This window comes from Streptomyces daliensis (assembly GCF_054782395.1).
Genome location: NZ_BAAGSO010000002.1, coordinates 1 through 89,816, shown reverse-complemented (window position 1 = coordinate 89,816; position 89,816 = coordinate 1). Strand labels below are relative to the sequence as shown.

Sequence of the window (89,816 nt, the reverse complement as noted above, 5' to 3'; positions counted from 1 at the left end):
CCGCAGCTTCCGCAGCGCGAACGCGAACCGCGAAACCGGCCCCGCGCCCGGATCCACCGGACTCTCCCGACGCGGCATCCCAGCCCCCTGCCCGACGGTGACGTTTGACGCGCGGAAACCTACGCACCCGGTCCGACCCTGGCAAGACCCCTCAAAAGCGACCCCACGCACCCAAGCCGCCCACGCCCGGTCCGGCCGTCGCGTTGTTGCTCGGGCTGGACGGACCTGCGCAACAACAGGCGGACGCCGAAGACTTTTCCCCGGAGCGGTCGCCCGGACCGCAACGGGGGGGTCCGGGCGGCTGCCCCGGTTCGCCGTCCGGGCAACGGGGGAGGCCGGACAGCCACGAGCCGGGGCGCGGGCGGCCCCGCCACCGGCTGTCGCTCCGCGGGGGCGGCCCGGGACGCACTGACCGGGACGCGCCGGTGACGCCATGGGGACGGCGTCACCGGGCCCCGCCGCACGGGCGAGGGCCGGCCGCACGGGCGAGGGCCATGAGTGGCGCCCGGCAGCGGACGCCGGGCCCGGCGAGGAGCGCGGCTCCCGCCGTCAGCGGTACGCGTTCCCGACGGGCTCCCCCTTGCACGGCCACGGCCAGGGTGGCGCGGTCGGCGGGAAAGTGGTGCCCGCGATTCCGCCAGCGTGACCGATACCCCACCGCACCGCCTTCGGCCATTGTGCGGCGGCCTTCTTCCGTGGCCGCCCGGCGCCGCGAAACCCTGGCCACTCGGACCTCGCCCCTCGACGAAAGGGTGTCCCCCGTGTCTCCTGCCTCCCCGTAACCCGACGCCGGCCCCGTCGGCCCCGTCGGCCCCGTCGGCCCCCGCTGATGCGGGCCCTGGTCACCGGTGCCGCCGGTTTCATCGGGCCCCACCCGTGCGACCGTCTGCTCGCCGAGGGGCACGAGGTCCTCGGGGTGGACGCCCTCACCGACACGTACGACCCCGCGCTCAAGGAGCGCAACGCCGAGCGGCTGCGCGCGCGGCCCGCTTTCACCTTCCGGGGCGAGGAACTGCTCGGGCTCCCCCTCGCGAAGCTGCTCGACGACGCCGACGTCGTCTTCCATCTGGCCGGTCAGCCCGGCGTCCGCACGTCCTGGGGCGAGGAGTTCGCCACCTACGTGCGGCGCAACGTCCTCACCACCCACGCGCTGCTGGAGGCCGCCAGGGCCGTCGGCGTCGGCCCGCCGCGCAAGCTGGTGTACGCCTCCAGTTCGTCGGTGTACGGGCAGGCCGCTTCCTACCCGACCGCGGAGACGCGGCGTCCGCGCCGGTGTCCCCGTACGGGGTGACCAAGCTCGCCGGTGAGCAACTGTGCGAGGTGTACCGCGAGACCTTCGGCGTCCCCACGGTGGCGCTGCGGCTGTTCAGTGTCTACGGGCCCTGTCAGCGCCCGGACATGGCGTTCGCCCGGCTGGTGCGTGCCGCGGCCCGCGACGAGCCCTTCACCGTGTACGGGGACGGCTGCCAGACCCGCGACTTCACCTTCGTCTCCGATGTCGTGGACGCCCTGTACCGCGCCTCCCTGTCGGCGTTCGCGGGGGTGGCGAACGTCGGCGGGGGCAGCCGGGTGTCGCTCAACGAAGCCATCGACGTGCTGCGGTCGCTGGCGGGCCCGGTGAAGGTGGAGCGGGTGGGGACGGCGCCGCGGGACGTGCGGGACACCGGGGCTGACATCTCGCTGGCCGCGCGTGCCTTCGGCTACGTGCCGCGCGTGGCGCTGCGGGACGGTCTGGCCACGATGCTCGACGAGCACTGGCCGGGCTGGCGGGAGAAGGGGACAGGGGCGGGGCAGGGGGCGGGGCAGGGGGCGGGCTCGTGAGCGGCCCGGTCGCGGGCAGGATCTCGTTCTGCGTGACGTGCAAGAACCGCCTCTGGCAACTGCGCCGGACCCTGCCGGAGAACCTGGAGCGCGCCGAGGCCGACGGCAACGCCGAGGTCGTCCTCGTCAACTACGACTCGCGCGACGGCATGGACGAGTGGGTCCGCACGTTCCGGCCGCACATCGAGCGCGGCCTGCTGCGCTATCTGCACCTGCGGGACGCGCCGCACTTCCACATGTCGAAGGCGAAGAACCTCGCGCACTTCGGGGCCACGGGTGAGTTCCTGGTCAATGTGGACGCGGACAACTTCATCGGTGACACCGTCCCGGCGTGGCGCGCGCAGTGGGCGCGGGCCTACGACACGCTCATCCACGGCTTCGTCGCCGAGACCGACAAGGGGCAGGTCGGTGAGCGGGACGGCCTCCCGGCCGAGGGCAACGGGACCAGCGGACGCATCGGCCTGCCCCGTCGGCACTTCATGGCCCTGGGAGGCTACGACGAGGAGATGCTGCCCATGTCCCAGCAGGACGTCGATCTGATCGACCGGGCGCGGGCATCGGGGCTCGCCGTCGTGCGGCTGCCGCAGCCGGGCCGCGCCTCGATCCCCAACAGCATCGAGGACAAGCTGCGCGACACCGGGCTGCCGTTCGGCTGGGAGGAGATGCGGCGGCACAACCTCGAACGCCGCCGCGAGAACCTGCGGCTGGGCCGCCTCACCGCGAACCCGGGGCGCGTCCCCGTGCGGGTCCTGGTCGACTTCACGCGGGAGACCGAGATCTGACCGGTGTCCGAGGGGGGCGGCAGTCGTCAGAGCGCCGACCAGTCCCCGCTCTCCGCGACGGAGCGCAGCGGCACCTCGTCGGGCTCGGGCAGATGGAAGCCCTCCAGCCGGTCGCCCGCGCCCAGCAGTTGGCGCTGTACCGGGGTGAGCCCGGCGAGGCGTTCCGGAGAGAGGTCGTACGGCTCGATGGGGCGGATCCAGCGGTAGGCGTACGCGTAGAACAGGGTCATCCGGATGTGGCCCGAGCGGTTGGCGCCGACGGTGTGCCAGAGCCGGGAGTCGATCAGGATCGCGGATCCGGCCGGGGCCAGGACGGGCACCGAGCCGGGCGGGCGCGGCCCGGTCGGCCGGTCCGTCGACGGCCCCGTGTGGGAGCCGGGGATCACCAGCGGCCCGCCGCCCTCGGCACCGGCGATATCGGTGAGCGGATAGGAGACCTTCACCGAGAGCAGCGGCAGCGGATGAGGCAGCGTGTAGGTGATGCCTTGCAGGTCACGGTGCCAGTTGAAGGGGTACTCGAACTCTTCGGGCAGCGATTCGTTGCGGTCGAGGTGGGAGTGGTAGACGAAGATGTTCGGGCCCAGTGCCCCGCACACGGCGGGCAGGGTGGTGGCCAGCGCCAGGGGTTCGAGGAAGGCCGGTTCCAGTTCCTGGATCGCGAACAGCATCCGGCGGCGCGGCGTGTAGTAGTCGCGGGCGCGGTCCCGGAACCGCTCGTGCGCGCGGTGCGCCGCTTCGGAGAGGCGTTCCAACAGCGGCGGGGAAAGCGCGCCGGGAATCACCTCGTATCCGTGTTCCGCGAGGGTGGGCGTCCGTACCGTCGACGTACTGGTCATTTCCCGTCTCCCGTCCGCATCCTCCGTGGATGATTCCCTGTCGCACAAGATTGCTTGGCAAGATTTCTTGGGAAGTGACGCATCGCCGGGGCAGAGAAGGCCGGCCGATTCTCCGTTCACTGTAGACGCGGACCCCATCGGGCGGAGGATCGCCTCTTGCGAATGGCCTGATGTGAGCGCAGCACACACGATTTCCGGTACGGCTTTTCGCGGCCCGCGCCAGGGCGGTTGACGCCCTTCGGGCAGGGGCAGGCATCAGGAACCCGCACCGAGAACACGCGCAATCCCGGAGAATCGTTCGGCGACACCGGAGGAATCGGTGACGAATTCACGCTGGCAGCACCAGGAGGAGATACCGGGGGTGCGCCTTGAGGTCGATCCCGCGCTCGCGGCGCGCGACCGCGCGTGCCCCGTCGGACGGATCAGCCTCTCCGGCGGCCGTCCGGCCTGGCTGGTCACCGGCTGGGCCGAGACCCGGCGGCTGTTCACCCACCCGGCCTTCAGCCGCACCCTGGCCACCGGACTGCCCGCGAAGGGGGTCGAACCGACCTTCATGCTGGACATGGATCCGCCGCGCCAGTCCCGTATCCGCAGCAGGGCGGCGGGCGCGTTCACCCACCGCCGCGTCGAGCGACTGCGTCCGCGCTCCGAGCGGATCGCCGAGGGGCTGCTCGACGCCATGGCCGCCGAGGGCGAACCGGCAGACCTCGTCGGGCAGTACGCGCACCCGCTGCCGCTGACGGTGATGTGCGATCTGCTGGGCGTGCCCGCCTCGGACCGCGAGGTGCTCCGCCCCTGGTCGGAGGTGCTGCTGTCGCTGACGGCCCATACGCAGGAGGAGATCGACGCCGCGTGCGCGGGGCTGGACGCCTATATGGCCGAGCTGCTGCGGCGGCGCCGGGCCCGACCGGCCGACGACCTGCTCTCGGCCCTGGTCCACGACCCGCGCCAGAGCGGCGACGACCCGCTCACCGAGGACGAACTGGTGCATCTGAGCGTGAGCCTGCTGGTCTCCGGCTTCCCCGCGACGGCCAGTCAGATCACCAACTTCAGCTACACCCTGCTCAGCAGCCCCCGGCTGTGGCGGCGGCTGCGCGACGATCCCGCGCTGCTGCCCCGCGCCGTGGAGGAACTGCTGCGCTTCGTCCCGCTGGGGTCCGACGCGGGGCTGCCCCGCGTCGCCACCGAGGACGTGGAGATCGGCGGACAGCTCATCCGGGCGGGCGAGACGGTCATGGTGTCGCGCCCTTCGGCCAACCGCGACGAGGCGGTCTTCGCCCGACCCGACGAGATCGACCTCGCCCGCGCCGACAACCCTCACCTGGCCTTCGGGCACGGCATCCACCACTGTCTGGGCGTGCACCTGGCCCGGATGGAACTACAGGTCGCCCTCGGCCGCCTCCTTGCGCGCTTCCCCGGCCTGCGCATCGCCGTGCCCACGGACGAACTGGTCTGGCGGACGGGGCTGGTGGTGCGCGGGTTGCGGGAGCTGCCGGTGGCGTGGACGGACGGCTGAGCGGACGGCCGTGGTCACGGCCACGGGGCCGACGAGCCTGTCCGGTCGGCCGGCCGCTCACACGTGCCCGAAATAGTCGCGGTGCGCCACCACTCCGTAGGCGTAGTCCAGGAGCGTGCCCCAGCTGAACACGGGGAGGTCCAGGTGCCGCTGGACGGCGCGGGCGAACGGCTGGACGGCACCGCACTCCAGGACCAGCGCACCCATCGAGGGGTGCTGGTCCCTGAACTCGGTGGCCAGGGTGACCACTTCGCGCTCCACGACGGCGTATTCGGCGTGCCGCTTCGCGGGGTCGGGCTCGTTGTAGAGCCGCACCAGGGTCGGGCAGTGCCCGGATTCGACGATGCCGGTCACCGGATATCCGGCGTGGTCGTCCGGCGCGATGCCCACCGCCTCCAGGTGACCGCCGGTGAGGTGGTCGCGGAAGGCCACCATGAGCCCCACCGTCCGGTGCGCGCCGACGACGGCCCTGGCCAGCGGTGCTTGCAGCAGACTGGACATGAAGACCGGCACGTCGAGCGCGTCGGCGACCGTCCGCTGGAAGTACGCGAAATAGCCGCACTCGGCGGCGACCGCCCGGCACCCCAGGTCCTGGAGCCGCCGCGCCGACGCGATGACCGGCTCCACACAGGCCGACTTGTCCCGCTCGAAGATCAGCTCGTCGAATCCGATTCCCCTGGCGATGTCGTACTGAATGGGGAACGGGTACGCGCTCGGGTTGCGCATGTCGCCGGGGAACCCGGGATACACGTCATCGACGAGCATGATGCCGAGACCCATTCCGTAGGCGAGATGCTGTTTTCTGGACCATATTTCGGTCAGCCCCGTGTCACGGCCTGAGTACCACATCGCGCTCCTTTCAGGTATGCGCCGGAGATACGCGATCGGCAGAAAAGCGGCCTGTGCGCGTTCCGGTTCCCGCCTACGCTGTCCCCATGGATTACGCCATCGCCTTACCTTTCGGCGGCCCGGGTGTGGTCGACCCGGAATGGGTCGGAGAATTCGCCCGGCACGCCGAGTCGTGCGGATTCGAGTCCCTGGTCGCCGCCGAACACTCCGTCATGGTGAGCGGCACATCGAGCACCTACCCGTACAGTCCCGACGGGCGGCTCCCGGTCGTCCCCGACTGCCCGGTCCCCGACCCGCTGGAGCTGCTGAGCTTCCTCGCGGCACGCACCGCCACCATCGGGCTGGCGACCGGCGTGCTGATCCTCCCCCACCACCATCCCGTCGTCCTGGCCAAGCGTGCCGCCACCCTCGACGCGCTGTCGGGCGGGCGGCTGCGGCTGTGCGTGGGTGTCGGGTGGCTGCGCGAGGAGACCGAGGCGTGCGGGGTGGACTTCGCCACGCGCGGCCGGAGGGCGGACGAGCAGGTGCGGGTGCTGCGCACGCTGTGGTCGCACGACGGGCCCGAAGGGGCCACGCACGAGGGGGAGTTCTTCCGCTTCGAGAGGGTGCTGTGCCGCCCACGGCCACGGCGGGCCACGGGCATCCCCCTCCACTTCGGCGGGCACAGCACCGCCGCCGCGCGCCGGGCCGGGCGGTACGGCGACGGGTTCCAGCCGCTCGGCGTCGAGGGTGCCGAGCTGACGCGTCTGGCCGGGGTGATGCGGGACGAGGCGGAACGGTACGGGCGTGACCCGGACGCGCTGGAACTGTCGCTGTACCGGGGGCTCGGGGAGCTGACGGCGGAGGAGGCCGCCGGTCTGGCGGATCTCGGCGTCCACCGGATCGTGCTCCAGACGGGGGCTGGCGCCGAGGCGGACCTGGAGCGGCACAAGGACGCGATGTCCGCGTGCGCGGCACGTCTCTTCGCGGACCGCGCCCTCCCCCGTCGCGACGTTCCGGGCCGCGACGTTCCGGGCCGCGACGTTCCGGGCCGCGCCACGGCACGCTGATCCCCGCGCACCGGACCGCGCCGGGTGGCGCCACGCCGTCATGTCGCCCGGCGCCGACGCGCGGTGAGCCACACCCCGGCGCTCGGGCGGAGGTTCGTCGCGACGGTCAGCGCGGGGGTGCGGCGCGGGTGCGGGGCGAACACGTAGCGCTGGAGGGCGTGGGCCAGGACGAGCAGCCCGAGCGTCATGGAGAACTCCCGCGCCACACAGCTCCGGCGCCCGCCGCCGAACGGCATCCACGCCTGCCGGTGCCGCGCCCGAACGCCACCCGCACCACCGCCCGAGCCGGCGCCCGTCGCGAACCTCCGGGGGTCGAACCGTTCGGGCGCCTCCCAGATCTCCGGATGGGTGTGGATGCGGTGGATCAGCACGACCACGACGGTGCCGCCCGGGACGAGGACGCCGTCGATGACGTCGTCGCGTGCGGCGCGGCGCTGCACCCAGTACGTCGGCGGGCACAGGCGCAGCGCCTCTTTCAGCACCGTCCGCAGATACGGCAGCGCGGCCAGGTCCTCGAAGCGGGGGCACCGGCCGCCGAGGGCACGGTCGAGTTCGGCGCGCGCTGTGTGCTGGACGTCGGGGTGGCGTGCCAGCAGGTGCAGCGCCCAGCTCACCGAGATCGCCAGGGGTTCAGCGCCGAGCAGCAGCGACACCGCCTCGTCCCGCAGCCCCTCGGCGTCCAGCTCCCGCTCGGCCGCCGACATCAGGTCGACCAGCTCCGGACGGCGGCCCGGACCCTCACCGCCCAGGTCCCGGCCCCGGTCCCGGTCACCGTCACGGCGGGAGACGACGTCCAGGACGGTGCGCTCGATGACCCCGATCGCCCTGCGCTGGCGGCCCCGTCCGGGGAACGGGAGCCAGGCGGGCACGGCGGAGGCCAGCATGCCGACCCACATGTAGTTCATGATCTGGTCGAAGGCCCGGTCCACGCGCCGGATCTCGTCGTCCGAGATCGGCGCCCCGTACAGCAGCTCGGCCAGCGCGCTGGTGACGGCCGCGGTGACGCGGGGCACCACGTCGAGCCCCGTTCCGCCCGCGCCCGCCGACGCGGGCAGCCAGTCGTCGGCGCGGTGGCCGACGAGCCGCGCCATGTAGTCCGTCATCGACTTCAGCGCCGCCTGCCGGAACGCGGGGCCGACGAGGTCGCGGCGGCTCTGCCAGTGCGCGTCCTCCACGTCGATGGTGGACAGCCCCTGCCCGGTCAGCGGCAGCAGCGTGGCCCGGAAGCCGGTGGCGCCGCCCTTGTCGCGGTAGTTGTCCGCGTGGTCGACGAGGATGTGGTGCGCGTGCCGGGGGTGCCCGGCAGCGACCAGCCGGGTGACGCCGAGGTCCAGCTCGTAGAGGTCGCCGTGCGCGCGCCCCGCCTCGGCCCAGAACGACTCCTTGCGGCGCATCAGGTCCGGCAGACAGCCCAGCACCGGCCAGGTGCGCACCGTGGGCAGGTCCCGCAGGGCCGTCGCTGAGCCCGTCATGCCGCCCGCGTCCCGGTCAGGATGCCGTGCGGGGTCCAGGTGGGCAGCGGGATGCGGCGCAGCTCCGTGAACCCGGCTGCCCGCATCGACGCCTCGTGGCGCGACCAGGGGTAGATCATGCCTCCCTCGGCCGGGAGCGAGGCGAAGTAGACGCTGTCCAGCGCTGCGATGAGCGGTCCGTCCCCGGTGTCGTCGGACATCGAGTTGAACACCGCCACCCGGCCGCCAGGAGCCAGCGCGGTGTGGGCCTTGCGCAGCAGCGCGGTGTTCTCCTCGGGGGTCCAGATGACGAGCTGGTGGGCGAAGAGCACGCAGTCGAAGCCGGTGGGGAAGGGGTCCTCCAGGATGTCGGCCGCGCGCACGGTCACCCGGCCCTGGAGACCGGCCGCGCGGATGGCCTCCTCTGCCAGCGGCACGGACTCGGGGATCTCCAGCACGGTGACGCGCAGGTGCGGGTTGGCCTGCGCGAGGGCTGTCGCGTTGACGGCGTCGCCGCCGCCGCAGTCCAGCAGCGTGCGGGCCCCCGACAGGTCGAGGTGGCGTACGAGGTGCGCGTTGGCCAGTTGCGACCAGGACCGCATGTAGCGGTAGAAGACCTCTTCCATGTGCGGGTTCTGGGAGAGCCTGCGGTAGAGGCCCGTGCCGTCCCCTGGCACCCGGCGCAGTCCGACGTTCGTGTTGTGACGCAGCGAGTCGGTGAAGTCCCGCTGGCTCTCGTACACGACGTACTGCTCGAAGGCGACGGTGTTGACGACGTGCGTCCACTCGTCGCGTTCCATCAGGTCGGTGATCTCCGCCGACAGGCGGCAGGTGGGCCCATCCCTGTGGACCAGGCCCAGCGCGGCGCAGCCGAGCAGCAGGATGTCGCCCGCGCGCTCCTCCAGGTCCAGTGCCGTGCGGATGTCCTTGCTGGTGAGTGGTCCTTTTTCGGCCAGCAGCTCGAAAAGGCCGAGTTCGCATGCCGCGTTGAGGTACTGGAATGCGGCGTGCCCGAACAGGATCATGGAGAATCTGTCCGCGTTTTGCGTGAAGACCGAGCCCTGGGCTGCGGGTCCGGTCTCGCCGGAATGGGTTCCGTAGTCCTGATCGGCTACCACTGCGCCTCCTAGGCGGAGCGTTCGGATCGGGGTGAATACCATTCGGGTGACCTTGTGCGAGGGTGCCCGCCGGATTATTCACTGTCAACTGCGCCCGGTGCTCGCACGGTTCCGGCCCGACCGGCGTAATATGCTCGGCCCCTTTCGGCCAATATCCGAAGGCGGCATGGATTTCGCCCCGCCTCCGCCTGTTCACTCGTTCTGTTCACTCGTGTATCAACGCACCCTCCTCCGAGAAGGGCCGATGCGAGATGTCCGTACACAGCTACGACGAATGGTCACCCCTGCGAGAGGTCATCGTGGGTTCCGGTCTCCGGTACGACGCCCATGAAGTCGAGCTGTCCTTCAAGCTCTTCTTCCACGACGTGGCGGGGCCCTTCTACTACCCCAGCTACGGGGCACCGGTTTCGGGCCGTCTGGAGCTGAAGAAGCAGTACGTGGAGGAGCTGAACGAGGACGTCGAGGAGCTGGCGGCGGCGCTGTCGGCGCTGTCGGTCACCGTACACCGGCCGAAAACGCTCACCCGCTCCGTCGATTTCCGGACCCCCTACTGGGCGGCGAGCTGCGTTCCGGCGCTCAACATACGGGACCAGGCCATGATATTGGGCGACGAGATCATCGAAACGCCTCCGCAGATCCGCGCCCGGTACTTCGAGAACGATCTGCTGAAGCCCGTGTTCTACCGGTACTTCGAGCGGGGCGCGAAATGGACCACCATGCCGCGCCCCGTGATGACGGACAAGTCCTTCGACATCTCCTACGTGTCAGGACAGAACGCTCCGGCCCTCCAGGAAATATCCGATCCGGACTCCTCGGAGTTCGACGTCGGATTCGAAATGCTGCTGGACGCGGCCCAGTGCATGCGATTCGGCCAGGATGTGATCGTGAATGTCGCGACGGAGAACCACGCACTCGCGGTGCGCTGGCTGGAACGCCATCTCGAAGGCAAGTTCCGATTCCACATCATGTACCGGTTCTCGGACAACCACATCGACAGCCTCGTGCTTCCGTTGCGCCCCGGCACCCTCTTGGTGCGCAATCCGGAAGTGACCGAAAAACTGCCCGCGCCGCTCCGCTCGTGGGACCACATCTATCCGCCGGAGCCCGCCGACAGCATCTTCCCGCAGTACGAGGACGACGACATGGTCCTCACCACCCGGTACATCGACATGAACGTCCTGTCCGTGGACGAGAACACGGTGATCGCCAACTCGCTCTTCCCCGACCTCATCAAGGTCCTGGAGAAGAACGGCTTCACCGTCGTCCCGGTGCGGCACCGCCACCGGCGCCTGTTCGGGGGCGGGTTCCACTGCTTCACCCTCGACACCGTCCGGGCGGGAGGGCCAGAGGACTACTTCGGGTGAGGCGCCCCGGCCGGCCCGCCCGCCCCGCCCAACCCGTCAGCCCCGTTCGGCTCGTCAGGCGACGCCGCCGCACGCGCTGACGTTCTGCCCCGTCACCCACGCCGCCGAGGGACCGGCCAGCCACAGCACCGTCCCGGCGACGTCCTCCGGGGTGCCCACTCTGCCCAGCGAGGCCATGCCCGAGGCCCACGCCCGGTCCTCCTCGCGGAAGAGCGCCGTCTCGGTGAAGCCGGGCGACACGGCGTTCACCGTGATCCCGCGCGGCCCCAGCTCCCGCGACAGCGAGCGGACGAACTGCTCAACGGCGCCCTTGCTGGCCAGGTACAGCGGGGTGTGGGGCAGGTAGAGCCGGGTGCCCACAGTGGAGACGGCGACGATCCGGCCGCCGTCCGGGAGCCGCAGTGCGGCCTCGCGCAGGGTGAGGAACATCCCCTTGGCGTTCGTCGCGAAGATGTGGTCGAAGTCCTCCTCCGTGCTCTCCGTCAGCGGCTTCCACACCACGACCCCGGCGTTGGCCACGACGATGTCCACCGTGCCGAAGGCCGCCTCCGCCTCGTCGAACAGCCGCCGGACGTCCGCCTCGCGGGACACGTCAGCGCGCACCGCCACCGCCCGGCCGCCCGCCGCCCGGACCTCGCCGACGGTCTCGTCCGCCGCTTCCGCGTCCCGTACCCAGTTCACGGCCACCCGCGCCCCGGCACCGGCCAGCGCGTGCGTCACCGCCCTGCCGATGCCGCGCGAGCCGCCCGTCACCACCGCGCTCCTGCCGCTGAGCGGGCGGGGGCTGCCGGAGGGGGCGGCGACGCCGGACGGAGCAGGGCCGACGGAGAGGACGGGGCCCGCGTCGGGGCCTTGGGGCGTGTCACCAGACAACGGGCAGCTCCCGGATTCCGTAGACGAACTTCTCCGTGGCGAAGGGGAGGCGCGACACCGGCCCGTCCAGGCGCAGCCCCGGCAGGCGCCGGAACAGCGCCGGGTACGCCACCTGGAGTTCGAGCCGGGCCAGGTGCTGACCAAGGCACTGGTGCGGCCCCTCGCCGAAGGCGAGGTGGCGCCGGACGCCGGGACGCCGCGTGTCCAGACGGTCAGGGCACGCGAACACCTCAGGGTCCCGGCCCGCGAGGTCGTTGGCGCAGATCACCGCGTCACCGGCCCTGATGACGTGTCCGTGCAGGGCGATGTCCGCGAGAGCCACCCGGCGTCGGCCCATGTGCGTGACGGACAGATACCGCAGCAGTTCCTCGACGGCCGCCTCGACCCGCTCCCGGCCGCCCTCCCTGACCACGGCCAGCTCCCCGGGGTGCTGGAGCAGCACGCACGTGCCCAGCGCGATCATGCTCGCCGTCGTCTCCTGACCCGCCGCCAGCAGCAGCCGCGCCTCGCGCGCGCACTCCTCGCGCGTGGTCCTGCCGGAGGCCAGGTGGTCCGTGGCCAGCCGGCTGAGCAGATCGTCCTCGGGAGCGCGCAGCTTGCGCTCGATCAGCTCCCCGAGGTAGCCGGTCAGCGCGCGGGAGGCGGCGAGCGCGGCCTCGGGCGCGCTGCGGGTGTCCACCACCACGGCGTTGGCGTCCTGGAAGAACGCCCGGTCCGCGTACGGCACCCCCAGCAGCTCGCAGATCACCTTCACGGGCACGGCCTGAGCGAACGCCGCGACGAGGTCCACGGGCGGGCCAGCCCGCACCATCGCGTCCAGCAGCCCGTCGACGATCTCCTCGACGCGTGGCCGCAGCGCGGCGATCCGCTGCGGGGTGAACTCGCCCGTGAACCTGCGCCGTCGCACCGCGTGTGCGGGGCCGTCCATGGTGATGAACGTACGGTTGTGATCGCGCGTGGCGTCCTCGGCGGCGCTGACGGCCGGGTAGGCGGGCCGGGTGTCGTCCGCGCTGAGGTGCTTGCTCCGCAGCAGCGCCACCTGGTCAGCGTGCCGGACCACCAGCCAGGCCGTGGCGCCGTTCCACAGCGTCACCCTGGACAGCGGCGCGTCGGCGTGCAGCCCGGACCGCTCGGGCGGCGGATCGAAGGGGCGCCGCGCGGCACGGCGGGTCGTCCAGGCGCGCGGCGGCGGGGGTGGCGTCGTCATCCTGCGCCCTTTCACACGGCGGACGGCGGACGGTGGGCGGTGGGCGATGAGCGGTGGGCGTTCGGTGCGCGGACGGTCCGGGCGGACCGTAGCCCAGGGCGCGTCGGGCCGGAAGTGCGTCCCTGCTCCGGGGAGCCACTTCCGGTCACCGTGGGGCCAGCGGTGCGCGCGCCTTCCCCCGACGTCGGCCGTCTAGGCTGATCCGGCCCGTACGGACATGAGCGATGCGAGACGACGCGGGGAGGACCGATGGACGTCCGCCAACTGGAGTACTTCCTGGCGATCGTCGATTCCGACGGCTTCAACCGGGCCGCCGCGGCCCTGTACGTGTCGCAGCCGTCGCTGTCCCAGGCCGTCCGCGCGCTGGAGCGTGACCTGGGGTCCGCGCTGTTCCACCGGATCGGGCGGCGTGCGGTGCTCACGGAGGCGGGCAAGGCGCTGATCGAGCCCGCCCGCGCCGCCGTCCGCAGCCTGGAGACCGCCCGGGCGAGCGTGGCGTCCGTGCACGAGCTGCGCGCGGGGCGGCTGGATGTGGCGTCGATGCCGTCGCAGGCGGTCGAACCCCTCACGTCGCTGATCCGCGCGTTCAGCGACCGCTATCCAGGGGTGGTCGTGGCCGTGAAGGCGGTCTTCACGGCGCGCGACACGGTCGACGCGGTGCGCACCGGGGCCGTCGAGCTGGGGCTGCTGGCGACTTCCGGGCCGCTGCCGGAGAAGGAGGTCAGCACGACCGCTCTGGAGCGGCAGCGGTTCGTCCTCCTCGTCCCGCCGGGCGACCCACTGGCGCTGCGGGACGACGTGTCGTGCGAGGACCTGGCAGGGCTGCGGCTGATCGTGGGGCAGCCGGGCACCGGCATCCGCGCCTACGTCGACTCGCTGCGCGAACGGGGCATCGCGTTCGAGGTGGCGGCGGAGATCGAGCACCGGGTGGCCCTGCTGCCGCTGGTGCTGGCCGGGGTAGGGCTCGCGGTGGTCACCGAGTCCTGGCGGGACCTGGCCGGGCAGGCGGGCGCGCACGTGCTGGACATCGAGCCAGCGACGGCGCTGAACGTCGGCCTCGTCAGCCGCCGCGGCCCCCTCTCCCCCGCCGCGACGGCCTTCCTGTCCACGGCCCGCGCCCGGACCCCGCACACGTAGCGATACATGTGGCGGCACACGTAGCGACACGCATAGCGATCCGCACCGCTGATAGGCGCCGCTTATAAGGCAGATGCGAACTGCGTCTTGGACGCCGCGCCGAGGGCGTTGCTGGAATCGGCGCCATGACGAACCACCGCACCACGACGGACCACCGCATCGCCCTGATCCCCGGCGACGGCATCGGCGCCGAGGTCCTGCCGCCCGCGCGCCAGGTCCTCGACGTCCTCGGCCGCCGCCACGGCTTCACCCTCGGCTACACCTCCTACGACGACTGGTCGTGCGAGCGGTATCTGCGCGAAGGCGCGATGATGCCCGACGACGGCATCGACCAGCTCCGCGACAAGGACGCCATCCTGCTCGGCGCGGTGGGCTACCCCGGAGTGCCCGACCACGTCTCGCTGTGGGGGCTGCTCATCCCGATCCGCCGCAGCTTCCGCCAGTACGTCAACCTCCGGCCGATCCGGGTCTTCGAGGGCATCGGCAGCCCCGTGCGCGGCGCGGTACCGGGCGAGGTCGACTTCGTCGTCGTCCGCGAGAACGTCGAAGGCGAGTACGGCGAGGCCGGCGGGCGGCTCAACCGGGGCTTCGAGGACGAGATGGCCGTACAGGAGGCCGTGTTCACGCGCGCAGGCGTGACCCGTGTCCTGGACTACGCGTTCCGGCTCGCCGCGCAGCGAGGGGGCAGGCTGACCTCCGCGACGAAGTCGAACGGCATCGTGCACACCATGCCGTTCTGGGACCAGCTCGTCGCCGAACGGGCCCCGCACTTCCCTGATGTGGCCTGGGACCAGGAGCACATCGACGCGCTCGCCGCCAAGTTCGTCCTCGAACCCGCCCGCTTCGACGTCGTCGTCGGATCGAACCTCTTCGGCGACATCCTCAGCGACCTCGCCGCCGCAGTCGCCGGTTCCATCGGCATCGCCCCGGCAGCCAACCTCAACCCGGAGCGCGCGTTCCCTTCCATGTTCGAGCCGGTCCACGGCTCGGCTCCCGACATCGCCGGGCAGGGCGTCGCCAACCCGCTCGGCGCGATCTGGTCGGCGGCCATGATGCTCGACCACCTCGGCCACCCGCGTGCGGCCAAGGACATCACCGACGCGATCGCCGCGACCCTGGCCAAGACCGACACCCGCACCCGCGACCTCGGCGGTACGGCCACCACGGCGGAGTTCACCGACAAGCTCCTCGAACTGCTGTAGCGCGACCGCTCCCTGACGTCCCGTCACCGGACTCCCCCGGTTGCGCCCCGTTCTCGACGAGGAGAAACGACATGGCAGCACCCGCAACCCCCGTACCACCGCAGAAACCGGCGCGAGCGCAGACGCATACGCAGACGCAGACGCAGGCGCGGACGCACACCGAAGTGACGAGGAAACCCTGGTACCGGCAGCTCTACTTCTGGGTGCTGACCGCCATCGTCACCGGCGTTCTCACCGGCTGGCTGTGGCCCTCCGTCGGCACCGCCCTCGAACCGGTCGGCACCACCTTCGTCGCCGCGATCAAGATGCTGATCACGCCGATCGTCTTCCTGACCATCGTGGCGGGCATCGGCGGCGTCGACAGTCTCGGCCGGGTCGGCAGGGTCGGCCTGAAGTCCCTGCTCTACTTCCAGGCGGGCACCCTCGCCGCCCTGCTCGTCGGCCTCATCGCCGTCAACGTCTTCCAGCCCGGCGCCGGTGTCCACGCCCACCCCGGAGACCTCCGCCTGGAGGGGGACGCCGGCCAGTACGTCAAGGACGGCCGGCACCAGGACTGGTGGCACTTCCTGACCGACCTGGTGCCCTCCAGCGCCGTCGGCGCCTTCGCCGAGGGCAACATCCTCCAGGTCATCTTCTTCTCGGTGCTGTTCGGCGTCGCGCTCAAGGCCGTCGGCCCCGTCGGCGAACCTCTCGTCGACGGCGTCCAGCGTCTCAGCACCGTCGTGTTCAAGATCCTGCACTATGTGATGCTGGCCGCTCCCGTGGGCGCCTTCGGTGCCATGGCCTACACCATCGGCGAGTACGGGATCTCCACCCTGACCAGCCTCGGGCAGCTCATCGGGCTCTTCTACGGCACGTCCGCGTTCTTCGTGATCGTCGTCCTCGGCGCGGTCATGGCAGCGCTCAGGCTCAACATCTTCCGGCTGCTGCGCCACCTCCGCGAGGAGTTCGTCCTGGTCCTGGGCACCTCGTCGTCCGAGAGCGCCCTGCCCCGGCTGATGATGAAGCTCGAAGGGCTCGGCGTCCGCCGCGACATCGTCGGACTCACCGTCCCGACCGGCTACTCCTTCAACCTCGACGGCAGCTCCCTCTACCTCTCCCTCGCCGCCGTCTACATCGCCCAGGCCACCGACACTCCCCTGAGCATCGGGCAGCAGCTCGGCCTGCTCGCCGTCATGATCCTCACCTCCAAGGGGTCGGGCGGCATCACCGGCGCGGGCTTCATCGCGCTCGCCGCGACCCTCTCCACCGTCGGCACCGTCCCCGCCGCCGGGATCATGCTCATCTTCGGCATCGACAAGTTCATGTCCGAGTGCCGCGCCCTGACCAACCTCGCGGGCAACGCCGTCGCCACCCTCGTCGTCGCCCGCTGGGAGGGGGCGCTCGACACCGCACACGTCAACACCGTCCTGCACACGGGCAAACCCCCACCACAGCCCGAACCCGAGCCGGAGCCGGACCAGGGGCCCGAGCAGGACCAGGCCGTCGGCCTCCCGGCGGGGCTGCCGACGAAGACGTGACCTCCCGGGGAGGGACGTTCGGGGGAAAGGTGGCGATGTGCCGCGCCAAGCGCAGCACCCAGCCCCTCGACCACACCGCCGAACAGCTCCAGGCCCTCATCGCCGTCGCCGTGGGTGACTGACGGGGTAGACCGAGAGCCCGAAAGCCCGCACCCGCCCCACTGATCCCGATGGCCCGCAACCGCTGACAGAAACTCAGATGTCCTCGGCGCACAGCGCGGTTAGGGTCGGCCGGTGCCCGAGCTGATACGGCTACATGCTGGCCATGCCCCGGCGGTCCTGGCTTTCGAGCTGGCGAACCGCGCCTACTTCGCCGCTTCGGTCTCCGACCGCGGCGACGCCTTCTTCGACCGGTTCACCGACAGGTACCACGCCTTGCTGGCCGAGCAGGAGGCGGGCAGCTGCGCCTTTCACGTGCTCGCCGCCGAGGACGGCTCGGTCATGGGCCGGTTCAACCTGTACGACTTCGAGGACGGTGCCGCCGAACTCGGCTACCGCGTCGCCCAGCACGCCGCCGGGCGCGGTCTGGCGACCGCGACCGTACGGGAGCTGTGCCGCCTGGCGGCGACGCGGTACGGGCTGAGCACACTACGGGCGGCCACCGCCCACGAGAACGCCGCATCCCAGAAAGTGCTGGTCAAGGCCGGGTTCGTCCCCGTCGGCCCGGCCGGGCCGACCAGCCTCGGGGGCAAGCAGGGCACCTGGTACCAGCGCGATCTGAGCCCCGGAAGCCCCTAGCTCTCCACGGCACGAAGGCCGGACACACCTGCCCGTTCTCCCCCATATGTGAGTCTTACGCCTGTTTCGCGGATAACTTGACGTAGGACATCCGTGGAACAGCCGGGAGACAGCACAGTGTCCGACTCACCGCAGCACCGCATCTTCGCCATCCTGGACGCCGACGGCGACGGCGCCATCACCCGTGCGGAATACCTCGCGCGCGTCGACCGCGTGGCCTCCGCCCTGGGCCGCGACGCCCACCACCCCGTCGTGGCCGCCTCGCGCGCCGCCCATGAGGCGGTCTTCCAGGACATGGACGGCGACCATGACGGGCGCGTGACCTTCGAGGAGTACCGCGCATGGGTGGGCCCTGACGCGTTCGAACGCGCCTGCCGGCCCGCCTTGGGCTCCATGTTCGACATCGCCGACACCGATGCCGACGGGCTCCTGAACCGCGACGAGTTCACCCGCCTGCGCACGGCGGCAGGCAACGCCGAAACGGACGCCGCCGCGGCATTCGACGCCCTCGACGCCGATCGCGACGGACTGATCGACCGCGACACCTACCTGACGGGCATCCGGGACTTCGTCACCATGGGCGACTCCCCCATGGCCGCGGCGTACGGCACGGCACACGGCACCGGGCGGCCGGTGCTCGACGCCCGGCCCTGAGCCGTCGCCCAGGCGCCCGCCCCTCGGGACGGGCAGGCATGGAACGGCCCCGCAGGCCGGAGAGAAGAACGGTCCGCGAGGCCGTCGGCGCGGGGTGCCCGGCCGGGCGGGCACCCCGTCTCAGCAGATGTTCTGACTGCTGTTGACCAGGGTGTTGTTGCGGAACGTCGTGTTGGTCCCGCAGGGGTTCTCGTTGATGGCGGAGTTCGTCACCGTGAGGTTCTGGACGGTGATGTCCGAGTTGTTGGGGAACTCCGAGCGCGCGGCGAGCCGGATGTCGCCGCCACCCGTCACGCTGCCGCCCTGCGCCGCGAGGTTCACGTTGTAGCAGTTCTCGATCAGCACCGAGTTGTTGCCGGTGTGGGAGATGTTCACCCGGTCGATGACCGCGCCCCCGCTCTCGGAGACGCAGAAGACACCGCGCCCGCCGCCGCGCGCGACGACCTCGCCGACCCTGATGTTGACGGGATAACCGCTGCCCACCCGGCCGTTCCTGTTGGCCATCCGGAACGCCGCGTATCCGGTGCCGGTGCCCGCGCCGTCGGCGTCGACCTTGGTGACGGTGGCGTTGATGGTCTGGTTCAGCAGCAGGCCGGACTCGCCGACGTTGCGCGCTGTCACCGTGCCGACGGTGAGGCCGTCGACGCCGTACGTCTCCACCGCGTGGCTGCTCGCCCCGGAGACGTACACGTTGTCGATGCGGACGTTCTTCGTCCACTGGCTGGTGTCGCCGCGGTTGTCGATCCGGACACCCAGCCCGCGGGAGAGACGCATGTCGATCTGACCGAGGACGACGTTCTGCACGTTCCGCATGAAGATCCCGTACAGCGGTACCCCGGTGACGTTCAGATGCTGGACCTCGATGTCCCGGGTGCCGCGGGAGTAGACGGGCGCCTGATCGCCGGAGCCGCTGCCGGTCACATTGATGGTGCCGCAGACGTCGAGCACCGTATAGCTCGGCAGGGACACCCTGGAACCCGCGCTGATGGAGCCCGAACCGCGCACGACGACCCGCTCCTTCGAGGTGCGGCCCGCCGTCAGGCTGCCGATGGCCGCCTGCATGGCGGCGCGCATGTCGGTGCCGGTGTAGACGACGCCGCTGCCGCGTCGCGCTGTCCATGTGCTGCCGTTCAGGACGGCCTCCGCCTGGTACGAGCCGTCGCCGCACGCCGCCAGCTCCTGTTGCGGAGCGTCGGCGGCAGGCGTCGGCTGCCCGGCGGCTGCGCCCGTGGGGGCGGCCAGTGCGCCCGCGGCGAGCAGGGCGCTGACAGCGGCGGCGGCGAAGCCGCTCCGGCGGCGGAGGGGTGTGGCAGGTCTGCGTCTCATCGTGTCTTCCCCTTTGCGGGTCATGGTTCGGGGCGCCGTCGCCGTCCGCAGCGCGTGCCGCCCGAAGAGTCGAAACGGATTCGACTGAATCGATTCACATCCAGGGTGTGCGTGACCTGAGAGAACGTGGAGCGCGACGGTGCCGGGCGGTGCGGGGGAACGGTGGGCGGGCGCTGTCCCGTGCGGGCCGTGAGTGTGGCAACGACCGGCGGGGGCGTCAACAAGCGGAACGTGAAGACCCGTTCCACAGCGGAACACGACGCCTCCGGGCACGGCCAGGGCGCGTCGGCATGGATGGAGGTCGTATGTCGCCCGATCGGCGAAGGCCGTGTGTTGCCCGGCAACCGGCAACACACGCCGGATCACGCGTCGGCTGACGGGGATTCCGCGAGGCTGTGCGGGGTGTTGAAGTCGGGCGCTCGCACGGGGTGTTGCCGCACCGCGGGATACGTGAGCGCAACGCGACCTGCTCCCGCCATGCTGACCGCGTCAAGACGCGGCGCTCTCGAAGAGCCTCGAAGAGCGAGGCCCGGGTGTCTGTCCCAGGAGGCTGAGTGTTGTGGACCATCATCTGCTGACGGCGAGATCCGCCCTTGTGCTGTTACTCGGCCTGCTCACCGGTGTGGCGGCCGGAGTGCTCACCCTGCTGTCCGGCGGTGGCACAGCGCGGAGCGTCCTGTGCGGTGCGGCGGCGGCCGGGCTCGCCGTGGGCTTCTTCAACCGGCTCGTCGCCCCCGACCTCGACGCACCCGAGGCGGTGCCGGAACACGGACGGCCGGAGACCTCGGACACCTCGGGCGACTCGGAAAACAGCCGTGGGTGACCTCCAGCCCCTCTCCCCGCGCCTCTCGCACACGGCCAGCGAACTCGCCGTCGCCCTACGGGAGTTGTTCGAGAGTCTTGACGTCTCGGTGCGGCGCTACGCCGCCCGCAGGGCCCGCGACGCGGGCTCCCTCTCCCGCTACCTCAACGGCACCCGCGTGCCGCCCTGGGAGGTGGTCACCGATCTCCTCACCGACGTCGCGGCCCACCGGGGCTACGCCCCGCTGCCGGAGACCATCGACCTCCTGCGCACCCTGCACCAGGCCGCCGTCAGAGCGAGCCCTTCCCCGCGGCACGGCGTCGCGATGCTGGAGCGGCAGCTCGCCGAGGCCGACCGCGATTCGCGGGCCTCGGCCGTCCGCAAGGACGTGCTGGGCGAGGCGCTGCTGGACCGTCGCCACCGGATCGCCGATCTCGAGGTGCGGCTCCATCAGCTCGAAGCGGACTGGGGCGCGGAACGGGCCCGCGTCGAGGCCATGACCGAGGCCGCGCCCGACATCGCCGACCTCGTCAGGGAACGCGACAGCCTCCAGAAGGAAGTCGTCCGCCTGACCGCCGAACTGCGGGACGCGGACCTGCGCCGCGACCGCGCCGAGGAGCGGTGCGCGCTGCTGGAGCGGCAGTTGCAGAGCCTGGAGGACGCACGGCGGGAGGAGGCACTTCCCTCCGTGGCGGGCCAGGTCGTCTCGCCCGCGCGGATGCCCCGCATCCTGATCGTCGACGACCAGCCCGACAACCGGCTGGCGATGACAGCCGTACTGGAGACCCTCGACCAGGAGGTCGTGGCCGTCTCCTCCGGCCGTGAAGCGCTCAAGGCCCTCCTCGACCACGACGACTTCGCCGTCATCCTCATGGACGTCCAGATGCCCGAGATGGACGGCTACGAGACCGCAGCCCAGATCAAGCGCCGCCACCGCAACCGCGACGTCCCCATCATCTTCCTCACCGCCATGGGCACCGACCCCGAACACTCCGCCCGGGGCTACGCCGCCGGCGCGGTCGACTACATCGGCAAGCCCTTCGACCCGTGGGTGCTCCGCGCGAAGGTCGCCGTCTTCACCCGCATCCACCTCGAACGCCGCCTCCACAGCCGATGACCCCGCCTCCGGCTCCGGGGCGCCGGTGCCGGGAGGCGGACCAGGGGTGCCCACGGTCAAGGGAAGCCTCACAAGTGGGCCTGACCGCCGCTCCGGCCTTGCCTATCGGCGCCGGACCTGCTCGACGAGGCCGGTCTCGTAGGCGATCACGACGAGTTGGGCGCGGTCGTGCGCTTGCAGCTTGCTGAACAGGCGGCTGACGTGGGTCTTGACGGTGGCGACGCTGATGTCGAGCCGTGCGCCGATGTCGGCGTTCGAGTGTCCTGCGGCCACGTGGACGAGGACCTCCCTCTCGCGCTCCGTGAGCGGGTCGAGCAGGGCGGGCGAGACGCCGGAGTCGAGGGCGGGGCGGTTGACGAAGTCGCGTATGAGACGACGGGTCACGCTCGGCGCGAGGAGGGCGTCGCCCTCGGCGACGGTGCGTATTCCCGCGAGCAGCTGCTCGGGCGGGGTGTCCTTGAGGACGAACCCGCTGGCGCCCGCCTTGAGGGCGGCGAATACGTACTCGTCAAGGTCGAAGGTGGTGAGGATGACGATCCGGATGGCCTCGGTGGCCGAGTCGCCGAGTAACTGCCGGGTGGCCTCGATGCCGTCCATGTCAGGCATCCGTACGTCCATCAGGATGATGTCGGGCAAGTGCCGACGGCCAGCTGCCACGGTTTCGCGCCCTGTGCTGGTCTCGGCGACGACCTCCATTTCCGCCGCGGCGTTCACGAGCACGCTGAAGCCTGCCCGTACGAGGATGTGGTCGTCGGCTATGACCACCCGGATCGTCATCGCCGGCCTCCGAATGCGGACGTCGGTAAGGGCACCGCAGGTAGTCACCGTACAAGGCCGTACGCGGCCGTGCCCGCGATACGCCCGGTAGTGCCCGTAACCCGTGCGGCCGTGCCCGCAACCCGTACGGCAGCCGCACGGCGGCGGGTCGCCGTCGGGCCACGGTCGGACCGGCGCGTACATCCAGGACTGTACGCCGACGGCCAGTACCTCCCTGGCCGGACGCCCGTACCAGACCGCAGCCTGACGACGCCGGGCCCTCCGCGAAGGCAGGCTTTGAACTGCGGGGAGGCCCGCGGGACAAGAATTCAGCGGACCGTGCAGTGCGGCGAGGCGCTGAGCCCGACCTACGTCATGAAGGCGGAGTTGTGCTCCTTTTCGACAACCATCAGATCGGGCTCCCGGGCGGAAGCCGATGAGCGTGATCGCGCGGTGGTGCTTCCGGCACCGGTTCATCGTCATCGGCGGGTGGCTGCTGCTTCTCGCGGTCCTGGCGGGCGGCGTGCGCGCCGCGGGCGGCTCCTCCTTCTCGGAGGAGTACACCCTGTCCGGCACCGAATCGACCAAGGCCGTAGAGCTGCTGGCGACACAGTTCAAGCGCACCTCCGGCGACACGAACACCATCGTGCTGCACGCGAACAGCGGCAAGGTGACCGACCCGGCCGTCAAGGCCGACGTGAAGAAGATGCTGGCCCGGGTGGCCGAGGTGCCCGAGGTAGGCGCGGTGGCCGACCCGTTCTCCCCCAAGGTCGCGGCGCAGATCAGCCCCGACGCTGAGACCGCCTACGCGACGGTCACCTTCACCGATCAGAAGCAGAACCTGGACACCGAGAACATCCAGCAGGTCGTGGACCTGGGCTCGGAACTGCGCAGCGACGCGCTACAGGTGGAGTTCGGAGGGGCGGCGATCGGGGAGCTGGAGAAGCCCTCGACGTCGAGCAGCGAACTGATCGGCATCCTGGCCGCGGCGATCGTCATGCTGTTCGCGTTCGGGTCCCTGGTGGCGATGGCCATCCCGCTCATCGCCGCTGTCCTCGCGCTGGGCAGCGCGATCTTCTCGATCGACCTCCTCACCCAGGTGATGAGCGTCCCCAGCACCGCCCCGATCATCGCCGCGTTCATCGGTCTCGGCGTCGGCATCGACTATGCGCTGTTCATCGTGGCCCGTCACCGCAACGGCATCCGGGCCGGGCTCAGCCCGGAGGAAGCGACCGTGGCGGCCATGGACACCTCCGGTCGGGCGGTCATCTTCGCGGGCGGCACGGTCGCGGTCGCGATGCTCGGCCTGCTCATCCTCGGGTTCAGCATCCTGTCCGGGATCGGACTGTCGGCAGCGATCATGGTGGCGTTCGCCATCGCGGTCGCCGTGACCCTGCTGCCAGCCCTGTTCGCGGTGTTCGGGATGCGGGTGCTCAGCCGCCGTCAACGCGCCCGGCTCAAGCGTGAAGGGCCAAGTGAGGCCCAGGTCTCCAGCAGGTGGGCCCGATGGGCCGAGTTCGTGCAGAAGCGGCCGGTGCCGCTGACGATCATGGCGACCGTGGCCATGATGGTGCTGGTGATCCCGTTCTTCTCGCTGCGGCTGGGGTCCTCCGACGCTGGCAACAACGCGGGCGACACCACCACACGTCAGGCATACGACCTGCTCGCGGACGGTTTCGGCCCCGGGCACAACGGCCCGCTGCAACTCGTGGCGAAGGTCCCCTCCCCGCAGGCCGCGACCGACTTCACCCGTCTGGGACAGGAGATCGAGAGCGTTCCGGGGGTGGCGTCCGTGCAGACCCCTCCGGCCACGCCCGCCGCGACGGTGCAGACCATGCAGGTCATCCCCACGGCATCCCCGCAGTCGAAACAGACGTCGGACCTCATCGACACGCTGCGCGACCGCGTGATCCCCGCTCACGAGGAGGACGGGCTCACCGTCTACGTCGGCGGGCAGACCGCCGTACACAAGGACTTCGCGTCCGAACTGAGCGGCAAGATGCCGCTCTTCGTGACCATCGTCGTCGTCCTGGGATGTCTGCTGCTGATGCTCGCCTTCCGCAGCGTGCTCATCCCGCTCACCGCGGCGGTGATGAACCTGCTCTCGGCCGGTGCCGGATTCGGCATCGTGGTCGCGGTCTTCCAGTGGGGCTGGGGTTCGTCAGCGCTGGGCGCGGGCCCGGCCGGGCCGGTGGAGTCGTTCCTGCCGCCGATGATGCTGGCCGTCCTGTTCGGGCTGTCGATGGACTACGAGGTGTTCCTGGTCAGCCGCATCCACGAGGAATGGCTCCGTACCGGCGACAACAACCTCGCCGTCCGGCGCGGCCAGGCCGCCACCGGGCAGATCATCACGGCTGTCGCGATCATCATGATCTGCGTGTTCACGGCCTTCGTGTTCATCGGCATGCGCATCATCGCCGAGTTCGGGCTAGGCGTGGCCGTGGCCATCCTGCTCGATGCCCTGGTGGTACGCACGATCCTCGTACCGGCGGCCATGCAGCTGTTCGGGAAATGGAACTGGTACCTGCCCAAGGCGGTCGGCCGGTTCCTGCCCCACGTCTCCGTCGAGGGCCCCGCCGATGCGCCGGCCGGCGGCGAACGGGCCCGCGCCCAGGAACCGGCCGGAGACCGCGCCCAGGAACCGGCCGATGACCACGTTTCGCCGCCTCCGGCCGATGACCGCGCCCAGGCCCCGGCGGATGACCGCGCCTCGCCCCCGGCCGATGGCCAGAGTCCGGTCCTCACCGACAAGCGCGGCGACTGACGCCGATGCCCTCCCCGTCGCGCCTCCGGCTGCGCGCCTGCGCCGCCGGGCTGTGCCTCGCGGGCGCGGCGGGCCTGGTGATGGCCAGCGAGACGACGGTGTGGGCCGAGGACACGCTCCTGTCCACCTCGGGTTTCGTGGCGGCCATGGAGCCGCTGCCCGCCGATCCGGCGGTCGAGAAGCAGATCGGGGAGCAGGTGGAGCGCCGCCTGTCCGACGCGGTCGGCCGGGTACCCGGGATCGGGCCCCGTCTCGTCGACGACGCACAGGTCCGGCGAATGGTGGCCGAAGCCGTCCCGGCCCTCGTGGACAGTGCCGCCTTCGAACGGGCTTGGAAGGCGGCACTGCGGACAAGCCACACCGAACTGGTCAACACCCTGCGGGACGACGGCTCGCTCATGACCCTGACGCCCGGCGGGCTGGACGTCACCGTCCATGTCGCCGTCGAGCAGCTGGGCGGGAAGGCGGGGCTGCCCGACCCGCTGGTATCGGTCCTGGCCTCCGAACTGGACCTGTCCTTCACGCTGGTCCAGAACCACACGATGCACCGTGCCGCACAGGCCGTGCGGTTGACCGATGTACTGTCCGGTGTGCTGGTCCCCGCCACGGTCGGTCTCGGGCTCGCGGGCCTGCTCCTCGCCCGCCGCCGCTTCCGTGCCCTGACTGCCGCACTCGCGGCGGTCGCCGCCGCAACCGGCACGGCCCGGCTGATCATCGCCTGGGCCCAGACGTCCGCGGCGTCGCGCCCGGTCGTCGCGGATGTCGCCGTACGCAGGCTCACGGAACCGCTGGCGGACGGTCTCGTCACGGTCATGGGTGTCAGCGCGGTCGCGGTCGCCGGTCTCGTCGCGGTCGGCGTCATCGTGTCCCGAAGCGGTGGGGGGTCTATCGGGCGGCTTGCCTTTCGGTGAGTGCGTCGACGTGGCTCGTGGTGTGCGCTGCCGTACGGAACTCGGGGGAGTCGATCAAGTCGTCGAGAAAGCCGGCCGTTGTGTGCATGCCGTCGCCGCGTACCGACGTCTCGCTCAGCGCCCGTCGCATCCGGGCGATCGCGGTGTCCCGGTCGGGGGCCCAGGAGATGATCTTCGCGATCATCGAGTCGTACTCCGGCGCGATGAGGCAGCCGGGGCAGGCGTGTGTGTCGACCCTGACGAAGGGGCCCGCGGGAAGGCTCAGGCCGGTGATGGTGCCGGGTGCCGGGGCGAAGCCGTGGTGCGGGTCCTCCGCGTTGATCCGGCACTCGATCGCCGCACCGTTCAGCACGACGTCCCGCTGGCGCAGGCGCAGTGGTTCGCCCGCCGCGATACGGATCTGCTCGGTGAGGAGGTCGATGCCGGTGACCATCTCCGTCACCGGGTGCTCCACCTGGATACGGCAGTTGACCTCCATGAAGTAGAACTCGTCGGTGTCGTCGGCGCACTCGACGAGGAACTCGAAGGTCCCTGCCCCCTGGTAGCCCGCGGCCCGCGCGCCCGTGACCGCCGCCGTGTGTATCCGGGCGACGAGGTCTTCCGGCAGCGCCGGGGCCGGCGACTCCTCGATGAGCTTCTGGTGGCGGCGCTGCATGGTGCAGTCCCGTTCCCCGAGGTGAACGACGTTCCCGTGCTGGTCGGCGAGGATCTGGACCTCAACGTGGCGGGCGCGGGGCAGGTAGCGCTCCGCATAGACCCGGGCGTCGCCGAACAGGGTGGCGGCGGTGGCCTGAGTGGTGCGGAAGACCTCCGCCAGCATGTCGGCGTCCCACGCCACCCCCATGCCCCGTCCGCCTCCCCCGGCCGCCGCCTTGATCAGCAGCGGATAGCCGATGCGCTCTCCCAGTTCGACGGCGGCGGCCAGGCCGAGCGGTTCGGTGGCGCCCGGCAGAAGCGGAAGCCCGTTGTGAGACATGAGTGTCCGGGCGCTCACCTTGCTGCCCAGCTCGGCCATCACTTCCGGCTGGGGGCCGATGAGGGTGATCCCGGCCGACCGGCAGGCGTCGGCGAAGTCGGCGTCCTCGGAGAGGAAGCCGTAGCCGGGGTGGACGGCCTGTGCACCGGCGTTCAGGGCGGCTTGCAGGATCACCGCGGCGTTCAGGTAGCTGCGCTTGGCCGGTGGCGGCCCGATACAGACCGTCTCGTCGGCCAGCCGCGCCGGGAGGCTGTCCGCGTCGCGGGAGGAGTGCGCCAGCACACTGCGGATGCCCAGGTCCTTGCAGGCCCGGATGGACCGCAGCGCGATCTCGCCCCGGTTGGCGATGAGGATCTTGTCGAACATGCTCATGCCACCGGACCGAGCGTGAACAAGGGCTGGCCGTACTCGACGGACTGTCCGTCGTCGGCCAGCGCTTCGGTGACTACCGCGTCGCGGTCGGCCTCGACCGGGATCATGAGCTTCATCACCTCGATGATCGCCAACTGCTGGCTGGCCTTCACCTGGTCCCCCACCTGCACGAACGGCTCGGCCCCCGGCTCAGGGCAGCGGTAGAAGGTTCCGACGCTGGGCGAGGTGACGCCGGTACCGGCGGACGGCCGAGCGCCGTTCCCGGCAGCCGAGCCGTCCGGACCCAGCACGCGTACGGGAGCCGACGCCGATTCCGCTCCGGTGCCGGACGAGCCGCCCGGCACCGGTGTGGACGGTGCGGGCGTGGCCCAGTCCAGCTCCATCTCGACGCCCCGAACCCGCACCCGTAGCCGTGCCGGTGCCCCGGGCAGCTCGGCGAGCAGCACGACGACGGTGTCCCGCACCCGCTCCAGCAGGACGGCGTCCTCGCCTCCGACGACGGCTTCGTCTTCGGCGGCGGGCCGGAGGGAGGTCACGACGCCTTCCGTTCCGGTACGAGGTCCGCGGCTACGAGGTCCGCGGCCGAAGCCGACGCCGACGCCGCCGACGCCACGTACTCGGCGCCGTAACGGGCGAACCGGGCGTGGCGGTCGGTGCGCAGCTTGTCGCCGTGCAGCCCTTCGAGGTCGTCCAGGCTTGACCTGATCGCGAGCCCGAGCGTGCGCGCGGCCGCCGCGGGATCGGCGTCCACACCGTCGGCCGGTTCCAGCAGCACGCCGTCCACCACGCCGAGTTCCAGCAGATCCCGTGAACGCAGCTTGAGCGCGGCGGCCGCGCGGCCCGTCTCGGCCGGGTCCTGCCACAGGATCGCGGAGCACCCTTCGGGGCTGATCACCGAGTAGACCGCGTCCTGCCACATCAGGACGCGGTTGGCCACGGCCAGGGCGAGCGCGCCACCGCTGCCGCCCTCCCCGGTGACCACGGCGACCACCGGTACCGGCAGCTCCGCCATGAGCTTGAGATTCTCCGCGATCGCGATGGCCTGTCCCTGCTCCTCGGCCTGTCTGCCGGGGAACGCGCCGGGTGTGTCGATGAGCGTGATCACCGGGATGCCCAGCTTGGCGGCCAGCCTCATCAGGCGGGCCGACTTGCGGTAACCCGCCGGACTCGGCATGCCGAAGTTCCGGCGGGCCAGCTCGGCCGGATCGTGCCCCTTCTGGTGGCCGATCAGCATGACCGAGCGGCCGTGGAGACGTCCCAGGCCGCCGACGACGGCAGGACATTCCCCGGACACCCGGTCGCCCGCCAGCTCACGGAACTCCTCCAGCAGCAGGGCGGCGTAGTCCAGCGTGGTGGGCCTGCTGATCCGCCGCGCCCGCCGGACCACGCCGTGTGGGTCGTCGTCGCGCAGCCGCGCCGGATCGCGCATGACGACCTCGTCGGCCTTGTCGGGGTCACCCGCGGGGGTACGCGGCCGCAACGGCTCCGGGTGCCGTGGCAGCGCGGCGCGCAACAGCTTCCCCAGCTCGGCGCGGTGCCGGTCGCGCGGGGCGATGAAGTCGATGAACCCGCGTTCGAGCAGGAACTCCGCCGTCTGGAAGTCGGGCGGCAGGATCTCCTTGATGGTCTGCTCGATGACCCTCCGTCCGGCGAACCCCAAGCGGGCCTGCGGCTCGGCGATCGTGACGTCGCACAGGGTGGCGAACGAGGCGGCCACCCCACCGAACGTCGGATCGGTGATCAGCGAGATCGTCAACAGCCCGGCCTCGTCCAGCCGGGCGAGCATCGCGCTCGTCTTGGCCATCTGCATCAACGACAGCGCGCCCTCCTGCATACGAGCACCCCCCGAGGCGGTGACCAGCAGCAACGGTGCACGACGGGCAAGTGCGATGTCCCCGGTCCTGGCGATGACCTCACCGACGACCGAGCCGAGGCTGCCGCCGAGGAACCGGAAGTCCATGCAGGCGACCACCACCGGACTGCCGTCGATCTCGCCGACGGCGCCCAGCACCGCCTCGGGCAGCCCTGTCCTCGCTCTGGCTTCGGACAGGCGGCGGGGGTACGGCTTGCTGTCGGAGAAGCCCAGCGGATCAGCCTGTGTCACCGAAAAGGTCAGGGGTTCGAGCGAACCCGGGTCCAGCAGCAGGCGTAGGCGTTCCCACGCCGTGAGCGCGCCGTGGTGGCCGCACTCCGGGCAGCATCGGAGGTTTCGCAGCCAGCGCTTCCCGTAGACCGTCGTCCCGCAGCCGTCGCACATCACCCAGTCGGGGGCCGTTTCCGTCGGCCTGGTGGTGGAGTACGCGACAGTGCCGAATGACGTGGCCGGCATCTCGTCGACGCCCCCTGTCGCGGGCCGGGCGGGGTTACCGGCCGGACTCGTTTCGAAGAGGGCGCTCATTTCGAGGGCGCCGCTTCCAGCAGATGCAGGTACGAGTTCACGGGGTGCATGTCCACCACGCGCATGTCCGCCTTCCGGACCACCGCCGTGATGGTCTCGGTCGTGTGCTTCCTGCCGTTGGAGTTCAGCAGGAAGAGGAGATCCGTCCCAGTGGTGAACTTGATCTCAGGACTGCCGTCGATCATGTTGGTGATGATGAAGAACCTGCTGTCCTGCCGACCCGCCTCAGCGGCGTTTCGCAGGGCGGCTACCGACTTCTCGTCAGCCCATTCGAGAATGTTCTTGAACAAGTAGACATCGGCTTCGACGGGTATCTCGTCCAGGCAGTTCCCGCCGACGATACGGGCCCGGGAAGCCAGCTCTCCTCCGGCACGCAGCCGGCTGTCGGCCTCGGCGACGACGGGCGGCAGGTCGAACAGCACTCCGTTCAGGTCCGGGTTCTTCTCCAACAGAGTGGCCAGGGTGTACCCGTGACCACCGGCGATGTCGACCAGCGTGCCGACTCCGCGCAGATCGAGCGCGGCGGCCACCGCGTTGGTGGCCAGTCTGCTCAACTCGGTCTGCGCCTTGTTGAAAACATCCGCGGATTCCGGCCACATGCTGTGCAGGTACGAGAAGAAGTCTGTGCCGTACTTTTCCTCGAACCCGCCGCGTCCGTTGCGCACGGCCTCTTCGAGATGCGGCCACAGTTCCCAGGTCCATGGCTCGGTGACCCACAGGACGTAGAACTTGAGGCTGTTGGGATCGTTCTCCTTGAGCAACCGGGACGTCGCGGTGTGCGCGTATCCCCCCGCGGTCTCGGCGAAGACGCCGTGCTGAGCCAGCGCACGCAGCAGTCTGCCCAGCATCTCGGTGTCGACGCCGATTGCCGCGGCCAGTTCCCCGGGCGTCCTCGGCTGGTCGCCGAGTTCTTCGGCGACTCCGATGCGTACGGCGGCTCGAAGTGCCGCTGCCCCCGCTGCGCTGAGTGCGAGTTCCCGCACACCGATGATCGCGCCGTGATCGGTGATGTCCTTTTCCTGGATCGTCATCCCCTGCTCCGTTCGCAAACTTCGATTTCTGGCCTGCGCAAGGTCCAAGGTAGAGGAACACCTCTCAAGAATCGGTTGAGAAATCTTTGAACGAGTGGCCGGCCCGCGAGCACCTCGATGGCTCAAGGCAGCCTCGACACCGATTCAAGGGAGATGGCGGACGATGGTCCCCACGACCTCAGCACGACCTCCCACGATCGCCTTGGAGAACGGATGGCAAAGGAACTCACCCGGGCGGCTCTTGTCACGGGTGCTACGAGCGGAATCGGACTGGCCACGGCGAACCGCCTGGCCCGCACAGGACACAGGGTGTTCATCTGCAGCCGTGACAGCGCCGCGGTCAAGGACACGGTGGAAGGGATGCGACACAATGGCTATGAGGCCGATGGCGCAGCGTGTGACGTAGGCGATGTCGCGCAGATCGAGCGGCTGGTTGAGGCCGCGACAGATTGCTTCGGCCCGATCTCGGTCCTGGTCAACAATGCCGGAAGAAGCGGTGGAGGCGAGACGGCCCAAATACCGGACGAACTCTGGCTCGATGTGGTCAACGTCAACCTGAACAGTGTCTTCCTGATGACAAAGCGCGTCTTGACGGACGGCGGCATGCTCGGCCTAGAGCGCGGACGCATCGTCAACATCGCCTCGACCGGCGGCAAACAGGGGGTCGTCCTGGGTGCCCCCTATTCCGCGTCGAAGCACGGTGTCGTCGGCTTCACCAAAGCCCTCGGCCTTGAGCTTGCAAAGACAGGGATCACCGTCAACGCCGTCTGTCCTGGCTATGTGGAGACCGCTATGGCGCAACGGGTGCGTGAGATCTACGCGGGCATCTGGGACACGTCGGAGGACGAGGTGCTCGCCAAGTTCAATACGAAGATTCCCATGGGCCGTTACGTCGACCCGGAAGAAGTCGCCGCGATGGTCGGTTACCTGGTAAGCGATGAAGCATCCGTGGTGACGGCCCAAGCGATGAACGTGTGCGGAGGGCTTGGCAATTACTAGGCGCCGTCCGCCCTGGTCCGGGGGGTGACCAGGGCGGCGCGGAGTTGCGGCCGGTGGTAACGAAGCGTTTCATCTGCCGCGGCCGGATAACCCGGCGATCAGGTCGTCCTGGGCGAGGGCTTCGTCGAGGGCGGGATCTCCATCCAGCACGGCGTGATGGAGCCGTTGCAGTCGGGGTGACGGTTCGAGGCCCAGTTCGTCCCTCATCCACTTATGAAAGCTCCGGTATCTCTCCAGCGCCTTGCCCCGGTGTCCGGCTCGGTACAGCGCCAGCATGTACAGGGCGTGCAGATTCTCATTGTCGTCATATCGAGCGGTGAGGGAGGCTAGTTCGCTGAGTGACTGGCGATGGCGCCCGCGCCGCAGCTCGGTCTCCAGGCGGCATTCCACGACCGTCAGGCGGGACTGTTCAAGCCTGGCGACCTCGGGCTCCAGCAGCCGCCCGACCTCGACGTCGGCGAGTGCGTTGCCCCGCCACAGGGCCAGAGCCTGGTCGAAGATCCGGACCGCGCTCTCTTCATCCCCCTCCTCGAAGGCGCCCATCCCGGCCTGCTCAAGCGATCTGAATCTGTACAGGTCGAAGTTCGCGTCGCGCAATATGAGCGTGTATCCACCGTTGCGCGTGAGAAGCACATCCCTGGCGACCTTGCCGACGGGAATCTGGAGAGCCTCTGACAGAAGCCTGCGCACCTGCACCACGTAGGTCTGTAATGTGGTCTGTACGCTCCTGGGCGGCCGCGTGTCCCAGATCTCGGTAATGAGCGAGTCCGTCGACACGACCCGGCCCTCGTTCAACAACAGGAGTGAGAGGAGTTGCTTTGGTTTGCGCGCCGAAGGCGTGGCATCGCGGTTGTGCTCCGATATCGATAACGGCCCCAGTATTTGAACGTCCATCCGTGGCTCCTGATCTCGCGCGGGATTCGAACCCTTCTGGCAGGAGGAGGCATGCGGGCACGGTGCCGTCAATCCAGGACCGGTGGCCCGGGTTCCGTCGTAGCCGCCGGTGTGGCTACGATGACCACTAATACCGGACTTCTCGCGATGCAGGTCTTGGTGAACCGCTGTCCTCAATTAAATTTGCATGAAGACCGTATTGCTCCTGGTGCTACTCGTATACATTCACCGACAAGATCAGCGAGACAGCGCCGGGACGTGGTCGCCTTTGCCCCCGCCCCCGCGCTCAGCGCAGGTCAACCTTCCCTGGCCGGCGCGTGTCCGGCCAGTCCAGCGACATCGCGTAGTTCGACAATGAACAATTTTCCCCCATCCTGGGCATCACCCGCACCCCGTACCCCTGCGTAACTTGTGCTCGCTGTCGCCGACGGGAGGGATATTGACGTTGCAGCGGAACATGTTCCCCGGGTCGTGAACGGCTTTGAGCGCCGCCAGCCTGTCGAAGGCGGCCGGTTCGTAGCATTCCCGAGTCTGCTCGTAGGCTTTCTGGTCGCCTTGCACGAAGTTGGGCGAGCGGCCGAGTGTCCAGGCCGCCGCGGCTCGCGTTACGCCATGGGCCACTTCATGAGCCGTATCGCGGTCAGGCCCCTGAGGAAGGGTCACCACGCGCAGCACATGTGAGGCGCCCCGATGGCCCACCGCGTTCTCCACCTCGGGCTGCCCGGCCAACGCCGCACCCAAATGGTTGAACTGCACCACGGCGAAGACACCGGAACCGGGTCCGACCAGGTCGAGAACGGCGTCCGGAATCGACGCGTCGAACTCGCTCAGCATCGCGTTGGCGCAGTAGAAATTTCGTGGCTGCTTCGGTTCGTTATGGATCGTCCCGGTGGCGGTGAAGGGCATCTCGCCCAGGGTGTCCACCAGGCGCGGCCCCAGCGCCCGCAGCGGCGCGACCAGCCGCTCGCCGTCCTGGAGCGTACCGAGATAGGCGATGCGGACGTGGGCGAGGTGCCTGCCGCGCAGCGGCGCGGGCACACCGGGCGCATCCGGCATGGGGATCAGCCCGATACTGGAGGACATCGCGTCCGGCACTGTCGCGGTCCACTCCCGGTAGGCCCTGAGCACCGCCGGTACGTGGCGGGTGTCGAAGTACAGACCGCCGCCGTACAACCGGTCGACCGGGAACAGGCCGAACTCCAGCCCGGTCACCACGCCGAAGTTCCCGCCACCGCCCCGCAACGCCCAGAACAGGTCCTCGCCGGGGGTTACGGACCGGATCTCGCCATCGGCGGTGACCAGGTCCACCCGGCGCACATGGTCGGCCGCGTAGCCGAACCCGCGGCTCAGCAGCCCGAGCCCGCCGCTGAGCGTGTAGCCGACGACGCCGACATCGGGCGAGGAGCCGCTCAGTGGCGCCAGCCCGTGCTCGCCCGCGGCATCGATCACCTGCTCCCAACGAGTCCCCGCCGCCGCCCAGGCGGTACGCGACGCAGGGTCGACCCGGACCTCGGCCATCCGCGAAGTGTCGATCAGCACTCCGCCTTCGGTGGGGACGTTCAGACCGTGTCCTGTGGCCTGAACCGCGACCGCGAGCCCATGCTGAGCGGCGCGCCGGACCGTGAGCTGCACATCAGCCACCCCGCCGACCCGTGCGACCACCGACGGCCGGTGCAGATAGGCGCGCTGGACGCCGCTCCGGGCCGCGTCGTAGCCGGTGTCCTCGGGCCCCAGCGCAACCCCGCCCAGACTGCCCACCAGCGTCTGCGACGACATCATGCGGCGCTCCCCGGTCCCGGCTTCGCCAGGAGGTCGTCGCGGGTGACGGTGCGGTGCCGGACGAACAGGCCGTCCTCTGAACTGACCAGTTCGTCCCGCATGACGGTGCTCGTGGTCAAGCTTGTGACGCCGTCGACGGTGTCGAAGACCGGTACGTAACAGGTCGTGCGCAGAGTGCCCTCGGCGAGCGGTTCGACGATGACGTTGAACACGAAATGCCTTCGGATGGCGCCCTTCTCATTGAGCCGGGCCACGGCCTCGCTGCCCAGCGCCGTCAGCCCGCTTCTGCCCTCGACCGGGTCCGGCAGGCCATTGGAAGCGAAGACACCGTCCTCGGTGAAGGTCTCCACCCACGCGGCGATATCGCCGTCGTCCAGCGCCTGCATCTGAATCGCGTAGAACTGATCGATTCGGGAACATACCTCGGCCGGCGCATTCCCGTTTCCGAAGGTGACTGTCTGATCCATGGCTCCTTCTCTCACCCTAGTGGCACGCTTCGCGTAGCAGTGTTCAGGCGGCCGAGGTCGTCACGTTCTATCTCACGGGAGATCACCCGCCAGGTGGAACCGTGCCTGCGCAGGGCATCGGAGATCATGGCGGCCGACTGCAAGCAGGCGCCCCGCTCGGCATCGATGACCAGGAACAGGCCGTAGAATCTCGAAATGATCAGGCCGTCGCGGGAGGTGAAGGTGAAGCCCTGCACGCAGTGGCGGCGCTGGATTCCCTTCTCGTGAAAGAAGGCGTCCAGCTTCCAGACCGCGGGCGCGAAGTCGGACTTCGCCACCGGTGAGCCGTCACCGAGCACCTTGGTCGTTATGGTCGCGTTGTCGTCGAAGACCGCCAGCCATTCCTCGGTCAGGCCCCGGTCGCGGGCGTCCAGCTGGTCCAGATAGAACCTTCTCAGCTCGTAGTAGGTTTCCGGGGATACCGTGTCTCCCTGGTGGGAGTCGATCGGCATCGTCATCCGCCCTCCTCGGATCTCGCATTCCATCCGCCGTGTCCTGGCTAGGCCAGGCACGTCGGCAAGCGCCCGTCGTTGAACTGGACCATCTCGTTGAAGACTTCAGGAACGTCGATCTCCGTGCCGAGCGCCAGATCCGGTCGCTGGATCTCCAGAAAGGCCCGGTGCAGATTTCCGACCAGCCTCTCGGGGTCGAGCAGAGCGCCGAAGTCGCCGACGCCATGCTGACGGGAGGTCTCCAGTGGGGTGATTCCGGCGGCGACACCGTCACGGGCCAGGCCGAGTATCCGCCGCAGGTAGCGCTCCGTCTGGTCGAAGACCTCGGGGCCGCTGACCTGGCCGTGCCCGCCGACCACGGTCTCGGCGCCGAAGCCGCGGAGCCGGTCGAGCGCCGCGAGCGAGCCGTGGACAGAGCCCATCAGGCAGAACGGCGTGCAGCCGGGGAGCGCCACATCGCCGGCGAAGAGCACTCGCGCGTCCGGTAGCCAGACCACGATGTCATTGGTGCTGTGCGCGGGGCCGACGTGATGCAGCTCGACCGCCCGGTCTCCGACCAGCAGTGTCAAGCTCCGCGCGAACGTGATGGTGGGCGGCGTGAGGGTCAGCTCGCCCCAGTCGACATCCGGCCACAGACTCCGCAGTCCCATCCCGGCCGCCTCCATCTCCGGTCCGGCCAGCTCGTGGGAGATAACCGCTGCGGGCGGCGCGAAGACGCAGTTCCCGAAGACGTGGTCGCCGTGGCTGTGGGTGTTGACCACGGTTTTCACGGGGCCACGGCCGAGTCCCTCGGCCTCCGTCCGCAGCGCCTCGGCGCGCGACCTGGTCGCGGCCGTATCGACCAGGACCAGCCCGTCGGGTCCGGCGATCACACCGGCGTTGCTGAGGCACCAGCCGCCCGGCGGCTGGAGGAACGCGTGGACGCCGTCCGCCAGTTCGTGGAGTCGGCCGAGCGGCGCGCGGACCGCGGTGCTCACCGGTTCGCACCGGCTGCCGCGGAATAGAGGTCCGCGTGCTCCATCGTGACCCGGCTGTTGGCCGACAACGCGGCGCGTACGCGATGCGACGCCTGTTGTGCCGGCACGTCGGGACCGAATACTTCCGCCACCCCGGCCGGGTCCAGCAGAAAGGTGTGTGTGGAGCTGATCGAGCTGCCCGACCCGTCGGAGCGGAAGTCCCATCGGCCGCTGTGCCCGAGAAGCGCCCGTGGTGGCCGGGTCTGCTTGTAGACGATCGACCCGTCGGACAACAGCACCCGCACCGACCGCGTGGTGTGGACCGTACCGTCCGGTGCGCGGGTCTGCATCGTCATGTCCTGCGCACCTCCCTTCTGCTCCACCAGTTCGAGGCCGGTGACGTGGGGCAGCCGCTCCGGCCACCGGTCCGCGTCCCAGATGAACTCGCGGGCGGCCTCCGCCGAGCCCGTCAGCCCGACCGACTCGGTGAACGTCAGACGCCACATGTCGACCCCGCCGGGCAGGACCGAGACGGTCCGCAGCGCTTCGAGTTCGGCGGCCCCGTTGCTGTCGAGTTCCCGGACGATCCTCTCCCGCGCGTCGGCCTGGTCCGGAGGTGGTGTGAAGCGGTGCTCGAGCACCACCTTCGTCCGGCCGCCGTCCAGCGGGGCGCAGGTCCAGCCGCCCCCCATGAGGCCGAACAACGGGTTGTCATGGTCCTGTCTGAACGTGACGCGCCGGCCGACGGCGTCGAACTCACGGCGGGAACGCCACGTGTTCACCTCGCCGCTGGACACGGTCGCCCAGATCTCGAACCGATCGCCTTCCACCGAACGCTCCAGCACCTGTGTATGAACGGTAGGACGAAAGATCACCGGCCACAGCGAGACGTTCGTGACCAGCTCGTACACGGTCGATGGCAACGCCCCGATCTCGGCCTCATGGCGCGCGTGAATCTCCGGCGTGTTCATACCTGCCTCCAGCCCTCGTGTCGTCCGGTTCGCCTCTTCTCAGGCCGTCGCATCGGCCGAGGAATTCACCCGGTCCAGGATGGTGCGGAATGTACGCAGCTCTGTCACCTCGTCGTCGGATATGGTGACCCCGAACCGCTGCTGTATGCGCGTCGCCAGCTCCATCAGCGCGAGTGAGTCATAGCCGAGCTGATAAAGGTCGGTGTCGATGAATTCCTGGCTCATCAGGTCAACACCCTCCACCGAGCCGGCCGCCTCGACGAGAATCAACCGCAGGTCGTCGTAGTTCATTCGGGCACTCATGATCTCCTCGATTGTTCGTTACTTCGGGCCGCAGCTGATCGGTCAGCTGTCAGGCCGGAACGGCGATGACCACGCTCGACGGAGAAGCCAGGCCGATCGTGTCGACCAGCCTCAAGTCGGCCTTCTCGAAGACCTCGATGAATTCCGCCTCCGTGCGGTCCCGGCCCCTGCTCAGCGCCATCATGGTGATGTCCATAAACTTTCCCTGGTGCGGTGCGTCCCCCTCGGGGATCACTGGATCGATCACCAGCACCCGGCCGGTGGGATTCATGGCGCGGCGGACGTTCGCCAGCACGGTGATCGCCTCGCTGTCGGACAACTGGTGCAGCACGTGGGAGATCATGTAGGCGTCGCCGCCCGACGGCACCGATTCGAGATAACTGCCGCCGACCAGCTCGGCGCGGTCGAGGACTCCGGCTTCGTCCAGCACCCGTTCCGCTCCGGGCACCACATGCGGCTGGTCGAACACCACGCCTTCCATGTCGGGGTACCTGGCCAGGATCGACGCGAGCAGATGGCCATGAGCCCCACCGACGTCGACCAGCTTGCGCACCCCCGTGAGGTCGTACGCCTCGACGGCGGCCTGCTGCGTCTGCCCAGCGGCGTTGCCCATCGCTCCGCTGAACAGTTCGTTCATTTCCGGATGCCGGGCCAGGTACGCGAACAGCTCCTCTCCGTTCACATGGTCGAAAGCGGGTCGTCCTGTCCGTATGGAGTAGCCGATCTCCGCGTAGGCGTTCCGCATGAAATGCTTGCCCTGTAGGCGGAATACGTCGCGGAGGGAATTCGCGGTGTCGGACCGCATGATCTCCGCCAGCGGAGTGAGCCCGAAGACCCGGTGCGAGGTCTCGGTGAAGACCCCCTTGCTCGCCATGGCCCGGAGCACGCGGTACAGGCCGTCCGCGTTGCTCCCTGTGCGTTCCGCCAGTTCGTCCACGGAAAGCGGCCCCTCCACGAGCTGGTCCGCGATGCCGATATCCGCGATCGCAGAGAGCATGAACCCCATGCGCAGACCGCTATGGAAATCCCACATTCTGCTCAACAGGGCTTTCTCACCATCACCGTCGGCCATGGCACCCGCTTCCTGCTCACGCATGATTGATCCCTCCACTCCCGCTGATTTCGTCGATGCTTCTGGATGTGCGTAAGGAGCTGGATCAGAGCGGCGCCGCGACGACCACGCTCGACGGCAGCGCCCGGCCGACCGTGTCGACCAACCGCAGACCCGCCTTCTGCAAAACCTCTTCGAATTCCGCCTCCGTGCGATCCCTGCTCCGGCCCAGCACGAGCATGGTGCTGTCCAGGATCTTCGTCGGATGCGGCACGTCGCCCTCGGGAATCACCGCGTTGACCACCAATACCCGGCTGTTCTCCGCCATCACCTGACGGATATTCCTCAGCACCGTGATCGTGTCGTCGTCGCCCAGCTGATGGAGCACGTGGGAGACCAGGTAGACGTCACCACCCGGGGGCACCGATTCCAGGTAATCTCCGCCGACCAGCTCGGCCGCATCGAGAACTCCGGCCGCGCTCAGCGTGTGCTCCGCGGCCGGCACCATACGGGGCCGGTCGACATACACCCCGCGCATCCCGGGATGCCTGGCGAGTATCTCCGCCAGGACGTGCCCCTGTGCCCCGCCCACGGCCACCAGCGTCTGCACTCCGGTCAGGTCGTACGTCTCCACGGCCGCCAGCTGGATCTGCCGGTTCGCTTTCCCCATGGACTTGCCGAACAGCTCTTGCAGCTCCGGTCGCTGCGCCACGTACTCGAACAGCTGCGTACCATTCACGTACTCGAAGGCGGGCTGCCCGGTACGTATCGTGTGCCCGACCTCGGCGTAAGCGTCGTGCATGAATTTCTGACCATGCATCTGGAAGGCATCCCGCAAGGAGTTCGGGTGGTCGGACCGCAGCACCTCCGCCAGCGAGGTGAGAGCGAAGACGCGACGGGACACCTCGGTGAAGATACCTTTCCCTGCCAACGCCCTGAGTACCCGGTACAAGGCATCCGCATTGCTTTCTGTCCTTTTGGCGAGTTCGTCCACCGGCAGTGGACCTCCGGCGAGTTGGTCGGCAATTCCGAGTTCGGCTACCGCCTGTAGCATATAAGTTATACGCACACCACTGTGCAACTCGATCATGGCGCTCAGCGGTGATTCGCTGTGCAGCTCCTTCATGTAGCTGACGTCTGTTCCCTGGCTCATGTCGGCCCCTTTCCCGGCAGCCATGTGAATCTCTCCTTATGTTCTGAACCGACCAGTTCGGGCCGGTCAGCGCCCAATTACCACTGCCGAATTGAAACCGCCCCGCCCGCGCGCTATCACAAGGGCGACCTCGACCTTCGCCTCCCGTGGTTCCACCACCATGTCGATGGCGTACTCGTCGGGAATCGTGCGGGAATGCGGCGTCGGCGGAATCACGCCGTCCCGAACACTCAGCAGCGCGGTGACCACGTCCAGCGGCCCCGCGCCCGCGAGCAGTCGGCCGACTCCGGCCTTGGGCACGGTGACCGGGACCTTCCTCGGCCCGAAGACCTCCGCGATGCTCGCTGCCTCGGTCCTGTCCCGTTCGGGGATGCCGGCGCCGTCGGCGAAGACGACGTCCACCTGGGCGGGCTGGACACCGGCGTCGTCGAGTGCGAGCCGTATGGCACGCGTCAGGTTGGACGGGCGCCCGCTGCCCGGCGGCGGGTCGAACGTCGAGGCGTGTCCGGCGACCACCCCGTGCCGGTTGGCGGGAGGGCGTCCTGAGTCGCCGTGTTCGAGCACCAGCATCGCACCGCCCTCTCCCGGCACGTAGCCGCCGGCGGCTGCGTCGAAGGGAAGATAGGCGCTGGACGGGTCCTCGGCGGTGCTCACCTCGCCGCTGGCGAGGTGCGAAAGCCATCCCCACGGATCGAAGGCGGAGTCGAGGCCGCCGGCCACCATGAGCTTGGCGCCCCGGCGGAGATTGCGCCTGGCCTGTCCGATCGCGTCCAGTCCGCCTGCCTGGTCGGCCACCAGCACCCCGCTGGCGGCGCGCATGCCGTTGCGGATGGAGATCTGCCCTGTGTTGGCCGCGTAGAACCAGGCGAACGACTCGTACACGCTGACCTTCTCAGGTCCCTGTGTCCACAATTTCCGGAACTCATGATGCGTGAACTCCCAGCCCGCAGAGGCATTGGAGGTGACGACGCCCATGTCGAACGAGTCGTAGCCGCGATCGGCGATTCCGGCATCCGCCAGGGCCGCGTCACCGGCGACGAGTGCCAGCTGCGTCACCCGGTCCGTCTGCGGAATCAGCCGACTGGGCAGATGCTTCGAGACATCGAATCCGGAGATCTGCCCGGCCAGCCGGGAGCTGTAGCGCGAAGCGTCGTACCGCTGGATCGGCTGAATCCAGGAACGGCCGTCGAGTACGGCTTTCCAGTGCTCTTCGACACCCGTCCCGTCGCCCACCATGGTCCCGATTCCGGTCACGATAGGGGGCATTCTCATGCTGCCTGCTCCGGGGCTCGCAGCACCACGGCGCTCTGGAAGCCCCCGAAACCGCTGCCCACCGACAGGACGTTGTCCACCTGGAGTTCACGCGCCTCGTTGGGCACATAGTCCAGGTCGCACTCGGGGTCCGCCTCGTGCAGGTTGGCCGTAGGCGGCACCACGTTGTTCTCGATGGCCAGCGCGCACGCGGCCACCTCGATGGAACCGATGGCTCCGAGAGAATGGCCGATCATGGACTTGATCGAGCTGACCGGTACCTCGTAAGCGTGCGACCCGAGCGCGTCCTTGAAGGCGGCGGTCTCGTGGCGGTCGTTCTGTCTGGTCCCCGAACCGTGGGCGTTGACGTAGTCGATGGACTCGGGCGTACACCGGGCGTCCGCCAGAGCGTGCCGGATCGCCTCCGCCATCTCGCGGCCGTCCGGCCGCAGTCCCGTCATGTGGTACGCGTTGCAGCGGGTGGCGTGGCTGGCGACCTCGGCGTAGATGCGCGCGCCACGGGCTCTGGCGTGCTCGCGTTCCTCAAGCACCATCATCGCGGCACCTTCGGCCAGGACGAACCCGTTCCGCGTCGCGTCGAAGGGGCGCGACGCGTGTACCGGGTCGTCATTGCGCGGGGTGGTCGCCTTGATCGCGTCAAAGCACGCGACCACGATCGGTGAGACGGGCGCATCCGTGGCACCGGCGAACATCACGTCGGCGGTGCCGTCCACGATCGCCTCGTGTGCGCGCCCCACCGCGTCCAGACCGGCGGTACAGCCCGTCGCGACCATCGCGACCGGGCCCTCGGCGCCGGTTCGCCATGCCACTTCGGCGGCGGCGGCACTGGGGACCATGTAGTCGTACATGTGAGGCGAGAGGTGCCCCTCGTCCATGAGCCACTCACGGCCGCTGTCCGACAGCACGAGGTACTCGCGCTCGATGCTCGTGGTCGCCCCGACCGCGCTTCCCAGGCTTACCCCGACTCGGGCGGGATCGACGGCGTGGATGTCGAGGCCGCTGTCGGCGAGGGACTCTCTGGCACACGTCACGGCGAATTGCGTCGCGCGGTCCATGCGGCGGATCTCGCGCGGCAGCAAGCCCACTGAAGCGGGATTGAAATCACATTCGCCAGCTATGCGTGAGCGAAAGGGACTGGAATCGAAGAAGGAAATTCCCCTGGTCGCGGTGCGACCCGCGGTGAGAAGATTCCAGAACTCTTTCCTGCCCAGCCCCCCTGGCACAATCACGTCGATACCGGTGATCACTACAGCCCGGTCCACAAGTCCCCCTTTGGAGTCCGCCAGTCACCGCCCTTTTCGACGGCCATACTTCAACGGTGGACTTGAGCGGACCTCGAACGAACCTTGACCGGACTGGTCAGGAGCCGACCTTCGGTAATGTCGGTGCAGGTCACGGGCTCGTGTCTGAGGACGCGGGTGACGCGGGCTCATGCGGCGCGGTGACAGCGGTCAGGGGGCCGGATTCGCCCGTACGCAGCAGGGCCTGGACCCGGAAACCGCTGCCGTGGGGGCCGGCGCGCAGGTAACCGTCGTACAAGGCCGCTCGCTCGCGCATGCCGATCAGCCCGTGACCGGCCGTGGTGGCGGGCTCGGCGCCGGAACGGATCACGGGGTCCTTCCGGCGGTGTGACGCGGAGGGGCCGCTGTCAGTGACTTCGATGACCACGTCCTCGGCGCGGTACTCGATGCGGAGGGTGGCCTGCGTCGGCCCGGCGTGGCGTACGACGTTGGTGAGGGCCTCCTGGGCGATGCGATACGCCGACAGGTCCACCGCGGCGGGGAGCGGGCGGGCCGTACCGCGGATATCGAGGTGCAGGTCGACGTCGGCGCTGCGGATCTGATCGGCCAGCGCGGCGGTGTCGGCCAGCCCGGGGGTGGGAGTGAGCGCGGAGTCGACGGCGTGCTCGTGGCGCAGTACCTCGACGAGCAGCCGCATCTCGTGGAGGGCCTGGCGGGTGGTGGTCTCGACGATGCCGAGGGTCTCCACCACCTGGGCCGGATCGCTGTCCATGACCACGCGCGCGACACCGGCGCGTACCGCGATGAGGCTCATCGAGTGCGCGACGATGTCGTGCAGTTCGCGGGCGATGACGAGGCGTTCGTCGATGGCGGCCTGGCGGATGCGGGCGGCGTGCTGACGTTCGCGTTCGGCCTCTTGCTCGGCAGTGGCGATGATCCTGTTCCGGCGTTCCCGGGCGGCGAGGCCAGCGAACCAGCCGACGCAGACGATCGCGACGTTGGCGATGAGCACGGCGAGCCAGCTTGAGGAGACACGCCCGATGCCGACCCCGGCGGCCATCAGCAGGCTGGCGACACCGGGGCGAACCCACCAGAACGTGTACTCCGCCGTCTCCGCGGTGGTGTACGCGGTGACGGCGACGCAGACCGACACCTGCGGTGCACCGCCGAGCGCGGCGCCCCCGAAGGCGCAGAGCGACGCCACGGCGAACGACGAACGCGGACAGAGCCGCCGGACGGCGACGGCGAAGGCGGCGAAGACGATGCTCGCGGTCCGCAGCGCGGGCTCGCCCGCGGCGGCGTGGTCGGCGCCGCTGCGGGCGTCGGCCACGAGCAGACCGACGCACAGCAGGGCGGCGAACGCGAAGTCGAGGAGGACCAGGGGGCGCGGTCGCCTGGTGAGAAAACGCTGAACTCGCCGTGCTGGAGCGAAACCGATGCCGGACACGCCATCAGGCTAGCCATGAGGAGAGGGACGGTCGTCAGGCCGCAGTCGGGTTCACCGCCTACATCGCCGACTGTACGCAGGCGGGCAGTACATCTCTGGTCGTACCCGATCGTGCCGAGTCCGTGCCGACGTGGACCTGAGCACACCGCCCCCGCCCAGGACCACTCCCCTGCCAAGGAAACGGTCGGCCCGGCGTGGCCGGCGACAGGACGTAGGGTCCCCGCATCTCATCCGTCGCGGCTCGGGCGTCTTCAGGCCGTGCAGCGGGCAGGCCGGTAGGGCGCCAGTTCCTCGGCATCCTCGCCGTTCAGCAGCTCACGGGTTACCAGGTCGGCGACGTGCAGGGCCAGCGTGATGCCGCTGTGCATCACCACCGTGTAAAAACCCTCGATGCCCTCGTGCGCATGCCCGCCGATCAGCGGATAGCCGTCGAGGGGCAACGGCCGGACGCACACGCGCCCCTCCTCCAGCTCCGCCCCCTCGGCGACCCCGGGCAGGGTTCGCCTCGCGCGCTCCAGCAGTTCTTGGGAGTACCGCTCGATCACCTCGGCAGAGGTGTGGGCATCGACCTCCAGATCGAGCCCTTCCAGGTAGACGCGACCTCCTGGCAGCGGGCGGGCATGGAGATCCGGGCCGAGGATCATGCGGTCCATCGGCATAGCACCGGGAGCCGGGACGATGCTCGCCAGCAACGTGGGCGCCTCCGTACCCGGTTCCTCGCCCGGCACCAGTGGCGCGGACGCACCGGCGAGCGCGGCCACTGCCGGCGTACGCCAGCCCGCGCAGCACACCACGACATCCGCCGGCAACCGCCCGCCGCCCGCCAGCCGCACGCCCCGCGCGCGCCCGCCCTCTGTGTCGATCCCGACCGCCTCGTACTCAGGGCCCGTGCGCACTACGGCCCCGCGCTCGCGGGCCCGTTCCACCAGCAGCCGGGCCAGCGGCTCGCCGTCGACCAGTGCCTCGTCCTCGAAGAGCGCCACGCTGCGCACTTCCGTGGGGAGCGCCAGCGCGGGCTCCATTTCCAGTGCCTCCTCGCGGGTCAGCCAGCGCGCTGACTGTCCCCACTCCCGCAGCCGGGTCACCGTCGCTTCCACATGCGCCATACCGGCCGGATCGGAATCCGGAGCCCACTGCATCGTGTCCGCGGGGTGGTACCAGTCGCCGCCCAGTTCCTCGGCCAACCGCGCATGCGCGCGCATCCCCGCCCGGTTCAGCTCGAAATAGTGCCGCGGCTGCTTGTTGTGGGCGTTCACCCAGGCCATGGAGCTACGGCTGGTACCCGCGCCGGGCGGCCCGGAGTCGATCACCGTCACCTCCCCGCCTCCGGCCGCCAGCCGATCCGCCACCGCCGCGCCGACGATCCCGGCACCGATCACCACAAGGCGCATCCCGCGTCCTCCCCACCCATCGGGCTCGCGACGAGCAGTCTGCTCGAAAGCCGACGCGGAGGCCACACATGGGATATACCAACGGTGACCAGGACCACCGCGGTCCGTGCAGGCCGCACACGGTCGACCGCTACGGGCAGCTCACCCAGGGCCCATGTCAGTGCCGATGGTTCAAAGTCCAGGGCATCGCGGTCATCCTGCCAGTGCGCGACAGGACGCTCATCGCTGCGGTCGGGTGCTCTGGGCCGGGGCGTCCTCAAATGCCGTCGGTTGCCTCTCGGATCCCTGCGCCCGGTGCCGGGCGGCGAGGTCGTGCAGGCGCGCGGTTGTGCCATTGCGCTGCGCGCGGCGCAGTCCCTGTTTGGCCAGCAAGCCGTTGGCCACGGTCGTGACCAGCCTGTTCGGCGGCGCTGTCATGCCCGTCGATGTGTGGGGTGCGTAGAGGGCCCGTCCGTCCTCGACGGTCAACCAGCCGGTGACGGTGCGCATGCTCACACCGACGCACTGCGGTTGGAAACCGTGGGCGAGGAATCCCGCTCGGCGTCCGCCCGGTGGCAAGAGTTCGGACGATGCGGCGAGGCGCAGGCCGGTCTCGTCGTGTCCGGTGACCGTCACCGGGAGGATGACGGGGTGGCCGTCAGCACCCTGGTAAGCCAGCAGGCGATGAGGAAGGGCGGCGATCTGCCGGGCGAGCTTGGCGACGGGTACCCGCGGGGTCGTGCCATTCTTCGGCGGTTCCTGTTCGGCGGGATGCCGCGGCCAGGGGGCGCCTGTCACTGTCGCGGGTCCACTCGCCGAGAGATCGGGCCAGACGGCGATGCGATCCGGGTGGACATCGACGAAGACCCGGTTTTGGTGATACTCGCGAAGCAGCCAGTCCCATACGCCTCCGCGCTTGGTCCGCCCGAGGAACAGCTCGGAGGCGTCCATCAGCTCCGCCAGCCGCTGCGCCGAGGGCTGAAGGTCCACCGCAGCTCGGCCCTGGGCGAGCACGTAGTGGCTGTGGGTGGCGAACCCGTGCTCGCGCGTGTGATAGGCGAGGCTGACGCGTGGGTTGTGCAGGATGCGTTCCAGTTTCTTCGGGAAGCCCAGCGAGGTGGTGAAGCTGACCTCGTTGGCCGCCCGGTCCGCGAGCCCTACCGGTGAGACGCTGGTGACCACCGCGCCTCCGGCCGGGGTGAGGTAGGCGGCTGCGACGGTCAGGTCGCCCTTGAACACCTCGTACGCCGTGTCCGGCCACGAGAGCTGAGGGGGTGTCACGAGCCGTCGCCTCGCAGGACTCGCAGGTCGGCGGTGGCTTGGCTGCGCAGGGCGGGCAGCACCGACTTCGCCGGGGGCGGCATGTTCACGAGCATCGACTCCACCTCGGCCGGCGTGCCGGCTTCATCGAGGAATCCGATCATCAGATGCCCGGCCACCGGGGGCGTGCTGGCGATGACTCGCTGGGCGAACTCCTCCCACTGTGCGGGCGTGATGCGTTGCAGCGCGTGGAACAACACCGGTTCCTCGTGGGTCAGGTGGTCACGCACGCTGTCGCGCACCGCGACGGCCGCCTCGCGCAGTGCGTACCGGCTGTCGCTGCTCATGCTCTCGCCGCCAGGGTCTTCCGCGCCGGTCAGGTCGACAGAGGCGAGGCGGTCGAGCGCGCTGTCCAGATGGTCGTGTTCTTCGCTGAGTTCGTCGAGTGCGCCCTTCGTGTCCGGCGCCGCTGCCACGATGAGCGGCCACAGCCACGCGTCTTCGGTCTCGTGGTGGTGACGCAGGTTCGCCACGATGAAGTCCCGTAGCTGCGCGAGTGCTTGGCGCGGCGTGGAGGGCCGGCCGACGGCATCGACGAGCAGTCCGGTAGCCAGTCTGTGTGTCTCATGAGCGAGCCGCGTTTCCACGATGGCTTGCGCGTCAGGCTCAGCTTGCATGGTCATGTGTGCGGAACCTTCACGTAGGAGTGGATGGCCTTCCCGGCAGGCCCCAAGGCCCTGAACCGCTCCGACGGGCAGGGGGGGGCAGAAGCTTCGGTGTGCCCGGCCTCCATTTCAAGTTACATGATCTGCAATGAACTTATCCACTCTGACGTCCGGGTAGGCTGTCGACATGCCCGAACAGACTCGGAGGTACCGGTCAGCACGGCGCGAGCAGAGCGCGGCTCAGACCCGACAGGACATCCTGGAGACCGCGCGCGACCTTTTCATCACGCATGGCTATACGCAGGTGACGATGGGGCACATCGCCCGCTCGGCCGGTGTCGCGACCAAGACGCTCTACGCGAGCGTGGGCACCAAGACTCAACTCCTGCACGCTCTTCTGGCCGTAGACGTGGCGGACTCGAAGACCACCGGGCTCTACGGCGAGGTACTCCGATGCAAGGACCTCGCCTCCGCGGTCACCTGCCTGGCGCATGGGATCCGCGACAACACCGAACGCTTTGCCTCATCCATAGACCTGCTCCACTCCTCCATGACCAGCGACGACAAAGCACGGCAGGTATGGGAGTACGTCGTCACGCAGTACCGCCAAGCGCTGCGTGACATCGCGCAGCACCTGGTCGCCCTCGGTGTGGTGGCTCCCCATCTCGACGTGGACGGTACGGCGGACCGCCTGTGGCTCTGCTTCGGGCTGTCGGCATGGCGATCGCTTGTCGTCGACTGCGGCTGGAGCTATGACGACACGGAGCGCCTGCTCGCCCGCCAAGCCGTGAACATGCTCGAAGACCCCAGCCCTGCATAGGCGGGGCGGGGGTCCCGTCGAGCTGCCGCACAGATGGCCGCCGGCACCTGCTGGAGGTGCACGGAAAACTGGAGCCGCCGGGCGAAGCTGGTCAAGCTCGCGGACCGCGGCTGTCCGGGCGCGTCGGCGTCAGACATTCGTAAGGCCGTGAAACCTGTGATTTCCCCGGCCGGGGGGGCTGGGATGGGACCATGCAATCGCGTATCCGTCCCCCCTCTTTCTCCGGGCGCCTGCACGACGCCCGCACCGCCACCGTCGTCGGGCGGCTGCTCGGAACCGCCGTGGTGATCTGCTTCCTCACCGGGCTCGTGAGCCATCTGCTTCAGGAGCCGCCGGGGTGGCTGATCGGACATCTGCCGACCCGGCCGGTGTCGGGGTACCGCCTCACACAGGGGCTCCACGTGATCAGTGGCATCGCGGCTGTCCCGCTCCTGCTCGTGAAGCTGTGGACGGTGTATCCACGGTTGTTCGAGTGGCCTCCCGTGCGCGGTGTCGGACACGCCCTGGAACGCCTGTCGATCGCGGTACTGGTCGCCGCGACCATCCTGGAACTGTTCATGGGCCTGCTGAACACGGTGCAGTGGTACCCCTGGCCGTTCTCTTTCCGGTCGGTGCACTACGCCCTGGGCTGGGTGATCATTGGGTCGCTCCTGATGCATCTGGCCGTCAAGGCACCCCAGATTGCCGCCCATTGGCGCCGCCCCCGACGGGTTGCCGCACAACAGGGCGCGGCGGCTGGAGCCGACGAGCAGCTCGTCGGGGCAGACCGCCGGTCACTCCTGATCGGCGTCGGCGTGGCGGTGGGCACCGTGACCGTCGTGACGGCGGGCCAGTCGGTGACCCCGCTGGCCCCGCTTAACCTGCTGGCCCCGCGCCACCCCGACGACGGCGAACAGGGGCTGCCCGTCAACCGGACGGCGCGTGCCGCGGGCGTCGGCCGGGAGGCGGTGCGGTCCTGGCGGCTGAGCGTCGGCGGCCCTCGGGGTTACGAGCTGACGCTCGACCAGTTGCGGGCTCTGCCGCAGCACACCGCGACGCTGCCCATCGCCTGCGTGGAGGGATGGTCGAAGTCGGCCCATTGGGAAGGGGTGCGGATCAAGGACCTGCTGGAGCGGGCCGGACTGCCCGACGGAGCGCGACTGCGTGTCGTGTCACTACAGACCCACGGCGGTTACCGCGTCACTGAGATGGACCGCACCTACACCCGCGACGGCCTGACCCTGCTCGCGCTGCGGCTCAACGGCGAAGTCCTCTCGCCGAACCATGGATACCCCGCCCGCATCATCGCCCCCAACCGCCCTGGTGTCTTGCAGACCAAGTGGGTCACCCGCCTGGAAGTGATCCCCGGATGAGGCCGACCTCGATGATTGTGTCCCGTCTGCTGCTGGGGGTCCTGGGCGTCGCCGCGGCGTCGTTCGGCGTCGTCCACCTGCTCACAGAGACCCGTACCGGCACCGTCATCCCGCTCGTGGTGTGGGCCGCCGGCGCGGTGGTGCTGCACGATGCGGTGCTGGTGCCGCTGGTGCTCGCCGCCGGGCTGCTGGTGACCGAGGGACGACTGCGCGGGGTATGGCGGGCAGCCCTGCTGACTCTGGGGACGGTCACGCTGGTGGCGCTGCCGCCCCTCTTGCGTCCTGGCCGACCGGCGAACCCTTCCGTGCTGCCGCTCGCCTATCCGCTGGGGCTGGCCGTGGTGGCGGCGGCCGTCGTGGCGGGCGCGGCCATGGTGGCGGGGCGACGCCTGTGGCTGGCCCGCAGGGAACGGCAGTCGTGAGGGAGTACGACGCCACCAGTCCGGGGCTGACTGGCTCTGACAAAAGCTGCTGATCATGAGGCTGTCGGCCTCTCTGCTCGTATGTCCGGTAGCGGGCCCGGCCCGGTCGTCCGCGCACGCCCGGGCAGCAAGCACCACCTCATCGTCGACGGACAGGGCATCCCGCTCGCGGGATCGCCGACCGGCGGCAACCGCAACGACGTCACCCAGAGCGGAGGCCAGTGGCGGGGCGAAATGGCCGCGGATCGCCGCTCGCGGTCCGCCTCGACGTCGACGTCGGGGTCGTCGTGAGGTTGGGCTCGCCGTCGTTCTGGTGGCGGGCCGGCCCGCATGGAGGACGAGGGTCACGCAGGTGGCTGAGTTCCAGCGGTCGTGGCTGTTGGCGCAGCTCGGGCACACCGATCACGTGGTCGTGTGCGACTCGGGCCTGCCGATCCCGCACGGGTGCGGCGGGCCGAGGGTGGTCGACCTGTCCCTGGTCGCCGGGCAGCCGCCGTTCGCCGCGGTACTCGGGGCCGTGCTCGATGAGCTGACGATCGAAGGCGCGGTGGCCGCGTGCGAAGTACGCGACGAGAACCTGCGCATCGCCGAGTTCCTGAACCGGCGCTTCGACGGCCTGGAGCTGGTGCCCCACGAAGAACTCAAGGAACGCGTCCAGGACGCGCGGCTCGTCGTACGGACCGGGGAAGCCACCCCGTACGCCAACGTCATCCTGCGCTGCGGCGTGCCGTTCTGAGCGGGGCCGTACAGCACAGAGCCCCTGCCTCTCGGGAAAAGAGGCAGGGGCTCGTGTCAGACCTGGGCCTCTACGTCGAACTCGCCTTCACGTGCGCCTCGTTTGAACGCTTCCCACTCAGCGGCTGTGTACCGGAGCGGGGAATCCTCCGGGCAAGCTGAGTTCCGCATCGCGACAGCCCCGCCGGGCAGTCGGGCGATCTCGATGCGATCGTTCGGATCGCTTCCGGGCGCACCCATCCACTCCACGTCGCTCAGGTCGAGCGCGTAGAGCGCGTCCTTTCCTCTGCCCCCGTTGCTCACACCAAGTCGTCGTCTCGTACCGCAGCGACGAACGCCTGCCACTGGGCGGGAGAGAAGGTGTGGGCCCCCAGATCGCGGTGCTTGCTGTCACCGACCGCTACGAGGCCGTCGGCGGTGACCTGCTTCTCGACGCATTGCCCTCCGTTGTCGGGACTGTAGGAAGACTTCTGCCACTTGTCCCTTGGAAGGTCGTGCCGCATCATCTGGTGTACCTGCCTCTAGCTGCTCAGATCTCTGGCCGCTTGCGCGATCAGATCCATGGATTGTCGTGACGGTAGGGCGCTCGCTCGAAGCTGGTCAAAAGCTAGCTGGTACCGCTCGACAGGACCATCTTCCTCCAGATACAGGAGGCCGTCGAGGTAACCCAGGCTGACCACGTCCAGGTCCATCGGGTCGGGGTACGAGAAGATCGTGAACGCGCCGTCCAGCCCAGCGTGCCAGCCCTGGCCAAACGGTACGACCTGGATAGACAGGTGTGGCGGGTTGTTCACTTCAACCAGCTTCCGGAGCTGGGCCGCCATCACCTTCGGGCCGCCGACGGCGCGTCTGAGAGCCGCCTCGTCCAGCAGGCAGACGAACTGCGGCGGGTTCTTCTTGTGCAGGATGTCTTGTCGCGCCATGCGTACGGACACGTACGACTCGACATCTGCTTCTGTGGCGCTCTTCTCCACACCGCGGATCAACTCTTCCGCGTACTCGCGGGTCTGAAGGAGCCCCGGTACGAGTAGCGGCTGGAAGACCAGCATGCGCGCTGCGTCTGACTCGATGCTCAGATGTTCCTGGAATCGTTCCGGGAGTATGTCGCTGAACGGAGCCCACCAGTCCTTTCGTCGCCCACTGCGGGCCAGGGTGGTCAACGCGGTCTGCAACTTGGCGTCGCCAACACCGTAGAGGTCGAGCAGCGCCTCGATCTCTAGCTTGGTGATGCCCTGGCGACCGTTCTCTTGGCGAGAGATCTTCGACTTGTCGCCACCGATGCGCTCAGCAGCCTGCTCGGATGAGACTCCAGCGGCCTCCCGCAGTTTCCTCAGCTCGCTACCGAGACGACGTCGCCGCACTGTGGGCCGTGGATGACTTGGCATAGCTACCTCTCCGGACGTGGGTCGCAACAGTGTCGCGTACGGAGTCACGGGCCCTCCAACTTGTGGCATATGCCAACGGGAATTCCATCTTTTGCAGATCTCCAACTTTGTAGTTCTACCGGGTTGCGATTGCACCATAGGCGGGTTCACTCTGTTGCACATCACAGTTGGCGCTCGAAGAGTCACAGAGCGTCTGCCCGTTCGCGTTGCGCCGATATTGGGCGTTGGAGGAGCCATGTCCCTCATGGCAGAGGCAGGAACCGCGCAGTGCAGGCAGGAACTCACCGTTCGTCCGGAGACGTTCGGTGACGTCCGGCGCGTCGTCGAGGCGCACTTCCGTTTGTGGGGCTACGCCTCGTTAGCGGAGGACGCGTCGCTGTGTGCGCACGAGTTGGTGGTGAACGTGTCGAAGCACAGTGGGTCGTGCTCGTGCGTACTGGTTCTGGAGCTATGCCCAACGGTGTGCGGGTCACCGTCAGCGACACCAGCCAGAAGCTGCCCGTACTCCAGGCCCCGGACTGGACGACTGAGTGCGGGCGCGGCCTGCTGCTGCTGGAGCTGATGGCCGATGCGTGGGGCTCGGTGCCGACTGCCACCGGCAAAGACGTGTGGTTCGAGATGCGTCTCGGGACGATGGAGGTGGCAGCGTGACGATCACACACCACCCTGGTCTTGCGCAGCGCGAGGGCCGGGTTCTGGAAGTTGAACGTGTGCCGCTCGCACCGGTCACCACCCTGCGCATCTACGTCGAGGCGTTGCACGAGTCCTTCGTCCAGGACGACGAGATCGATGACGTGCTGGACGTCGTGCTCGGGAAGGAGTCGGCGTTGCTGACTCCCGAGGAGTTGCACGAGGTGCTACCGCGCCTTCGTAAGATCCTGCGCCAGCTCGTCAACATCGCCGTCCAGCGCGCTTCCGGCGAAGGAGGTCCGGAACTGGCTGATGTCGTTGCCCGCGCGCAGCGGCTCGATGCGGCCCCGGCTCCTGCCGATTTCCGGACGGCGAGTGGGTTCGCCCGGCGCCTGGCTTTGGTGTCCGTCGATGTGCTGGAGGTTCTGGCCGTCGCCGAAGAGGACGCCGCCCACAGGCGGTGGTCGGTGTGAGCCTTCCGCGGACCTACTGGTGCCATGTGGACTACACGGACCCCGACGGCTTGCTGCGCGGCCCGCTCAGCGAGTGCACCTCCTACCCCGGCATAGCGGTCACCTGGCTGCGCGAGACGGTGCGCACCATCGCCTTCCCCCTCGACCACGAAACGTTCGGCGTGGTGTGGGCCTGGCTCGGTGACCACACGGGAGCCGACGCGGCCGTGGATGACCTGCGGTGCGGCAGGCCCTACGACGTCCGGGTCGGCGCGGGCCTGCATCAGTGGACGCTGCACGCCCGGCCCGTCTCCCTCCTCCCCCTCGCCAGCTCCTGTCCCGGTACCTGGTCCTGACGCCCCCGCGCCCCTCACACCCCCACCCAACTGCCCCGGAGAGAGCATGTGCGCCACGAACGCCGACACCGCGACCGAGACGGCGAACTCCCGCCCGCAGCACCGCGCGTTAAGCCCGGCAGAGGCCCTGGACGCGGTGCACGCACTGCACGATGCCCTTCGACAGGCCGGTGTCACCGCGCGCACGAGCAACGACGGCGACGCGTGTACGGTCGACGCCGATGACGCGATCACCCTGGCGCGTGTGGTGCGTGAGGGTCTGCGGGAGCCGTTGAAGACCATCGAGGACCTGACCGGCTGCCTCCGTGCCCACGACCTCGGCATGGAGGAGCCCTGCCTTACGGGCGGCAAGGTCGAACTCGGCGACGTCTCCGTCCCCGTCGCCGCCCAGCTCGCCGTGCTGCTGGGCGCATCGCCGGAGAAGGTGAACACCGCGTGCGACGAGACGAACGATCTGGCCCGGTGGGCGCACGGAGAGCGGGTCGGTGACCTGCTGACCGCAGCCTTCCGCACGGCCACCGGCCACACGCTGGTCGACTACCTCTTCCACCCGGACTGCCTGAGCTGCCGACGGGAGATGGCCCTCACTCTGGGGCGCATCGGCGTCGATGCCGCACAACGCCTGGTCAAGATCCTCCAGTACGGCCCCTGAACCGGCCGCCGCCTCGGCACCGAAGTACCGGCGCGAGGGCGGCCCCTGCAAGTGGGTCCTCTTTGTCCCGGCGCGGCCGACCAATGCCTCGGCCCCCAGGACAGTCCCGTAGAGGATGCGACGCCACTCCCCCGTCACGACGGCGGGCGGGAGCAGGCGCCCCGACCGCCGCTCGCCACCGCGGGCCGGGCGGCGGTCGGCCACGCACCTTCCCCTCACCCCCCCTTCCTCACCCACCCCTGCCCAGAGATCGATGTGGAGTGAAGTGCGCATGACCCCGCGCAACCACGACCTGCACGGCCGTGCAGGTGTCGAGTACGCCCGCGACGCGCTGGAGATAGCCCTGCACGCGGCGGGCCTGCCCCTCAGCCTGTACGTACGGTCCACCCCCGCGCTCGCGGGGACCACCCTTCTCGACCTGCGCTCTTTCAAGCCCTTTGCCGAGTCGTGACCAACAGGGCGCCTTTGCGGACCATTCCTGACCTCAGCCCCTCCCACCAGCACGAACAACAGGCGACAAGGAGCCAGGATACGGAAATCTGCCTGTTGCCACCGGAAGTCAGGCCACTGCCCCGACATACAGGGCGAGGGCGAAGCCGAGGCGGACACGAACTCGGCCCAGGGCTGGCTCTCAGCCGACATACCGGAAAGTGCGTGCCCGTACGATCGCCGCGGTCCGTCGGTAGCCACTTTCTCGAAGTTCCAGATGCACGGGGCCTGCTGGGTCTTGGTCAGTTCGAAGAAGCGACTGCCGAGGTGCGGGCAGCTCGTGCGAACTACGCCGTCGTCAGAGGTTCCACTATGTGCAGCTATCGGAAATGACCGCTGGGAGACGCCCACGCGGCCTACTGGGCGACGCGGATGCGCGAGATGCTGGTCCTGTCTCGGTAGAAGCTGAATGCGGTCTTCTCCTCCGGAGCACTCCCACCACCCGTGCCCTGGAGGCCGGGGCGGGCCATCCCCACCGGGACGGCGTACCGGACCGATCTCTGGAGGTCTCCGTGGAAGACGAGTTCGATTTGGACATCAGCATCCTGGAGTCCGGTGACGACTCCGCCGAGCTACTCGTCCTCACCGACGACGGCTGCGGCAGCACCTGCGACAGCCCCTGCGCCACCAACGTGGCCTGACGGTAGCCGTTCCGAAGCAGCCGGGTGCCGCCCTGCGAAGCGTTTCGTCGTAGGGCGGCACCGGGTTGGAAGGTCTCGCGAGGGAGCAGAGGGCGATGAAGCACAGTCCGCTGTACCGGTGCGCCGACACCGCGATGGTGCGCGCGTCCCTGCACTCCCGTCCGCTGCCTGCTTGGCCGGACTTCTCCGACGGCTCTGCACACGGCGTGGTCGGATGGCGCGAGTGGTTACGAGGCGCCTGGAGGAGAGAGGATCTCGTGGCGGCCGTCGAACACGCCAGTCCGTCGTTGGCTCGGCAAGTCCACGCGATCGGCACCGGCGAAGTCGATGACGCCAGACAGGTACGTCGTTCGGTCTTGGCTCTCGTGCGCTACGCGCTGCGGATGCACGGAAGATCCACGCCCTTCGGCCTGTTCGCTGGCGTCGCTCCTGCGGCCTTCGGCGCCCAACCGGACGTGTCCTGGGGCCATGACCACCGTGCCTGCGCACGCGCTGATGGCTCCTGGCTCGCCGACGTGGTCAGCCGCCTCGAAGCATGCCCGGCCGTCCTCCATCGCGTGCCCCTGGTGCGGAACAACACGGTCTTCCCACGCGGAGGACGTCTCGTGGTGCCCTACCCTCCGCGCTCTGACGGCGAACGGCGCCCCGCTGCCGAGGTCTCGCTGCGCTACACCACGCCCGTACGGATCGCGGTAGAAGCCGCTCGCACTCCGGTCCGAGGCGGCGAGCTGGCGGAGAAGATCCGTGCGGAGTTCCCTCTCGCGGCGCCGTCCAAGGTCGAAGAACTGGTTGCCAGCCTGGTTGGCCAAGGTGTCCTGATCAGCGCCCTGCACGCACCTGCCACCACCTTCGACGGCTTCTCGTACCTGATGGCGCAGGCCACAGCCGCTGGCGTCGAGGACCTCGGGGAAGTCGCGCCCTTGATGAGCCGGTTGCGCTCCATCCACGACGGGATGGCCTCGTACAACTCGACGCACGACACGGCGAGGAAGCGGCGGCTGCGCGCCGCGCTCCGCACCGACATGCTTGCTGCGAGCACCGTGGTGGAACAGCCGCTCGCGCTCGACTCGCGGCTGGACTGCACTCTCGTGCTACCCCATTCGGTCGCCCGAGCAGCCGAGGAGGCGGCCTCCTTGCTGACACGTCTCAGCCCTTTCCCCCACGGTTCACCAGCGTGGAAGGGCTATCACAACCGGTTCTTCGAGCGGTACGGCATCGGCTCTCTCATCCCTCTCCGTGAACTGGTCGACCCGGATATCGGGCTGGGCCTGCCCCAGGGGTACCTGGACGCCGAGCCGGAGACGGGCGAGCCCTTGAGTCGCCGAGACACGCTCCTGCTCGCCCTGGCGCAGCAGGCAGCTCTCGATGGGCACAACGAGGTTGTACTCGATGAGGAACTGGTCGAGACACTGACGGTCGGTGAGCCGGGCCATGCACGGCTGCCGCCCCACCTTGAGCTGCGTTTCCGACTCCAGGCCGCCGACATCACCACGCTCGCGCGCGGCGACTTCTTCCTCACCGTCATCAGCCCCTCGCGCGGTATCGGTACCACGACCGGCCGCTTCCTCGGCCTGCTGGAGCCAGAAGAGCAGGGACCGATCAGAGAGGTCTTCGACGATCTGCCGACGAGCACTCCCGGTGCGCACCCGGTGCAGCTCTCCTTCACCCCCCTCAGACGAAGCGACACCCACGTCGCCCGGGCCCCGGAACTGCTGCCAGAGGTGATCAGTCTCGCCGAGCACCAGCGCGACAACGAGCGCCTGATCCCGTTGGACGATCTCGCTGTGGGCTGCGATCCGCAGCGCCTCTATCTCGCTTCCGTCTCCCGTCAACGGTATCTGGAGCCGACGGCGCTGCATGCCCTGGACCTGCGCCGCCACGCTCCCCCGCTTGCTCGCTTCCTCCTGGAGGTCGCCAAGGCGACCTCCACCGTGGTGACGCCCTTCGCCTGGGGCGCTGCCAGCTCGCTGCCGTTCCTGCCTCGCGTGCGGTCAGGGCGCTCGATCCTGGCTCTTGCCCGCTGGCGCCTGCATCGAGGTGATCTCCCTGACGGCCGCGCCACGTGGTCACAGTGGCGGGAGGCCCTGGAGCAGTGGCGGAACCGTCGTCGCGTACCGGACTGTGTGGCTCTGACCGAAGGTGACAGGGAGCTACGGCTGGATCTCACCGAGACCGCGCACCTCGCGCTCCTGCACTCGCACCTGGCAGGGTCGGAATCGGCTGTCCTGACCGAGGCGCCGCCCGGCGCGGACGGCTGGTTCGAAGGACACGCCCACGAGGTCGTCGTCCCGCTGACCGCCACCGGTCCGACGCAGCAGCGAGGGGAACCGCCGGTCGCCGCCGCGCGGGTGCTGCCCCGCGACCACGGACACCTCCCCGGTGCTTCTCCGTGGCTTCTGGCCAAGATCTACAGCAGCGCTGAACGGCATCCCGAGATTCTGGGCCAGCACCTGCCTGATCTGCTCTCCCGATGGCAGCGGCCACCGATGTGGTGGTACATGCGCTACCGCGATCCGCGCTGGCATCTGCGCCTGCGTATCGCTCTGGCCGACCCCGACGACTTCGGCATGACCGCCGCGCATGTCGCCGCGTGGGCCGCACGGCTACGCCAGCGGGGTCTTGTCGGGGAGGTGCAGTTCGCCACCTCCTACCGGGAAACCGGCCGTTGGGGGCCCCTGGGCGGCATGGAGGCCGCCGAGGCCGTGTTCGCCGCGGACTCCGCTGCCCTGCTCGCCGCGTTCGCCCAGCCCGTGCGGCCGCATCCGCAGGCGCTGGCCGCCGCGAACTACATCTCCATCGCCTCGGCGTTCACCGGCAGCACCGCCGCAGGCATGGGCTGGCTGATCCGGCACGGGCGTCTCACCGACAGCGCGCCGCTGGATCGCGCGGTGCGCGCGGAAGCGATTCGGCTGGCGGACCCGGCTGAGGGGTGGGCAGCCCTGCGCGCGGCGCCCGGGGGACAGGCCATCCACACGGCCTGGGAGCCCCGGAACCGCGCGCTGGCCGCCTATCAGGCCCGGTTGCGCGGCGCCGAGGACGGCACCGATGTGAACGCGGTGCTCGACTCTCTGCTGCATGCCCACCACATCCGGGCCGCGGGGATCGACAGGGCCGACGAGCGTATCTGTACCCGGCTGGCCCGAGCCGCTGCTCTCGCCTGGAGGGCACGAAGGGGGTAACCGTGGAGAACCGCCAGGCCCTGCGGAAGGCGACCGAGCTGCTCGCCGAGCGTCTTGCCTCCCCCGAGCAGGTCAGCACCTGGAACCTGGCGCACGGCTGGTGGCCCCAGTCTCTGGCCCGAGGTGCCCTCGGCGTGGCGCTGCTGCACATCGAACGGGCCCGCACCGGCTGCGCGTCCTGGCAGCGCGTGCACGACTGGCTCGCCTGCGCTGCGCACGATGGGGTCCTCGGCGGTCCGGAAAGCCACCTGTTCTATGGCGCCCCCGCTCTCGCCTTCGCGCTCCAGGCGACCGCCGACCGGCCCGGCCGCTACGCCCGCGCCCTGGACACGCTCGACCAGCACGTGGCCGCCACCGTCCGCAGCCGGTTGAAGAAAGCGCACGCGCGCATCGACCGCGGTGAGCTGCCGGCACTGTCGGAATTCGACGCGATCCGGGGCCTGTCCGGCATGGCAGCCATGCTGATGCGACGCGAAGTCCACGCGGACCTGGCCAGGGATATGTGCGCCTATCTGGTGCGGCTCACCGAGCCGATCAAGAACGACGGGGAACTGCTGCCCGGCTGGTGGAGCGACCTGGCACCCTCTGGCACCCGCACCACCGACTTCCCCGGCGGACACGCCAACAACGGCATGGCACACGGGATCGGCGGTCCCTTGGCCGCCCTCGCGCTGGGCATGCTGCACGGCATCACCGCTCCCGGCCAGAGCGAGGCGATCGAACGGATCTGTTCCTGGCTGGATCGGTGGCAGTGCCAGGGCGCGGCGGGTCCCTGGTGGCCGTACTGGATCACCCGCGAGCGCCTGCGTACCGGGGAGCCGGGCGCCGGGCCTTCCCGCCCGTCGTGGTGCTACGGCGCCGCCGGGCTCGCTCGCGCGCAGCAGCTCGCCGCCCTGGCCCTGCACGACACCGCACGGCAGCGCAGGGCGGAGGACGCGCTGCTTTGCGCGGTGACCGATCAGGGACAACTCGACCAGATCGTCGACGCCTCGTTGTGCCACGGCTTCGCCGGTCTCATCCATCTCACTCGGCTCATGGAAGCCGACGCGATCTCCCCCGGCTTGCCGCAGGCGGTGCCCAACCTTGTGCAGCGACTCCTGCCCGCCCGGCCCGAGTCGCTGTCCGAGTCCTTGCTGGCCCCTCGAAGCGGTCCGGTCGATATCGGCCTCCTCGAAGGGGCGGCAGGAGTCGCCCTGGCCCTGCACAGCGCCCGGACGGGAACAGCGGGCACCGCCGCGTGGAACGCGTGCTTCCTGATTAACTGACCAAGGAGAAGGAACCTGTGCGCGACGCCGAGTGGCCCCAACGCATCATCGAGTTCTCCGACTGGTCCCGCGCGGAAAGCGTGGCCGTCACCCGCCTCCGTCCCCTTCTGACGGCAGCTACCCGTGACGGACTGCTCCAGTGGTCCTTCATCCGCAAGGCCCCGACCTGGCGTCTGCGCTACCGCACCCCGCCCGGCGGCACGCCGCCTCTGGACCAGGCACTGAGCATCTTGGTCACCGACGGTGTGATCCACGCATGGGTGCCCGGCATCTACGAGCCGGAGACAACCGCGTTCGGGGGACCAGCCGGTATGGACGTCGCCCACGAACTCTTCCACCGCGACAGCCTCCACGTCCTGGACCAACTCGCCCGTTGGCAACAGTCCCCCGACCCGCCCGGCCTCGGCCGCAGGGAGCTGGCGGTCATGTTGTTCAGTGTGTCCATGCGCGCCGCCGGACTCGACTGGTACGAGCAAGGCGATGTGTGGGCAAGGGTCGCCGCCGAGCGCCCCCGCCCCCCTCGCCCTGTGCCGCAACGGCACCGCGCCGCTGTACGGCGGCTGATGACGGTGGATGCCGGACGGCTCAGCAACTCGGGCGACGGCCGACTGGCGCCCCTCGCCGACTGGATCTCCACCTTCGAGTGGGCAGGCCAGCAACTCGCACGCCTGAATCGCCACGGACGGCTGGAGAGAGGGCTGCGAGCCGTACTCGCACACCATCTGATCTTCCACTGGAACCGTCTGGGCCTCCCGCGCGAGGACCAAAGCGCCCTGTCAACGCTGGCGAAAGAGGCAGTCATGGGTACGAGCGAAGATGCCGCGTCCACACCGGGCAAGAGCAACGCGACGGCTACTGTCGCCGGTGTGAACAGCGACTCGACCGAGACCAGTCCCGATGATCTGCGCGCCCGCTTCGTAGACAAACTGGTCAGCAACGGCAGCATCCGCACCCCGCACGTCGAAGAGGCGATGCGATCCGTACCCCGGCATCTCTTCGTGCCACAAGCACCATTGGAGAAGGCGTACTCCAACTCCACCGTGGACACCAAGCTCGACAGCGCGGGTCGGCCGATCAGTTGTGCCTCCCAGCCCAGCATTGTGGCCATGATGCTGGAACAACTCCAGGTCGAGCCCGGCATGAAGGTGCTGGAGCTGGGCGCCGGCACCGGTTTCAACGCCGGGCTCCTGGGCCACCTCGTCGGCGAGAAGGGGCACGTCATCACCATCGACGTGGACGAGGACATCGTCGAAGGTGCCCGCTCCGGACTGGAAGCCGCCGGGCTGGACAACGTCACCGTCCTCCTGGGCGACGGCGCCCAGGGAGACCCCGCCAACGCCCCCTACGACCGGATCGAGGCGACCGTCGGCGCCCACGCGGTCCCCCACGCCTGGCTCGACCAGCTAGCCCCCCAAGGGCGCCTGCTCTCCCCCCTGCGGCTGCGCGGCAGCGTCTCCCGCTCAATCGCCTTCGAGCGCGACGCCCAGGGGCGCTGGCGCAGCGTCGGCTCCGAGATGAACACGTTCATGCCGCTGCGGCGCGGAATCGCCGATGACCCCCGGGCTTACATCCCGCTCTCCGAGGACGGCAGCGTGACCCTGGTGGCCAATGGCGACCAGGACCCGGACGCCAACGCGCTCGCTGATGTGCTGGCCCAGCCGCGGGCCGAAGCCTGGACGGGCGTGACCCTCCGTGGACCTGAATCGCCTGAGTGGCTGGAGCTATGGCTCACCTGCACGCTCCCCGAGGGGCTCAGCCACATGCCCGCGAAACGGGAAGCCATCGACAGCGGCCTGCTCACCAACCCCTACCCCAGCGCCACCGCGACCTTCGACAAGGGGACACTCACCTACCTCACACGGCGCAAGGCCGACCACACCGCTGCGGACGGCGCCTCGCTGTACGAGTTCGGGGTGATCGGCCACGGGCCCGAGGCCGAACAGCTCACCAAGCGCGTCGCCGACGCGGCGCGCACATGGGACGCAGACTTCCGCAACCGGGAGGTGGCCTTCGAGATCCAGCCGCTCGACGCCCCCGCCCCCGAGCACGAGCCCGGCCGGTTCGCCTTCGACAACCCCCTGAACCGCATCATCATCGAGTGGCAGTGAGATGGAGATCGGCCGGATAGCGAGGCGCTTCCCGTTGGTCGCCCGCCCCCGCCCCGCCTGCCCGCCACTCGACGAACGCGTCGAGGAGGTAGTCGAATTGGCTCGCTCCGCTGAGCGGACGGCGAAGCTGAGCCTGGCGGCACTCGCGCAGAACAAGGCGGCCCTGATCGCCAGCGACTGCGGCGTACCCGATCTGGCCCGCACGCTGTGCTGGCGTCACGCCGAGGTCTTCCTGGGCGCACAACCCCTGAGCGCCCAGGAGGCCCGGTACGCCCTCGAACCCGTCGTCAACCTCGCCCGGCTTCTCGTACGCGACGGAGACGGGAGCAGCGCCTATCGCGTGCTCGAAGATCTGGTGCACGCGGCGAAGTCAGGTGGTCGTGCGGAAGTAGACGGTCACACCGTGCGTTTCGAGAACCTGACCGCCACACAGGAAGACCACCACCAGCTCCACAGATGGCTGTGGACAGTCCTCCTCGCAGACGGAATCCGCGCCTTGGTCACAGCGGGAGAATGGGAACGGGCCCGCGCTCAAGCCCGGCAGCACCGCGGAATCGGCACCCGCCTCCTCGACGGCCGCCAGGTGGAAATCGTGGGCCGCTGCCTCGCCGGAGACCCAGCAGACGCCCACGCCCTCTTGAACAGCAGTGTCACAGCCGAACCGTGGGAACGCCCCGTCGCCTCATGCCTGGCCATCCTCTGCCAACACCAGGCCGGAAAGGTCGAGCAGACCACGCTCGCCACCATGGTGCAGGACTACCTCAGCCTGGACACCCCAGCGGAACTGGACCTCTTCCGCACCCGAGTCGGGCTCGCCGCTCTCGATCTGTCCGAACTGGACCCCGCTCACACCTCCGCCATCACCGACCGGCTCCTGACGGAGGCAGCAGGCGGTCGCAATGGCTACACCGCCCGAGAGGTACTGGCCCACCCCACCTGCCGAGAGCGGCTGGAGCCAGCCACACAACGAGCCCTGCGCACGGCCCTCTCGTCCTCCGGGCTCGGCCAGGGACACATTCCGACGTACCTGGAACAAGACCTCCTGCACGCCGCAGAGCACAGCGCCACAACGGCGCAACACCTTCTCGCACACAGACAAACCGCCGACCACAGCACCTGACCACGCCTGTCCGACAACCGTCCTAGCGTCGGCGGCATGCATCACCGCAACGAGAACAGGCACCGCGTACGGATCACCACACGGGCCCGAAGGCCAAGACCGAGATCGACGGGCACCGAATGACCCGGACGCGCTGACCAGATACACGCTCAGCCACCTCGCCGGTGTGGCGCCGCCTCATCCCCCTGCGGAGCCTGGATGTCGGGCCGGGCCAGCTCTGAACGCTCCCGCGATGGTGGCCGCCGTCAAATCCATGCTCACTCGTGGATTTGGCGCCGCCGGAATTGCAAGCTACAACAGCACTCCCCTGGCGGGAGACTCCGCTCGGGACGAACGAGTGATGTGGTGTGAACTTTGGCAACAGTTTCGGACAAGGGAGCCGATTCACCCGGCAAGCGGTGGGTCGTGCGCTACCGGGAACCCGCTGGGCGCAGTGCACGGCAGCGTGAGAAGTCCTTCGACCGCAAGAAAGACGCGGTGGACTTTGCCACGAAGGTGGAGAACGACAAGCGGGAGAACACCTACATAGACCCGACGGCTGGCAAGGTGTCGCTGCGGCGGTACATCGAGGACTGGCTCAGCGGATCCATATTGTCGGCCGGAACCTGGGAGTCGTACGAGCGCATCATGCGGCTGCACGTACTCCCGCACCTGGGAAGCAAGACGGTCTCGCAGGTCACGGCAGCCGACGTGGAGTCTCTTTTACGCGCAGTGGACCAAGGAAGGGGCCAGGCCGAACACGGTCGAGTCCCGCAGTATCGCGATGTCCGCGCTGTTCTCACACGCCGTGCGTCACAGGCGCATATCCAGGAACCCCGTAAAGGAAGCACACAAGGCCGAGAACTCCGTGATTCCCGTCGACGAGCGGGATCTTCCCAGCCTCGACGAAATTCAGGCCATCGCACGGGCCATCGGCCCTCGCCTGGAACCCGCCATATGGCTCATGGCCTGTGGCGGCCTGCGTATCGGTGAATCGCTCGGCGTCTTCCCTGAAGACCTCCTCGACGGAACATTGCGCTTGAAGCGCCAGGTAGTCCGCTACAAGGGCCTGGACGGGCGATACGCAGCGCGCTACGCGCCACTGAAGCATCGGAAAGAAGGGGAATGGCGCGATGTTCCGATACCGGAATACTTTGAAGCCTTCGCTTCACATCTCCCCGTCCTCAATCAAGCTGGCGGGATGCCCTATCCCGATCTCCTGCGCAAGTCCTGGGACCGCGCCATCGAACGTCTCGGGCTGAGGGAGTACACGCCTCACGATTTGAGGCACAAGTGGGCGACCGTGACCTTGACGAACGGGGTGTCCATCCATGAGGTGTCCCGATGGCTCGGGCACCGGTCCATCAAGATCACGGTCGACCGTTACGGGCATCTCACCCGGGACGGCCGCGAGCGCTGCCGCCAGGTGGTGGAGGCGACCTTCGGCCAGCACCTGCCCACGGTGCTGACCGGGACTCCGGCTACAGGATGCCCAGTTCCTTCAGCACCTGGTGCTGAGTTGGTGCTGGGTTCGTCGGGAAGTAGATGTAGCACACCCCGCCCGTACCACTCTTCACCTGCCCGTTCGCGTCCTTCCGCTTCGTACGGAGCCAGATGTTCTCCCATTGCCGCCGCTTGTAGACGCGGCGGACGGCGGCGTTGCTCGGGGAGGCGGGGTCGTTGGCGATGATGTCGCCGGACTTGGTGAAGCCGATGACGGTCATCAGGTGTCCGGCGGTGCCGTAGCCCGCGCCGTCGAGTTCGGACTCGATGAAGGACTGGGAAGTTATCAGCGGCAGACCGGCCGCGATGAGGCGTTCCGCCTGGGTGAGGCTGTCGAGGCGGGTGACCACGCCCTGCATGTCCTTGTACGTGCTGGCGTAGGCCGCGTTGAAGGGCCAGTTGCCGCAGCCGTTGTACTGGTAGTCGAAGGTGTGGCGGGCCGCGTGGCAGACCTGGGGGTCGGCGTAGGAGGGGTCGACCCACGCCAGGTCCTCGCTGGTGGGCTTGCGCCCCCAGAACTCGATGATCATCTGCGAGGAGGTGGGGCTGCACCACGCCTCGCCGCCGCCGTCGTACTCCGGGTACTGCCCCTTGTGGATCTCCTGCGAGTAGCGCGGCACCTTCAGCTCGACGCCGGTGGCCGGGCCCGGCTTGGAGGCGGGGACCTCGAAGCGGTCGGGCACGTCCGAGGCCATCGCGCCCAGGCGCCACACCGTGGGGGTGTTGCCGCCGCCCTGGGTTCGGTGGAGGGTGAGGCGCAGCCGGTAGGTCTTGAGCCGCAGGCCGCTCGCCAGGTCGTCGATGGAGAAGGTGTCGGTCCAGACGCTGCTCTTGTTGTCGCTCTGGTCGTCGACGGAGGTGCGGCGGGGCACGTCGGCGCCGTCGCCCGACGTCCAGATGCCCATCGTGTACCAGGGCGTCTCGGTGCCGTCGGTGTAGGTGCCCTTCAGCTCGATCCTGATCCAGGTGCCCTCGGGGGTGTGCGCGTTCCAGGAGGCGATCAGCTCGCCCGCCGGGACGGCCGGGGTCCGGGGCTGGCTGGTCCAGGTGGCGTACTCCCAGGTGGCCGTCTTGTCGGTGTGCGGGTCCTTGTAGTCGACGGTGCCCTTCGGCGTGCCGATGACGATTCCGGGGCGTGCGCCCTGCTCCGTACGGGTGCCGTCGGCGGCCCCCTTCGACCAGTCCTCGTACGTGGACCAGGAGGCGAACGCCACGTAGGAGCCCTTCTTCCCTGGCTTGCCCGGCTTTCCGGGCTTCCCCGGGAGGGTGCCTCCGGTGCGCTGGGGGCCTTCGCCCGCGAAGGCGGCGGGCGCTGCCACGGCGCCGGCCGCCGCGGCGACGGCGGCGGCCAGCAGGGTGCGGCGCGTGGTGGGTCTGCGGTTCATGGCGGTGGATCCCCCAGTCGGTTCCCGGACCTGCGGCAGGTGCACGTCATTGCGTCAGACCTCAACTATCACCGCTCGGGGCCGTCGCGGGCCAGAGCCGCGTTCTCTCGGCGCGCCATCAATATTGGTGTGGACCAGTGACATGACCTGGGTCGTACGCTGTCAGGGATGACCCGCCCCGCCCGCCCCGCCCGGCACGCCCGCTCCGCTCCCACGGCCCCGCCCGTCTCCCCCGCACGCCTCGCCGCGCTGCTGCGCGGGCTCCGCCCGTCGTGCGGCCCCGTGCGGCTCGTCGGCGTGGACGGGCACGCCGGGTCTGGCAAGTCGACGTTCGCCGCGCGGCTCGCCGTCGAGCTGGGGGGAGCGCCCGTGCTCCATCTGGACGACCTCGCGAGCCACGACGCGCTGTTCGGGTGGACCGGGCGCCTGTCCACACAGGTGCTGGCCCCCTTCTCGCGGGGCGAGGAGGCCCGGCACGAGGTCTACGACTGGACGCGCCGCGCCTTCACCCGGTGGCGCGCGCTGCCGCCCGCACCCGTCGTCCTGCTGGAGGGCGTCGGCGCGGGACGGCGCGCCGTGCGCCCCCAACTGGCGGCGCTGGCGTGGATGGACATGGCCCCGTCTCGGGCATGGGGGCGGGGAAGACGACGCGACGGTCCACAGTTGAGGGAGTTCTGGGAGGGGTGGACGCGCGCCGAACGTACGCATTTCGCCGATGACCCCTCGTCTCCATATGCGAATTTTCTGGTGCGGGAGCGGCCCGAGGGATACGAGGTGCGCGAGGGGCCTGCGGGACACCCCTGACCACCCTCCCCGGTGACGTTGGGTAACCCCTTGGGTGGTGTAGTGCGATGCCCCCCAATGGGCCCGAAAGAGCGGCTTGACCCGGGAGCCGTACAGGAATTACGTTTCCAACAAGCGGTCTGTACAGGCTGCCTACAGACGCGAAGCCCCCGGTTGTTCCCCCGTGACCGGGGGCTTCGTTCTGCCCGCGGCCCGCCCCCGACGGAAGCTGGCAGGCGCCGACCGTTCACGTTCCGTCACCACCGCTCCCCCATCCGACCGTCGCGCTCTCCCCCATCACGCCCGTACGCCGCCCTTCGGCGCCGCCGATCCCGCAGGTACGATGCGAAATGGCGCGGGAATCTGGGCAGCATCAAGGAATGGATACCAACTCCCGCACCGAGTACGGATGTTCGTCCCGCGCCGCATCCGACGGCACGCGGACGCGCGTCGGCGGATGACGGGGGACGTTTCGTGGGGGACGTGATGGACTTCGGCAGGAACGACACCCTAGGTCCGCACGCCCCGGCAGACCTCGCCTGGCTCCGCGGCGTGGACGCGTACACGGTGGGCGGATACGCGCAGGCCGAGGAGGAGTTCCGCACCGCCGTGCGGCTGGACCCCGGCATGGCCGACGCCTGGCTCGGGCTGCACGCGCTGCGCGCGGACACCGCCACGGCGCTGCTGCGCATGTACCACAACCGTGAACGCTTCGGCGAGCAGCGCAGCCGCCACCACCGCACCCTCAACTCCTGGTACTGGCTGGGCTGGTGGGTGCAGCCTGTGCTGGAGAGCGAGCGCGATCTGCTGCTGGCCCACGCCTCGCACTGGCTCGACGGCCGCCATGTGGCCGAGCTGGACCGGGCCCTGGCCGACTGCCCGCCCGTCGAGACCGATCCGCAGGTCCGCTTCCTGCACGCGTGCCGCGCGTATCTCGCCAAGGACTGGGACCGTCTCGTCGCGCACACCGAACCCCTGGTGGACGACCCGCTGCTGGGCATCGAGGCGGGCCTGTTCGCCGGGATGGCGCGGGTGCGCCTGGAGATGTACGGGCAGGCCGAGCCGCTGCTGGCCGCCGCGCTGATGCGCTGCCGCAGCGAACAGCCGCAGCGCAAGGAGCTGCGCTACTGGCTGGCCAGGGCCCGCGAGGGCACGGGGCGCAGCGCGGCGGCGCTGCCGCTGTACCGCGCCGTGCACCGCATCGACCCCGCCTTCATGGACACGGCGGCCCGGCTGACCACCATCGCCGAGGGCGACGGAATCGGCGACTCCGGCGATCTGGCCACCGCCGTGACCCTCGCGGGCGCGGGCGGCGGCGCAGGCCAGGGCGGGCAGAGCGGCCAGGGCGGACAGGGCCCCCAGGGAGGGCAGGACGGGCTGGACAGCCTGGAGACCGGGCTCGACGACGACCTGCCCCTGATCGACCCGCTGACCGGCGAGCCCCGCCCCGGCACAGGCCCCGGCACCGGCAGCGGCCCCGGCCAGGACGGGCTGGACACCGATCCGTTCGACGCGGCCGAGAGCGCCGACCCCGAACTGGACCCCGGCGCCGACGCGCTGCGCCTGGAGGACACGGGCGACCCGGCCGAGCCCGCGCGGGTGGACACGGACGCCGTGCGCACACGCCTCGTGCCCCGCCCCGGCAGCACCACGAACCGGCTGCCCACGGGCCCCTCGGACCCCGTGCTGCTCGCCCAGGCGCTGGACGAGCTGGAGCGGATGGTGGGCCTGGAGCCCGTGAAGCGGCAGGTGCGGGCGCTGTCGGCGCAGCTGCACATGGCGCGGCTGCGCGCGAGCCAGGGCCTGCCCGTGCAGCCGCCGAAACGGCACTTCGTCTTCTCCGGGCCCTCCGGCACCGGCAAGACGACGGTGGCCCGCATCCTGGGCCGGGCCTTCTACGCGCTCGGACTGCTCGGCGGCGATCACCTGGTGGAGGCCCAACGCGCCGATCTCGTCGGCGAGTTCCTCGGCCAGACGGCCGTGAAGGCGAACGAGCTGATCGACTCGGCGCTCGGCGGGGTGCTGTTCGTCGACGAGGCGTACGCGCTGTCCAACTCCGGCTACAGCAAGGGCGACGCGTACGGCGACGAGGCCCTCCAGGTGCTCCTCAAGCGGGCCGAGGACAACCGCGACCGCCTCGTGGTCATCCTCGCCGGGTATCCGGAGGGCATGGACCGGCTGCTGGCGGCCAACCCCGGGCTCTCGTCCCGGTTCACCACGCGCGTCGACTTCCCCAGCTACCGCCCGCTGGAACTCACCGCGATCGGCGAGGTGCTGGCGGGCGAGAACGGGGACGTGTGGGACGAGGAGTCGCTGGAGGAGCTGCGCAGCATCAGCGGCCACGTCGTCGACCAGGGCTGGATCGACGAGCTGGGCAACGGGCGCTTCCTGCGCACGCTGTACGAGAAGAGCTGCGCGTACCGCGATCTGCGGCTCTCCGGCTATCCGGGCACGCCGTCGCGCGACGACCTCGCGACGCTGCGGCTGCCCGACCTCATGCAGGCGTACGGTGAGGTGCTGTCCGGGAGGGGTCCCGAGGGGCCCCGGTCGGATCCGCCGCCTCCGCTGACGTAGCACCAGCGCCAGTGGGGGCGCCCAGCGGTGCGGGTGCCCGCGCGCCCGGCACGGTGCCGGTGCCGGTGCCGCCGAGGGTGCCGGGGGTCCCGTAGGCGGCGGCGCGCCACGCGCCGGCCGAGGGCGGGTGCGCCGGATCGCGCACCTCACCGACCAGCATCTCCAGCACGTCCTCCAGCGCTACAAGACCCAGCACCCGGCCCGACGCGTCCGCGACCGTCGCGAGGTGGGAGGCGGAGGCACGCATGGCGCCCAGTGCGTCGTCCAGGGGGAGTTCGGCGCGGAGCGTGGCCATGGGCCGCCACAGGTGCGCGGGCACGGCGCGGTCGTCCTCGTCGAGGTCGAGCACGTCCTTGACGTGCAGATAGCCCATGAAGACGCCCGCTCCCGCACGCCCTGGAGCACAGATCGGGAAGCGCGAGTAGCCGGTCTTCACCGTCAGCTCCTCCACCTCGCGCGGGGTGACGGCGGGTTCGACGGTCACCAGCGCGCCGGTGTCGAGGAGGACGTCAGAGAGCGGGCGGGTGCCCAGCTCCAGGGCGTCGGAGAGGCGCTCGTGCTCCTCGTGGTCCAGCAGGCCCGCCTGCCGGGAGTCGGCGACGAGGTGGGTGAGCTGTTCGCTGGTGAAGACGGTCTCGACCTCGTCCCTCGGCTCGACCTTGAACAGCCGCAGGATGAGCGTGGACGCGGCGCCGAAAGCGGCCGTCACCGGGCGCGTGACGCGGGCGAAGGCGACCAGGGCCGGGCTGAGCCACAGCGCGGTGCGCTCGGGTGCGGCCATCGCCAGGTTCTTGGGCACCATCTCGCCGATGACGAGGTGGAAGAAGACGACCACGGCCAGCGCGATGATGTACCCCATCGGGTGAACCAGCGCCTCGGGCAGCCGGGCCACGTGGAAGACGGGCTCCAGCAGCCGGGCGAGGGTCGGCTCGGCGACGGCGCCGAGGGTCAGCGAGCAGACGGTGATGCCGAACTGCGCCGCCGCCATCATCTGCGGCAGGTTCTCAAGACCGGTCAGCACCCGCCGCGCACGCGCGGAGCCCTCGGCGGCGAGCGGTTCGATCTGGCTGCGCCGCACGGAGACCAGGGCGAACTCGGCGCCGACGAAGAATCCGTTGCCGAGCACCAGCACGGCGGCGAAGAGGAGTTGGAGAACGCTCATCGCAGCGCGGCCTCCTCTGCGGCGGGAACGGACACGCGGGCCCCGGACCCGGACCCGGGCGCGGCGACGGGCCCCCGCGCCGGCGCTGCGGCCGGAGCGGCGTTGACCGGCGCGCGGACCGGCTCCACCAGTCTGCTGACGCGCACCCGCTCGGCCCTGTGGTGCGCCACCAGCCGCACCCTGAGCTGCCAGCCCGGCGCGTCGGCGCCGCCGGGCCCCGGCCCCGGCCCCGGCAGTACGGCCACGTCACCAGGCGCGGGGATGCGGCCGAGGAGCCCCGCGACGAGTCCGGCCACCGTCTCGTAGGGGCCCTCCGGCGCGTGCAGGCCGATGCGCCGCAGCGCGTCCACCCGGCAGCCGCCGTCGGCGTCCCAGGCGGCGCGGCCGTCGGGCTCGGGGACGGCGAGGGCGAGTTCGGGCGGGTCCTCGCCGTCGTGCTCGTCGCGCACTTCCCCGACCAGTTCCTCGACGATGTCCTCCAGCGTGACCACGCCCGCCGTGCCGCCGTACTCGTCGACGACCACGGCGATGGGCTGCTCGCTCCGCAGCCGCTCCAGCAGCGGCTGGACGGGAAGGCTCCCGGGAACGAGGAGGGGCGGTACGGCGATGCGCCAGGCGGGCGTACGCAGCCGCTCGTGCGAGGGGACGGCGAGCGCGTCCTTGAGGTGGACCATGCCGACGATCTCGTCCAGGCGTTCGCGGTAGACGGGGAACCGGGAGAGCCCCGTCGCCCTGGTGAGGTTGAGGACGTCGGCCGCCGTGGCGGCCGTCTGGAGCGCGCTGACGCGCACGCGCGGCGTCATCACGTGCTGCGCCGTCAGCCCGCCGAGCGAGAGCGTCCGTACGAACAGGTCGGCCGTGTCCTGCTCGATGGCGCCGGCGCGCGCCGAGTGGCGGGCCAGCGAGACGAGTTCGCCGGGGCTGCGGGCCGAGGCCAGCTCGTCGGCGGGCTGGAAGCCCAGGGCGCTGACGATGCGGTTGGCGGCGGCGTTGAGCAGAGAGATGACGGGCCGGAAGAGGCCGGTGAAGAGCCGCTGGGGGCCCGCGACGAAGCGGGCCACGGCCAGCGGCCGGGAGACGGCCCAGTTCTTGGGGACCAGTTCGCCGATCACCATCTGGACGGCAGAGGCCGTGAGCATCCCGATCGCGATGGCGACACCGGGGACGGCGCCTCCGGGCAGTCCCGTCGCGGTCAGCGGGCCCTGGAGGAGCCGCGCGAGGGCGGGTTCGGACAGCATGCCGACGACGAGGGAGGTGAGGGTGATGCCGAGCTGGGTGCCGGAGAGCTGGAAGGACAGCTCGCGCAGGGCCGCGGTGACGGCTCGGGCTCTGCGGTCGCCCTGGGCGGCGGCCCGTTCGGCTTCGGGCTTCTCGACGGTGACGAGACCGAACTCGGCGGCGACGAAGAAGCCGTTGGCCAGGATGAGCAGGAAGGCCGCGCCGAGCAGAACGAGTGGGAGGATCATGCTGCTTCTCCGCTCTGACGGGAAGCAGCGCGGGTACTACAGGACGTTCCGTCCATCGCGGGAGGGTGTCACTCCTCGGGTCGCAGGTGCCCGCTGTGGGGTGCGGGGCGCGGCGTTCGCCGACCGCACCAGGGTAATCACGTCGAAGGGGCGAAAGGCAGGGGCACCGGCCGGACGACTCGCTTCCATATGCCGCGCGGCCCGGGGCCTGCGTGGCGCGGGCGGTGTGTCCGGTGCGGGTCAGCCCGTCGCGCCCTCAGGGCCGTGTGCGCCGGTCCCGCCGTGGGTGCCGTGCTCTTCGGCGAGGGCACGCAGCGCCTTCGCGTCCGTGATGGCCTGCTCCTTGGCGATGCCGGGCTGGATGCCCATCGCGGGCAGGCTGGTGCCGTCGGCGAGGTCGAGGTACACCCAGGGGTCGCCGGGCCGGAGGTTGACGCGGAGCACTTCCGCCCATTCGAGACGCCGCTTGGTCGTCAGGTTGACGACGGTGAGCCCCTGCGCGTCGGCGGTGACGTGGGGGCGGCTGAGGAGGGCCAGTACGCCGAAGAAGAGCAGTCCGGTGAAGACGAAGCTGGACTTCTCGCCCGGGCTCAGCGTCGGGAGGATCAGCGCGACCGCCGTGATGACGGCGAAGGCGGCGACACCGACGCTGAGGAGGACGACGCGGGTGCGCGTCGGCCGGAAGGTGACGGGGAGAGGAGGCGCTTGCGACATGTCCGGGTCCTGGAGTCCTGGGGGCCTGGTGCGGGGTGCTGCTGCCCGCTCCGGCGCGGGTGCCGGAGCGGGCGGGAACCGTCAGAGGCGGCAGGCGTGGATGCCGGTCGTGAGGATCGCCCTGGCGCCCAGGTCGTAGAGGTCGTCCATGATCCGCTGGGCCTCCTTGGTGCGCACCATGGAGCGGACGGCGACCCAGCCCTGGTCGTGCAGCGGCGAGATCGTCGGCGACTCCAGGCCCGGGGTGAGGGCCACGGCCTTCTCCAGGTGCTCGGCGCGGATGTCGTAGTCCATCATCACGTAGCGCCTGGCCACCAGGACGCCCTGCATGCGGCGCAGGAACTGGCGCACCTTGGGGTCGTCGTCGGCAGCGCCCGAGCCGCGGATCACCACGGCCTCGGAGTGCAGGATCGGCTCGCTGATGATCTCCAGACCGGCGTTGCGGAGGGTGGTGCCCGTCTCCACGACGTCGGCGATGATCTCCGCGACGCCGAGCTGGATCGCGGTCTCGACGGCGCCGTCGAGGTGCACGACGGACGCCTCGACGCCGTGGTCCGCGAGGTGCTGGGTGACCAGCCCGGAGAACGAGGTGGCGACGGTCTTGCCGCCGAACTCGCTCACGTCCTTCGCGGTGCCGGGCAGCGTCGCGTAGCGGAACGTGGAACCGGCGAAGCCGAGCTGGAGGATCTCCTCGGCACTGGCACCGGAGTCGAGCAGCAGATCGCGCCCGGTGATGCCGATGTCGAGCTTGCCCGAGCCGACGTAGACGGCGATGTCCCGGGGGCGGAGGAAGAAGAACTCGACCTCGTTCTCCGAGTCGACCAGCACCAGTTCCCTGCGGTCCTTGCGCTGCCGGTAGCCCGCCTCATGGAGCATCGCCGACGCAGGCTCGGACAGTGAACCCTTGTTGGGGACGGCGATGCGCAGCATGGGGTCAGCTTCCTTTGCGTGTGGGGTGGTACGAATCCGACGGATACGTCTCTGGTTTTCCGAACCGGAGCCGGGCCGGGCCGGTGCGCGCGGGTGCGGGCGCGGCGGACCGGCTCAGAGATGAGCGTATACGTCGTCCAGCTCGATGCCGCGGGCGACCATCAGCACCTGGAGGTGGTAGAGGAGCTGCGAGATCTCCTCGGCCGTGCGGTCCTCCCCCTCGTACTCCGCGGCCATCCACACCTCGGCGGCCTCCTCCACGACCTTCTTGCCGATGGAGTGCACGCCCTGGGTGACCAGTTCCGCTGTACGGGAGGTGATGGGGTCGCCGGTGGCGGCCTTCTGCTGGAGCTCCGCGAAGAGCTCCTCGAATGTCTTGTTCGCCATGGTCCTCTTACCCTACGTGGTCGTACGGGGCCGCTAGCGCCAGGGTTCCGCCACGGTACGCAGGGTCGTGGCGGTGGCTACGGCCGCGGTCACCGCCTCGTGGCCCTTGTCCTCCGTCGAGCCCTCGATCCCGGCGCGGTCGAGGGCCTGCTGCTCGGTGTCGCAGGTCAGCACGCCGAAGCCGATGGGGACACCGGTGTCGACGGAGACCTGCGTCAGGCCCTGCGTGACACCCTGGCAGACGTAGTCGAAGTGCGGGGTGCCGCCCCGGATGACGACACCGAGGGCCACGATCGCGTCATAGCCGCGGCCCGCGAGGACCTTGGCGACGACGGGCAGCTCGAAGCTGCCGGGGACGCGCAGCAGCGTCGGCTCGTCGATGCCCAGCTCGCGCAGGGCGCGCAGGGAGCCGTCGACGAGGCCGTCCATGACCTGCTCGTGCCACTGCGCGGCGATCACCGCGATCCGCAGGTCACCGCAGTTCTTGATGGACAGTTCGGGTGCGCCCTTGCCGCTCACTCGCTCGCTCCTCGGTCGTTCTCCCGGCCTCGCCGGGTGCTCGGTACGTCGCTGCTGGGGGTGGATAGAAGGGGGTGCCGGTACGGGTGCCGGTGCCGTTGCCCGGGTCAGGGGCGCCTGGCGCTCACTGGTTGCCGCAGGCCGAGACCGACGCCGGGTCCGCGTCCAGCCAGGGGAGGTCATGGCCCATCCGGTCCCGCTTGGTACGCAGGTAGCGGAGGTTGTGCTCCCCGGCCTGTACGGGCATCGGCTCGCGTCCTGTGACCCGCAGCCCGTACCGGACGAGCGCGGAGACCTTGTCGGGGTTGTTCGTCATCAGCCGCAGGGAGCGTACGCCGAGATCCTGGAGGATCTGCGCCGCCGCGGCGTAGTCGCGCGCGTCGGCGGGCAGGCCCAGCTCCAGGTTGGCGTCGAGGGTGTCGCGGCCGTGCTCCTGGAGTTCGTACGCGCGCAGCTTGGACAGCAGTCCGATGCCGCGCCCCTCGTGCCCGCGCAGATAGAGGACGACGCCCCGGCCCTCCTGCTGGACCCGCTCCAGCGACGCCTGGAGCTGCGGGCCGCAGTCGCAGCGCTGCGAGCCGAAGACATCGCCGGTCAGGCACTCGGAGTGCACCCGTACGAGCACGTCCTCGCCGTTCGCGCCGTCCTCGCCGTCCTCGCCGTCGGCACCGAGGTCGCCCGCGACGAGGGCGATGTGCTCCACGCCGTCGACGATGGAGCGGTACCCGTACGCGCGGAAGTCGCCGTAGCGCGTCGGCAGCCGGGTGGCCGCCTCCCGGCGCACCGTCGGCTCCGCGCTCCTGCGGTAGGCGATCAGGTCCTCGATGGAGATGATCGACAGGCCGTGCTTGCGCGCGAAGGGCACCAGCTCGGGCAGCCGCAGCATGGTGCCGTCCTCGCCCGCGATCTCCACGATGGCCGCGGCGGGGCGCAGCCCGGCCAGCCGCGCAAGGTCGACGCCCGCCTCGGTGTGCCCCGGACGGGTGAGGACGCCGCCGGGCCGCGCGCGCAGCGGGAAGGCGTGTCCGGGCCGTACGAAGTCGTCGGGGGCCGCCTCAGGGGAGGCGAGCAGGCGGATGGTGGCGGCGCGGTCGGCGGCGGAGATGCCGGTGGTCACGCCGTGCTCGGGGGTGGCGTCGACGGAGACCGTGAAGGCGGTGCCCATGGACTCGGTGTTCTGCTCGACCATCTGCGGGAGCCGGAGCCGGTCGAGATCGGCCGCCTCCATCGGGGTGCAGATGAGGCCGCGGCACTCGCTCATCATGAACGCGATGACCTCGGGCGTGGCCATCTCGGCCGCGATGACGAGATCGCCCTCGTTCTCGCGGCTCTCGTCGTCCACGACGACCACGGGGCGGCCCGCGGCGATGTCGCTCACGGCACGCTCGACGGGGTCGAGGGAGAGGCTCTCCTCGGCCTCCTCCGCCTCGTCCGTTCCGTAGGCTCCGTACCAACTGCGCAGCGCGGTCATGCCGCGGCTCCTTCCATTGCGGGACCCTGCTGGGGCCCCCGTGCGGCGGCGTCGACGCGGGAGCGCAGCCACCAGGCGCGCAGCCCCCACAGGACGAGGCCGAGGTAGACGACGTAGACGAATCCGGAGAAGGCGAGCCCGCTGCTGAAGGCGAGCGGGACGCCGACCACGTCGACGAGCAGCCAGGCGAACCAGAACTCGACCAGTCCGCGTGCCTGGGCGACCATGGCCGCGAGGGTGCCGACGAAGATGTACGCGTCGGGCCAGGGGTTCCAGGACAGCGCCGGTACGAGCGTGAAGAGCCCGCCGACGATCCCGGTGCCCACGGCCGTGCCCGCGGCGAGCAGTCCGCGCTCGCGCCAGGTGGCGAACCGTACGGCGATCGAGCCGTCCTGGGCCTGCTGCCTGCCCCGCGTCCACTGCCGCCAGCCCCACAGCGCTACGACGATGACGAGGAGCTGCTTGCCGACGCCGCCCGCGAGCTGGGCCGAGGCGAAGGCGGCGATGAGGACGACGCCGGAGACGAGCTGGGTGGGCCAGGTGAGCACCGAGCGGCGCCAGCCCAGCGCGAGGGCGGCGAGGCCGACGATGTTGCCGGCCATGTCGGACCAGATCACGTGCTGGCCGAAGGCGGTGAACGCCTCGGCGTTCAGCCAGTCCAGGGCGCTCACTTGACCGCTTCCTTCGTCTCCGTCGAGCCGGTGGCCGGGACCGGGAGCTGCCCCGTGCGGCCGAGGAGGCGTTCGACGTACTTGGCGAGGACGTCGACCTCCAGGTTCACCGGGTCGCCCACGTCCTTGATGCCGAGGGTCGTCAGCGCCAGGGTGGTGGGGATGAGGCTGATGGTGAAGTAGTCGTCACCGGCCTCCACGACGGTGAGGGAGACGCCGTCGACGGTGATGGAGCCCTTCTCGACGATGTAGCGGGCCAGCCCCGGCGGCAACTGGACGGTCACCGTGCCGTCCTCGGTGCGCGCGGCGAGGGTGCCGGTGCCGTCCACGTGGCCCTGGACGAGGTGTCCGTCGAGCCGTCCGCCCAGGGCCATGGGGCGCTCCAGGTTGACGCGGGAGCCGACGGTGAGGGCGCCCAGGCTGGAGCGGCCGAGGGTCTCGGCGATGACGTCGGCCGTGAACTCGCCGCCGCCGGTCTCGACCACGGTGAGGCAGACGCCGTTGACGGCGATGGAGTCCCCGTGCTTGACGCCCTCGGTGACGGCGGGGCCGCGCAGCCGGAAGCGCGCGGAGCCACCGCGGTCCTCCATGGCGACGACCTCACCCAGCTCTTCGACAATTCCGGTGAACACTCAGGACTCCTCGGTGGCGGTGGGGATGACGGTGGCGGTGGTGACGGTGGGCGTAGGGACGGCGGGCGCGGCGGAGGGTGCGGCGGGCGCGTCGCTGTCGGCGGGGACCGCGGTGATCCGCAGATCGGGCCCGATGCGCACGCTCTCCGTCATGGTCAGCCGCAACGCCTGGACGATCGTGCTGATTCCGGCGCTGCCGAGCGCCGCCGGGCCCTCCCCCAGCAGGACGGGCGCGAGATAGCCGACGACGCGGTCAACGGCGCGGGCCTCCACGAAGGCACCGGCGAGCGTGGGGCCGCCCTCCAGCAGGACGGAGCGCACGCCGCGCCCGTAGAGCGCGGTGAGCAGCGCGGGGATGTCCAGGCCGCCCCTGCCGTCCGCCGCGCGCGGCAGTCTGAGCACCTCGGCGCCCGCCAGGTCCCCGGCGTCGGCCTCGGCGTCCTCGGCGACGGCGACGAGGGTGGGCCCGGTGCCGTCGAGGACGCGCGCTCCCGGCACGACGGCGCGGGCCTCGGTGTCGACGACGACGCGCAGCGGCTGCTCGGCGCCCGGCACCCCGCGCACGGCGAGGTGCGGGTCGTCGGCGCGCGCGGTGCCCGAGCCGACGACGACGGCGTCGCTCTCGGCGCGCAGCCGGTGGACGTCGGCGCGGGCCTCGCCGGAGGTGATCCAGCGGCTGGAGCCGTCGGCCGCCGCGATGCGGCCGTCGAGGGTGGCCGCGTACTTCCAGACGACGAAGGGGCGCCGACGGGTCACGGCGGTGAGCCAGGCGGCGTTGCCCGCCGCGGCCTCGTCGGCGAGCAGTCCCTCGTGGACCTCGACGCCCGCGGCGGCGAGGGCGCGCGCGCCGCCTGTGGCGTCGGGCGTGGGATCGGCGACGGCGTAGACGACGCGGGCGATCCCGGCCTCGATCAGGGCCTGGGCGCAGGGTCCTGTGCGGCCGGTGTGGTTGCAGGGTTCGAGGGTGACGACGGCGGTGCCGCCGCGTGCGTCGTCCCCGGCCTCGGCCAGGGCGTGGACCTCCGCATGGGGGCCGCCCGCGCGCTGGTGCCAGCCCTCGCCGACGGGCCGGTCGTGCGCATCCAGCACGACGCAGCCGACGACGGGGTTGGGGCTAGTGGAACCGAGGCCGCGCGCGGCCAGCTCGACGGCTCGGCGCATGGCGTCACGTACGGCCGGATCTGCGGTCGCTGCTGCGGCGTGGGTGGCCACCGGGTCCTCCTGCCTCTGCGGGCACGGACTCCGGGGCGCTTTCGGGAACTGCGCGGATCCGGGAACGCGGGACGACGGCCAGGGGGAACGCCCCTTCCCGTCGAACGGGAACGGACTACTCCGCTTGGCCGACCGAGCACCGGTCTCGGTCCGCCGCGCACTGCCTCCCATCCGGACTTTAACCGTCGGTCCAGGAATTTCACCTGGTCAACCGATCGCTGGAGGCGACCGGGTCGCGGACTATAACCGCCGGTTCGGACTTTCACCGACCCCGGAGTGCGCTGACGTACTGGTACGGCTCCAGTCTGCCACGCCGACGGCGATCCATGCCTGGGCCATCCTGTGGGCTGACTCACAGCACGTCACCGGTCACTCCGGGCTCATCCGTGCCGCGCCCCGGGCATCGCGCGGGCTCGCGCGCGAGCCCGCGTCCGGCCCAGGAGCAGGTGCCGGACGCGGGCGGTCGCGGGGTGGATGGCGGGGAGGCCCGCCGGGAGGGCGGCGAGAGGGCCGCGGGGAGGCGCTACGGGATGTTCAGCACGAAGTCGAAGGTGCCCTCCTTCCCGCCGCTCCCGTCGCGCACGTCCATCAGCAGGTCCGGGTCGAAGAGCGAGTCGGTGTTGTTGCGCGGTTCGCCGGGGAAGTAGAGCTGGGTCGTCAGGATGGGACGGCCTGGGGCCTGCACCTTCACGTGCAGATGCCGGGTACGGCCCGGATAGAGGCCGGGCACGATCGTGGTCAGCTCGAAGGAGCCGTTGGCAGTCGTGAACTGGTGGCCTCGGTAGCGGTAGCCCGCGTTGTCGTACGCGCCCCGCGCGTCGGCCTGCCAGAAGTCGAGCAGCGCGTTCGCGACGGTCTGGCAGCTGAGGCTGAAGACGTAGCCGCGCACGGTGAGCCGCGTCCCGGCGGCACCGGGAATGAGCAGCGAGGCGCGGCGGGGCGAGTTGGGCTTGAAGTACGGGCCCTCCATCTGCGGGGGTGTGGGGTCGTCGCCGTCGTCGCAGTACGGGGTGGGGGCCAGCTCGCGCCCTGTGCCCGCGCGGTCGCGCGCGAGCGCCGGGGCGCCGCCGAACAGCACGGCACCCGTACCCGCGGCGAGCGCCGCCCTGAGCACGTTCTTACGGGTCACGTTCCTGCTGGTCAGACTCTCGCCGAGCGCGTTCTCGCGGGGCTCGCCTTCCGGTCTTTCTGGGGTGGTTGCGCCGTCCACGGTGCACTCCTAGTCGTGGGGAGATGAAGTGGCTGAAGTGGTGCGGTGAACGCGTCCGGCCGGGCGCGGACGGCGGCGGGGCTCGGCCGCTGCCGCCATCGGGCAGGTGATCCCGTACGACGTTAGGGCGTGGCCCCGTGCGCTTCGATGGACAGAGTGCGGTGACCGTGGTGCATCCCGCCGGTACTGGCGCGCCGGAACTCGCCCGGCGTGGTGCCCGTCTCCCTGCGGAAGAAGCGGCAGAAGTACGCGGCGTCGCTGAACCCCACCTCGTGCGCGACGCGGCTCACAGTGAGCCCCGTGCTGGCCAGCAGCCGCTTGGCCTCCAGCACCTGGGCCTGCCGGATCAGCCGCGCCGGCGTGTGGCCCGTGGTGCGCCGGACCGCCTCGTTCAGATAGCTCACCGAGACGCCCAGCTCGGCAGCCCACACGCTCACGGGCCGCTCGGCCGAGGAGCGCGGGCGGGACAGCGCGAGCTGCCGCGCGAAGCGCTGCGCGAGTGCGGCGGCCCGCCCGGCGGCGGCGCCGGGCGGCAGCACCCGCACCTCGCCCGGCTCCGTGCCGGGGCGCGGCAGTCGTGCGGCGCGCACGACCAGGACGTGCAGATACGCCTGGAGCACCGAGATCATCCCGGGCCGCTGCGCGCGGTACTCGCGCAGCATCTCGGCGAGGACGGGCAGGATTCCGGCCGCCTCCTCCTCGTCGGGGCACAGCCAGGGCCGCTCGGTCAGCAGCCGCAGCAGGTCGCGGTCCCCGGGGTGGGCGAGCAGGAAGGCGTCGTCGAAGAGCACGACCCAGCCGCTGAGCCCGATGGCCCGTTCCCAGAAGTGGATCTGTCCGGGCGCCACGAAGGACAGGTGCGGCGGGTCGAGCGGCCAGCGGCTCAGGTCGATGACGTGGCTGCCGCTGCCTCCCGTGACGTAGACGATCTCGTGGAAGGTGTGGCGGTGCGGGAAGGCGGCGCGGGAGAGGCGCCCGATGCTGTCGAAGGAGCCGATGGCGAACGGCAGGATGTGCGGCGCAGGGACCTCAAGGCGGTGCGTCGGCACCGCCCCGGCGCCGCCCCGGTCCCCGCACGGGTCTCCGGGCGGGGATCCGGGCGCTCCAGGCAGGTCCTCGCCCGGGTCGCGTAAGTCCTCGTCCGGGCCCTCGCGCAAGTCCTCGTACAGGTCCTCGTCCACGGCCGCCCCATCGTCGCGTGGCCCCCACCGCGCACCACGTCCTGCCCCCGCCTGTCCCCCGTCGTTCCCCCGCCCTCCGTGTTACCCGTGCCACTCCCCCGTCACGCCCGGCACACCCGCGGCGGCGTGATCCGCTCGCGCGGGCAAATACGATGTCCCCGGTTCACCCCCCGAGATCAGGAGCGAGCATGAGCGGCGGCGGCTTCGGCGTGCGCTGGAAACTGCACGGCGACGGACGCGTCCCGGCGCCCGGCGCCGTCGTACGGCCGGACGAGCGGCTGTCGTGGCCGCGTACGGCCGGGCTCGGGGCGCAGCACGTCGTCGCGATGTTCGGCGCCTCGTTCGTGGCCCCGGTGCTGATGGGGCTCGACCCCAACCTCGCGATCATGATGTCGGGCGTCGCGACGATGCTCTTCCTGCTGGCCACGCGCGGCAGGGTGCCCAGCTATCTGGGGTGCAGCCTCTCCTTCGTCGGCGTCGCCGCGATCATCCGGGCCCAGGGCGGGGGCAGCGCGGCGGTCACCGGGGCGATCCTCGTCGTGGGCGCCGCGCTGCTGGTGGCGGGGTTCGCTGTGCAGCGGTTCGGGGCACGGATCATCCACGCCGCGATGCCTCCGGTGGTCACGGGCGCCGTCGTGATGCTGATCGGCTTCAACCTGGCGCCCGTGACGGCCAGCACGTACTGGCCGCAGGACCAGTGGACGGCGCTGCTGACGATGCTCTTCACGGGGCTGGCCGTGGTCTGCATGCGGGGCTTCTGGTCGCGGATCGCGATCTTCCTGGGGCTGGTCTTCGGCTACGTCGCCTCCTGGGTCCTCGACTCCGTGCTCGGCAAGATCCACTCGCCGGACGGCAGCGGCAAGACCGTCGACCACTGGCGCCTCGACCTGTCCGGGGTGGGCGAGGCCGACTGGTTCGGGCTGCCCTCGCTGCACGCGCCCTCCTTCAGCTGGTCCGCGATCCTCGTCGCGCTGCCCGTCGTCATCGCGCTCATCGCGGAGAACGCGGGCCATGTGAAGGCGGTCGGCGAGATGACCGGCGACCCGCTCGACGACAAGCTCGGCACCGCCATCGCGGCCGACGGCGCGGGCACCATGCTCTCGACGGCGGTCGGCGGCCCCGCGACCACCACGTACAGCGAGAACATCGGCGTGATGGCCGCGACCCGCGTCTACTCGACGGCCGCCTACTGGGCCGCCGCCTGCTTCGCGCTGCTCTTCGGGCTGTGCCCCAAGTTCGGTGCCGTCGTGGCGGCCATCCCCGGCGGGGTGCTGGGCGGGATCACCGTGATCCTCTACGGGATGATCGGCCTGCTCGGCGCCCAGATCTGGATCAACAACGGCGTGGACCTCCGCAATCCGCTGAACCTGGTCCCCGTCGCGGCGGGCATCATCATCGGGATCGGCGGCGTCAGCCTCAAGTTCACCGACACCTTCGAGCTGAGCGGCATCGCGCTGGGCACGATCGTGGTCCTCAGCGGCTACCACGTGCTGCGCGCGCTCGCGCCGCCGCACCTCAAGGCGCAGACGCCGCTGCTCGACGAGGGCACCAGCGGCTACGACGACGAGGCCGAGGAGCCGGAGGGCTCAGGGCGCCCGGGCCGGCCGGGCCAGCCGGAGAAGTAGCGGACCGGACCGGAGCGGTTCGAACACGGGGTCCGGCAGCAGTGCGGGCTTCCCCCTTCCGGGGGCTGTAGGGGTCACCCTCACCACTCTCCGTACAGAACGCTGCCACTCTGCGTACATGACCTCAGTGGAACGGGCGGCGCCCGCACGGCGCGCGGTGTCGGTGGACCGGATCGTGGGACGCATGCGCGCGGTCGGTGCGGAACTGCCGCCCGGCGACGGGGTGGCCGTCTTCAACCAGGTCTATCTGTCGGTGACGGAGGAGCTGCAACGCCGTCTCACGGGCGGTCACTTCGAGGACAGCGGAGCCGCGGACGAGCTGGGCGCGCGGTTCGCCGGGCGCTATCTGGACGCGGTGGACGCCGCGGCGGCGGGACGGCGCACCCCGCGCTGCTGGCGCCCGCTCTTCCAGTTGCGGCGCCACCCTTCCGTAAGGGCCACCCAGTTCGCGCTTGCGGGGATCAACGCGCACATCGGGCACGATCTGCCGCTCGCCCTCGTCGAAACCTGCCGCGCCCGCGACGCGGGACCCCGCGAGCTGGAGGCCGACTTCGAGCGGGTCGGGGAGCTGCTGACCAGCCTGGAGGAGCGGATCAGGGAGGACCTGATGCCGGGCCCCGATCTGCTGGACGTGGCCGATCCGCTGACGCATCTGCTGGGCGCGTGGAGCCTGGAGCGGGCGCGGGACGGCGCGTGGGCCGCGTTCCGGGCGCTGTGGGGGCTGCGCGGACTCCCGGACCTGGTCGAGGAGTTCGTCGAACGGCTCGACGCGAGCGTCGGCATGGCGGGCCGGTGCCTGCTGACACCCCTGTGCCGGTGAGGCGGGACGTGCTGGTGGTGCGAGGCGCCATTGCCGTGACCGGGTTCATCGCCTAGGCATGGGGCTGACCCGCGACGGACGTCGCGGGCACCGGGTGTTGATGTGTTGATGGAGGGACGATGACACTGCGAATCGGCCTCGGACTGCCGCAGTCGGGGCAGTACGACCTCAGCAGCGATGTGGCGACGGTCGCCCAGGCGGCGGAGGAGAACGGCTACGACAGCGTCTGGGTGCTGGAACGGCTCATGCGCCCCGAACAACCCGTGGACGACATGTATCTGATCCCCGGGATGCCCTGGGCGGAGTACTTCCGCTCGATCGCCGACCCCCTGATCACCCTCGCCCTGGCGGCGCCCGTCACACAGCGGGTGCGGCTCGGCACGGCGGTGCTGGTCGGGTCGCTGCACCAGCCGTTCCTGCTGGCCCGCAGGCTCGGCACCCTGGACGCGGCGAGCGGCGGCAGGCTCGTCGCGGGCTTCGGCACCGGCTGGTCGCGGGACGAGTTCGCCGCGGCCGACGCGGACTACGCCAAGCGCGGCGCGGCCCTCGACGAGCTGCTGGACGTGTGCCACGCGGTGTGGGGGCCCGACCCCGTGCCCGCCTACGAGGGCGCCCGCACCCGCTTCACCGCCTCCGCCGTCGGCCCGAAGCCCGCGTCCCGCATCCCCGTCCTGCTGGCGGGCGGCAACGACCGGGCGCTGCGCCGCGTCGCGCGCCGCGCGGACGGCTGGCTGCCCTCGTACGTCACCAACGAGCAGGTCGCCACGGCCCGCGCCCGCATCGTGGAACTGGCCGCCGAATACGGCAGGGAGGCCGACGCGTTCACCGTCACCGTGCGGGCCGCCGTGCGGCTCACGGACAAGCCGCTGGACGGCGACCGTATGACGTGGACGGGCAGCGTCGAGCAGTTGACGGAGGACCTGCTGGGCGCGCGGGACGCCGGGGCCGACGAGGTGATCCTGGACACGCACGTCGACGCCGCCGACGCGCGCGAGGTCGTCGACAAGGCGAAGCTGCTGCGCGAGGCGGCGCGGGACGCGGGCCTGTAGCTCCCGCGGCCCGGCGGCCCGGCGGCCCGGCGTCCCGCCGTCACGCGCCCGCTCCGGCCGGTGCGCCCGTCGGTCAGTCCTCGGGCAGCTCCACGGGGGCTATCTCGTCGTAGACGTCGCCGGGCCCGGGGTTGGTCGCGTCCGTGGCGCCGCCGAGGTGGTGCAGCACGCCCCACACCGCGTTGAGCGCCGTCTGCACCGCGCCCTCGGCCCAGCCCGCCGTCCAGGAGATGTCGTCTCCCGCGAGGAAGAGGCCGCGCTTGTCCTCCGGGAGGCGGTCCTGCACGAAGTGGGTGAACAGGCGCCGCTGATAGCGGTAGTGGCCGGGGAGGTTGGCCTTGAAGGCGCCCATGAAGCAGGGCTCGTTCTCCCAGGAGACCGTGAGCGGGTTGCCGATGATGTGCTTGCGGATGTCGACTCCTGGATAGATCTCGCCGAGCGACTTGAGCATCACCTCCATGCGCTCGTTGGCGTCCAGCGGCAGCCACTTGAGGCTGTCGTCGCACCAGGTGTACGAGAGGCAGATGACGGCGGGCCGGTCCGGCCCGTCGTCCAGCAGATACGTGCCGCGCGTCATCCGGTCGGTGAGCGTCATGCTCATCACGTCCCGGCCGGTCGGCCGCCCGTTGTCGTCGACTGCCTCGTCCAGCCAGAACGGCCGGTCCACGGGCACGAACAGCTTCGAGGACTCCATGTAGTGGGTGCGCTCGACGGCCGTCCAGTGGTCGATGGGCAGCAGCGCGTCATCGCAGTCGATCTTGCTGAGCAGCATCCAGGACTGCGCGGTGAACACGGCGGCCCGGTACGTGCGGATGTCGCCCTCCGCGTCGGTGACCGTGATCCTGTTGCCCGCGGTGCGGTGCAGACGGGTGACGGCGGTGCGCGGGGCGCCCTTCTCGTGGAGTGCGGCGAGCGAGGTGCCCTGCGCCCAGTGCGTGATCTTCTCCGGAGCGCGCTCCCACAGGCGCAGCGGGAGCTGCTGGCTGCCGCCGACGATGCCGCGGTGGTCGTCGTCGGCGCCCGTGTAGACGACGCGGAGGATCTCCAGGATGGAGTTCGGGAAGTCCGTGTCCCAGCCGCCGGTGCCGAAGCCCACCTGGCCGAAGATCTCGCGGTCCCGGAAGGAGGAGAAGGAGGGCGCGTCGCAGAGGAAGCCGTAGAAGGTCTGGTTGTCGAGCTTCTCGACGAGCCGCGCCCATATCTCGCGGATACGGGGCACGTCGCGCTCCCGGATCGCGCGCTGCATGGCGGAGAAGTCGGCGCCTTCTTCCAGGCAGGCGTTCCACGCGTCCATCACCCGGTGGTAGACGGGCGGCAGGTCGTCCAGGGTGCGCGCGTAGTGGGACTCGCCCTTCAGGTCCACGACCGTGGAGGGGGTGTCGGGCGCCAGGGGGTTGGGGAAGGGGCGCGTGGTAAGGCCGGTCATGTCGACGTAGTGCTGGAACGCCGTCGAGGACGGCGGAAAGCGCATGGCCCCCATCTCCGCGGTCAGCCCGTCGCCCCCTTGGCCACCGACGCCCTCGAAGCGGGCCGTACGCAGCCGTCCGCCGATCTGGTCGGCCTCGTAGACGACGGGCTTGAGGCCCATCTTCATCAGCTCGTACGCGGCGACGATGCCGGAGAGGCCCCCGCCGATGACGGCGACCTCCGTGCCGTGCTCGGTCGCTGGCACGGAGCCGAGCCCGGCGGGGTGGGCGAGGTAGTCGTCGTAGGCGAACGGGAAGTCCGGGCCGAACATGGTGACGGGCGGCACGGCCTGGGCCTCGGCGTGCTGCTCGTCGTGGACGGCTGTGGGCACCGTGGACGTCATCGGACGCGGTTCTCCTCTTGTTGCTTCGTGCTGCGGTACGGGGTGTGGTGGTGGCCGTGGCCGTGGCCGTGGTCGTGCCGGACGCGACCGTCCGTCACGTCGAACCGTGTGTCAGACGTGCGCGTCAGACGTGGGCGCGGTACAGCTCGGGGCGCCGGTCGGTGAGGTACGGGCTCTGGGCGCGGAACGCGGGCAGTTCGGCCGGGTCCGCCTCGCCCACGAGCAGCGTCTCGCCGCTCCCCGCCCGTATCCGCGCCGTCCCGTCGGGCGCGGCCAGCGCGCTGAGCCCGGCGAAGTCGAACTCCCCCTCGGCGCCCGTGCGGTTGGCGTACGCGATGAAGAGCTGGCTCTCCCATGCCCTGACCGGCACCAGCGTGGCGGCGACGAACTCGTAGGGCCGCATCAGCGCCGTCGGCACCAGCAGCACCTCGGTGCCCGCGAGCGCGTGGGCGCGCACGGCCTCGGGGAACTCCACGTCGTAGCAGACGAGCAGGCCGAGCCTGACGCCGTCCAGCTCGGCCTGGACGACGAGCTGGTCGCCAGGAGTGAACGAGGCCGTCTCGAAGCCGCCGTAGAGGTGGGTCTTGCGGTAGTTGGCCAGCCGGGTGCCGTCGGGTCCGACCAACTGGACGGAGTTGTGGACCCGGCTCCCGGCGCGCTCCGGGTAGCCGTAGACGAGGGCGATCCCGTGCCGGGCCGCCGTGCGGGCGAGCGCGCGAGCGCTCTCGCCGTCGGCGGGCTCCGCCAGGTCGGCGACGCGGTCGCCGAGCGCGTAGCCGGTCAGCGACAGCTCCGGCGTGACGAGCAGCCTGGCGCCCTGGGCCGCGGCCCGGCGCGCGGCGTCGTCGAGCGCGGCGAGGCCATGGGCGGAGGTGCTGGTGTCCGTGGCGGGAGGCGGACCTTGGTACAGCGCGATGCGCAGCGGCGGCATGGGACCTCGGGCAGAAGTGGGCAGGGGTGGGTACGGACGCGCACGGGGGCGCCCGGACGTGCGGTGGGATACGTCGACGGTACGGTCGGCGCTCAACGTGGGACAAGGCGCATCCATTGCGCATTCCCCGCGTTTTCGTTGCGCGTCCGGCCGGGGAAACGGCGATTCGTTGCGCGGGGCGGGCGGAGCTGGGCGGGAAGGGGCCCGACCGGTAGAAACGGACCATGAAGAAGTGGTGGGGGTGGGGCGCCACGGCCGTCGGCGCGGTGACGTTCTTCATGCTGCTGTGGCAGGGTCCGTGGTGGTTCGACGGCAGCCACCTGCGCCGCACCGGCCTGGAACCTGCCGACGGGGTGGTGATCACCGGGTTCCGCACGATGCTGGTGGCGCTCGGCGCCGGGGCCGTCGCCGGGCTGGGCCTGTACTACACGCACCGCAGCCACCTGCTGTCCCAGAGCCAGTTCGAGCAGGTGCAGGAGCAGTTCGCCCACACGCGGGAGAAGGACCGCCAGGAGGCGGAGATCATGCGTGAGGGGCAGGTCACCGAACGCTACGTGGAAGCGAGCAAGCTGCTCGCTTCCGACAATCTCACCGAACGCCTCTGCGGCATCTACGCCTTCGAGCGGATTATGAACGACTCCACGAAGGACTACCGGACCGTCGTCGAGGCCCTGGCCGCCTTCATCCGCCAACACGCCCCAGCGCCGCCCGACGAGGAGACGACGTCCGAGGACACCTCACCGGAGGGCGGGAAGGGCCCCGCGGAGGATGTCCAGGCGGCACTGACCGTCCTCGGCCGCCGCACACCCTCCGACAAAACCGACCTGGTGTCTCCCGACCTACGATGGACTGACCTGCGCCACGCGGACCTGTCCGGGGCCTGTCTAGAGGGCGCGTTCCTGATCGGTGCCCGCCTGGAGGGCGCGCATTGTGCCGGCGCAGACATGTCGGAGGCATCGCTCAACGCTGACGATCTGCTATCAGCCTTGATCTACAGGTCCACCAAGCTGCCTCCAGACGTTGCCTCTGACGAACGGGTACGTCAGCGCATCGAGGAATGCGAGCGTGCAGGGGCCCGGTAGGGGACGTCACCGGGGGGATTCTGCGCGCTTGTCCTTGGCCGCGTCCTTGAGGGCCTGCTGAACGAGGTAGTCGATGTGCTCGGTGGTCAGCCCAGACTCGCGTAGCTATCCAGCTCGGCGCTCGCCGAAGTGCGGCGGGCATAGGCGCGGGCAGCGGGCATCCGCAGGCGACGTGAGCCCTTCTGGCGTGGATCAAGCGGCTCCGTGTGCGGCGGCCACCGCTTCGATACGTCGTGCCAGCCCGATGTCGTGCTCGGCGACGTAGCCGCCGAGGTCGCTCGAACTGATCGCTACGTGAACGCCGCGAAAGCTCAGGGTCGCGTCGGAATGGTGGCCCAGGCTGTCTTGGATCGCGGCGATGTGAACGACGAACGCCGCACCGGCCACGTGCGGGACGGTGTAGGAGCGCTCGATCCTCCGGCCGTCCGTCGACCAGCCCGGCAGGTCCTTGATGCGGTCCTCGATCTCCGTCTTCGACAGTGCCTCAGCCACGGTCACACTCCCTCGCGGACAGGTGCCAGCACCTCGGCGAGGTCCCGGCCGATTTGGTCAGCTTGCCATGGCTCCATGGCCGTAGCCACGGCCTCCAGCTCCCGCATCGCGCGCGCTGATCCGGTAGCCCGCACAACCCCGGCGGCTTCGCGCGCCAGCTCGACCGCCCGTTCCGGTTCCCGCAACACGGCGGAGGCAACGGCCGACCGCGCCGACCACACACCGATATCGCGGCGGGCCGAGGCCGGAGCCGCGGGGATGAGCTGGTCCCACAAGCGTGCGGCCTCTTCCGCCAGGCCCAGCCTGCCATAGCAGGTTGCGCGTTGGACCTCCACGTAGTTCGGGGTACGCAGACACGCCGTTCCCCGCACCTCCACGTCGACGCGCTCGACCAGGCGCCCGGCCCTGTCGAGCAGCCTGTCGACGTCTGCCCGTTCACCGGTCAGCGAGGCACCGTGCGCCTGCTGCTGCAACGCGAAGACCTGTACCTCGGGCGAGATCCGGCGCGCGTCCATCAAGGCGGCATCGCAGAGATCCACGACAGCCGCCCCGGCGCCCTGGTCCGTACGCGCCATGGCACGGTCCACCAGGGAACAGGCGACGGCCTCGCGATCGCGGGAGCGGTGGGCGAGTTCCTGTGCGGAGTCGTGCCAGCGCAGTGCCGTAGCGGGGTCACCCGCGTCCAGATACAGCCAAGCGGCGAAGGCCGCGAACGCGGTGGCCACCTGTGCCATGCGCTGGCGAGTATCCCGATCAGCTCCGTCGACGAGCTGGCCCAGGAGTTCACACTGCGCGGTGACGGTGCCGATCAGAGCACGGGGGCCGAGCAGCATGTCCGCTTGGTAATGACCGGCTAGTTGCTGCTCGAAGTAGAGGACGAGGGCGGGGTCGACGGGCCTTGAAACACTGGGCAGTGCGACGGCGGGCAGAGCGGCTGCGGCGGCGCTGACGAAAGTGCGACGTTCCACTGCGGCTGCCTCATCTTCCGGTGACTGTGACCGTGACCGTGAACCCGAGGGCGTTCGGCGGGCACGACGGGTCGCTGCTGCGGCCTGGTCGAGTATCCGCACAGGGACGCCGAAGACGGTCGCCAGATGACGACGCGTGAACGCAGTGGGGACACGTACGCCGCGTTCCCAGCGGCCCACCTCGCGGGCGTCCTTGGTGACGGTTCCGCAGACCTTGCAGAACTCGTCAGCCACTTGCTGCTGCGTCCAGCCACGTTCACCACGCAGGCGGGCCAGTAGCTCCCCAAGCGTCTCGGTTACCACGGCGCCTCCTTGGTCTGGCCCCCATTTTGGCCCCCTCATTGGCCCGTAAGCAGGCGCTTCTACCGAAAGAGGTCACACAGTTCGATGAGAGTCGGCAGAACGGGACGAGCGTACCGAGGAGATCGCCATGCGCAGCGACAGGATCACGTCCAGCATGACGCTGAGAGTGAGCCGAGACAGCGGACGAAGCTGGGGGCGGCGGTACGTCCCGGCGAGTGCCCCTGAACGCCTCACTTCCGCGCCGACAGTTCCACCCTGCCTCTGCGGCATGTGCCGCCGAGGTAAGGCGGTGGCACGGTGACCGCATCACCTACTGTCGCGTGGTCCCCGCCCACGGGAGTGGCCGCTGAGTTGCTGCCCGCCGGGGTGTTCTGGGATGCGGTGCGGGTGCGCCGTGAGGCGCTGATTTTCCGAGTGGAGGTGAGAGACCTTCGCCGCTGTGCTGTCGCAGCAGTGCGGTGA

Annotated in this window: 82 protein-coding genes, 5 pseudogenes and 1 riboswitch; of the genes and pseudogenes, 39 read left to right on the top strand and 48 right to left on the bottom strand. The window is 70.1% G+C overall.

Features of this window, described 5'->3' with window-relative positions; genetic code table 11:
- Window positions 1-829 precede the first annotated feature (829 nt).
- Both ACYVOO_RS00650 and ACYVOO_RS00645 read left to right on the top strand, forming a co-directional pair.
- Window positions 830-1,821, top strand: a pseudogene (locus ACYVOO_RS00650) (NAD-dependent epimerase/dehydratase family protein).
- The gene (locus tag ACYVOO_RS00645) at window positions 1,818-2,603 is read left to right on the top strand and encodes a glycosyltransferase family 2 protein (protein WP_461013691.1); all 786 of its coding nucleotides are present in this window, start codon (window positions 1,818-1,820) and stop codon (window positions 2,601-2,603) included. Before ACYVOO_RS00650 ends, ACYVOO_RS00645 begins: the two are co-directional and overlap by 4 nt.
- A gap of 26 nt (window positions 2,604-2,629) precedes the next feature.
- Here the strand turns inward: ACYVOO_RS00645 and ACYVOO_RS00640 are convergent, their stop codons facing one another.
- Window positions 2,630-3,439 (bottom strand): phytanoyl-CoA dioxygenase family protein, encoded by an 810-nt coding sequence (locus tag ACYVOO_RS00640; protein WP_461013690.1) that lies wholly within the window; start codon window positions 3,437-3,439, stop codon window positions 2,630-2,632.
- Between the two features lie 319 nt (window positions 3,440-3,758).
- Between ACYVOO_RS00640 and ACYVOO_RS00635 the strand changes: the two genes are divergently transcribed.
- Entirely contained in the window at window positions 3,759-4,955 is a 1,197-nt protein-coding gene (locus ACYVOO_RS00635; RefSeq protein WP_461013689.1) for a cytochrome P450, read from the top strand.
- A gap of 57 nt (window positions 4,956-5,012) precedes the next feature.
- Here the strand turns inward: ACYVOO_RS00635 and ACYVOO_RS00630 are convergent, their stop codons facing one another.
- Window positions 5,013-5,804 carry an aspartate/glutamate racemase family protein gene (locus ACYVOO_RS00630; protein ID WP_461013688.1) on the bottom strand — a complete coding sequence of 264 codons (792 nt, stop codon included), beginning with the start codon at window positions 5,802-5,804 and terminating at the stop codon, window positions 5,013-5,015.
- An 86-nt stretch (window positions 5,805-5,890) separates the two neighbouring features.
- Between ACYVOO_RS00630 and ACYVOO_RS00625 the strand changes: the two genes are divergently transcribed.
- Window positions 5,891-6,853, top strand: coding sequence for an LLM class F420-dependent oxidoreductase (locus ACYVOO_RS00625; RefSeq protein ID WP_461013687.1), 963 nt, complete (start codon window positions 5,891-5,893; stop codon window positions 6,851-6,853).
- Between the two features lie 38 nt (window positions 6,854-6,891).
- Here the strand turns inward: ACYVOO_RS00625 and ACYVOO_RS00620 are convergent, their stop codons facing one another.
- Complete coding sequence (locus ACYVOO_RS00620) at window positions 6,892-8,325, bottom strand: cytochrome P450 (RefSeq protein ID WP_461013686.1); 1,434 nt, start codon at window positions 8,323-8,325, stop codon at window positions 6,892-6,894.
- Window positions 8,322-9,329 (bottom strand): methyltransferase, encoded by a 1,008-nt coding sequence (locus ACYVOO_RS00615; protein WP_461013685.1) that lies wholly within the window; start codon window positions 9,327-9,329, stop codon window positions 8,322-8,324. Before ACYVOO_RS00615 ends, ACYVOO_RS00620 begins: the two co-directional genes overlap by 4 nt.
- Window positions 9,330-9,673: 344 nt before the next feature.
- Between ACYVOO_RS00615 and ACYVOO_RS00610 the strand changes: the two genes are divergently transcribed.
- Window positions 9,674-10,786, top strand: coding sequence for a glycine amidinotransferase (locus ACYVOO_RS00610; protein WP_461013684.1), 1,113 nt, complete (start codon window positions 9,674-9,676; stop codon window positions 10,784-10,786).
- Between the two features lie 54 nt (window positions 10,787-10,840).
- Here ACYVOO_RS00610 and ACYVOO_RS00605 read toward each other — a convergent pair whose 3' ends face one another.
- Window positions 10,841-11,659: an SDR family oxidoreductase gene (locus ACYVOO_RS00605; protein ID WP_461013683.1), complete on the bottom strand. Its 819-nt coding sequence runs from the start codon at window positions 11,657-11,659 to the stop codon at window positions 10,841-10,843.
- Complete coding sequence (locus ACYVOO_RS00600; protein ID WP_461013682.1) at window positions 11,649-12,866, bottom strand: cytochrome P450; 1,218 nt, start codon at window positions 12,864-12,866, stop codon at window positions 11,649-11,651. Before ACYVOO_RS00600 ends, ACYVOO_RS00605 begins: the two co-directional genes overlap by 11 nt.
- Before the next feature lie 249 nt (window positions 12,867-13,115).
- On the opposite strand from ACYVOO_RS00600, the gene ACYVOO_RS00595 reads away from it, so the two are divergent.
- The 6 genes from ACYVOO_RS00595 (at window position 13,116) to ACYVOO_RS00570 (ending at window position 18,117) form a co-directional block, all read left to right on the top strand.
- Window positions 13,116-14,003, top strand: a complete 888-nt coding sequence (locus tag ACYVOO_RS00595) for a LysR family transcriptional regulator (RefSeq protein WP_461013681.1) — start codon at window positions 13,116-13,118, stop codon at window positions 14,001-14,003.
- A 125-nt stretch (window positions 14,004-14,128) separates the two neighbouring features.
- Window positions 14,129-15,205: a tartrate dehydrogenase gene (locus ACYVOO_RS00590; protein WP_461013680.1), complete on the top strand. Its 1,077-nt coding sequence runs from the start codon at window positions 14,129-14,131 to the stop codon at window positions 15,203-15,205.
- A 71-nt stretch (window positions 15,206-15,276) separates the two neighbouring features.
- Window positions 15,277-16,725, top strand: a complete 1,449-nt coding sequence (gene dctA / locus ACYVOO_RS00585; protein WP_461013679.1) for a C4-dicarboxylate transporter DctA — start codon at window positions 15,277-15,279, stop codon at window positions 16,723-16,725.
- A complete protein-coding gene (locus tag ACYVOO_RS00580; protein ID WP_461013678.1) occupies window positions 16,722-16,847 on the top strand; it encodes a hypothetical protein in 126 nt (41 codons plus the stop codon). The genes dctA and ACYVOO_RS00580 overlap by 4 nt, the downstream gene beginning before the upstream one ends.
- Window positions 16,848-16,959: 112 nt before the next feature.
- Window positions 16,960-17,463, top strand: a complete 504-nt coding sequence (locus ACYVOO_RS00575) for a GNAT family N-acetyltransferase (RefSeq protein ID WP_461013677.1) — start codon at window positions 16,960-16,962, stop codon at window positions 17,461-17,463.
- 117 nt (window positions 17,464-17,580) lie between these two features.
- Complete coding sequence (locus ACYVOO_RS00570) at window positions 17,581-18,117, top strand: EF-hand domain-containing protein (RefSeq protein WP_461013676.1); 537 nt, start codon at window positions 17,581-17,583, stop codon at window positions 18,115-18,117.
- A 120-nt stretch (window positions 18,118-18,237) separates the two neighbouring features.
- Here ACYVOO_RS00570 and ACYVOO_RS00565 read toward each other — a convergent pair whose 3' ends face one another.
- Window positions 18,238-19,443, bottom strand: coding sequence for a hypothetical protein (locus tag ACYVOO_RS00565; protein WP_461013675.1), 1,206 nt, complete (start codon window positions 19,441-19,443; stop codon window positions 18,238-18,240).
- Between the two features lie 559 nt (window positions 19,444-20,002).
- Between ACYVOO_RS00565 and ACYVOO_RS00560 the strand changes: the two genes are divergently transcribed.
- Together ACYVOO_RS00560 and ACYVOO_RS00555 are read left to right on the top strand one after the other, a co-directional pair.
- On the top strand, window positions 20,003-20,266 hold the full coding sequence (locus tag ACYVOO_RS00560) for a hypothetical protein (RefSeq protein WP_461013674.1): 264 nt from the start codon (window positions 20,003-20,005) through the stop codon (window positions 20,264-20,266).
- On the top strand, window positions 20,259-21,362 hold the full coding sequence (locus ACYVOO_RS00555; protein WP_461013673.1) for a response regulator: 1,104 nt from the start codon (window positions 20,259-20,261) through the stop codon (window positions 21,360-21,362). Before ACYVOO_RS00560 ends, ACYVOO_RS00555 begins: the two co-directional genes overlap by 8 nt.
- A gap of 102 nt (window positions 21,363-21,464) precedes the next feature.
- Here the strand turns inward: ACYVOO_RS00555 and ACYVOO_RS00550 are convergent, their stop codons facing one another.
- Window positions 21,465-22,139 (bottom strand): response regulator, encoded by a 675-nt coding sequence (locus ACYVOO_RS00550; RefSeq protein ID WP_461013672.1) that lies wholly within the window; start codon window positions 22,137-22,139, stop codon window positions 21,465-21,467.
- 415 nt (window positions 22,140-22,554) lie between these two features.
- Between ACYVOO_RS00550 and ACYVOO_RS00545 the strand changes: the two genes are divergently transcribed.
- Window positions 22,555-24,882 carry an MMPL family transporter gene (locus ACYVOO_RS00545; RefSeq protein ID WP_461013671.1) on the top strand — a complete coding sequence of 776 codons (2,328 nt, stop codon included), beginning with the start codon at window positions 22,555-22,557 and terminating at the stop codon, window positions 24,880-24,882.
- Between the two features lie 5 nt (window positions 24,883-24,887).
- Complete coding sequence (locus ACYVOO_RS00540; RefSeq protein ID WP_461013670.1) at window positions 24,888-25,793, top strand: hypothetical protein; 906 nt, start codon at window positions 24,888-24,890, stop codon at window positions 25,791-25,793.
- On the opposite strand, the gene ACYVOO_RS00535 is transcribed toward ACYVOO_RS00540, so the two are convergent.
- From ACYVOO_RS00535 to ACYVOO_RS00520, 4 genes are all read right to left on the bottom strand, one after another.
- Complete coding sequence (locus ACYVOO_RS00535; RefSeq protein ID WP_461013700.1) at window positions 25,768-27,135, bottom strand: acetyl-CoA carboxylase biotin carboxylase subunit; 1,368 nt, start codon at window positions 27,133-27,135, stop codon at window positions 25,768-25,770. The genes ACYVOO_RS00540 and ACYVOO_RS00535 overlap by 26 nt on opposite strands.
- A 2-nt stretch (window positions 27,136-27,137) precedes the next feature.
- Window positions 27,138-27,677 carry an acetyl-CoA carboxylase biotin carboxyl carrier protein gene (locus ACYVOO_RS00530; protein ID WP_461013669.1) on the bottom strand — a complete coding sequence of 180 codons (540 nt, stop codon included), beginning with the start codon at window positions 27,675-27,677 and terminating at the stop codon, window positions 27,138-27,140.
- Window positions 27,674-29,470, bottom strand: coding sequence for an acetyl-CoA carboxylase, carboxyltransferase subunit beta (accD, locus tag ACYVOO_RS00525; protein WP_461013668.1), 1,797 nt, complete (start codon window positions 29,468-29,470; stop codon window positions 27,674-27,676). Before accD ends, ACYVOO_RS00530 begins: the two co-directional genes overlap by 4 nt.
- 65 nt (window positions 29,471-29,535) lie before the next feature.
- Entirely contained in the window at window positions 29,536-30,570 is a 1,035-nt protein-coding gene (locus ACYVOO_RS00520; RefSeq protein ID WP_461013667.1) for a methyltransferase, read from the bottom strand.
- Between the two features lie 213 nt (window positions 30,571-30,783).
- Between ACYVOO_RS00520 and fabG the strand changes: the two genes are divergently transcribed.
- The gene (gene fabG / locus ACYVOO_RS00515; protein WP_461013666.1) at window positions 30,784-31,569 is read left to right on the top strand and encodes a 3-oxoacyl-ACP reductase FabG; all 786 of its coding nucleotides are present in this window, start codon (window positions 30,784-30,786) and stop codon (window positions 31,567-31,569) included.
- 69 nt (window positions 31,570-31,638) lie between these two features.
- Here the strand turns inward: fabG and ACYVOO_RS00510 are convergent, their stop codons facing one another.
- The 15 genes from ACYVOO_RS00510 to ACYVOO_RS00440 all read right to left on the bottom strand — a co-directional run bounded on the left by ACYVOO_RS00510 (window position 31,639) and on the right by ACYVOO_RS00440 (window position 46,907).
- Window positions 31,639-32,463, bottom strand: coding sequence for an AfsR/SARP family transcriptional regulator (locus tag ACYVOO_RS00510; protein ID WP_461013665.1), 825 nt, complete (start codon window positions 32,461-32,463; stop codon window positions 31,639-31,641).
- A gap of 381 nt (window positions 32,464-32,844) precedes the next feature.
- A complete protein-coding gene (locus ACYVOO_RS00505) occupies window positions 32,845-34,242 on the bottom strand; it encodes an FAD-binding oxidoreductase (RefSeq protein WP_461013664.1) in 1,398 nt (465 codons plus the stop codon).
- Window positions 34,239-34,709, bottom strand: coding sequence for a nuclear transport factor 2 family protein (locus ACYVOO_RS00500; protein WP_461013663.1), 471 nt, complete (start codon window positions 34,707-34,709; stop codon window positions 34,239-34,241). The genes ACYVOO_RS00505 and ACYVOO_RS00500 overlap by 4 nt, the downstream gene beginning before the upstream one ends.
- 11 nt (window positions 34,710-34,720) lie before the next feature.
- On the bottom strand, window positions 34,721-35,206 hold the full coding sequence (locus tag ACYVOO_RS00495; protein ID WP_461013662.1) for a hypothetical protein: 486 nt from the start codon (window positions 35,204-35,206) through the stop codon (window positions 34,721-34,723).
- Between the two features lie 41 nt (window positions 35,207-35,247).
- On the bottom strand, window positions 35,248-36,177 hold the full coding sequence (locus tag ACYVOO_RS00490) for an MBL fold metallo-hydrolase (protein ID WP_461013661.1): 930 nt from the start codon (window positions 36,175-36,177) through the stop codon (window positions 35,248-35,250).
- On the bottom strand, window positions 36,174-37,127 hold the full coding sequence (locus tag ACYVOO_RS00485; protein WP_461013660.1) for an aromatase/cyclase: 954 nt from the start codon (window positions 37,125-37,127) through the stop codon (window positions 36,174-36,176). Before ACYVOO_RS00485 ends, ACYVOO_RS00490 begins: the two co-directional genes overlap by 4 nt.
- Before the next feature lie 39 nt (window positions 37,128-37,166).
- On the bottom strand, window positions 37,167-37,418 hold the full coding sequence (locus ACYVOO_RS00480) for an acyl carrier protein (protein WP_461013659.1): 252 nt from the start codon (window positions 37,416-37,418) through the stop codon (window positions 37,167-37,169).
- Between the two features lie 61 nt (window positions 37,419-37,479).
- Window positions 37,480-38,502: a methyltransferase gene (locus ACYVOO_RS00475; protein ID WP_461013658.1), complete on the bottom strand. Its 1,023-nt coding sequence runs from the start codon at window positions 38,500-38,502 to the stop codon at window positions 37,480-37,482.
- An 85-nt stretch (window positions 38,503-38,587) separates the two neighbouring features.
- Window positions 38,588-39,658 carry a methyltransferase gene (locus ACYVOO_RS00470; protein ID WP_461013657.1) on the bottom strand — a complete coding sequence of 357 codons (1,071 nt, stop codon included), beginning with the start codon at window positions 39,656-39,658 and terminating at the stop codon, window positions 38,588-38,590.
- A 42-nt stretch (window positions 39,659-39,700) separates the two neighbouring features.
- Window positions 39,701-40,900, bottom strand: a complete 1,200-nt coding sequence (locus ACYVOO_RS00465) for a ketosynthase chain-length factor (RefSeq protein ID WP_461013699.1) — start codon at window positions 40,898-40,900, stop codon at window positions 39,701-39,703.
- A 2-nt stretch (window positions 40,901-40,902) separates the two neighbouring features.
- Window positions 40,903-42,168 carry a beta-ketoacyl-[acyl-carrier-protein] synthase family protein gene (locus tag ACYVOO_RS00460; protein ID WP_461013656.1) on the bottom strand — a complete coding sequence of 422 codons (1,266 nt, stop codon included), beginning with the start codon at window positions 42,166-42,168 and terminating at the stop codon, window positions 40,903-40,905.
- Between the two features lie 130 nt (window positions 42,169-42,298).
- On the bottom strand, window positions 42,299-43,594 hold the full coding sequence (locus tag ACYVOO_RS00455; protein ID WP_461013655.1) for a sensor histidine kinase: 1,296 nt from the start codon (window positions 43,592-43,594) through the stop codon (window positions 42,299-42,301).
- A gap of 251 nt (window positions 43,595-43,845) precedes the next feature.
- Window positions 43,846-44,985, bottom strand: coding sequence for an NAD(P)/FAD-dependent oxidoreductase (locus ACYVOO_RS00450; protein ID WP_461013654.1), 1,140 nt, complete (start codon window positions 44,983-44,985; stop codon window positions 43,846-43,848).
- Window positions 44,986-45,204: 219 nt separating this feature from the next.
- Window positions 45,205-46,203 (bottom strand): pyridoxamine 5'-phosphate oxidase family protein, encoded by a 999-nt coding sequence (locus ACYVOO_RS00445; RefSeq protein ID WP_461013653.1) that lies wholly within the window; start codon window positions 46,201-46,203, stop codon window positions 45,205-45,207.
- A 38-nt stretch (window positions 46,204-46,241) separates the two neighbouring features.
- Window positions 46,242-46,907 carry a hemerythrin domain-containing protein gene (locus ACYVOO_RS00440; protein ID WP_461013652.1) on the bottom strand — a complete coding sequence of 222 codons (666 nt, stop codon included), beginning with the start codon at window positions 46,905-46,907 and terminating at the stop codon, window positions 46,242-46,244.
- A gap of 169 nt (window positions 46,908-47,076) precedes the next feature.
- Between ACYVOO_RS00440 and ACYVOO_RS00435 the strand changes: the two genes are divergently transcribed.
- The 5 genes and pseudogenes from ACYVOO_RS00435 to rbsD all read left to right on the top strand — a co-directional run bounded on the left by ACYVOO_RS00435 (window position 47,077) and on the right by rbsD (window position 50,219).
- Entirely contained in the window at window positions 47,077-47,709 is a 633-nt protein-coding gene (locus ACYVOO_RS00435) for a TetR/AcrR family transcriptional regulator (RefSeq protein ID WP_461013651.1), read from the top strand.
- A 191-nt stretch (window positions 47,710-47,900) separates the two neighbouring features.
- Window positions 47,901-49,061, top strand: coding sequence for a molybdopterin-dependent oxidoreductase (locus ACYVOO_RS00430; RefSeq protein ID WP_461013650.1), 1,161 nt, complete (start codon window positions 47,901-47,903; stop codon window positions 49,059-49,061).
- Window positions 49,062-49,072: 11 nt separating this feature from the next.
- A complete protein-coding gene (locus ACYVOO_RS00425; RefSeq protein WP_461013649.1) occupies window positions 49,073-49,483 on the top strand; it encodes a hypothetical protein in 411 nt (136 codons plus the stop codon).
- A gap of 93 nt (window positions 49,484-49,576) precedes the next feature.
- Window positions 49,577-49,693, top strand: a pseudogene (locus tag ACYVOO_RS00420) (IS5/IS1182 family transposase); the annotation flags it as partial.
- Window positions 49,694-49,835: 142 nt separating this feature from the next.
- Window positions 49,836-50,219 carry a D-ribose pyranase gene (gene rbsD / locus ACYVOO_RS00415; protein ID WP_461013648.1) on the top strand — a complete coding sequence of 128 codons (384 nt, stop codon included), beginning with the start codon at window positions 49,836-49,838 and terminating at the stop codon, window positions 50,217-50,219.
- 56 nt (window positions 50,220-50,275) lie between these two features.
- Here rbsD and ACYVOO_RS00410 read toward each other — a convergent pair whose 3' ends face one another.
- The 3 genes from ACYVOO_RS00410 to ACYVOO_RS00400 are packed head-to-tail and all read right to left on the bottom strand — an operon-like array spanning window position 50,276 to window position 51,579.
- On the bottom strand, window positions 50,276-50,458 hold the full coding sequence (locus ACYVOO_RS00410) for a DUF397 domain-containing protein (RefSeq protein ID WP_461013698.1): 183 nt from the start codon (window positions 50,456-50,458) through the stop codon (window positions 50,276-50,278).
- A gap of 59 nt (window positions 50,459-50,517) precedes the next feature.
- The gene (locus ACYVOO_RS00405) at window positions 50,518-50,721 is read right to left on the bottom strand and encodes a DUF397 domain-containing protein (RefSeq protein WP_461013697.1); all 204 of its coding nucleotides are present in this window, start codon (window positions 50,719-50,721) and stop codon (window positions 50,518-50,520) included.
- 18 nt (window positions 50,722-50,739) lie between these two features.
- Window positions 50,740-51,579, bottom strand: a complete 840-nt coding sequence (locus tag ACYVOO_RS00400; protein WP_461013647.1) for a helix-turn-helix domain-containing protein — start codon at window positions 51,577-51,579, stop codon at window positions 50,740-50,742.
- A gap of 474 nt (window positions 51,580-52,053) precedes the next feature.
- Here ACYVOO_RS00400 and ACYVOO_RS00395 point away from each other — a divergent pair, with 474 nt between their 5' ends.
- From ACYVOO_RS00395 to ACYVOO_RS00340, 12 genes and pseudogenes are all read left to right on the top strand, one after another.
- On the top strand, window positions 52,054-52,254 hold the full coding sequence (locus ACYVOO_RS00395) for an ATP-binding protein (protein WP_461013646.1): 201 nt from the start codon (window positions 52,054-52,056) through the stop codon (window positions 52,252-52,254).
- Window positions 52,251-52,706: a DUF6415 family natural product biosynthesis protein gene (locus tag ACYVOO_RS00390; RefSeq protein WP_461013645.1), complete on the top strand. Its 456-nt coding sequence runs from the start codon at window positions 52,251-52,253 to the stop codon at window positions 52,704-52,706. The genes ACYVOO_RS00395 and ACYVOO_RS00390 overlap by 4 nt, the downstream gene beginning before the upstream one ends.
- Entirely contained in the window at window positions 52,703-53,041 is a 339-nt protein-coding gene (locus ACYVOO_RS00385; RefSeq protein ID WP_461013644.1) for a hypothetical protein, read from the top strand. Before ACYVOO_RS00390 ends, ACYVOO_RS00385 begins: the two co-directional genes overlap by 4 nt.
- A gap of 46 nt (window positions 53,042-53,087) precedes the next feature.
- Window positions 53,088-53,693 carry a hypothetical protein gene (locus ACYVOO_RS00380; protein ID WP_461013643.1) on the top strand — a complete coding sequence of 202 codons (606 nt, stop codon included), beginning with the start codon at window positions 53,088-53,090 and terminating at the stop codon, window positions 53,691-53,693.
- 271 nt (window positions 53,694-53,964) lie between these two features.
- Window positions 53,965-54,144 carry a hypothetical protein gene (locus ACYVOO_RS00375; RefSeq protein WP_461013642.1) on the top strand — a complete coding sequence of 60 codons (180 nt, stop codon included), beginning with the start codon at window positions 53,965-53,967 and terminating at the stop codon, window positions 54,142-54,144.
- Window positions 54,145-54,694: 550 nt separating this feature from the next.
- On the top strand, window positions 54,695-54,823 hold the full coding sequence (locus tag ACYVOO_RS00370) for an FxLD family lanthipeptide (RefSeq protein ID WP_461013641.1): 129 nt from the start codon (window positions 54,695-54,697) through the stop codon (window positions 54,821-54,823).
- 257 nt (window positions 54,824-55,080) lie between these two features.
- Entirely contained in the window at window positions 55,081-58,002 is a 2,922-nt protein-coding gene (locus tag ACYVOO_RS00365) for a lantibiotic dehydratase (RefSeq protein ID WP_461013640.1), read from the top strand.
- A 2-nt stretch (window positions 58,003-58,004) separates the two neighbouring features.
- Window positions 58,005-59,267, top strand: a complete 1,263-nt coding sequence (locus tag ACYVOO_RS00360; protein WP_461013639.1) for a lanthionine synthetase C family protein — start codon at window positions 58,005-58,007, stop codon at window positions 59,265-59,267.
- A gap of 17 nt (window positions 59,268-59,284) precedes the next feature.
- Window positions 59,285-61,375 (top strand): methyltransferase, FxLD system, encoded by a 2,091-nt coding sequence (gene fxlM, locus ACYVOO_RS00355; RefSeq protein ID WP_461013638.1) that lies wholly within the window; start codon window positions 59,285-59,287, stop codon window positions 61,373-61,375.
- A 97-nt stretch (window positions 61,376-61,472) separates the two neighbouring features.
- A complete protein-coding gene (locus ACYVOO_RS00350; protein WP_461013637.1) occupies window positions 61,473-62,495 on the top strand; it encodes a hypothetical protein in 1,023 nt (340 codons plus the stop codon).
- Window positions 62,496-62,900: 405 nt separating this feature from the next.
- Window positions 62,901-63,467, top strand: coding sequence for a tyrosine-type recombinase/integrase (locus ACYVOO_RS00345; protein ID WP_461013696.1), 567 nt, complete (start codon window positions 62,901-62,903; stop codon window positions 63,465-63,467).
- Window positions 63,439-63,861: pseudogene (locus ACYVOO_RS00340) on the top strand (tyrosine-type recombinase/integrase); the annotation flags it as partial. The gene ACYVOO_RS00345 and the pseudogene ACYVOO_RS00340, both read left to right, overlap by 29 nt.
- A gap of 94 nt (window positions 63,862-63,955) precedes the next feature.
- On the opposite strand, the gene ACYVOO_RS00335 reads toward ACYVOO_RS00340, so the two are convergent.
- Window positions 63,956-65,362 (bottom strand): peptidase C39 family protein, encoded by a 1,407-nt coding sequence (locus ACYVOO_RS00335; RefSeq protein WP_461013636.1) that lies wholly within the window; start codon window positions 65,360-65,362, stop codon window positions 63,956-63,958.
- Between the two features lie 168 nt (window positions 65,363-65,530).
- Here ACYVOO_RS00335 and ACYVOO_RS00330 point away from each other — a divergent pair, with 168 nt between their 5' ends.
- Together ACYVOO_RS00330 and ACYVOO_RS00325 are read left to right on the top strand one after the other, a co-directional pair.
- Window positions 65,531-66,166, top strand: a complete 636-nt coding sequence (locus ACYVOO_RS00330; RefSeq protein ID WP_461013635.1) for a uridine kinase family protein — start codon at window positions 65,531-65,533, stop codon at window positions 66,164-66,166.
- Window positions 66,167-66,631: 465 nt separating this feature from the next.
- A complete protein-coding gene (locus ACYVOO_RS00325; RefSeq protein WP_461013695.1) occupies window positions 66,632-68,719 on the top strand; it encodes an AAA family ATPase in 2,088 nt (695 codons plus the stop codon).
- On the opposite strand, the gene ACYVOO_RS00320 is transcribed toward ACYVOO_RS00325, so the two are convergent.
- From ACYVOO_RS00320 to ACYVOO_RS00265, 12 genes and pseudogenes are all read right to left on the bottom strand, one after another.
- Entirely contained in the window at window positions 68,640-69,881 is a 1,242-nt protein-coding gene (locus ACYVOO_RS00320; protein WP_461013634.1) for a hemolysin family protein, read from the bottom strand. The genes ACYVOO_RS00325 and ACYVOO_RS00320 overlap by 80 nt on opposite strands.
- Window positions 69,878-71,347, bottom strand: a complete 1,470-nt coding sequence (locus ACYVOO_RS00315) for a hemolysin family protein (protein WP_461013633.1) — start codon at window positions 71,345-71,347, stop codon at window positions 69,878-69,880. The genes ACYVOO_RS00320 and ACYVOO_RS00315 overlap by 4 nt, the downstream gene beginning before the upstream one ends.
- A 240-nt stretch (window positions 71,348-71,587) precedes the next feature.
- Window positions 71,588-72,061: a PH domain-containing protein gene (locus ACYVOO_RS00310; RefSeq protein ID WP_461013632.1), complete on the bottom strand. Its 474-nt coding sequence runs from the start codon at window positions 72,059-72,061 to the stop codon at window positions 71,588-71,590.
- An 81-nt stretch (window positions 72,062-72,142) separates the two neighbouring features.
- Entirely contained in the window at window positions 72,143-72,991 is an 849-nt protein-coding gene (hisG, locus tag ACYVOO_RS00305; protein WP_453347845.1) for an ATP phosphoribosyltransferase, read from the bottom strand.
- A gap of 114 nt (window positions 72,992-73,105) precedes the next feature.
- The gene (locus tag ACYVOO_RS00300) at window positions 73,106-73,378 is read right to left on the bottom strand and encodes a phosphoribosyl-ATP diphosphatase (RefSeq protein ID WP_453347846.1); all 273 of its coding nucleotides are present in this window, start codon (window positions 73,376-73,378) and stop codon (window positions 73,106-73,108) included.
- A 33-nt stretch (window positions 73,379-73,411) separates the two neighbouring features.
- The gene (gene ribH, locus ACYVOO_RS00295; protein ID WP_461013631.1) at window positions 73,412-73,897 is read right to left on the bottom strand and encodes a 6,7-dimethyl-8-ribityllumazine synthase; all 486 of its coding nucleotides are present in this window, start codon (window positions 73,895-73,897) and stop codon (window positions 73,412-73,414) included.
- 124 nt (window positions 73,898-74,021) lie between these two features.
- On the bottom strand, window positions 74,022-75,368 hold the full coding sequence (locus ACYVOO_RS00290; protein WP_461013630.1) for a bifunctional 3,4-dihydroxy-2-butanone-4-phosphate synthase/GTP cyclohydrolase II: 1,347 nt from the start codon (window positions 75,366-75,368) through the stop codon (window positions 74,022-74,024).
- Window positions 75,365-76,039, bottom strand: a complete 675-nt coding sequence (locus ACYVOO_RS00285; protein ID WP_461013629.1) for a nicotinamide mononucleotide transporter family protein — start codon at window positions 76,037-76,039, stop codon at window positions 75,365-75,367. The genes ACYVOO_RS00290 and ACYVOO_RS00285 overlap by 4 nt, the downstream gene beginning before the upstream one ends.
- The gene (locus tag ACYVOO_RS00280; protein ID WP_461013628.1) at window positions 76,036-76,671 is read right to left on the bottom strand and encodes a riboflavin synthase; all 636 of its coding nucleotides are present in this window, start codon (window positions 76,669-76,671) and stop codon (window positions 76,036-76,038) included. The genes ACYVOO_RS00285 and ACYVOO_RS00280 overlap by 4 nt, the downstream gene beginning before the upstream one ends.
- Complete coding sequence (ribD, locus tag ACYVOO_RS00275; protein WP_461013694.1) at window positions 76,672-77,832, bottom strand: bifunctional diaminohydroxyphosphoribosylaminopyrimidine deaminase/5-amino-6-(5-phosphoribosylamino)uracil reductase RibD; 1,161 nt, start codon at window positions 77,830-77,832, stop codon at window positions 76,672-76,674.
- 204 nt (window positions 77,833-78,036) lie between these two features.
- A riboswitch (FMN riboswitch) is annotated at window positions 78,037-78,167 on the bottom strand.
- 85 nt (window positions 78,168-78,252) lie between these two features.
- Window positions 78,253-79,093, bottom strand: a pseudogene (locus tag ACYVOO_RS00270) (dioxygenase family protein).
- Window positions 79,094-79,215: 122 nt separating this feature from the next.
- Window positions 79,216-80,142: a helix-turn-helix transcriptional regulator gene (locus ACYVOO_RS00265; RefSeq protein WP_461013693.1), complete on the bottom strand. Its 927-nt coding sequence runs from the start codon at window positions 80,140-80,142 to the stop codon at window positions 79,216-79,218.
- 320 nt (window positions 80,143-80,462) lie between these two features.
- On the opposite strand from ACYVOO_RS00265, the gene ACYVOO_RS00260 reads away from it, so the two are divergent.
- The 3 genes from ACYVOO_RS00260 to ACYVOO_RS00250 all read left to right on the top strand — a co-directional run bounded on the left by ACYVOO_RS00260 (window position 80,463) and on the right by ACYVOO_RS00250 (window position 83,768).
- Window positions 80,463-81,899, top strand: coding sequence for a uracil-xanthine permease family protein (locus ACYVOO_RS00260; RefSeq protein WP_461013627.1), 1,437 nt, complete (start codon window positions 80,463-80,465; stop codon window positions 81,897-81,899).
- Between the two features lie 118 nt (window positions 81,900-82,017).
- Window positions 82,018-82,719, top strand: coding sequence for a DUF5995 family protein (locus ACYVOO_RS00255; protein WP_461013626.1), 702 nt, complete (start codon window positions 82,018-82,020; stop codon window positions 82,717-82,719).
- A gap of 119 nt (window positions 82,720-82,838) precedes the next feature.
- The gene (locus tag ACYVOO_RS00250) at window positions 82,839-83,768 is read left to right on the top strand and encodes a TIGR03619 family F420-dependent LLM class oxidoreductase (RefSeq protein WP_461013625.1); all 930 of its coding nucleotides are present in this window, start codon (window positions 82,839-82,841) and stop codon (window positions 83,766-83,768) included.
- 73 nt (window positions 83,769-83,841) lie between these two features.
- Here the strand turns inward: ACYVOO_RS00250 and ACYVOO_RS00245 are convergent, their stop codons facing one another.
- Together ACYVOO_RS00245 and ACYVOO_RS00240 are read right to left on the bottom strand one after the other, a co-directional pair.
- Entirely contained in the window at window positions 83,842-85,578 is a 1,737-nt protein-coding gene (locus tag ACYVOO_RS00245; protein WP_461013624.1) for a flavin monoamine oxidase family protein, read from the bottom strand.
- A 124-nt stretch (window positions 85,579-85,702) separates the two neighbouring features.
- Window positions 85,703-86,509, bottom strand: coding sequence for a carbon-nitrogen hydrolase family protein (locus ACYVOO_RS00240; RefSeq protein ID WP_461013623.1), 807 nt, complete (start codon window positions 86,507-86,509; stop codon window positions 85,703-85,705).
- 224 nt (window positions 86,510-86,733) lie between these two features.
- Here ACYVOO_RS00240 and ACYVOO_RS00235 point away from each other — a divergent pair, with 224 nt between their 5' ends.
- Window positions 86,734-87,591, top strand: a complete 858-nt coding sequence (locus tag ACYVOO_RS00235) for a pentapeptide repeat-containing protein (RefSeq protein WP_461013622.1) — start codon at window positions 86,734-86,736, stop codon at window positions 87,589-87,591.
- Window positions 87,592-87,783: 192 nt separating this feature from the next.
- On the opposite strand, the gene ACYVOO_RS00230 is transcribed toward ACYVOO_RS00235, so the two are convergent.
- The 3 genes and pseudogenes from ACYVOO_RS00230 to ACYVOO_RS00220 all read right to left on the bottom strand — a co-directional run.
- A complete protein-coding gene (locus ACYVOO_RS00230; protein WP_461013621.1) occupies window positions 87,784-88,083 on the bottom strand; it encodes a 4a-hydroxytetrahydrobiopterin dehydratase in 300 nt (99 codons plus the stop codon).
- A gap of 2 nt (window positions 88,084-88,085) precedes the next feature.
- Window positions 88,086-89,051, bottom strand: coding sequence for a Twin-arginine translocation pathway signal (locus tag ACYVOO_RS00225; protein WP_461013692.1), 966 nt, complete (start codon window positions 89,049-89,051; stop codon window positions 88,086-88,088).
- Between the two features lie 156 nt (window positions 89,052-89,207).
- A pseudogene (locus tag ACYVOO_RS00220) lies at window positions 89,208-89,393 on the bottom strand (helix-turn-helix domain-containing protein); the annotation flags it as partial.
- Window positions 89,394-89,816: the final 423 nt, after the last annotated feature.

Bases quoted from the DNA above. Each gene is read 5' to 3' on its own strand.
- ACYVOO_RS00545 (WP_461013671.1), top strand. From the start codon at position 22,555: ATGAGCGTGATCGCGCGGTGGTGCTTCCGGCACCGGTTCATCGTCATC.
- ACYVOO_RS00615 (WP_461013685.1), bottom strand. From the start codon at position 9,329: ATGATCCTGTTCGGGCACGCCGCATTCCAGTACCTCAACGCGGCATGC.
- ACYVOO_RS00500 (WP_461013663.1), bottom strand. From the start codon at position 34,709: ATGGATCAGACAGTCACCTTCGGAAACGGGAATGCGCCGGCCGAGGTA.
- ACYVOO_RS00435 (WP_461013651.1), top strand. From the start codon at position 47,077: ATGCCCGAACAGACTCGGAGGTACCGGTCAGCACGGCGCGAGCAGAGC.
- ACYVOO_RS00290 (WP_461013630.1), bottom strand. From the start codon at position 75,368: ATGACCGCGCTGCGCAGTTGGTACGGAGCCTACGGAACGGACGAGGCG.
- ACYVOO_RS00405 (WP_461013697.1), bottom strand. From the start codon at position 50,721: ATGCGGCACGACCTTCCAAGGGACAAGTGGCAGAAGTCTTCCTACAGT.
- ACYVOO_RS00335 (WP_461013636.1), bottom strand. From the start codon at position 65,362: ATGAACCGCAGACCCACCACGCGCCGCACCCTGCTGGCCGCCGCCGTC.
- ACYVOO_RS00625 (WP_461013687.1), top strand. From the start codon at position 5,891: ATGGATTACGCCATCGCCTTACCTTTCGGCGGCCCGGGTGTGGTCGAC.
- ACYVOO_RS00240 (WP_461013623.1), bottom strand. From the start codon at position 86,509: ATGCCGCCGCTGCGCATCGCGCTGTACCAAGGTCCGCCTCCCGCCACG.
- ACYVOO_RS00600 (WP_461013682.1), bottom strand. From the start codon at position 12,866: ATGACGACGCCACCCCCGCCGCCGCGCGCCTGGACGACCCGCCGTGCC.
- ACYVOO_RS00310 (WP_461013632.1), bottom strand. From the start codon at position 72,061: ATGTCGCAAGCGCCTCCTCTCCCCGTCACCTTCCGGCCGACGCGCACC.
- ACYVOO_RS00550 (WP_461013672.1), bottom strand. From the start codon at position 22,139: ATGACGATCCGGGTGGTCATAGCCGACGACCACATCCTCGTACGGGCA.
- fabG (WP_461013666.1), top strand. From the start codon at position 30,784: ATGGCAAAGGAACTCACCCGGGCGGCTCTTGTCACGGGTGCTACGAGC.
- ACYVOO_RS00485 (WP_461013660.1), bottom strand. From the start codon at position 37,127: ATGAACACGCCGGAGATTCACGCGCGCCATGAGGCCGAGATCGGGGCG.
- ACYVOO_RS00320 (WP_461013634.1), bottom strand. From the start codon at position 69,881: ATGAGCGTTCTCCAACTCCTCTTCGCCGCCGTGCTGGTGCTCGGCAAC.
- ACYVOO_RS00630 (WP_461013688.1), bottom strand. From the start codon at position 5,804: ATGTGGTACTCAGGCCGTGACACGGGGCTGACCGAAATATGGTCCAGA.
- ACYVOO_RS00430 (WP_461013650.1), top strand. From the start codon at position 47,901: ATGCAATCGCGTATCCGTCCCCCCTCTTTCTCCGGGCGCCTGCACGAC.
- ACYVOO_RS00250 (WP_461013625.1), top strand. From the start codon at position 82,839: ATGACACTGCGAATCGGCCTCGGACTGCCGCAGTCGGGGCAGTACGAC.
- ACYVOO_RS00595 (WP_461013681.1), top strand. From the start codon at position 13,116: ATGGACGTCCGCCAACTGGAGTACTTCCTGGCGATCGTCGATTCCGAC.
- ACYVOO_RS00425 (WP_461013649.1), top strand. From the start codon at position 49,073: ATGATTGTGTCCCGTCTGCTGCTGGGGGTCCTGGGCGTCGCCGCGGCG.
- dctA (WP_461013679.1), top strand. From the start codon at position 15,277: ATGGCAGCACCCGCAACCCCCGTACCACCGCAGAAACCGGCGCGAGCG.
- ACYVOO_RS00495 (WP_461013662.1), bottom strand. From the start codon at position 35,206: ATGACGATGCCGATCGACTCCCACCAGGGAGACACGGTATCCCCGGAA.
- ACYVOO_RS00375 (WP_461013642.1), top strand. From the start codon at position 53,965: ATGACCCCGCGCAACCACGACCTGCACGGCCGTGCAGGTGTCGAGTAC.
- ACYVOO_RS00465 (WP_461013699.1), bottom strand. From the start codon at position 40,900: ATGCCCCCTATCGTGACCGGAATCGGGACCATGGTGGGCGACGGGACG.
- ACYVOO_RS00540 (WP_461013670.1), top strand. From the start codon at position 24,888: ATGCCCTCCCCGTCGCGCCTCCGGCTGCGCGCCTGCGCCGCCGGGCTG.
- ribD (WP_461013694.1), bottom strand. From the start codon at position 77,832: ATGCGCCGAGCCGTCGAGCTGGCCGCGCGCGGCCTCGGTTCCACTAGC.
- ACYVOO_RS00260 (WP_461013627.1), top strand. From the start codon at position 80,463: ATGAGCGGCGGCGGCTTCGGCGTGCGCTGGAAACTGCACGGCGACGGA.
- ACYVOO_RS00510 (WP_461013665.1), bottom strand. From the start codon at position 32,463: ATGGACGTTCAAATACTGGGGCCGTTATCGATATCGGAGCACAACCGC.
- ACYVOO_RS00395 (WP_461013646.1), top strand. From the start codon at position 52,054: ATGCCCAACGGTGTGCGGGTCACCGTCAGCGACACCAGCCAGAAGCTG.
- ACYVOO_RS00315 (WP_461013633.1), bottom strand. From the start codon at position 71,347: ATGATCCTCCCACTCGTTCTGCTCGGCGCGGCCTTCCTGCTCATCCTG.
- ACYVOO_RS00565 (WP_461013675.1), bottom strand. From the start codon at position 19,443: ATGAGACGCAGACCTGCCACACCCCTCCGCCGCCGGAGCGGCTTCGCC.
- ACYVOO_RS00520 (WP_461013667.1), bottom strand. From the start codon at position 30,570: ATGACGATCCAGGAAAAGGACATCACCGATCACGGCGCGATCATCGGT.
- accD (WP_461013668.1), bottom strand. From the start codon at position 29,470: ATGCCGGCCACGTCATTCGGCACTGTCGCGTACTCCACCACCAGGCCG.
- ACYVOO_RS00470 (WP_461013657.1), bottom strand. From the start codon at position 39,658: ATGGCTGCCGGGAAAGGGGCCGACATGAGCCAGGGAACAGACGTCAGC.
- ACYVOO_RS00590 (WP_461013680.1), top strand. From the start codon at position 14,129: ATGACGAACCACCGCACCACGACGGACCACCGCATCGCCCTGATCCCC.
- ACYVOO_RS00450 (WP_461013654.1), bottom strand. From the start codon at position 44,985: ATGCGCCTTGTGGTGATCGGTGCCGGGATCGTCGGCGCGGCGGTGGCG.
- ACYVOO_RS00245 (WP_461013624.1), bottom strand. From the start codon at position 85,578: ATGACGTCCACGGTGCCCACAGCCGTCCACGACGAGCAGCACGCCGAG.
- ACYVOO_RS00255 (WP_461013626.1), top strand. From the start codon at position 82,018: ATGACCTCAGTGGAACGGGCGGCGCCCGCACGGCGCGCGGTGTCGGTG.
- ACYVOO_RS00235 (WP_461013622.1), top strand. From the start codon at position 86,734: ATGAAGAAGTGGTGGGGGTGGGGCGCCACGGCCGTCGGCGCGGTGACG.
- ACYVOO_RS00440 (WP_461013652.1), bottom strand. From the start codon at position 46,907: ATGACCATGCAAGCTGAGCCTGACGCGCAAGCCATCGTGGAAACGCGG.
- ACYVOO_RS00610 (WP_461013684.1), top strand. From the start codon at position 9,674: ATGTCCGTACACAGCTACGACGAATGGTCACCCCTGCGAGAGGTCATC.
- ACYVOO_RS00410 (WP_461013698.1), bottom strand. From the start codon at position 50,458: ATGGGTGCGCCCGGAAGCGATCCGAACGATCGCATCGAGATCGCCCGA.
- ACYVOO_RS00535 (WP_461013700.1), bottom strand. From the start codon at position 27,135: ATGTTCGACAAGATCCTCATCGCCAACCGGGGCGAGATCGCGCTGCGG.
- ACYVOO_RS00330 (WP_461013635.1), top strand. From the start codon at position 65,531: ATGACCCGCCCCGCCCGCCCCGCCCGGCACGCCCGCTCCGCTCCCACG.
- ACYVOO_RS00620 (WP_461013686.1), bottom strand. From the start codon at position 8,325: ATGACGGGCTCAGCGACGGCCCTGCGGGACCTGCCCACGGTGCGCACC.
- ACYVOO_RS00475 (WP_461013658.1), bottom strand. From the start codon at position 38,502: ATGGCCGACGGTGATGGTGAGAAAGCCCTGTTGAGCAGAATGTGGGAT.
- hisG (WP_453347845.1), bottom strand. From the start codon at position 72,991: ATGCTGCGCATCGCCGTCCCCAACAAGGGTTCACTGTCCGAGCCTGCG.
- ACYVOO_RS00640 (WP_461013690.1), bottom strand. From the start codon at position 3,439: ATGACCAGTACGTCGACGGTACGGACGCCCACCCTCGCGGAACACGGA.
- ACYVOO_RS00325 (WP_461013695.1), top strand. From the start codon at position 66,632: ATGGACTTCGGCAGGAACGACACCCTAGGTCCGCACGCCCCGGCAGAC.
- ACYVOO_RS00480 (WP_461013659.1), bottom strand. From the start codon at position 37,418: ATGAACTACGACGACCTGCGGTTGATTCTCGTCGAGGCGGCCGGCTCG.
- ACYVOO_RS00505 (WP_461013664.1), bottom strand. From the start codon at position 34,242: ATGATGTCGTCGCAGACGCTGGTGGGCAGTCTGGGCGGGGTTGCGCTG.
- ACYVOO_RS00380 (WP_461013643.1), top strand. From the start codon at position 53,088: ATGTGCGCCACGAACGCCGACACCGCGACCGAGACGGCGAACTCCCGC.
- ACYVOO_RS00300 (WP_453347846.1), bottom strand. From the start codon at position 73,378: ATGGCGAACAAGACATTCGAGGAGCTCTTCGCGGAGCTCCAGCAGAAG.